The sequence below is a fragment of the Paenibacillus sp. J53TS2 genome, from assembly GCF_018403305.1.
Taxonomy (GTDB): domain Bacteria; phylum Bacillota; class Bacilli; order Paenibacillales; family Paenibacillaceae; genus Fontibacillus; species Fontibacillus rhizolycopersici.
The window spans coordinates 173,014-288,356 of sequence record NZ_BOSK01000002.1; the positions used below are offsets into that span (position 1 = coordinate 173,014).

Here is a 115,343-nt window from a genome sequence, read left to right on the forward strand (position 1 = left end):
CCCCTGGGACTGTCGGTTCCTTTTGTCCGGGCAGCTATTTCGCCAAGGGGGAACCGCTATGCCGGAATCGACATTATCCGTCTCACCCGCCATGCGCCGCAACTTCATCTGGATATCCCTATCTTGCGGGTTGTATTGGTTCGCCTTTTCCTTAACTCGGCCGATCATCGCCCTGTATGCCTCCTCGTTAGGGCTGCAGAGCGCTGCGATCGGCATGGTGCTGGCTGTCTATGCTTTGTTGCCCATGTTGGCCGCGATCCCCGGCGGTTTCATCGCCGACCGATTCGGCCGGACCACCGTTCTGCGCGTCGGTTCCGTCATGATGTTATTGAGCGGTTTATTGTATGGGATCTCTGCCGGTCCTTGGACGCTGGCGATAGCCCAGTTAATCGCAGGCCTGGGTCAAATGGCGGTTTGGCTGGCAGTCCAGGTACTGGTTACCGAAGGACCTGCCCAAGGGAACGAGTCCCGATTCGCTACCTTTTCCTTATATATGGCGATCGGCCAAATGACTGCTCCCATCGTCTCGGGATTCTTAGCCGATCGTTTTAGTTACAAGATGGTGTTTGCCGGATACATCCTGAGCAGCCTGCTGCTGATCTTCACCTCTTGGCGTTGCCGTGAAGATCAAGGCGCTCAACCAAGTCCTGCGGAAGATCCTGCCGAGACGGCAGCATTCGAGGCTGCCTCCGCGTACGTCGCCAACCCGACCACCGGCAACGAGAAAAGATGGTTTGAGCAATGCCTCAAGCTACTAAAAAACCGCAAATTCGCGGTCATTCTGCTGGCAACCTTTATCTCATTGTTTATTGTAGACGTGCGAACAGCCTATCTACCCTTGCATCTGGAGTCGCTAGGGATCTCCAATACCCGCGTCGGACTGCTCGTCTCCATCGGTGCGCTCTCGGCCCTGTTCGTCCGCCCGATCTATCCGCGGCTTATGGCGAAGCTTGGCTTCGGCAAGACCTTATTCCTGACCTTCGCCGTCTCCCTCCTGCTGCTCTTCGCCGCACCGTTCCTGACGAATTTTTATGCGATAGCAGCGTTGGTCTTCGTGACCGGTCTGGCGCTCGGCATTAACCAACCCATGACGCTGTCCATGATTGCCGTCTCCACAGTGCCGGAGGAACGAGGACTCGGAGTCGGGCTGCGCCTGATGTCCAACCGGGCTGCCCAGTTCATGGACCCGCTTTTGTTTGGCTGCTTCACCACTTTCGCCAGCTTGCAAACGTCATTCGTCCTCATAGGACTCCTGCTCCTTGCTTGCTGCGCCTTTGCTCTTCAACTCTATCTATCGGCAGAGAAGGATCGGCCGCTGCGAGGGCCAAATCTAAACAAAAGCCGCGAATTTCAACAACATCGTTGAAATTCGCGGCTTTGTGATGAGACGAAACGGTTGCCCGTCCCAGCATCATTGATGATCTTGGGCTGCAGCGCTTGCAGGCTGGCGTATGGCAGCGATTTGTTCGATTAGCGACTGTTCCAGCTTGGCATTCCAGTCGCGGACCAAGCCCGGCAGCAAGCAAGCATCGACAATAACCCAGATAGTCAGTGCCAATCCAAATAGGATGACCGGTATGAGCAATAGCAGCGAATAGGCCGTTTCGGGTGAATCCACGCTTTCGATCCCGGCTGCAATGGCAAACACAAAATAAAGGACGAACGCCAGGATAAATAAGCATAGCTGCACGACCCCGCTGGCAATCCGCTTCAGATAGAAGCGATGCACACCCAAGTGACCGGCCAGCAGCATCAGGTAGGCCAGGCCCAACGATTTTTCGCGCTTATTCATTTCCGAGTTAAGGAGCAACAGTTCGCTCGTGGTCAGATCGCTTTTGGTCAACATGATTAGATAGGATACTCCGGAGATCTGCCGCGATCATAGAAGATCCGGTCAATGACCCGGTTCTCTACTTCAGCGTTATGCTGTTTCACCCATGTGTGCACCAGAAAAGCGTCCACGATCCACCAGATCCCGGTGACGATCAGCCCAACGACCGTCAATGACAAGATCAGCTGAGTCACAGCCGTTCCAATTTTCCCCATGTAGAAGCGATGGCCCCCAACAACGCCGAGGAAATACCATAGAATGTAAGCTACAATCATGTTTTTCCCCTGGCTCTTCACCTCGGATTCCAGCAACAGCAGTTCCCGGGTATCCAATTGGGACTTGCGGTGCAAGGCGTAATCCATACTCATAAAAAAAACTCCCCCTAGATGTAAGAATGAATCAAACTTGAATTAAGTATACAAACTCGATACTATGAAAACAATGCAAATTTTTCCCAAGTGTATATCTTTCTTTATCAAAGTTATGCCCGACTCGCCTGCATTATTCAACCCATTTCGAATGAGAAAATAGTGCAAATTACCAAAAAACTGCCCCAAGCTTCGCATGCACTTGCGATTCTTGGGGCAGCGGTTCATCGCCGTATGAAGTTGAATTATACGTTAAAGCGGAAATGCATGACATCGCCATCTTGAACGACGTAATCTTTGCCTTCCAGACGCAGTTGGCCGCGTTCGCGCGCTGCGTTCATCGAACCGGCTGCGACAAGGTCATTGTAAGAGACCACTTCGGCGCGGATAAAGCCGCGTTCAAAGTCGGAGTGGATGACGCCAGCCGCTTGGGGCGCCTTCATCCCTTTGCGAATGGTCCAGGCGCGAACTTCCTGCACCCCGGCCGTGAAGTACGTATACAAGCCAAGCAGCCGGTAAGCCGCTTGAATCAAACGGTCTAACCCGGAAGCGCTCAGACCGAGTTCCTCCAGGAACATCGCCTTGTCCTCGCCTTCCAGCTCCGCAATCTCCGCCTCTACCTTGGCGCTGATCGGTACAACTTCAGCCCCTTCGGCTGCCGCAAATTCTTTGACCTGCTGCACAAAAGGATTGCTGTCAGCCTCGGTCACGCCGTCCTCACTGACATTGGCCGCATACAGGACCGGCTTCAGGGTCAGCAGGTGCAGATCGCGGACGATCAGCTTCTCCTCTTCGCTCAGCTCGACGCTGCGTGCCGGCTGATCGTTATAGAGCGCCTCCTTGATCCGTTCCAGGACCTCGACTTCCTGCGCGTATTGCTTATTGCCGCCCTTCATATTTTTCTTGGAGCGTTCGATCCGTTTCTCCACGCTCTCCACGTCAGCCAAGATCAACTCCAGGTTAATCGTTTGGATGTCGCTGATCGGATTGATTTTGCCGTCCACGTGCGTAATATTCTCGTCCTCGAAGCAGCGGACCACATGAACGATGGCATCCACCTCGCGGATGTGCGCCAGGAACTTGTTGCCAAGACCCTCGCCCTTGCTCGCACCGCGCACCAATCCGGCGATATCGACAAATTCAAATGCCGTCGGAACCGTGCGGTTCGGAACGACCAGTTCGGTCAGCTTGTCGAGTCGCTCGTCCGGCACCTCAACCACGCCGACGTTTGGATCGATCGTACAAAACGGATAGTTGGCGGATTCGGCCCCCGCCTGGGTTATCGCGTTAAACAGTGTGGATTTCCCCACGTTCGGCAAACCCACAATGCCTGCTTTTAAAGCCATATCATTGACAACTCCTCATTCATGTAATTGCTCATCTTCCTTCAACCATAGTAACGATACGAAGGAAATATTTCAAGGATAACGATGTCCCGGCGCTCCCGGGTCTCGCTTTAGCCGCGATCCTCCAAGGTTTTGCTCATCTGGATGTCGGTGACGATGTAGCCCATCTTTTGATACAGCTGATAAGCCCGCTGGTTATGTCCAAACACATGAAGACCGATCGTATTCAATCCCAATTCACGCACCTTCTCTTCCAGCGCGGTCATTGTCGCTTGGCCATAGCCCTTGCCCTGGAATTCTTCATAGATCAGGATATCCAGGATAAACGCAACTGGGCCTTTCTCCTGCTCCATCACATTAAACCAAAGATGGCCGACAGAAGTGAGCTGATCGTTCTCCTTAACGTTGAACAGATAAGCGCCTTCCGTCTCCTGATCGTCCGGAAGAAACCGCCGGAACGCCGCTTCGGAAAGCGCCGGAGCATCGTCGGCCTTCCAGGCACCGGCAGCGACCTTCTCTTCCGCAAATTCGCGGACCGAGCGGCTGCGAAATGCCTGGTACTCCGACTTCGACATTGGAACCAATTGCACCATAAATGTACCCCTCTCTTTGCCGATCCATAAAGGACCTTAGTGAGATTTCAATTAACTAAACGGATACCAAAATCCCTGAAACAAGCTGCGTTTCAGCCAGATTCCGGAAACCAGCAGAACAACGCACAACAACGCAATCAGCTTGTCGAACCCCGTCATGACCGTGCCCATATACCAGCTCCTCTGCTGCTTCGTACCGAACCCTCGCAAATCCATGGCATCGGAGACCGATTCGATATGCTGCAACGAGGACTGCAGCAACGGAACGACGGCCTGCGTCAGATTCCGCGCCCGCTGAACCAGCGTACCGTCGCCGCGGGAGATCCCCAGACCGCGCATCTGCAGCGCGTTGAGGATCGTACGGAACTCCTTGGTCAGATCGGGAATGTAGCGAAAGGCGATACTGACAGCATAAGCCAGCTTGTAAGGTACGCCCAGCTTATGTAGGCTGGCGGCAAAACGACTGGGATGCGTCGTGAATATGAACAGCAACGTAATCGGCAGCAGTGTCAGGTATTTAAGTGACAAAGTCAGTACGTAAAACAACGTTTCCGTATTGACGGTATCGTATCCGAGCGGAATCAGCGGCGTATTGCTTCTGGTCAACGTCGTGCCGAAACGAGGCGTGATCAGAAGAATAAAGACGCTGTTGACAAAGGTAAAGACCGTGAGCGCCCAGAACAGCAGCGCCATTTTTCGGAACGGAACCCGGGATAGAAGCAGCATCGAGACTCCGCCTGCCAGCATCACAGCGAATACGCGCAAATCCATGAACAGGAAGGTGACGACCGTCCAGGTCAGCAGCAAAATCAGCTTGACCGCGCCGTCCATCCGATGAAAATAAGAGTCTCCCGCAACGTACAACCCACTCGTTTGACTCATGCTCGTTTCACCTTCTTCTCTGCGGCGATAAAAGCTTCGACGAATCGCGAAGGCGAGACCAGCCCCTGAGCCCGGGCGAATCGCGCCAGACTCGTCTCCCGGAGGTTAGCCCGGGAGGTGATCTCCGTCGGCTAGAATCCGGGCTACCGCATCCTCTGCAATCACCCGTCCTTCCGACATCACCGCCGCCCGATCCGCATACTCCAGCGCCAAATGCATGTCGTGCGTGATAAACAAGAAGGCCATGCCTTCCCCGGAAAGCCGGTTAATGAATTCCATGAATTCGGTATAATGCCGGTAATCCTGTCCTGCCGTCGGCTCATCCAAGATCATCAGCTTCGGCTGCAGCGCCAGGATAGCCGCGATGCTGAGTCGCTTCTTCTGCCCGAAGCTGAGCGCGGAGACCGGCCAGTTCCGATACGGATACAGGCCGCAAATCTGCAGTGCTTCTTCCGTACGCTGCTCTCGTTCGGGTTCAGGTACGCCGCGCGCGACCAAGCCGATGCGAATCTCGTCCCGCACCATATGCTGCGTCAGCATGTGATGGGGATGCTGCATCACATAGCCGATCTCTTCACCGCGGCGGCGGATCGACCAGCCATTGATCACCTCGCCGCGGAGGCAAATCTCGCCCGAACCGGGCTTATGCAAGCCGGTGATCAAACCCGACAGCGTCGATTTGCCGGCCCCGTTACTGCCGAGCAAGGCAACCGTTTCACCTGAACGGACAGTCAGGGTGACGTCCGCTACCGCGTTCATGCCCGGCTCGTAGGCGAAAGAAACGCCCCGGAGCTCAAGTAACGGCTCGCCGAGGCTGCCCCGCGCAGCCGGAAGGACGGAGGTCGACCAAGCCTCCAGCCGATCCCGCAGTTGCGATTCGCTGAGTCTTGGTGGTCCCTGCGGCTCGGAGCCATCCTCGGTCGGCTTGAGGCTCTCCGGATGGGACAAATCGGTAAAACCGGACAGCGGCAGTCCCGCATGACTCAGCGCCTCCAGGTACAGCGGCTGGCGCAAACCATAACGGGGGAGGATGCCCGCGGCCAGCAGTTCGTCCGGCGTACCAATCGCCGCGATTTCCCCCTCGTTCATAACCACGACGCGGTCGATATGCTCCAACAGGACGTCTTCGACCCGATGCTCGATCAAGATCACCGTTTTCCCTTGGTTACGGTGAATTTCGTCAATCAGCCGCATCGCTTTAGCACCGCTGGCCGGGTCCAAATTTGCGAGCGGTTCGTCAAACAGCAAAATATCCGCTTGCGTGGACAATACACCGGCCAGCGCCACCTGCTGCTTTTGCCCGCCGGACAGCTCATGCGGTCCTTGCGCCTCATAGGCTTGCATCCCAACGAGTTCCAGTGCAGAAGAGACGGCCGTCTTCATCACGTCATGCGGGGCTGCTTCATTTTCCAATTGGAAAGCCACGTCCTCACCGACCGTCTGACCGACAAATTGGGCATCCGGATTTTGCAGGATCGTCCCGATCCGGCGGCTGCGTTCGAAGATCGTCATTCCCAAGGCGTCTTGACCGTCCAGCAGCAGCTGCCCGGACATCTCGCCGCCGTACGAAAAGGGAATTAGCCCATTGATACAATGGGCTAATGTCGATTTGCCGGAACCACTTGGGCCGGCGATCCATATTTTCTCCCCGCGTGCGATCTCCAAATGAATATTCTTTAGCGTAGGTTCGCTTTGGTTTTTATAGCGGAAACTGAACTGTCGGAAAGTTATGACTGCTTGCATCTTTTCAGTAAGCTCCTATCTGTCCACGCTTAAGTTCGAGTTGTTACGGTTACGCTTCACGTAAGCCAGCACCGCCGGCAGTCCCAGAATGAGGAACACGGCAAGATTCGCCAGACCCGCAGAGATGACCTGTACCGCAATTTTGTCATTAGGCTCGCCCATCACGAGGATGTCGAAGTACCCGGAAAACGCCAGCGAAACGAAGATCCCCACGATCCCGTACACGACGAACCAGGCAACGTGATTTTTCTTCATCTGTCCTTCCTGAGCGTTGAAATCCTTCGCTAAATAAATCAGTCCCATAAACGCCGCGGTGATCCCCGAGCCCAATGCCCAGCCCCACCAGACAGTGCCGCTTGTAATTAAATCGTTAATGACATGCCCGATAAATCCGGCGATAAAGCCAACGATCGGCCCAAACAGCGCGCCGAAAATTGCCAGCAAGGCAATAGCCGGGCGCAGCTGCGTATCCGGTGCAATCGGGATGCCAATCCAGCTCGTCGCTCCGTACAGTGCAGCCCCAATCCCGATGGTCACCACTGTCCTCGTGTTCCATTTCCACAATGAAGGTTTCATTTCCACATCCCCCTCTGCATCAATACCCAACCTCAGTATGGGCTCTGCCGTCGAATAAGTATGAACCGGCTGCTGTCCTAGCGAACCGGTATTTACCTTCAATATAAGGGCTAATCTATTGAATTGCAACGAAATTCTTACTGGTTTAGTTGGATTTAAACGGAGGCCCTATTCTCTTGTCCAGCCCTTTTGACCATTATCCCTATTAATCAGGTCATGGAAAAGCCCACGGACAAGTCATTGTCCCTATTAATCAGATCAGGAGTCCACCTGGTCCGATCCTATCCGGTTTATCCGGTTATCCGATCTTATCCACTTCCATTAGATTCAATTGGCTCCTATCGACTTTCCCCTGACTCCATCCCATCCGCTTCCTGAATAAAGGGGATAATCGTGCAAAGAGCCGGCCAAGCTCCCCCGAGCGGACCCACACCCTGCTCTATCTGGCCACGGCCGGTCTCCCTGCGCTACTCGCGGCGCACGAGCCGCGGCGTCCCCCGCAGCGCCGGAATGCTGCCGGCGCCAATGCCGAACATGGCGGTGCGGAGCTCCAGCTCAACGCGCTCCAGAAGCGCGTCCAGCCGCTCCTCCGAATGCACCGCCGGTTCGAGCAGCGCCCGGCCGAACCCGGCCAGGTCCGCGCCAAGCGCCAGCGCTTTGGCGGCATCCACACCGGTGTTCAGGCCCCCGCTGCCAATTAGGGCGGCATCCGGCAGCGCCGCCCGCACTTCGCGGATGCATTCGGCGGTGGGGATGCCCCAATCCGCGAATGCTTCCGCTGCCGCGCGGCGCACAGGGTCGCTGCCGCGGAACTTCTCGACCTGGCTCCACGAGGTTCCGCCGGCGCCTGCGACATCGATGAAGGCAACGCCTGCCTCGCGCAGCCGTTTCGCCGTAGCGCCGTCGATGCCCCAGCCGACTTCCTTTACGCCAACCGGGATCGGCAGCTCGCGACAGACCTCCTCGATCCGCTCCAGCAACCCGCCGAAGTTCGTATCCCCTTCCGGCTGGAACACCTCCTGTAAGCTGTTCAGATGCAACACGAGCATGTCCGCTCCGGCGATCTCCACCGCCCGCTTGCAATTCTCCGGCCCATAGCCGTAATTGAGCTGCACTGCGCCTAGGTTGGCGATGATCGGGATGGTCGGCGCAAACCGCCGAATGGCGAACGTAGGCGCAAGCTCGTCCCGTTCCACGGCGGCCCGGACCGAGCCGACGCCCATGGACCAGCCCCGCCGTTCCGCCGCTTCGGCGAGGCGTGTGTTGATCTCGCCGGCCAGTCGGCTCCCGCCGGTCATCGAGCTGATCAGCAGCGGTGTACGCAACGAAGCGCCAAGAAACATTGTTTTCAGGTTGATTTCCGTGAAATCCAGCTCAGGCAGCGCGTTATGGCGAAAGCGAAATTTCTCGAATCCGTTGCGAATCCCCTCTGCGTTCACTTGCTCCTCTAGACAAAGGCGGATATGCTCCGTTTTACGTTCCGATGTTGGTTCCATGCCGAAGACCCTCCTTCTTTACCTCACCCTAAAAATACGCCGGTCGACTATCGCCAACCCTTGCCCGCCCGTGTTACAGCAGCGGAGACAACAGACGGGCCGCGGATTCCGCAAGGCGCACCAGAATTCTCTTATTCATGAAATCATGCTTGTCGATCAGTTTTGCCGACAGCAGGTCACGCTCGAAATTGTTCACGACCTTGGCGACGCTGTCGCTTTGCACCAAGAGCGCATTGACCTCGAAATTCAAATGAAAGCTGCGCATATCCATATTGGCCGTGCCGACCGTAGCCACTTCCCCGTCCACGATCAGCAGTTTGGAATGCAGAAAACCCTTTTCGTATTCGAAAATTTTCACTCCAACCTCCAGCAACGAAGGGAAATAGGAATGAGACGCCAGAAACGGCAGCCATTTATCCGGTTTAGCCGGGAACAGGATGCGCACATCGATCCCCGATAAGCCGGCCACACGCAGCGCGGTCAAGATATCTTCATCCGGGATAAAATACGGCGTCGCCAGCCACACCGACTTTTTCGCCGACGAGATCATCGCGAAGAAGATGTTCTTGAGCGTCCGGCTTTCGTTGTCCGGGCCGCTTGGCACGATTTGTACCGCGCCGCTGCACCCCTGCTCAAGCTCCGGGGACAGGTAGGCTAGATCCATAATTTTCTCCCCGGTGACGTACTGCCAGTCCTGCAGGAAAATGATCTGCAGCGACCGAACCGCCTCCCCTTTGACCAGCATGTGCGTGTCGCGCCAGAAGCCATAGGTTTTGCTGCGGCTCAAATATTCGTCGCCAACGTTAAGTCCGCCGATAAATCCAGTATTACCGTCGATAACGACGATCTTGCGGTGGTTACGGTAATTGACCCGGCTCGACAGGGCCAGAAAACGCATTTGTCCGTAAATGCCCACCTTAACTCCGGCCTCCCGCAGCTCCGCGATAAATGATTTAGGCAAGCCGATACTGCCGACGGCGTCAAACATAAAACGCACCTCGACACCGGCTCGTGCCTTCTCCATCAACGTCTTCTGGATTTCCCGCCCGATGTCGTCGGCACGATATATGTAATATTCCATGTGGATATGATGCTCGGCTTTCTTGAGCTCGCGCAGCAGATTGGTGAACGTCTCTTCCCCGTTTGTCAGCACCTGCGTGCGGGTCGCCATCGAATAAGGCGTGCGAGCCAAACGCTGAGATAGATGCAATAAACGCTGCTGGCCGGGGCTGAACTGCGATAAGTCGCGGGGCAACGGGTGACCGCTGCGGTCGATCCGCTCGTAGCTGAGGCGGTCCTGTTCCGCTTTTTTATCGAATTTGCGCCGTTTGAAATAGTTTTGTCCCAGCAAAAAATAGAGCAAGAGCCCAACAACCGGCAGCAGAGCAAGCACGATAATCCAAGCCACGGTGCTGGACGGATTGCGGTTCTCCATAAATATGGCGAGACCAATCGTGATGACGGTCAAGGTTTGAAAAATACTAACGAGCGTACCGCCGAATTTACCGAAGACGCCAAATCCGAAATAATAGAAAGCAAATAAAATCGCGGCGATGAAAATGATTTGAAGTCCCCGTCTCATCGTTGTACTCCTTCTTTTTCTAATGATGCTTGATTATATTCTACATGAACGTTCGAATTCTTCCTACTGGTGAAAGGGAAAAATCTACTCGTGCGCCGATTTGTATCCGCTTGGGCTTTGTACTATAATCAAAATTGACCAATAAGTCAAAACGAGAACCCACGAGTCAGAGAAAGGGGGTTCGGCACTTTTTGTCTCAACCATCCATCGACAAGAAGAAGCTGATATTACGAGCTGCCATGCAGCTGTTTGCGGCCAAGGGCTCGTCCGCCACATCGATGCAGGAGATCGCCGAAGCCTGCGGGATGTCCAAGGGTAGCCTGTACCTTCACTTCAAATCGAAGGAGGAACTGGAGCAGAGCTTGTTCGACTACTGCTACCAGCTGCTGCTCGACCATCTGACACAGGTAGAGATGCAGCAAGGGTTGACGCCAAGAGAGAAACTCCGGCGCCAACTGGTCGTGATGCTCGAACTGGTGCTTGAGTTGCGTGAATTCCTGATCATGCAATTCCAGGACTGGCATAAGAACGGCACACCGTACAAGGAGCCGGCGGCAGTCCAAGCCCACAACGCCAAGCTGTTACGGCACGGCAAGAACAAGCTGGAAGCGGTCTACGGGCCGAAGATCGAGCCGTACACGGGCGATCTGTTAACGATCGCTTATGGCATGGTCGGCATTTATGTCCGTTTGCTGTTCGAGCCCCATGTTTCCGCTTCACCGGAACGGATGGCCGAGCACCTCATGGAGTTGCTCGACCTCTCGGCGCAGCATCAGTTGAACAATCGCCCGGTCCCGCTAATCTCCGAAGAGACGCTGCGGCTCATGTCCGAAGGCGCTCCGGGCAGTTTGGATTTGCAGCAGCATCCTTTGGTTACGATCAAGGCAATCCGCGATGCGATTGGCGACGCCATCGCCGACCCGGACAGGCAGCAGGAAGCGCTGGAAGCCCTGCAAATTCTCGAGCATGAAGTCTTGGAGCTTCGCCCGCGCCGCGCCATCATCAAAGGAATGCTGGCCAATTTGGCTGCGATCCCGGAGCTAGCCCCTCGTTCGGCAGAACTGGAGCAGCTGCATCAGGTTTATATCCAGTACTCGTAAATCATTGTTCACCCATAGAAAGAGAGGAGCAGAAACCCGCTTATGAAGAGTATCATTCAATTTTCCTTGCGCAATAAGTTCGCGATCTGGCTGCTCACGGTGATCGTTACCGCCGTGGGTTTGTACAGCGGTCTGACCATGAAGCAGGAAACCATTCCGAACATCGACGTGCCTTACCTTAGTGTAACAGCCGTATATCCTGGGGCCGCACCGGAGGGCGTGGTTGAGGAGATCACCAAGCCGCTGGAGACGCGGCTGCATAATGTCGACGGCGTAAAGACAGTCACCTCCACTTCGATGGAGAACGCCGCCTCGCTGATCATTGAATTCGAATATGGCATGAACCTAGACAATGCCACCGCGGCCGTTCGCGAAGCGCTGAACGATGTGCAGCTTCCCGAAGGCGCGCAGAAGCCGCAAATTACCCGGTTCAGTTTGAGTTCCATGCCGGTCGTTTCCCTCAGTTTATCGGATAAAGAATCCGGCAGTCTCGAGGATTTGACCCGGATTACGGAGAACGACATCAAACCTGCACTTGAGGATCTGGACGGCGTCGCTTCAGTACAAATCGCCGGCCAATTCGTTCGTGAAGTCAGCCTGAAGTTCGACCAGGCCAAGCTGAAAGAGCTGGGCCTGACGGAAGATACCGTGAAGGGGATCGTACAGGGCTCCGCGCTCCGCGTTCCGCTTGGATTGTTCAGCCTGGAGCAATCCCAGAAAGCCGTTGTCGTTGACGGCAACATCACGACCGTAGAAGACTTGGAAAACTTGGCCATTCCGGTCATCCCAAGTTCAGCAGGTACAGCTGGGGCCGCTGGAGGAGCTGCAGCTGGGGCAGGTATGCCTGCAGGCAGCACAGGTGCTGCAGCGGGTGCTGCTGGCGCTTCTACTGGCGCTGCTGCCGGTGCTGACGCTAGCGGAACCATGGGCGCTGTTCCGGCCGGCATCCCGACCGTCAAACTTGGCGATATCGCCGACATCGAAACGATCGGCAAAGCCGAATCGATCTCCCGGACCAATGGGGAGGAATCGATTGGCATTCAGATCGTCAAGTCCAACGATGCCAATACCGTTGACGTTGTCAACCAGGTCAAGGATGCAGCTAAAGTTCTAGGCAAACAATACGAGCATATCAACTTTACGGTCCTGCTCGACCAAGGTCAGCCGATCACCGACTCGGTGAACACGATGTTGTCCAAAGCGCTGTTCGGCGCCTTGTTTGCCGTGTTGATCATCCTGATCTTCCTGCGTAACATCCGTTCCACCATTATTTCTATTATCTCGATTCCATTGTCCCTGCTTATTGCCATTCTGGCCCTGAAGCAGATGGATATTACGCTGAACATGATGACGTTAGGCGCTATGACCGTTGCCATCGGCCGCGTCGTCGACGACTCGATCGTCGTGATCGAGAACATTTACCGCCGTTTGTCCTTGACCGGCGAGAAGCTGAAGGGCAGCAAGCTGGTCATTGAAGCAACGCGGGAGATGTTCGTCCCGATTATGTCTTCGACAATCGTCACGATTGCCGTGTTCCTGCCGCTCGCTTTTGTCAGCGGGATGGTCGGGGAATTGTTCAAGCCGTTTGCCTATACGATGGTCTTCTCGCTGCTGGCCTCGTTGCTGGTTGCTATCACCCTCGTGCCTGCGCTGGCGCATACGCTGTTCCGCAAGGGTCTCGGTAAGTCACACCACCATGACGAGAAGCCAAGAGGCATTGCCCGCGGTTATCGGCGTATTCTGGAATGGTCGCTGTCGCATAAGCTGATTACCTTCGGGCTTGCGGTCGTCTTACTGGTTGGCAGCTTGTTCCTGTATCCGCTGGTTGGCGTCAGCTTCCTGCCTGAGCAAGAGGATAAATATGTAATGGCGACCTACTCCCCAGAACCGGGAACCCAACTGGAAGATGTGGAGAAGGATATGCTGATTGTTGAGAAATACATTTTGGATCAACCTGGCGTCGACAAGATGCAGTATTCCGTTGGCGGCGACAATCCACTGGGAATGGGCTCCTCCAATTCAGCCTTGTTCTACATCGCCTATGATCCGGATACCGATCATTTCAGCGATGTGAAGGAACAGTTGATCGAAGGTCTGCGAACCGAGCTTCCGAAAGGTGAGTGGAGCGATATGTCCGAACTCATGACCGGTGGTTTGGGCGGCGGTTCGCTTAGTGTCAACGTATTTGGAGATGAGCTGGAGCAAATCAAGCCGGTATCGGACCAAATCCTTGCTTTGATCAAAGAAGATACGAAGAACTTCGAAAAAGGCGATACCAGCCTCTCGAAAACCTATGAGCAGTACACCTTGGTTGCGGACCAAGAGAAGCTGAGCTCCCTGGGCTTGACGCCGGGCCAATTGGCCATGAAGCTGAGCCCGGTTCGCGAGCGTCCGGTCCTGACAGAGGTTGCGATCGACGGCAAGAAATACAACGTGTATATCGAAACGGACAGCCAAACTTATAACAGCATCACCGATATTGAGAACGAAACCTTGGCTTCGCCGCTGGGCATTCAAGTCCCAATCAAGGACGTTGCAAAGGTTGAAAAGGGCACTTCCCCGGATTCCATCATGCGGATCGACGGGAAGATGGTCGTTGAAGTCAGTGCAAAAATCACGTCCACCGACGTACAAAAAGCCTCGTCCAGCCTGCAGGAGAAAATCGATAAGCTGGATCTGCCGGACGGCGTCACCGTGAAATTCGGCGGCGTAACCGAACAGATTAACGATACGTTTGGCCAACTGGGCATCGCCATGCTGGCAGCCATCGCCATCGTTTACTTTGTCCTCGTCGTCACGTTCGGCGGCGGTCTGGCTCCGTTTACGATTCTGTTCTCCCTGCCGTTCATTGTCATCGGAGCCATGGTAGGTCTCCTGATCGGCGGAGAGACGCTAAACGTCTCGGCCTTAATGGGCGTGCTCATGTTGATCGGTATCGTCGTCACCAACGCGATCGTGCTGATCGACCGCGTTATCCATAAGGAGCGCGAAGGTTTATCGACCCGAGAAGCATTGCTGGAAGCGGGAACGACGCGGCTTCGTCCGATTCTGATGACCGCCTTGGCAACGATCGGCGCACTGCTGCCGCTGGTCTTCGGCTGGGAGCACAGCGCAGGGATCATCTCGCGCGGGCTCGGCATCACCGTCATCGGCGGCCTGATCAGCTCGACGCTGCTTACGCTGGTCATCGTGCCGATCGTGTACGAATTCTTGATGAAGTTCCGCCGTCGCGATTTGTCGGCCAAAGAAGCGGAGTAATAACAGCAAAAAGACGGCGCAGGGTAGTATATCCTGCGCCGTCTTTTCAAACCGCCCCGATTGTAGCGACGCAACTCTATTCTGGTCAAAACAGCCGATTTGGGCCGCTTAATTGGATAATAAGCTCTGTCCCAAGCGTTAGAATCGCAACACGGGGAGATTGGCTCATATAAGCCCCGTGGTCCGCGTTAGAGATCATACCGGCTATCAAAAAAAGGACCTCAACCCCGCATTGCTGCGGAAGTTGAGGTCCTTTTGCGTTGCCTTATTCCTTCTATCCCATCGCCGGCGACTGGCTTTCCCGCCAAGCGCGAAGCTGCTGAAGATCGTTAACCAGGAATTCATCCATCATTTCGGCCAGTCCGGTAAAGAGCAGGCTATTCGTGGCTTTCAGCACTTCTTTGGCAAACGGCTGTGCCCACTTCAGCAAATGCGTTTCCAGGAAGTGGATTTGTGCGTCCGCCAGCGCCAGGCAGCTTTGCTGCAGATTGGCTTTGCCCAGCATTCCTTCGGCCAGCACCGCCATAAATTCCAGCTCCAGCGCGATATGATCGTCGCGTTCCCCGTTCAATTTATTGAACACAACCGCGTTCTCCATGTACACCTTGCGGACTTCGGCGCTGCAAGCCAAAGCACTTGACCCTTCTAGGCGACTTCGAAACAAGCTCTCGCATGATGGGATCACCGCCTCACGGCCCGTAAACAAGCGCTCGAATTCCCTCGCTTCTTGATGGCAAACGCTGCGAAAATCCTCTTCGGGGATGCTCTCCAGATAGGCCTTGAGCCTCTGTCCGCCCTGGCTAACTGCCGCCTTCGGGTTCTGTTCCACCTTGCGACGCCACTGAGCAATCAAAGACATCCGCGGCGGACGACTCAGAAAGTCCATCAACAACTGATAAACCATCCCCCGAGTTTCAAGCCACTGAACCTGCTCCTGTGTGTAGACCAAAGGTTTGAACAGCATAGCCATCTGAATTCATCTCCCTGTATAGGTTGTTCAAAAGTCAGCTTCCGATCACGAGGTTATTACGAAGAAGTAGAATCGACGTCGAATCTTGAATTCAGCCGGTCCTTCCGTTGCTCACGTAGCCTCCAGCTACGCTCCGCTACTCACTCCCTAGCTTCATCCAACCTTCTCGGTGCTCATAACCTGACTTTTCGAACCTTAATTAAAGCGGTTGTTCAAAAGTAAGCTTCCGATCCTATAGACCAAAAAAAAAAGATGACTTCCTTAAAAGTTGTCGGAAATCATCTCGAATGCATATACCGACACATGATTAAGGGGGATCACGTATCGCTTACATGAATTATACCTTACAATGTAAGCGCTTTTATGTGATCTTTTTTACACTTTACTCTACTTTCATTGTATCATCGTCCGCCACAGAATATACTTGAACAGTGTGTGTCAACGCATTGACTACCTGGTTGAATATATATAAAATTTGAAGCACTTAGGAAAGAAAGGAGGCGTACACATGGAGCAACTGCTTGACCCTTTTGGGCGAAAGCACGATTACCTGCGCATTTCGGTCACCGACCGTTGTAATTTGCGCTGCGTCTACTGCATGCCTGCCGAGGGAATGGTTTTTCAACCGCATGAAGAAATCATGAGCTACGAAGAAATTGCCGAGACGGTATCGGCTCTTGCTCCGATGGGCCTCCGTAAGATTCGGCTAACCGGCGGAGAACCGCTGGTGCGTAAGGATTTGGAACAACTTGTCGCTATGCTCTCGGCCATTCCGGGCATTGAAGATATTGCATTGACTACGAACGGGATGTTCCTGGCCAAAAAAGCGGAGCTGCTGAAGCAAGCGGGATTGAAGCGGGTGAACATCAGCTTGGATTCGCTGCGACAGGACCGTTTTGCCATGATTACTCGCGGCGGTGAGGTGGAAAAGGTGCTGGAAGGAATCCAGGCCGCCGTCGAGGTTGGCTTCGAGCCAATCAAGCTGAACGTGGTCCTAATGAAAGGAGTCAATGAGGACGAGATCCGTGATTTTCTCGCGCTAACCATTGACCGACCGCTGCATGTGCGCTTTATTGAATACATGCCGATCGGCAGTGCCAGCGAGACCTGGCGCCAAACCTACTTGCCCCTGACGGCCGTGGAAGACGTGTGCCGGGAATCGGGCTGGGAGGTGGAGGCGGTCGAAGGCCCTCGCGGCAACGGGCCGGCGGAAAGCCGCCGGATCGCTGGCGCGGCCGGTACGTTCGGGTTAATTCATCCGGTCAGCGAGCATTTCTGCGACAACTGTAACCGGCTACGCTTGACTGCCGACGGACATATCAAAGCCTGCTTGTATTGGTCGGATGAGCTCCACGTTCGCCCATTTGCGACGGCTGGCGACCGCGATGGCATCCGCTCCTTGTTCCTGAAGGCGTTGGGCGCTAAGCCGAAAAACCATGAAATGGCGTTGGCGCTGGAGCATAAACAGCAGAGCCACACCCCGACGACCCGCCGGATGTCACAGATCGGCGGTTAGTCCGGCAGCAGGCCCGTTTCCAGCCGGATACGGGCCTGCTCGTAATCTTCCGGCTTGTTCATATTAAACGCGCACCACTCCAGGGGGAGGCCCGTCGCTGACGCGAGGGCCTCCCCTTCGATGTATTCGGTGTGCAGCGTTTCCGTCCAAGCCGTCATTTTGAGGCGGCCTGCGCGAAGCTGTGCTTCCAGACCCGGAAGCACGCTACGCCGGTAGGCCGCCAGCAGCGGATGCGCCCGCCCCTCCGTGCGGGCGAGGATCGCCTCCGTCACAGCAAGGCTTGCCGAGGCGGCCTCCGATGAACCTGCCCGGCCACTAGCCAGGGCCTCCGCCGCCTCCGCGCGTTCCAGCAAGGCGCGGAACAAGCCGCGGTTCGCAAACGGCGTATCACAAGCCACCACGAGGTTCCAGAGTGAGGCTGAGCTCTCCAGCCCCGCATGCAGCCCGGCCAGTGGCCCGGCCCCCGGATAATCGTCGGTCACGACTTCTTTGCCGAACCGACCATAGGCCGCCTCGTTGCCTGCCGCAATCACGATTCGCGAAGCTACCGGCTCCAGCTCTCGGATCAGACGTTCCAGCACCGTCAACCCGCCAAGTTCAATAAGCGCCTTATCGCTGCCCATGCGGCTTGATCGTCCTCCGGCTAAAATGATCGCAGTCGTGTTCATCCATTTTCCCCCGATGCATAAATTATGGTAAATCCAAAAAAACTTGGTTTGTATCCCCTTTCACCTGTGTGTTACATTGGGAGCATAGTCACAAGCTTCCTGTTGTGACCACTTGGACCCGGACAGAAAGGAATGGCGCGTTTGCAGGACAAAAGACGACATTCGTCCTTTTCGTTGTTGCCGCTAGGGCTGCTTAACTTTTTCATTTACGGAACCATGGTCATTTTTGCTGCCTTTTTTCAATTATATTTGCAGGACATCGGCATGGACAAGCTCGAAATCGGAAGCCTCATGGCAATCGGACCGTTAATCTCGCTGCTGGCTCACCCGTTCTGGAGGTATCTGGGCGATCAGAGGCAGAATCCTCGCGCTGTTCTGTTGACCATGATGCTGGGCTTGCTCATCATGGGCCACCTGATGTTTAAGGTCAACACTTTTACGATGCTGTATTTAACGATGATTCTATTATATTTCTTCCTAAGCCCGCTGCTCTCTCAAAGCAATACCCTGATCCTCGGATATACCGCGGGGACCGAAAACCAATTCGGAATCTATCGCATTTGGGGCTCGCTCGGGTGGACCTTTATCGCGCTGGCCGCCGGACCGATCATCGACTCTATTGGCCATCACGGGATCTCCCTGCTGTTTAGTGTCACCTTGATGCTGGCGATCGGCGCTACGCTGCTGCTTCCCTCCATTCGGCAAACGTCTCAGACACCTTGGCTTAGTGGCCAAGAAATTCGGCGGGCGCTGCAGAACAAGTACCTGCTCGCTTTTGTCGTGTTCAGCATGCTGGTGGCGATTCCGAACGCGATGAACAGTATTTTCATGCCGCTATTCATGACGGATCTCGGCGGGTCGAAGCTTGCGGTCGGCGGCGCCGTGTTCTTGTCGACGGTTTTTGAATTGTTGGCGTTTATCCTGCTGGATCGTTTCTTGAAGCGCAAATTGTCTTATTTGCTCGCTTGTATCACCATCGTCAGCTTGCTGTTCGCCGTCCGCTGGGATCTGATGTCCGAGGCGACGCATCCGATCCAAATCCTGTTGATTCAACTGCTGCACTCCGTGACGTTTGGCGGATTCTTCTACGTCGGCACCAAGTTGATCACCCTTTTGCTGCCACGCCCGCTGCGATCGGCAGGACAAGCAGTGTATGCATTTGCCGCCAGCGGCCTTGCCGGCGTGATTGCGGGGTTCTGGGGCGGCTGGCTGTTTCAGAATTTCGGTTCGGTCGTCATGTACCGCTCTGGCGTCGCATTAACGCTGATCGGAGCGCTTGGATTCGCCGCGATCTGGTACCAAGTCCGACATCACGGATATTCGCCGAAGATCGGACGCGATGAGCATTAAGGAGGGACGGCTTCTCCGCTCCGTAAAACGAAAGAAAACAATGCCTGATACCGTAACGCCCTCGTTCGCTTACGAGGTAACGCCGGTTGAGGGCATTGTTTTCTTTGCTGCATCTCCAGTGTAAAATATGAAATGCATTCCATAGCAAGATATTTATTTACCTCTCTCGGGGAAGGAGCGGTTTGCCTTGCCGAACATCAAACAGATCGCTGAAGCCGCCGGTGTATCGGTCACCACCGTATCCCGCGTTCTGAACGGACATCCCTACGTCAGCGCGGACAAACGGGCGGCGGTCGAGGATGCCGTTCGCCGGCTTAACTATTCACGGAATATGAACGCTGTACATTTGATCAAAGGCATTACGCAAACCATCGGCGTGATCCTGCCGAACATCAACCATTACTACTTTGCCCGGATCATGGAGGGGATGGCCCAACAAGCCCTGAAATGCAACTATCAGCTGATGCTTTGCCAGACCGACTACCGTCCGAATGAGGAACGGAAGGTACTGGAGATGCTACGCAACAAGCAGATGGACGGGTTGATCATCTGTTCACGGGCGCTTTCGCTCAGCGAGATCGAGACGTATGCCAACTACGGTCCGATCGCGTTATGCGAGCGTGTGAGCGGCCGCAACCTCTCCTCGGTGTATATCGATCATTACGCTAGCTTTCAAACCGCGATCCGCTATTTGTGGGAGCAGGGGCGGCGCCGCATCGCGTTTACGATCAGCCGCCGCAACAGCCCTAGCAGCCGCAGCCGCCTGCAGGCCTATACCGACACGCTCACGGCCTTGGGCGGTCAGGCCCGGGAGGACTGGGTGCTGGACGGCTGCATCGATTGGGAAGACGGCGCCGCCTTGGTGGACCGGCTGCTCGCGATGGAGGAGCGTCCGGACGCCCTGCTCATTACCGGCGACCAGGTTGCCGCCGGCTTCATCCTCACCGCACGCTTGCGCGGGCTGGAAGTGCCAGACGATTTCGCCGTCATCGGTTTTGATAACCAACCGATCTCCGGCTTGCTCGAGATTACGACGATCGATAATCGGTTGTCGGAGATCGGGGAGCGCGCTTTTTCCATCGTTCATACGCAAATCACCTCCGGCGGGGGCAAGCCCGTCTCCGAAGAGCTTGGCTTCCGGTTTATTGAGCGCAGCTCGGTATAAATCAAAGAAAGGAGCCTGCAGATAGCTGCAAGGCTCCTTTTAGGTTACACAGGCACGCACGCGGGCACTGCCGTTAGGGCTGTCAATGCCGACTTACGCTTTCGGCAGCTGGAACGAGCTTTTCAACGAAACGATCAAGTTAAACACCGGGTGTCCGGGCTTAGCGTATTTCGTATCAACGTTAAAATACCCATGCCGGAAAAATTGGAATTTATCCTGCGGCTTCGCATCCTTCATGTTCGGCTCCACGAAGCCGTGAGCAATCGTCAGCGAGTTCGGATTGATGAGATCGAGGAACGTTTTCTCCTCAGCGGTCTCAACAACTGCATCCCCTGCTTCCGTAGGGGCATCGTCTACCAGACCCTCAACCGTTTCTTCCAGCGCCACGTTTGCCGTTTCCTCTGCTTCCTCTTCCAGAATCAGCGGCTCGTACAACCGGAATTCGGCAGGCACCGCCTGAGTCGCTTCCACCCAATGGATCGTGCCCTTGACCTTACGGCCGGTAAAGCCGGTGCCGCTCTTCGTTTCCGGATCATACGTGCAGTGGATCTCCACAACGTTGCCGTCCGAATCCTTGATCACCTCATTGCATTTCACGAAGTAGGCATTTTTAAGACGGACTTCGTTCCCCGGGAACAAGCGGAAATACTTACTTGGCGGATTTTCCATAAAATCATCACGCTCGATGTAAATTTCACGCGAGAACGGAATTTGGCGGCTGCCCATGTCCGGGTTTTCGCTGTTATTTTCCGCCTCAAGCCATTCGACTCGCCCTTCCGGATAATTGGTGATGACCACCTTCAGCGGGTCCAGCACGGCCATCGTGCGTGGAGCTTTCATCTTCAAGTCCTCGCGAATGAAATGCTCCAGCATTTTCGGATCGATGTTACCGAAGTTCTTGGAAATCCCCGTTTCAAAAATGAACGCCTTGATCGCTTCCGGCGTATACCCGCGGCGGCGCAGCCCGGAAATCGTCGGCATACGAGGGTCGTCCCAACCGTCAACGATGCCTTCGTCAACGAGCTTTTTCAGCTTCCGCTTACTGGTCACCGTCTGCGTTAAATTCAGCCGTCCGAATTCGTATTGATGGGAAACGTTCGGCATTTCGGTTTCCGCAATCGTCCAGTCGTAGAACGGGCGTTGATCCTCGAACTCAGTGGAGCACAAGGAGTGGGTCACGCCCTCGATGGCGTCTTCCAGTGGATGGGCAAATGTGTACATCGGATAAATGCACCATTTATCGCCGGTGTTATGATGAGACGCATGTACGATGCGGTAGATGACCGGGTCTCGCAGATTGATGTTCGGCGATGCCATGTCGATTTTGGCGCGCAGCACCTTTTCCCCGTCCTTGAATTCGCCGGCGCGCATCCGTTCGAACAGGTCGAGGTTCTCCTCGATAGAGCGGTCGCGGTATGGGCTGTTTTTACCCGGCTCGGTCAGCGTCCCGCGCAGCTCGCGGATTTGGTCGGCGCTGAGATCATCCACGTAGGCTTTGCCCTTTTTGATCAGCAGCACCGCGCGTTTGTACATCTCCTCAAAATAATCCGACGCAAAATGCAGTTCTTCCCAATCGAAGCCCAGCCATTTGACGTCTTCCTTGATCGAATTGACATACTCTACGTCTTCTTTCACCGGGTTAGTGTCGTCGAATCGCAGGTTGGTGCGTCCGCCAAACTCGTCCGCCAGCGCGAAGTTGATCCAGATCGCTTTGGCATGCCCGATATGTAGATAGCCGTTCGGTTCCGGAGGAAACCGCGTGATGACGGTATCTACCTTGCCGGATTTTAAATCTTCCGAAATGATGTTTTTAATGAAATTGGGAGGGGTAAAGTTGTTCTCCACGGGTAATCAACCTTTCCATTCGAGTTCTTCCCCGATTTTTCTTCTTCTAAATATACCGATATCTTTCGAATAGTTCAATGCCTTAGAACTTCATCCGCTAAACCTTTCGCCACATGAAAATATCGTCGACATATTGGCCATCCAGCCAAAATTCTTCGACCAACCGTCCCTGCTCCACGAATCCGCAGCTTTCATAGAAGGCGACGGCGCCGGGGTTGCTCGCCAGTACGCGCAACGACAGCTTGCGAACGCCCCGTTCTGCCGCCAGTTGCACCAGGGCGTCCATCAACACGCGTCCGATGCCCTGCCGCTGGTACGCCGGGTGAATGGCGATGTTCAGCTCGAGTACATGGGCGTTGCTCGGCAGCGGAGTCGGCGGTTTGAAGCCGATGTAGCCGCCAATCTCTTCGCCGATAACGGCCACGATCTGGTTACCCGGCGGGCTGCTTTGCAGGTATTTCTCCCGCGACTCCCACTCCATTTTTTCCGCGGGGGTATTTTGACGGTCCCAAACCAAGTTGTCGATTTCCATCAAAGCAGCCGCGTCGCGCATTTCGGAGAGACGCGTCTGGATGTCACGAGGATTCATGGTATCCATCCCTTCATCTAATTTAAGATCGTAAGCTCTAGCTAGTTGTCAGGTCGTCAGTCCGGATGGCTCCGGACGGTCATCCCGGTTCATGGCGGCATGTACCAGGAACGAGACGACCGACAGCACCGCAATGCCTACCGCCAACCAAGCAACTGGAACCAATCCGTTCCAGTCGAACAGCAAGCCCATCGCATAAGGGCCGACAACCCGGCCCGCCGCACCCATCCCGCCGACCAAACCGAGGTAGAAGGGGGCTGCTTTCCCTGTCCGATCGGAGATAAACGACGGAATGGCCGGCGAGATCAGCATCTCCCCGAAGGTGGTCAGCACCATCGCAGCCACCATGCTCGGATACGTATGGAAGCCCAATATCGTTGCGTAGCCGAGCATGTAGAATAACGCGCTGGCCGTCATTTGTGCTTGCGGAGAGCCGGCGAACGTGCGTTTCACCCACAAAATAAACGGTTGCCCCACAAAAATCAACAATCCATTCAAAGTCCAAAGAATGCTATAATTCCATTCCGGCATCCCTTGAGAGATCGTAAACGGCGATACGCCGTTATTCCAGATACAATTCCCGAGCCAGAGAAAGAACGATCCGACGCCCATAAACAGGTAGACGGGGTAGATACGCAGCAGCGACCAGACGCTTTGCCCATCCACCGATTTCTTGCGTTTCTGCACGTGCAGCTCGCCTTGGCTTTTTTGAACCTTGTTCAAATAAAACCAGAAAAACAACGCAAATGCAGCCGAAGTCACTCCATTCAAAATAAAGCTGAGGTCATACGAAATCTGCGCCAAAAACCCGCTGATCGCCGTCCCCAACGCCACGCCAATATTATTTGCCACATAGATGACATTAAACAGCTCTCCACGTCGCTCCGCGAAACGAAAGCCAATAAACGCCTGGATTGCCGGCATCGATGTCGCGTTGAAGAAACCAACGAGCAGCATCAGCAGCATGAACAAATGCCAGTTACCGCTCCCGTAAGGCAGCAGCAGCAGGAACAAGGCGTTCATAGCTAGTCCACCCACGATGAGTCGCTTCACGCCTAGTCGGTGATACAGGGCCCCGCCTAGCAACTGACCGGCGATCCCGCCAACCGACATAACCAGAATGACCAGACCGGCATCCGTCACGGTCCGACCTAGCACCTTGAACACAAACATCGTGACCAAAGGCCACATCAACGAACCGCCGGCCGAGCTAATCAAGCTAGCGACCAGAAACACCTTTACTTCCCGCGGATAGGACTGCAGCCATCTCATTGTTTTCTCCCCCTTTGCTGCAAGACATCAGCGTATGTACAAAAAAGGAGAGCCGACAGGGCTCTCCTGCTACCAGATTACAATAGTATCGCCTAAAAGTGTAGGCCAGGCAAGTACATCTATCGCCGCTTTACATCAACAACGGTGGAAAAAAATACCGCCCCGCCGCCCATATCGGCCAAACGGCCCGGAGTTAAGGCATTAGCGCGTGTGCGCGCACCCCCCTCCCGCTGCCACCATAGCCCTTGGCTGACGACCGTACCCGGCAGCATTTTGTCGGTCACGGACGCCTTGACGTCGTAGCTGCCACGGTCGTTCCACACCGTGACTTCATCGCCGTCCGTAATTCCGCGCGCCGCCGCATCTTCGGGGTGAATCTGCAGCAGCGGGCTTTTCTCCAGCGCCGTCAGCTTCTCTACATTGCCGAACGTCGAGTTAAGGAAGCTGTGGTTTGGCGGCGAAACGAACATCAGTGGATACGGCGTATCCTTGCCGGGACGGCGCTCGCCGTCATAACCTTCCACCAGCGGTACATAGGTCGGCAATGGCGGCAGCCCGGCCCGCTCCAGTGTGGCAGAGTATAGCTCAATCTTCCGCGACGACGTCGGCAGATGATCAAGCCAGGTTTGCTGCGGCTCCATGTTCAACTTCACCGCCCGTTGCTCCTTTAACTTCTCCAACTTGACGCCTTCGAGATATGGATTATGCCGGAACTCCAGCGCCTGCCGGATCATATCTTCTTCTGTGTCGCGGAATGCCTCTTCTTTGAAGCCCATCGCCTCCGCAAGCAGCTTGAACGTTTCAACGTTGCTTTTGCTTTCCCCCCTGGGCGCGATGACCGGCTCCTGGAGTTGAATATAATGATGCCAGTAAGAGCTGTATAAGTCCGTATTTTCAAAAGAGGATGTCGCCGGCAGCACGATATCGGCGTATTTCGTCGTGTCCGTCAGAAACAGATCGTGCACGACGGTGAACAAATCTTCCCGCAGAAGGCCCTGCTCTACCTTGCCTGTATCCGGAGCCACCACCGCCGGGTTAGAGCAATAGACGTACAACGCATGGATTGGCGGATCCAACGTCAGCAGCACATCCCCCAACTGGTTCATGCTCACCGTGCGAGCGCCCGGATTCGGTCGCAAGTCGGGACGTTCCAGCGCAGTCGCATTCATCTTGCCGTAAGCGCCGTTAGACTTGAAGGCGCCGCCGCCCGGCACGAGCCATTGCCCAGTAAGCGCCGGCAGGCAGCTGATCGTGCGAACCGTCATGCCGCCGTTGTCGTGATGCTGCAGGCCATTGCCGATATGGATGTAAGCAGGCGAAGTTTCGCCGTACAGGACGGCCAGCTTCACAATGCTCTCCGCCGGTACGCCGGTGATCGCCGCCACACGCTCCGGCGTGTACTGCTTCACATGCTCGCGCAGCTCGGCATGGCCATGCGTGTAGCGTTCTAGGAACGCGTCATCTACCAGGTCACGCTCGAACAGCACATGCATCATCCCAAGCGCCAATGCCCCGTCCGTGCCGGGATGGAGCGGAATAAACCAGTCCGCCCGCTGTCCCGTCCGGTTCCGATGCACGTCGATCACCACAAGCTGCGCGCCTTGCTTGCGGGCTTTTTCGATCAGGGTGATTTGGTGCATGTTCGTGCTGACGAGGTTGCCGCCCCACACGATAATCAACTTCGCCTTGACCGTCTCTTCCGGGCTCGTCCCGCCGCCAAACCCCATCGTATATCTCCACCCCGCGTTGCCTGCGGAGTTGCATATGCCTTGCTGTAGCTGAGTAGCGCCTAAACGGTTGAAGAACCGCCGGTCCATGCCGTCGACACTCAGGATCCCCATGTTACCGTAAAAACTGTACGGCAGGATCGACTCCGGTCCGTGCTCAAGGATCAGCCCCTTGTAGCGTTTAGCGATCTCCTGGACCGCTTCCTCCCAGGTGATGCGTTCAAATTTCCCTTCACCTTTAGCTCCGACACGTTTCAAGGGGTACAGCACCCGCTCGGGATGGTAGACCCGTTCCGCCATATTGCGAACCTTGTTGCAGATCGCGCCTTGCGTTATCGGGTGATCGGGGTTGCCGGTCACCTTAACGATTTTTCCGTTCTCTTTATGGAGCAGCAAGCTGCACGTATCGGGACAATCCAGCGGGCACACCGCGGGAAACACCCCGTTTGGTTCATGGATCATGTTCCACCCCTCCTGTCTGTAGCCTATTGTAAGGAAAAACGGCCCCCGGCGTAAACCCCCGGTGGGAAATTCCATTCGTATGATGGGCGGGTAGGCTCTATAGAAGATGCTGAAGTCCCTGAACGCCTCTTTTCATGATTATCCCTTTCGTTCAGATAGAGCCTGGGGTTAGCTGGTTGAAAGTCAATAATTCTGTGTTATCGCAAAAATTAAGCTTGCACCGAACATGCGTTTGGCATATAATGGAATTAGGGGAACATATATTCTCATTCACTGGGGTGGTTGCTTGAATATGGAGGTTAATATGGATATGATTCATCACCTATTCAATAAACACTATACGAGTGAGCAAGATTGCATGGATGCGCTGGTTGCTGCGAAGTGGCCAACTGGCTTTGTCTGCCCTCGATGCGCTCATACCGGGTGCAGCCACCTAACCTCCCGTCGTATTCCTTTATTTGAATGTGACATCTGTGGGCATCAAACGTCGCCTTTGGTTGGGACCCTTTTTGAGGGAACGCATCTGCCCTTGTTGAAGTGGTTCCAGGCGATAGAGTTGTTTCTGCTTCCTGATGGTATCTCCGCAATGCGGCTGCACCAGGAGATCCGGGTCACCTACAAAACCGCTTGGTTGATGCTGCACAAAATACGCCATGCCGTTAGCGAATTTGATGCCCGTGAACGGTTGAGCGGAGACGTAAAGGTCAACTCCGATCAATATGGGACCAATCCGTCCCGTTGTCAGCATCCCAATCCGTTTGCTACGGCAGTCGTAACTGGTTGTACGGTGACGGAGTCAGGAGATCTGGACCAGATCAAAATTCACCTTTTACTACATAAACGGGGCACTGGGAATAGGGCAACCCGTCATGAACTCGCCGCTTTCATCAACGAGCATGTAGATGTCGAAACATCCACAATTCATGCGTTCCCTCTAGCCTATAAACTGTATTCTCCCTTGCGAAAAGTAGTGAGAGACGCTTGGAGGTCGCTGACGAGTACATATTTAGCTTTGGGACCAAAGTATCTGCAGGCTTATCTAAATGAGTACACCGTACGCCGCAGGTTGCAATTGCCTGGTTCAACGAAGGCAATGCGTCAGCAATTATTAGCTATGTGTGTGGCGACTCCTGCAATTTCTTATTGCCAACTGATCGCACGTCAACCAAAACACCCTTTTGCGATTGCGGCCTGATTGAGACGCTTGAACCTTGAGAGTTGTTTAGACGCGGAACTTCTTTACCCATAAGTTTCATTATCCGTCCGCTGTTCTATCTACTTGTTTCTTTACTATTGCTGCTCTACCTATTCGTTTCTATACCTATTGCTGCTCTATGGATCTGCTTCCTTACGATCTATTTACTCCACCAAGATTATCAGATCCAATTTCTTTGCCTACTGATCCAACGGGATAATCGTGCAAAGGGCCGAAACAACATGTACTGGCCCGGATACCACCCTCCGTGATCTAATACTCTCCCCTTTAGCAAAAAAACTGCTCCTCCAAATGGAGAAGCAGTTAATAAAGCCTGTTGATTGCTTATTCTCGTTATATGGTTTTGCCTACCGTCGCGGACGGAGTTGTTGTTGCATGCTCGGCAGCCGGAGCAGCCGTTTGCCCTTTTTCCTTCAAATAGGCAGCCCAATATGCCGCTCCCACGAAGATGGCGCCGCCGGTCAAGTTGCCCAGCCATACCGGCACAAAGTTCTTCAAATATTCGCCCCAGGAGAAATAGCCCTCAAAAATAGCCGCCGGAATCAGGAACATGTTGGCGACCACGTGCTGGAAGCCGATGGCCACGAAGGCCATTGTCGGAAACCAGATGCCGAGTATTTTGCCGCTCATGTTGTCTGCGCCGTAAGAGAGCCATACCGCCAACGCAACCAGCCAGTTGCAGCCTATGCCAGACACAAATGCTTGCAGGAAGCTATCATCCAGCTTGTGGCCGGCCATATCAACCAGTTTATCGAGATAAGGTCCGCTGGCCGTCAAGCCAACCACATGTCCAAAAAAGTATGCGACGAATAAAGCACCCACAAAATTGCTTAAGGTAATGAGGACGAGGTTCTTGAACATTTCCCCTGTGGAAATTCGCCCCGCCATCCGTGCTAGCGGCACAGCCATCATGTTGCCGGTCAAAAGCTCCCCACCGGCCAAAAGTACGAGAATTAATCCGATAGGGAATACCGCCGCGCCGATGAAGGTTGCGAAACTACCCCACTCTGCCGGAGCGCTGCTGATGACGCGAATATCGAGCAAAAAACCGAGCGCTATAAACGCCCCGCCCAAAAATCCGAGAATAAGTACGGTCAACAAAGGATTATGCGCTTTTTTGATGCCATTTTCTACGGTTACGTCAGCAATTTGCGCAGGTTTATAGTAAGCCATGTTCTAGTCTCCTTTATTAAGTAGATCCGTGTCTATTGTAGCGTGCCGATTAATCTTGGATAAGTAACAAAGATCACGATAACGTTTTCATATGGTGAAATATTTCACACATCTTAAGGAACAGCTGTGATCATGCAATAATAAGAAAGACCCTTCCGATCAAATCGGAAAGGGTCCCTTAAATCTGCGCTGATTACTAGTGCGATGGTACGCTGGTGATGCCGCCCAAGAGCAGCCGCCATACGGCATCGAAATCCGCATCGATCCGCTCATTCGTCCATTGGCGAAAATGTGCGGGATGGTGAAAATGCAGGAACGCCAAGAAGATCGCCCTAGCTGTTTCCCGCGGCTCCAGCGCTTTGAATTCTCCCGCACGGATGCCTCCTTCGATAATCGTGGTAATTTGCCCGATCAAATGGTCCAGGTGGGCTTCGATGATTTCAGCGGCTGCCTCGGTAACGGCCGCATACATGGCAAACATCTCGGGATCGTCGCTGGCATAGGTCCGCTTGCAGCCGATCAGCGTTTGCAGCCATAAACGTAATCGTACGGAGTAGCTCCCGTCCGTACCGTTCGCAATGTCTGCAAGGGGTTCGGCGATGCTTCGCGTCAGCCAACGATCTGTCACAGCTTCGCGAAGCGAGGCTTTGCTGGAGAAATGCCGATACAACGTACCGTGGCTGACCTGCAGCGCACGCGCGACATCCAGCACGGAGGTTTTATCCGGTCCGAAGCGCCTTAGCACCTGCTCTGCGGTGTCCAAAATCTGTTCTTTGCTTAAAGGCAGCTCGTTGCTCATTTCATTCCTCCTCCCCGTTTTTTCCTACTATATCAAAATGGTTCTAAAGTGACAATGATACGATTCTGTCAATTGTGATTCGCCAAAATCAGATGAAGCCGCCATTGACGCGAATCGTTTGTCCTGTAACCCACCCGGATTCCGAACTTGCCAAGAACATGACCACGTTCGTTATGTCCTCCGGTTCAGCCAATCTCCCGAAAGCGTTCATGCTTCCGACGTTTTTGATTTGCTCCGGTGTTTTCCCGGCCGTAAACAGCTCCGTATTCACGGGTCCCGGACCAACCGCGTTAATCGTAATGCCCTTCGGTCCAAGCTCCTTAGCCAATTGGCGCGTCAATTGCTCCACTGCGCCCTTGGTTGCCGTATAAGAGCTGTAAGCCGGAAACATTTGCCCCGTTACGGATGTGGAGAAGTTAATGATGCGTCCCCCCTCGCTCATATGCTTCATAGCTTGCTGGGTGGCGAAAAAGGTACCCTTCACGTTGATGGCGTACTGACGATCAAAGTCCTCTTCCGTGATGTCTTGGAGCGGTTTCGTAATCATAATTCCAGCGTTATTGACCAAAATATCCAATCGACCAAAGATATCCGACGTCTCCTGAAACAGCTTCTCCAAGTCCGGCAACTTGCTGACATCGGCTTGTATGGCGACGGCCTCCCCTCCCTCAGCTTGAATGCCTTTAACGACTTCCTCCGCTTGATCGAGGCGGGTGGCATAGTTGACGACCACCTTCGCCCCGCTGCGGGCCAATTGCTCCGCAATATTCCGGCCCATGCCTCTTGATGCTCCCGTAACCAATGCGACTTTCCCATTCAATAATTGATCCATCATTTAAAATTCCTCCTATATCGTATTGTTATCAATTAATTCTGAGCGCTCTGCGCAGTTTTGATGTGCAGCAGCTCGCCAAAGCCCAGACGGTTCATGAAATTCTCCTGCGCCCGACGAGCCGCTTCATTGACTTCCTCGACGCCCGCATTGGTGAAATCGACCACGCTTCGGAACGGACGAGTGCCTTCCGGCAAAGCAAGAATGCGGGCGATTTCTTCGCCTACCGCTTTAGGATGCGCATCCACTCCCGGCGTGAACAGCCCTGAAGTCGCTTCCTCGTTGCGCTTTACCAGCGGATCCAACGCGGCATAACCCGAGCTCCGCTCAACATCGCTCGCGCGGCTGGCATTCGGGAAGTGGTCGGTCCCCTGGGTAAACGGACCCGGCATGACGATCGTGGTCTCGATACCGAACTGCCCTACCTCGTAAGCAGTCACCTGGGCAATGGCGTCCGCGGCGAACTTGGAAGCTACATAAGGTCCCATGAAGGGTGGAACGACCACCGAAGTGGTGCTGCCGACATAAACCAAGGTTCCCGACCGACGCTCGCGCATATGCGGAAGTACAGCACGATTTACCCGTTGGATGCCGATCGCGTTCACGTCAAAGAGATGTTCGATATCCTTTGGGGTAAACGCTTCTACGTAACCGACGACTAAATGACCCGCGTTATGCACGACGACATCAAGCTTGCCCGCCTCCCTGAGAATCGTAGCGACCGCAGCTTCAGCGGAAGCTTCGGATTGCACATCGAGTTCCACGCCTCGAAGATCTAGCCCGTTGCTTCGCCCATACTCCAGCAACTCCTCGGCATGACCGGCATTTCTTCCCCCGATATTCCGCATGCTGGCATAAACCGTGTGGCCCGCATCGGCCAAGGAACGGGCAGTCAAATTTCCGATTCCCGTGGAAGCACCCGTGACGAGAACAACTTGCTTCATCGATTCCTTCTTCATTTTTATCATCTCCTCTTTTTGATGACTTGATTATATAACAAACATATTTCAGATATCAAGTATCAATTTTTAATTTTTGTCATTCATCTCAGTCGGCTTGTTATCCACCATATAAAAAAGCCGGTCCTAGAAGGCGTATGCCCTCTTTGGATCGGCTTAGTTGATCATCAAATGGAGAAACTAGGTTACTAGCTTAAACGTGAACGGTTTCCCGCTGCGGCACTTCCGGCAGCGCCCCTAAGCCTGCGCTGTTCAGGAAATTCCAAGGTTTGTTGTAATGCGGCTGGAAGAAGAAGTCGACGAAGGCGAGTTCTTCCATTTTCATGCCGTTTTGGATGCACACCGAGATCGTATTCATCGACTGGGTCAGGTCCACTTTCGACATGATTTGCGCCCCGAGGATCCGGCGGGTGTTCTTCTCGTAAACCACCTTCAGCATAACCGGTTCGTGGGTCGGCATGAATTCCGGCCGGTAGTTATCGGTAATCATTACCGCTTCGGCCTCCAGACCGGCATCCTTCGCCGCTGTTACCGTCAACCCGGTCCCCGCGATATTATCTTCGTAGATTTTAATCCCCGAGGTGCCCTGAGTGCCCATATACTTCACGGTTGGCGTTACCAGGTTTCGAGCCACCAGCGTACCCATGCGAACGGCGTTCGTGGCCAACGGGATATACGCATGCTTGCCGGTCGGATTATAAAATACCGCACAGCTGTCTCCCGCCGCATATACGTCCGGCTTGCTGGTGCGCATGTATTCGTCTACGATGATTGCACCATTGCCCAGCATGTCGACTTGCCCCTTTAACAGCTCCGTGTTTGGACGGAATCCGATGCACATAATCACGAGATCGGCGGCGTACGCGCCTTTGTCGGTGATCACCTTAGCTACTTTGCCGTTCTCCCCTTCAAAGCGCGTAACCTTTTGGCCTAAGGCCAACTCAATCCCATGCTCGCTAAGCGATTGTTCGATCTTATCCGTGTATTCCGGATCCAGGTATTTGCTCAAAATGCGATCCTCCGCATCAATCAGCGTCACTTGCTTGCCGTTCAACTGGAACGCTTCAACAAGTTCAACGCCGATGTATCCGGCCCCGACCACCACAATATGGTTGGCTTGCTGCGCTTTTTCAATGATCGTGTTGGAATGGTTGAAATTTTTCGAAAGCACGATATTCTCTAAGTCGCTTCCTTCGAACTTCGGAACAATCGGCCACGACCCGGTCGTTACGATCAGCTTGTCGAACGTATCTTCGAACACCTCACCGGTCTCCAGGTTGCGAGCTTGAAGTGTTTTAGCGTCCGTATCGACCGACACTACCTCGTGAAGCATTTTCGTATTTACACCAAGTTCGGCCAATTGCTGTGGCGACGAGTAGAACAATCCCTGCGGATCCTGAACCATCCCTCCGACATATAACGCAATGCCGCACGACAGAAAAGAAATGTTGTCGTTCCGTTCATATACGGTAATTTCCGCGTCCGGGTAAAGTTTGGCTGTATTGACGATCGCTGCCGTGCCTGCATGGGTACATCCGATAACTGCTACTTTCATGACTTCTTCCCCCTCCAAATTCACTGCTCGTTTTGTATTTTGTCATAATCAACTCAATATTTGTGAAATTCATCACTTAAAATCCATTTACTTGTGAAATATTTCACCTCATGTCCCTTATTATAGTGTGACATTTTTCACATTGCAAGAGGTAAAAGATACTTTTTAAAAATTTCACAATTTAAATTATAGGTTTCCCTATTTGGGGGTTGATAAGCTGGAAGGTTGAGGAGATCGATTTTTGGATAAAACAAAGCACCTGGTCGGAACCTCCTGAATGGTCTTCAGGTCTGCCAGGTGCTTGCTTGCTAATCATATCCGCGATGATCATATGTAAATGTAATGTCATTACGGGTGAGTTACTGTGCTTGGACTGAGGTAAGTTGTTTTCGTATTTCGGCGTATTTAGCCTCCCGCTCCGACTTGGAGAGTTTAGGACATCCGTAGCAGTAGCCATGGTCCGTCTCCGTCCGGTAAGCCAGACAGCAGGTTGGCTTCATCGGCGATTTCTCACCCGGCCGATAGGGGTCATCAAGCAACACTTCTTTGACGAGATAGGGATTGCGCTTCAGACCAAACTCCTCTGCTGACAGTTGCTTCACAAGCTCGTAATCTTCCAGGAGCCGAGAACGCAATATGTCATCCTCAAGACGATCCGCCAGGGAGCGAACGTAGAATTGAACGCCAAGCGGCAACTGCCCCCATAATTGAGCTACCGGCAACCCTGAGACCGCAGCGATTCTCTCCATTACAGGACGCAGCACCTCCCCGTAAAAACGGCAGAGTTCGCCTCTCTGCCAGGACGTACGATCCCCCGCTGGCCACGGTTGCTCCGCCTGATCGTTCAGCACAAAATAAACCCAAGGGAACCCGTTAACCATCACGAGTTGAATCGTTAGATTTTCCAGCGAAATTTGGATCCTGCTCGCCGTTACGGATACCATGTACTGCAGCGCCGCACACACGACCCGCCAGCTCGTAGCGAAATAAGTAGCCGATACCTGAAGGTCAAGTCCCTTGATCTTCTCCTGATACAGTTCCAAAAAAGAAACTAGCTGTCCACGATCCAACAGCTTTGCTGCAGGCATCGTGAACAGCGCGTCCGTTCGGTTCTGCGTGACGATTCCCAATTGCTGCTCCAGCAGCTGATAATCTAAGCGCATTTTAGCTTCCTCCGCTATAGGAACGAGACCACTTTAGGTGAAGCCTCTTCCGGTCCATCGTTTTTGCCTTTGCGGACTTTGCCTTCAGATGCAGCCTTATACAGCTCATAAGGGAGACAAAGCGGCACACCGCTCCGCGGATCGGTGACGATATCCGCCTCGATACCGAATACATCGCGCAGCACTGGTGAGGTCACAACCTCTTCCGGTGTACCGGTAGCAACTGCCTGGCCTTGTTTAATTGCGATCATGTAATGGGCATATCGGGCGGCATGGTTCAAATCATGCACGACCATCACGATCGTCCGATTCGAAGTATCGTTCAGCTCTTCTAGCAGCTGCAGCACTTCCAATTGGTGAGCCATATCCAGGAATGTTGTCGGCTCGTCAAGGAACAGGATATCCGTCTCCTGCGCCAGCGCCATTGCAATCCAGGCCCGCTGACGTTGACCGCCGGACAACTGCTCCAGGGCGCGGTCGCTGAATTCGCCCATACGGGTTGCTTCGATCGCCCAATCCACGATCTTCCGGTCCTCGGACTTCAGACCGCCGAACCCTTTTTGATGCGGAAAACGCCCGTAAGAAACGAGCTCATAGACCGTCAGCCCTTCCGGGGCGGTTGGATTTTGCGGAAGTATGGCCATTTGTTTGGCCACTTCCCGCGTCGACTGCTTATGGATTGACTTACCGTTCAGCAGCACACTGCCGGACTTCGGCTGAAGGATCCGAGCCATCGTTTTCAAGACCGTCGATTTACCGGAGCCGTTCGCTCCGACCAACGCCGTGATTTTCCCCTCGGGAATCGAAATATTTAAGTCTTCGACAATCAGACGATCCTCATAAGCAATGTCCAGATGCGAAGTTTTTAAGGAGACCATGGCACTCTTCCTTTCCGTGTCCAACTGAATAACGGCTTCATCGTAAGTTCATTTAAATTTCATCATCTTAAAGATACTGATAATCATTATCATCTGTCAACTGTTAATTTGCGTCGGGTGAATTCGGCTGACCGTAAAATCAAAAAAGACGCCTCCAGGCGTCTTTTCCTTCATAGCTCACGGCCCGGGTGGTGTAAGAAGAAGTTACTGACCCGAAACCGGTACGGCATCATAGTACTCTTCCAACGTGATGTCCCGTTCCCCGATGTCAGCTGCGATCTCTTTCCCTACATAGCGTAGGTGCCATGGCTCATATTTATAGCCGGTAATGTCTTCCTTACCTTCCGGATAACGAATGATAAAGCCGTATTCGGTTGCATGGTCCGCCAGCCAAGCCGCTTCCTTCGTATCGCCGAAGCAACTTTCCGCCGCGCATTTGCCGTCGCTACCCGAAACGTCGATTGCCAGTCCTGTCTCATGTTCGCTATGGCCCGGCACCGCGCTGTAAGTCTTAGCCAGTTCCTCGCCGTCCTTCTCCACATAACGGTTAAACAACGCCGTTTGTGTACGATGCGAGCGGTACGCCGACACACCTGCCAAATAGACGCCGTCTTTCTCGGCTCCTTCGAACAACTCCTCAAGCGCTGCCGCAGCCTCTTTGCGCATCATACGTTTCTCAATTTTGTCTTTAAACGTGAATCGAACGTCTGGATAAATCAGATCCTTTGGTTCGTAGTCGTCTGGCAGAGCAAACTGTTTGTTAATTAACACAGCCACGCTCTCAGAGTCGGTCATCGCAGCTTTGTCCCCTCCGCTGCCCTTATCCGAATCGGCAGGATCCGGAGCTTGATTGGCGGAATTCCCGGTTTCGGCATTGCCGCCGTTGGCCGCATTGTTCCCTTCCGGCGCCTGATCATCCTTAGCGCCTCCATCGTTCACGGTGCCATTCTCCGAACCGGTATTTGAGCCGGCTGCGTTTGTACCGTTCTGAACTGGCGTCTGCGGTGCGTTTGCCGCTTGATTCCCGCAGCCTGCAAATACGACTGCCGCTAGCAATAGAGCAATCGTTGCGGTTACCGCGCCTTTCTTGCTGTACATCCTGGTTCCTCCCCTATGGCCAGTGCCCTGTCATGACGTATCAAGAGGCACCTCTGTATTTGTTCCTTGATCCTATCCTTTTAAACGCATTAGGCGAGCAAGAAGTTACATGGAAAATAGCGGGGGCGCCGGCTACCGCCCCCGGCGCCCGCGCCCTCCGTCGCCGCGTGCATTTTGACCGCGGCGTTCCGGCCCTTGCGCGCGCGAGGCGCCTCCGGCGGAGCCGCGCTGAGCGCGCGCGTCATCGCCGCGGCGGCTTCCCGCGCCGCGGCCTCCTTTGGCCGGCGCCCCTGCGCCGCCGGCCGAGCGGCCCCGCCCGCCGCCTGCATCGCTGCGGCGGCCTGCGGGCCGCTGTGCGCCGCCGCGCTCGTCGCGGCTGCGGCGGCCCTGGCCCCCCGCCTTGTCCGCACCCGTACCGGTGCGGCCTACGGCGACGATCTTCTCGGCGCCCGGACCGGCGCCGCTCTTCTCGTAGCGCTGCCGCTCCAGCTTGCGGCCGATGCCCCGCTCGATCTGACGCAGCGCCTCCAGGTCCTTCGGCGCCGCGAACGTGATGGCCACGCCTTTTTCCCCGGCGCGGCCCGTCCGCCCGATGCGATGGATGTAGCTATCCACATCGTGCGGAATATCGTAATTGAAGACGTGGGTAACGCCTTCCACGTCAATTCCGCGCGCCGCTACGTCCGTCGCGACGAGGAGTTCCAGCTTCGCGTCACGGAACGCGCGCATCACCTGCTCGCGCTTCGCCTGCGACAGGTCGCCGTGCAGCTCGTCCGACTGGAAGCCCGCGGCCTGCAACGCCTCGTTCAACGTGCTCGCCCGGCGCTTCGTGCGGCAGAAGATCACCGCTAAATATGGCCGCTGGCTGCGGATCGTCTCGATCAACGCGTTCTGCTTGGTCCGGTCCGTGCATTCCACGAGGATTTGCCGGATACTGTCCAGCGTAACGCGCGAGGTTTCGGCGATTCGGATGTCCCGCGGCTTGTCCATATAAGCCTTGGCCAAACGCTTCACATTATCGGGCATCGTCGCCGAAAACAGCATCGTCTGGCGGCTGCGCGGAACGAGCGAAATAATCTCCTCCACCTCGGTCAAGAAGCCCATATGCAGCATTTGGTCGGCCTCATCCAGCACCAGCATGCGGACCGCGCCTAGCGTCAGAGAACCCCGACGCAAGTGATCGAGCAGCCGGCCCGGCGTGCCGATGACCAACTGAGTGCCATTCTTCAGCTTGCGCAGCTGCCGCTCCACATCCTGGCCGCCGTAGGCGGCCAATACGGATAATCCCTCGCGAGCCTCCGCCAGCTTTCGGGCTTCCGCGGTAATTTGAATCGCCAGTTCCCGCGTTGGGGTAATGATCAACGCCTGCGCCTCTGGGCGATCAGGCCGGATTTTCTCCAGGATCGGAAGCAGGAACGCCAACGTCTTGCCCGTGCCGGTCTGCGCCTGTACGATAGCGTCTTCGCCTGACTGGAGGACGGGAATCGCCGCAGCCTGTACCGGTGTCGGGTTCACGATCCCTTGTCCCTGCAGCTTGCGGAGCAGGATGGGCGATACATTTAAATTTTCAAAAGTTGTCAACAGGTTTCACCTCATATTCTTCAGCTTCCTTATTGTAACACATCGTTAGAACCTTCCCGAACGGAAGATGGAAAAGAGCAGCCACAAGAACATCAGCGTTGCAACGATAAAGCCGATCTCGATCGCCGGAATGTCCCAGAGCAGGGTTGGCATTCGCGCAAGGGAGGAGCCAATGATGAGCCCGACCATAATAATGCTGAAGGCCAGCAGCACAATGCTGAACGACAAACGATTGCTGATCTGGTCCAGCTTGCGGAGAAACTGCTCCATCTCCGGCAAGTTCATGTCCATCTTTAGCTTGCCGCGGGCCAGCGTGCTAGATAGCTTGCGCACCTGATGCGGAAGATCAATCAGGGAGTCCGTCAGCTCGGCGGCCTCGTCAAACAGCTTCTTACCGAGCCGGCGTGCGGCGTATTTCTCGCGAAGCAGCTTGCGCCCAAAGGGCTCCGCCAAATCGAGAATGCGAAGGTGAGGATCGAGCGTCAGCGCTACTCCTTCGACCGTTAAGAGCGCCTTGCCAAGCAGCAGAAGGTCAGCAGGCAGCACGACCTGGTGCTTCTGCGCCGTGGCGAACAGATCCTGTAACGCCTGCCCGATCTGAATCTCCGCAAACGGAATGTCATAATATCGTTCACGAAGCCGTTCCAAATCCTGGCGAAGTCCGTCGGTATCGGCATCTTCTCCGACGAGGCCCATGCGCAGAATCGCCCGTACCATTCCCTCAGTGCTTCGCCGCATCAAGGCGATCACCAACGACGACAAATGATCCTTCATCTCGCTGCTGAGCCGCCCGACCATCCCGAAATCGATGAAGGCCAGCTCGCCTGTGCGGGTCACCAGCAGGTTGCCGGGGTGAGGGTCGGCATGGAAAAAGCCGCCCTCGAAGATTTGCCGAAGCAAAGCGTTCACTAGCCGCTCCGCCAGCTCCTTGCGGTCGTACCCCATCTCATCGATCTCCAGCAGCCGGTTCAGATGCTCTCCCTCCACGAAGTCCATCGTCAACACGCGAGAGGTTGTCAGGGACCAATGCACCCCGGGAATATAAATGCCTTCATCCGCTTTAAATTGGCGGCGAATCTTCTCCATATTCCGGCCCTCGAAGCTATAATCCAGTTCCGCGCGGATCGAACGGGCGAATTCCTGGGCCATCTGCGGAATCTGAAATCGGGATACCCAGGCCCAGCGTTTGTTTGCCAGCGCCGTCAAGTGCTGCAGAATATCGAGGTCCAGCTCGATGACCGGCACGATGTCGGGCCGTTGGACCTTGATCGCGACCGGCTCGCCTGTCGTCAACCGGGCTCGATGCACCTGGCCTATAGAGGCGGCGGCGAGCGGCGTTTCATCAAAGCTCTCTAGCAGCTCACCCAGCGGCTGGTGGAATTCCGCCTCTAAAATTCGGCGGGCTTCCTCGGCCGGAAACGGAGGTACCTGGTCCTGCAGCTTGACGAGCTCTTGAATGATCGCTTCCGGCAGTAAATCCGAGCGCGTACTAGCCAATTGGCCGACCTTGACGAAGGTCGGACCCAACTCCTCCAGCACCAAACGGATCCTTTCGGCCAAGGTTGGGGAGCCCGGCTCGGACTTGCGTAATCGGCGCAGCGGCAGCCGAATCAGCCGGGCTAGACCGATTTCTTCGGCTAAATAGCCAAAGCCATGGCGCCCAAGCGCCATGGCAATTTCACGATAACGGCCGGTATGTCGGACAAAGCTGCTCATCGCTTACGGCTGCTGCATCTCGGCGAGCTTAATCTCCAGCTCTGCTACTCGCCGCGTTAATTCCTCCACCTCTTTAGCCGAGGCCAGACCCATCCCTTGCAGTGCAGACCGAACTTGCTCATTCACCAGTTCTTTGAACTTGCCCTGCTCCTCGGCACCGCGATCAATCAGCTTCTCCACGAGTTGCTTCGACTCGGAAGGGGCCAGTTCACCGCGTTTAACCAAGTCCTCCACGATACTCTCGACTTTCTCCTTACTCGTGATCGTCAAACCCCATCCCAGGGAAATCGCTTTTTTCAGTAAATCGCTCATTGCCCATCATCCTTTCCATCCGAGGTTTGGATATTGCCTACACTTATCATTACCCAATATCAGGCTTGGTGTGCATCCTCTCCGTGCTTGGCCTTGAAGAGCGGCTCGGCTTCGCCCGCATAATATCGGGCCAACTCAACGATCATGCTGCCCATCCGCTCCTCCTTGGGCGCCAGTACCCGGGGCACCCCCGCTTCGTACAAACCAGCAGCCGTCACCTTGCCGACGGCCACCGCCAGCACCGGCCCCTCCAGCGCCGCCATCAAGGCTTCGAGCTGTCCCTGACGTTCCGCATGCTCCATCAGAAAACGCACCTGCGGTCCGCTTGTAAACGTCACGGCATCCACCTCGCCGGCTAGGATATCGCTCAAGAGCTGCTCCAGCTCTGGGGTAGGCGGAGCGATATGCCGGTACGGCAGAAGCTGACGGCACTGCGCCCCCTGTTCCTCCAGCCAGGCGACCAAACGCGGGGCCGGATCCCCATGCAGTTGCAACAACACGCTGGCTCCGCGCAGTTGATATTCCGACAGTCCACGAATGAGTCCCTCTGTACTCCCGTCGTCGTCGCGGACGATCGGGGTTAACTCTCGCTTTTTCAGGGCATTCACGGTCTTGTACCCTCGCGCTGCAATCTTTCCCGCCCGAAGATGATCTCGTAGACGTTCGGCAACGCCCATGTCCCCGGCCATATCAAACAATGCGTCCAAGCCCATCCCTGTCGTAAAAATGGACCATTCCGGCGGATGCTCCACCCAGTCGACAATGCCGTTTCGCAAGGCTACATCGTCCAACAACACGGTTCCCTGTGCCGGACGGTATAGCGGCGTACCGCCCATGTTTTCCACCAGCTTACCTAATTCCTCCGCACGACGGGGCCCTGTCAGCGCGACTCTTTTCCCTTCCAGTCTCCGTGCCATCGTCTACCTCCCAAGTTTATCCTATTTCTACTACCTTCAGCTTATACGAGGGAGAGGGCGAAGTAAATTGCGGATTATCCCGCCTTCGGTTCGGGTTTACTCCGGCGCGGTCGAAGCAACGCAAAGAACAGAATCGGAAAAGCTAAGTCAAAGACGATGGCAATGACCGGCCAAACAAAATTGAAATCAAAGAGCTGCAGGGCGTTTTTGAAGAACCAGATGGAGCAGGCGAAGGCAAACGCCCCGACAGGGGCCGTCATCAAACGGCCGGACAACTTGGGAACGACCATTTGCAGCGTGTAACATAATGCGTAAAGATCAAAAGCGATTTTCCCCAGCGCCATCGGATACCATAGGGCCATCAGCAGTAGGTCGAAGCGGTCGATGAAGTCGGTAATCTGAATGTGGCGAATCATCTCGTAGCCCGGATGAATCAGCTTCCCTGACAACGGCACACCGAGAACAAGCTGCGTCAGGAGCAGCAAGACGATCATCATTCCCGTGCCCACAGCCAGACTGATGTAGCCTGCGGATGCCTTAAAATATTTGCCGGAGATGACGAGCGGGAGCACTAGAATCTCGGCCTGATAAGGGAAGGTGCACCAGGCTCCCTTCAGGATGCCTGTCCAATCCGGCGAGAAATAAGGAATGAGATACTGAGGGTGAAAATCCCTCGCCAACACCAGAATCACGAAACCCAGCACCAAGATGAAAATGGGAACATAGACCTCGCTAAGCCCTAAAAAGGCTCGGATCCCCCCTTGACAGATATAAACCGCCGTCGCGGTAACCAATAAACCGAGGATCGGAATCGGCGTGCGATTGAGCAGCACCGTATTCGTGAAATCGGCGATACTTCGAATATCCCTCGCACTGATAAACAACAGGAACAGCAGGTACAGCGCCAGCAGTACCCGGCCCATAATCGGAAAACGTTCTGTTAAAGCCTGCAATAAATTACGATTGGAGAACCGCTTTAGCGTGAACGAAATGAGCCACAACGCGAAGAGACAAACCAATCCGCTGGCGATATAGGAGATAAACGCATGTTGATGCGCCGTTTGACTGACCATCGAGAAGGTTTGCATATACGTAATCGACCCGATGCACAAGAGTCCAAGCAGAAAAATTTGCCGTTTGGTTATTTTCATTACAAGGCTTCACTCCTCGAGGTTTCATACGCGAGCTCTAGGGTTTGGCGAAGGCAAGAGGCGCTAACGCCCTGCCCAGCCAATCCACGGGATTGAAGGGGCCGGTTACCCATGAGGTATAGATCAAAATCAAGAAGGAAACCGCCATAACGGTATAGAACACAGAACGGCTCAGCGCCCCTCCTTCCCTTAGTGCCTCTTTGTCCCGCCAGAAGCTGAAGGCGATCAACAGCAGCAACGAAATATGGGTACTAGTCATTCTCGAGACGATCCTCCCTCACTCCAAACGAATTGATGATTTCACCGCTGCTTTCCAGTCGGATATCGGAACTGACATTGACCTCAACTTCCGGCAGCAGGTCATGCCAACGATGATGAATCTTCTTCCACTCGTTAGGGTACTTATTATTCAAGGCAACGCCGAAGCCGAAAATATCGGACCGGTTCTTGCGTATCGCCTCACTGATCGCGGCGTGAATATCCTCATTAATCATCTCATTGCAGCGTTTCTCGACGATCCCCATCATCGTCGACTGAATATTCTGGCGGGTCGTATTCTCCAGGATCAATCCTTTAGCCTTCACCTTAACATCAAACGAAATGGCGGAACCCTTTAGGTGAGGTCGGATTTTCGCTCCGGTTTGGGTTAGCACGATCGTAACCGCCTCATTCGGCCGCTTCTCATCGACCGTGACCGTCACTTTGGGGTTTATCGCTTGGCCCATTGCCATCAAAGCCATTTGGGTTTGATCCGAGTTCAAGTAACCCACCAGCTTGCTATCACGAAACATCCCTAGCCCGTCCAACTTGACCAAGCTTTGCCCATCCCCGACCTTCTTCGGAATACTCTCCTTGGTTTCCATGACGGGGATGGCTAAATCGATGCCTTCCGTCAGCAAGGTGTTGGCCATGGTTTGAATGCAAACCGGGTCCTTCATTGCCGATTTGGTCAGTTCCCGGATCATTTCCGAGGGCGATTGCTCAATGGGAGCATCGACTCCCAACAATTTATAACCCGGGCCGCGGGTCAGTACGATGTAAGTCGTTAGTCGGTTTTGCGGAAACCGGGCGTAAGCATCAACCATCTCACCGATCCCCGATTTGGCGAACTCTTCTCCAAAAATCGTTACGCGACGATGAGAAAAGTTAAGGATCCGGGATAAATTGCTCTGCATGGATTTATTGGCCTGATACGGTGTCGGAGCCGTTTGGGACACCATCAGGTAAGTCTTGCTGCCTGAGGTCCCACCTCCTCCGCCTTGGCTGCCCGCGCCGCCAAAGGAGCTGGGCAAGGCGATTTGGGCGGTGGAGCGGATCTGGCCCTGATCTAAATCCGTTGAGGTGGCCAGTACAAAGGCCACATCGTTCACCTCGATGCGATCCCAACAGCCTGTCAGTACGAGCGCAGGAAGTAAGATCGCCAGAAAGAGTTTACCAACCCTCATTGGAATCACTCCCCAATGGTCTGGATTTGCCGATTCGTCGCATATTGTTCCCGCTAGCGTCGGAAGGCCGATTCTTCATCTTCCACATTGGTACCCGGCTGAAGATGTCCTTCGTATCCCCGCGATCATAAGGGGCGATCCCGTTCATATACGGAACGCCAAACGATTTGAGTTGCGTCAGATGAACAACGATCCAGACCGCTCCAATCACAATACCGAACAGACCGAATGCACTAGCCAGCAGCATGAGCGGAAAACGCAGCATACGAACCGTCACCGCGAGGCCAAACCGAGGGACCGTAAAAGAAGCGATTCCGGTCAATGAGACGACGATGACCATCGGGGCGGATACGATCCCGGCCTGTACGGCGGCTTGCCCGATCACCAGCGCGCCCAAGATGCTGACCGCTTGGCCCACGGTCTTCGGCAGCCGGATACCGGCTTCACGCAGCGCTTCAAACGAGATTTCCATGATAAAAGCCTCTACCAAGGCGGGGAAAGGAATCGCTTCCCGGGAGGCCGCGATGCTCAAGATCAAGGTCGATGGAAGCATATCCTGATGAAACGTAGTTACCGCAATGTACAGACTCGGCAGGAACAAGGCCAGGAACAGGAAGAAGAACCGAATCCAACGGATCATGTTGCTGATGAAAAACCGTTCGTAGTAATCTTCGCTGGCCTGCAGAAGCTGCCATAACGTTACTGGCGCGATCAGCACAAACGGCGTACCGTCCACAAAGATGGCCACTCTACCCTCCAACAATTGGGCAGCTACCGAGTCAGGACGTTCGGAATACTGCATCTGCGGAAACGGGGAGGATGGATTATCCTCGATCCATTCCTCGATGTATCCGGATTCCAAGATCCCGTCGATATCGATGTTCTCCAATCGCTCCTTCACATCGGCAACCAGTTTTTCCTCGGCCAAGCCTTCAATGTAGGCTAACGCGACGTCTGTCTTGGTCACCTTACCGATCACCATATCAAGCAGCTTCAGCTTTTCCGTTTTGATTTTGAACCGAACTAAGGCGGTATTGATCCGGAGCGACTCCGTAAATCCTTCGCGCGGGCCGCGGATCACCGCTTCGGTCTGCGGTTCCGTAACGCTCCGCCGCGAACCGCCTTTTACACTGAACAGCAGCACCTCTTCCATTCGCTCGACAAAAATGGCGACATTCGCCGTCAGCACTCCGTTAATCACCGCCGGCCAGTCGGTGGCGGACTGTGCTTGGCTCAAGGAGACTCGCGTGAACGACAACGGATAGATGTCCCCCTCCGCTTGCGGATGTTGGGCCAAACCCTCGATCAACGGACGCAGAATGTGCTGCTGAACATCCTCGACCTTGATAATCCCCTCGATGTAAACCAGTAACCCCCGAATCTGCTCGGTCAATTGAAGCTCGCGGTAGATCACGTCGGAGCAGTCCTGAAATACCTTTTTCACTTGCTTGATGTTTTCCGCCAAATCTCGGCTGATTTTATCTTCTTGTTTACGTTCCTTGGTTTTCATGGGCACACTCCTTGCCACTCTGCCGATTCGTCGTTGTCATGATGTAGAATGTACCATTTGGGGAAAACTATGTAGATAAAAAAAGCCCCCCGGCGATCCGCCGAAGAGCGATGTAAGAAAAAACGATCGATTACTTCATATCGACATGGAACTTGTCCACGATACCCTTTAATTGTTCGGCCATTCGGGATAAATCGGCAGCGGAGGACGCGATCTCCTCGACGGAAGCGAGCTGCTCCTCAGCAGCGGCGGAGATAGATTGAGTATTGCCCACATGCTCCTCGGATACCTGCCGGCTTCCTTTAATGGATTCCCTTGCAATTTCAGTCCCGGCGGCCATTCCCTTGGCATCTGCGACGATTCCTTCCATCTTGTCGGCAGCGCTGCGAACCGCCTTGCGAATCCGAGAGAAGGATCGTCCGGAAGTATCAACGGCGAGAATCCCCTCTTGAACGCCTTGCTTAGCGTCCTCCATGGAACCAACCGCCCGTTCAACCTCAGCTTGAACGCTGCCGATCAGCTCAGCAATCTGCTTCGCGGATTGCTCGGAGCCCTCTGCCAGCTTGCGTACCTCCGAAGCAACCACGGCAAATCCCCGGCCTTCTTCACCGGCCCGGGCGGCTTCAATGGAGGCATTTAACGCCAATAGATTGGTTTGCTGGGCAATGCCTGTAATCACTTCGATGATCCCGCCGATGTTAGCCGTATGCAGACCTAACGCCTGAATGACCTCTCCCAGCTCATCAACCGTTTGCTGGATGCGCTCCATCTTCTCCACCACGCTCAGCACGGAAGAGTTCCCTTCCCCTGCAGCTGCGGTCGTCTTCTCCATCGTTTCGCTAACGGCATGAATTTGCTCCGACATCATGCTGGCCTGGTGGGACATCTCTCCCATGCCAAGGGCCCCGGCTTCAAGCTCCGACAGCTGCCGTTCGCTGCTGGCCGCCATCTCCTGAATCGACACCGTCACGTGCTCGATCGCCTTGGTTGTCTGCTCTGCCCCGGCCGACAGCTGCTCAGATGATAACACAACCTGATTCGTCGTATCTCGGACGTTAACGATCATCCCCCGAAGATGGTCCACCATCCGTTGAAATTGGTTCGCCAGAGCGCCGATTTCATCAGGCCGATTCAAATAATCTACGCGTTTGGTCAAATCCCCTTCGCTGATTTGGCGGGTGGTTTCCGTCAAACGATCAAGCGGAACGGCAATCATACGAATCGTAAACCAAGCCGCGAAAGCCGCTAGTACAACGGATATGCCCGCAATCAGATACCAGGTCGGCTCGATTTCACCGTTCAGCACCACATCTAGAATACATGGGATGATAGCCACAAAAATGGTTGTCAGTAACAGAGATAGCCTTACGCGTTTTTTCATAGCAGATCCTTCTTTCAACATATTAATAGGTTTATAACCAAAATTATACTCGCTCCTCTGACTCTTGAATATCAAAAAAACCGTTTGTCATTTGACAAACGGTTTCGTTTAAAACCTAATAGTGCCTTAATCAGCCAGTCGATAACCGACCCCACGGACCGTGGTGATGTAGGTCGGGTTCGTCGCATTATCCCCTAGCTTCTTGCGCAGACTCTTGATATGAACGTCGACGACATTGCTGCCTCCTAGGAAAGAAGTCCCCCAAACCTCAGATAGCAGCTCTTCACGGGACAACACCGTCCCCTCCTGCTCAAGCAGCTTGATCAACAGCTCGTATTCCGTTTTGGTCAGTTCAATTTTAGTGCCGCTCCGATAAACGGCCATTTTCTTACGGTCGATCCACAAATCCTTGAAGATCGCGGGTGACGTGCCGGCGAGCAGACGGGATGACAACGGCCGCGGTCCGCTGCTGCGAATAATTCGCTGCGTATGGTAAACGATCTCCATCGGCCGAGTTGGCCATACCAGGAGCTCCTGGTTCATCAAGCCTTGGTCCAGTAGCCCCAGCATCGATTCTCTAACAAGTAAGAGCGATGGAGTCCCGCCGGTTTCCTGCCCCACAAGCGCGCGGATTGCCGCCATTTCTTCATCCTCCCGGTAGGAGGTCAGATCGAAGATCAACAAGTCAGCCGCCAAGGCGTTGCGAATCCCTTGCTCCCAGTGATGGAATACGAGGACGTCAAAACAATTTTCGGATAAATCTCGAACCAGTTCATGAACATCGCTCGGGAACGGGCTGATCAGAATGACACGCTGCGTGACCGGACACGCCACGCGTTCGGATGTTGTCTCCTCTTGCTCAGCAACCTCGACTCCCGCTGGCCTGCGAATGGGCACGGTTTTACCGGAAATGCTTTCCTTAATCACTTCTTCTGCTGACAATTCGGACACACCCCCCCGAATACGACATGGGCGTGGTGTACATCATATCCCGTTTCCTTAGCCACAGTATGGTTCCATTCCTCCGGCACATGAGACATCACTTCATCCACGCGGCCGCATACCTCGCACAGGATATGCTGATGATCGTCGAGCTTCGCATCATACCGGCTGGCCGCCTCACCTAGCTTCAACTCGCGAATCAGTTCCTTGTCGGTCAAATACCGCAGCGAGTTGTAGACCGTACCATAAGCGAAATTATATCCTCGTTCAACCAAACGGTTCATGACTTCCGCTGCCGTCGGATGGTCGCTGGCGTTGCGGACGACATCGTATACCGCTTGACGCTGAGTCGTCAAATTTAAAGCCTTCATATCTCATCAATCCCTGTAGTTATTTTTAGAATTAGTATAAGTCTTATTTTAGGATCCGTCAATTCCTCGATATTCCCCATTCCCTGCATGTTCCATAGTGCTTTCCCCCATACTAAAACCACACCATATCACCTATTGACGAGGGAGCGTTCCTCCATGCTGATTCGAAAATATCTGATTACCCTCCTGATTGCCGCGTTTACGATAGGATACACCGTTTACGTTGATGTACTAATCGGGCTTCCATGGAATAATTTCCTCATTAACTGGAACTATTCATTGACGGATCCGGCCGAACGCATCTTTGCCTATATCCTGATCCTCTTCCTGATTGTGCCGGATATTCTACATCTCGTAAGCCGTAAACGGAAAGGAAGCCAAAACCCTAGCAAAGAGTTAGGCTTACACGGAGAATCGTTGTCCGCCTCGGCAGGCAATGACTCCTCTACGGCGCTTAAAGATTCAGGCTCCGGCCTGCCTACGGGAGCGGAATCGATAAATCAAGGCAGCAATAATCAGAGCAGCGGGCAGAATAACGTAAAATAACGGATCCATTTTATATAAGACATCCCCGCCCTTTTTAACGTGCTCACTATAGGTTCGAGCGATGGTTAACGAAGAAAACAACACGATTAAGGCCAGTGGATACAGAACTTTGCGGTAGGGAATCTGCATGAGGTCCGAAATCCCGATCACCGCGGCATAAAAGTACACCGAGATTTTAAAAAAGTCGCCGATGATCAGCACCATCACCACTAAGATGTCCATCCGTTGAACAAAGTCACCTATGGAGGCCTTACCGACCATCGTCAGCAGCGGAAAAATCGAACGTCCCGCGATTTCCACGCCAAGCACCGAAATCGTTATCACCACCGTTGCCGACAAAATAAGGCCGGACAACAGGATGGATAGGAGTCCCGCTCGTAGCCCCGCTTTTTGATTGCTCAAAAAAGGCATGATCATGGTAAAGCATATAATCTCCCCAAACGGAAATTGATAGTTTTGGCGATAGACGGATTTCAGCACAGGCTGAAATCCGTTGCTGAGCACCGGAAGAATCCGTGTGAAATCCAGGATTCCGGAAAACAACACCAGCAGCAAGATGATCATCCCGATGAGAAAAACGACCCATAGAAGGATAAACGCGGTTCGGGCCAGCACTTCGACCCCTTTATGCAGGACGTAGACGACGGTCAGCATCATCATCGTATTGATGATGAAGAGCGGGGTTTCCTTCAGGGTCGAGGCAAATACCAGCAATCCGCCGTCCATCAAATCGCGCGAGGCCTTATTCATGTAAAAAACTGTGTAAGCAAAACCAATCGCCCCGCCCACATATTTACCGTATAGAATTCGGCTATATTGGGTGAGCAACTTATCCGGAAACGAAGTGTACAGGAAGGCGTACCCTAGATAGAGCAGCATTCCGATCATCATACCGGTCAATACGGCGATCCAGGCGTCCTTTTGGGCTTCCAGGCCCAGATTAACAACCAGAGCGGTCCCCAGTTGGAACAAAACGAGCAGGGAGAAAAATTGCAACGGGCTGAACTTCGTAGTTTCCATCGTATCCCGCCTCCTATTCTTGGTTCATATCGTACTTGAAGGAGCGGTCCCTCATTTGGGAATTGCGGACAATCGAATCGACGTGGTATTCAACCGTCAGCTCGGGGAAGAGATCGGACCATTGCCCTTTCAATTGCTTCCATGCCTTTGGATGCTGACGTTCGAGCGTCTGTCCGAAGCAAAAGATGTCGCTATTCAGGGATTGGGCCTTGTCGACGGCCGCTTTCATTTTCTTTTTAATTTCCTGATTAACATAGGTCTCCAAATCATTCAAGGCCGCCGGGTCGCGCAAATCGATGGTGCTGTCCATTTCTCGAACCGACAACTGGGCCGTGACCTTCACCAAGACGACGGGATGTTCCGGATCCTTGAGAGACACATGCATCGAGGTCTTGCTTCTACGTACGTCCAGCGTGATTTCTCCCAGGTCATCCGGTGTGATCACGATCGATGTCTTGTTAAGCTTCCCTTTGATCCAGACTAGCCCCACGCTTTCTTCCTCATTCAACCAACCTTTTAACCGATCCCCTTTAAACACCGCCAAATTGGACATCCGAAGAAGGCCAAGGGCGTCCGTTTTCTCCAAGTTACTTTTTTTTCGAGCATCTTCGACATTTCCCAAAATATCAACGCCGTTAATGATCGGACCCGAGTTGGGGACCAGAATATCCCGAATCACGTCATCGATTTCAATTGGATAATGGGAGCTGTATTCCTGAGAGGAGATGTCGGTTTTTTGAGCAAGGGTATACGCGGAGATCTTTCCCATAGCCGAAAGCCCGGAGAGGATATCACGCGCTCGTGCTTCCTTTTTCGCCACATAAATTTTGGCCGTGAGACGGATGTCCGAATCCCGGTCCAGAAAGTCGACAATATCGGAAATCCCCTGGCGAGCCAGCTCTTCCGATATAACGATAATCCGGGTGTGGGCGGTCGATACTTGGCGCGGCACTAGCATAGACACCTTGCGGGTTGCTTCCATAATTGAACGTCCTTGGGCACTATACACCATGGTCGGGGTTCCGCCTCTCCCGGTTTTTCCGGATATTTCATCGGCAATAATGACTTGAAAGGAGACGAAATAATCCTTCTTCCCGGGAGCCAGATCGACTCCGATTCCGGCCACAACCGCCCGACGGTTCAGTTCTTTCGCATCCCAGCAACCGGATAGGGGCAGCATGGCGCAAAGAATGACAATTAACCATAAACCTTTAATTCTCATTCGGCTCCTCCTGCTTTCCTTGTCTCGATTCAGGGCTGCCGCTGCCGCCTTGCTTCCGATCCTTCTGCTCCTCATTGGAATCTGTCTGATCCTCGCTAGACTTGGATTTGCCCGAACCCTGCGGTTTAATTTCCCGAGTTTTCTCTATATCCTGCTGGCTTGAAGTCATCAGCGGTTTCCATCCATGCATCCAAATCGGCAACCGCAGAATCACATCCTTTTGGGCTTGCGGTACAAACGGGCTAAACGGCGACAGATACGGTACGCCAAATGAACGGATGCTGTTCATATGTGCAACCATCAAGATGAGCCCCAGCGTAATCCCGTAAAACCCAAACAGACCAGCCAAAAGGAGAAAATAGAAGCGGAACAGCCTGCCTGCGATAGACAAGTTGTAGGAGGGTAAAGCAAAGCTCGCGATCCCTGTCAACGCTACGACAATCACCATGATCGGCGTGATGATCCCTGCTTCGACGACCGCCTGACCCAAGATTAACGCACCAACGATGGACACGGTTTGACCGATCGCTCGCGGCATCCTTACTCCCGCCTCCCGTAAGATCTCAAACACGACCTCCATAATGATCGCCTCCACGAAGGCAGGAAACGGCACCCCCTCGCGCTGCGCCATTAAGCTAACCAGCAGCAGCGTAGGGATCATTTCATAATGGAAGGTGGTCAGAGCAACATATACCGCAGGACCGAGCAGCAAGATCACGAAGCAGATGTAACGAATGATGCGCATCAGGATGCTGATGTCGAACCGTTGGGCATAATCCTCCGGCGATTGCATGAACTGGGCAAATACGGTCGGCAGGATCAGCGTGTAGGGTGTACCGTCAACGAGGATAACAACCCGGCCCTCGAGTAGATTCCCGGCGGCGACATCCGGCCGTTCCGTATTGAATATTGTCGGAAAGGGAGTGAAGGTCTTATCCTGAATAAACTCTTCGATATAAGCCGACTCCAGGACGCCATCGATTCGAATTCCTTTTAATCGGCTCCGAACTTCCTCCACCAAATTGGGATCGGCGCAGCCTTTCATGTACATCATCGCCACATGGGTATGGGTGACGGACCCAATCTTCATCGACTCCAGCCATAGGTCCGGCGATTTGATGCGGCGCCGGATCAGGGAGATGTTCGTCGCGATCGATTCGACGAAGCTGTCTTTGGGGCCACGCACGACCAGTTGCGACGTCGGTTCGTTAACCGCTCTCCATTCCCCGCCCGCCGTACCCGTGACGATCCCTTGATCGCTCCCCTCCACCAGCAGCACGGTGTCCCCCGATAAGACAGCCATCATAATGTCGTTCCATTCCTTCACGACCGAGGTTTCTCCCAGGCTGAGGGCATTCTCGAGGATATATTTCATGAGCCGATCGGCCTTGTACGCGTGAACTTTCTCGGGTTCCAGCCCCATTAGCGGTTTGATCACAAAGTTATTGATCATTTGCTGGTTACTGAGGGCATTCAGATAAACGATCGCAGCCTCCACAGGAACCGGAACGGGCCCCCCTAGCTTGAGATGGCGAATGACGATATCGGGGCTATGACCGGACTCCGCTAAGACGCGATCCAGCATTTGCTGCAAGTCACCGGTGATTTGGGATTGTGCGTTGCTTTTGTTCTGCCGGCCGGAACGGCCTCGGGAAAGGTGGCGCAGCATATTAGCAACTCCTGTTCTGCATATCTTATCTCCATTATTTGCTTCTCCTGCCTTTTTCATGCGACAGGAACCGAAGTCAACAACCTTCGTCGATTCGGCGGTTTTTCTGAACTAGAGCGGGAAATAATGTATCCGAAACGGCTCCCTATTATCAGGAGAACAAGTTGACAGGAGGAAGCTTAAAATGGAGGAAATCCCCTTCATGTCCGGTGGACTTCCGCGGTTCCCGGATTCGATGTGGCGAAAAACGACACCCTTGCCGGACTTCGGTAAGCTAAATGAGGACATTGAGACAGAAGTGGCCGTGGTCGGGGCCGGGATCACCGGGATCACCACCGCATATTTACTAGTACAAGCCGGCGTAAAAGTCGCCATCCTGGAGGCCGGCAAAATCCTGGATGGCACGACCGGGTATACGACGGCAAAAATCACGGCTCAGCACGGTCTTATCTACGACAAGCTGATCAACCACTTCGGTGAGGAAGGCGCAAAATTGTATTTCGAAGCCAATGAGGAAGCATTGCGTTGGATGACAGAGACAATCGAGGAACGGAAGATCGAGTGTCAGTTTCGCCAAGAGGACGCTTATCTGTATGCGGATTCGGAAGAGCAGCTCCAAAAGCTAGAAGCCGAATGGCAAGCTTACGAACGTTTGGGTCTGCCCGGTAAATGGCGGGACTCTCTCGATTTGCCGCTGCAAGCCAAAGGTGCTATCGTGATGAAAAATCAAGCACAGTTTCACCCGCTGCACTACTTGAAAGAGTTGCTTGCGTATATCACGTCCCATGGCGGCTCCGTTTATGAGAGTACAACGCTGCAGGATGCCGCCGAACCGGAGGCGGACGGACGTCTTCGATTAACCACGGAAGACGGGCGGCACATCGTTTGCCGCCATGCGGTATCCGCTTCCCATTATCCGTTCTTTGATGGAATGGGGTTCTACTTCACCCGGCTGCACGCGGAACGTTCTTATGTCGTCGCGATCGAACCGGAGAAGGCTTACCCTGGCGGAATGTACATCAACTGCGGCTCCCCCAAGCGCTCGCTCCGTTCCGCCGAGCTGAACGGGAAAGAGGTTGTCCTCGTCGGCGGCGAGTCCCACAAGACCGGCAAAAACGACTGTACGTTCCAGTCCTACGAAGCCCTGGAGAGATTCGGACGCGAGACATTGGGAATCCGGTCCATTCCATTTCGCTGGTCAGCGCAGGATTTAGTCACGCTGGATGGAGTACCTTATATCGGACGGATTACATCTAGACATCCGAATATTTACGTTGCCACGGGCTTCTATAAATGGGGAATGAGCACCAGCGCGTTGTCCGCGATGATGATCCGAGACCTCATTCTGGAGAAGGAGAACCGTTATGCCGAGTTGTTTACCCCATCCCGGTTTAAAGCGGACCCCTCGATCAAGCATTTCGTGACGCAGAACGCAGATGTAGCCAAAGAACTCGTAACCGGCAAAATCGAAATCGTTCACTTGAAACCTGAGGACCTCGTTCCAGGTCAAGGCGGCGTCGTGAAGCACCAAGGCAAACGAGCCGGGGCGTACCGTGACGAGAACGGGCTGCTCTATCTGCTTGATACGACCTGCACCCATATGGGCTGCGAGGTCAAATGGAACGAGGCGGAACGTTCGTGGGACTGCCCTTGCCACGGATCCAGATTTGATTACAAAGGCGAAGTGATCGAAGGGCCGGCTACCGAAGCGCTCCCTCGTCTCCATCGACAGCCTGAGCAAGCACCAAGTTAACGAACGGCAAGCCCTTTAGGTACATCCACCAACCAGCGAGAACACCGATCCTAGGCTTTTCTGAACATGCTATGAAGCGCATCTGTCCAACCGGTTTCCTGGAACGTAAAGGGAACAAGCGGAACAGATGCCTTTTTTTATTCACTACCTTGCTTTAATCAGTACCGTATGGTACTATGCTTTCAGAGATACTAATCAATGATCAGTACTAGTGAATCACAAAAACGAACATTCAATTTCAGAGGAAACGAGGCGAAGCATGGTTGGATATCAGCATCCAGTTTAAGAAAGGCGCCTTGGAGCTATGCGTGCTGGTGTTGATCCAAGGCCGCGACCGGTATGGTTACGAGCTGGCCCAATCGGTATCGAAGCATATCGAAGTAGCCGAAGGAGCCCTGTATCCTCTGCTCCGCAGACTGGTCAGTGAAGGCTATTGCACAACGTACTTGCAAGAATCCACAGGCGGACCTCCGCGTAAATATTACAAGCTGACTCCCGAAGGCGAAGCGTACACCCAGAAACTTGTCGTAGAGTGGAAACAGTTCGTGCACAATGTTTCGACATTAATCGAGAAAGGAAGCCGTTTATGAATAAAAGCGAGTTTTTGGCGAATCTCCGGGCCCATTTGTCGGTTCTCCCACCGGAGGAGCAAAACGAATTGCTAGAGGATTATGAGGCCCACTTCGCATTTGGCTTGGAAAGCGGCCGGACCGAGGAAGAAATCGTTCTGGAGTTAGGCGACCCGGCGGAGCTGGCGAAGGAGGCCATTGGCAACCGTTACGTGCCTCGGGAGCATGTGTACTGGTTTGGAGGTGCGGAGCCCGCTGCGGTGCCGGATGCTCCAGTTGCCTCTACAAATGCAGGAGTTTATGGGAACGGGGGCGGCGTCCGGCAACGCAGCGGATTTGCCAGCGTGATGGTTTACATCGGCCTGTTCTTTATGAATATCATCGTTGTTCCGCTGTTGATCTCCTTCTGGGCCGTAGCCGTCAGCCTAGCGGCCAGTGCAGCGGCTGGAATAATCAGTCCCCTGCTTCTCGGACTTGAGTATATATGGCATGGGGATATTTTCACAGCAAAAATCTTTGCCTCGGTCGCAGCCGTCGGATTAGGCATTTTGCTTGCTGTCGTCACGCGATACGTTTATAAAGGATTGCTCCGGCTGAGCGCCGCTTACCTGCGCTGGAATGTCCGGGTGGCGAAAGGGGATCACTAGGCATGAATACGAAGAGATGGTCGTTCATTGGAATTTTGCTGATTTTGGCCGGATTTGCCGGCATGGCTTACCAGCACTTTGATTTTGGGGGACAACTGCCAACTCACCAGCAGAAATGGGCTTTTGAATCAGGTGCGTTAAAGACGCTGCTTGTCGGTAGCGACTATGACGTTAAGTTGGAGTTTATCGACAGCCCCGACGGGACGAATTACGTGGAAATCAGCGGGAATATGGAACAGAAGACGATCGACACGTTGAAAGCAACTCAAATCTCCGGAGACACGCTGAAGTTAGATCTGCAGGATGATTTCGACTGGAGCTTCTTCTCGGTCAATTTCCAGTCCACCAAGCAGCGGATCACTGTAGCGCTAAGCGACAGGAGCGAATTGAATCGGATCGACTACAAGTCCAATTCCAGCAACGGTACGTTCCGCGGTCTTCGCGCCGGCAACGTCGACTTGTCCATCAGCTCTGGAAATCTCCGCGCAGAGAATGTCACGGCGGGTCAGCTGAAATTAGCCAGTACGTCGGGCAATATTACAGCGGAGAACATTCAAGGAAATACAGAGATAAAGTTGACTTCTGGAAACATCCGTATCGATAAACTAGAAGGAGTATTGACCGCAAAATCGACCTCTGGCAATATCACCGCCAACCAGGTGCAAGGGAACGTCCAAGCTACAGTCAGTTCGGGAAATATCCGATTCGAGCGGTTTACGGGGGACGGTAGCTTCAAAGCAACTTCTGGAAATATTACTCTGTCGGAACAACGTTCGGATAACCTGGACATTTACGTAGGTTCCGGTAATGCGACGTTATCAACCGATGCGCAGTTCAAGGGGTTCTATGACCTGCATACCGCATCCGGGGATACCACGGCTCCGGATTCCTTGCGCCAGACGCAGGACCTGATCAAGGTTCGGGCGACTTCCGGTAACATTCGCATTCGCTAAGAACATCAAGAGGGGGCGGAGTTCATGTGAACTCCGCCCCCTCTTTGTTATTCGATTTCCCTCTGCGCAATTCGGTTCAGGAAGGATCGTGCCCGATCGCTGGATGGGTGATTCAGTACCTGGTCCGGCGTCCCCGATTCGATGATGATGCCCTCATCCATGAGCACAACCCGGTCGGCAACCTCGGCGGCGAACTTCATCTCATGGGTGACCACAACCATGGTCCGGCCCTCTCGCGCCAGCTCCTTCATCACCTTCAACACCTCGCCGACTAGCTCCGGATCCAGCGCCGATGTGGGCTCGTCAAATAACAACACGTCCGGGCTTACGGCCATGGCTCGCGCAATCCCAACCCGCTGTTGTTGTCCGCCTGATAGCTGATGCGGATAGAAATCGGCCCGATCGCCCAGCCCCACCTTATTCAGTAGCTCCAAGGCGACCCGGCGCGCTTCTTCCTTACTCTTCTTCAGCACCTGAACCTGGGCTTCCATCACGTTCTGGAGCGCCGTCATATGCGGAAATAAGTAATAGGCCTGGAACACCATCCCGGTCTTCTTGCGCAGGGCCAGCACTTCGCTTGGCTTCGGCTTACGGCCTTCGCCAAATTCCAGTTGGACGTCGCTGATCCGGAGAACCCCCTTTGTCGGAGTTTCCAGCAGGTTCAGACAGCGCAGTAGGGTTGTTTTCCCTGAGCCGGAAGGCCCGATGATCACCAGCACTTTACCTTGCTGTACCTCAAGATCTACCCCTTTTAGTACCTCTTGCGTACCAAACGATTTGTGCAAATTTTGGATTTGTATCATGATTGTCAGGCCTCCTTATCGGGCAGTGAAGCGATCCAGCCGCTTCTCTAACCGATTTTGCAGCGCCGAAAGGATGGTGCTGAAGAATAAATAGACCAAGCCCGCTTCGGTGTAAACAATCAGCGGTTCATAGGTCGTCGCCGTGATTTGCTGAGCCGTACGGAACATCTCCGTATACGTGACAGTGGCGGCCAGCGAGGTATCCTTGACCAGGCTGATGAAGGAGTTGGCCAGCGGCGGCACGGAAACTCGCGAAGCCTGGGGCAATATAATCCGCCGCAGCGCCTGCAACCGGGTCATCCCCAGGGAATAAGCCGCTTCCCATTGACCTTCATGAATGGACAGGATCGCCGCACGCACGATTTCTGAGCCATAAGCGCCGACGCTGAGCGTAAAACCGATCACTGCCGCCGGAAACGGGTCCAGTATAATGCCGATCGACGGAAGACCGTAGAAAATGATAAATAGCTGCACAAGCAGCGGCGTCCCCCGAATAATCCAAACGTAGAATCTGGCGAGCTGCCGCAGCGGCCCGATGCTCGACAACCGCGCAAGCGCGGTCAGGACAGCCACCACCAGCCCTAGCGCAAACGTGATCAACGTTAGCGGTACCGTAAAAGCTACCCCTGCTTTGAGCAGAGGCAGAAAAGAGTCCACGATAATATTCCAAATGCGTTCATCCATCGCTCAAGCATCCTTTTCCGAAAGAAGCGGCCCTTGCGGGCCGCATCCGTAGTTTAAGCACTTATTTCGAAACGTCTGCTCCGAAGTATTTCTCCGAGATTTTCAAGTAAGCCCCGTCGGATTTCATGGCCGTCAGCGCCTCGTTTACCGCTTGCACCAGTTCTTCGTTGCCTTTGTTAAATAAGGCCGCGCTCTCCGCCGCATCCGGCATTTCGTCTACCACTTTCAGCTTCACGTCCGGTCTTTGCTTCTTCAGGTCCAAGAAGGACAAGCCGTCATTCACCGTCGCGTCGATCCGTTTGGACAACAGCAGGTCAATGGCCTGGTTAAAGCCTTCCGTCGCAACGATTTCCGCCCCGTTCTCCTTCGCGATATCCGTCAAGTTACTGGTTAGGGACTGTCCGGCTTTCTTCCCTTTCAAATCGGCGAAAACCTTAATATCCTCGTTGTCCTCCGGGACGATCAATACAGCACGGGATACGATATAAGGATCCGAGAAATCATATTTCTCCTTACGATCATCCCGAATCGTCACTTCGTTGAACACGGCGTCAAACCGTTTGGCATCTAGTCCGGCAAAAATACCATCCCACGGCGTCTCGATAAATTCAGGTTCCACTCCCAACCGTTTAGCGACCTCTTCGGCGATTTCTACGTCAAAGCCTGTCAGCTTGCCATCCTTGTCATGGAACGTAAATGGCGCATAGGTTCCTTCTGTACCGATCCGCAGCTTGCCGCTGGCTTTCACGGATTCCAGCGAGTTGGTTTCCGCCGGCTGTTCATTGGCCGCATTCCCTGCGCTGCCTTGGCTCGCCCCTTCATTCCCTGCCGCCTGATTATTTGTATTATTGTTGCCGCAGGCTGCAACCACCACGGTCAACACCAGCGTCAATAATAGTAAACTCCATTTTTTCATCGAGCTCATCCCCCATCTATCTATTTCGTATTTTAATTCCCTACAAAACAACTAGGTTTAATTGAATATTACACATTTCGCTACAAATCGTCAAATGTTTTTTCTGCCTTAGTATGCTCAATAGATGAAGACTTGATTTCCCAAAAGTTTACGAATATAATTGTCGTAATTATTTCGTGAAGGAGGTGGGTAGAGTGGATCGCAAATTTGCGTGGAGTCGAGTGAGCCAACTGCCGATGGCAATGTTTGGCAATGTTCATGCAGCAGCCGACAATGGGAGAAGTCTGTCCTTTTTCGGAAACTCGATATCCAAACCAAATTGCGAAATGCCGCTCCTACCTTAACCTCACTTACGCGTGAGCTTTGAAGGCAGCAGGATTTCCTGCTGCCTTCTTTTTTTGTATGGACGGCATGGGACTGAAGGAGATTACGGTTCATGATGATCCAGGGTCAAAATATACAGAAGTATTACGGTGCCGAGCTGGTGCTGAGCGATGTCACGTTCGAAATTAAGATTGGCGACACGGTCGGGCTGATTGGCCGCAACGGTGCGGGGAAGACCACCCTGATGAAGCTGCTGTCCGGCAGCGAGCGGCCGGATCAAGGGCTATTATCGGTTCGAAAGAATGCCCGAATCGGAAGTTTGGCGCAAATCCCTGATTATTCTCGGGAAGAAACGGTGTACGACGTCCTGCTTGGAGCCTTTTCGGATCTTCGTAGCCTGGGAGCAGAGATGCGGCGGCTGGAAGCCGACATGGCGGGAGCCGGTGAATCCGGAGCGTTAGATTCGCTTCTCAAGCAATACGGCCAGATGCAGGAGGCGTTCGAACGCGGCGGCGGTTACGACATCGAAACATCGATCTTCCGGGTCGCCGGTGGTCTCGGCATCCCGGAGGAGCAATTCACCCGTCCGTTCGCCTCGCTGTCCGGCGGCGAGAAGACGAAGGTTGGTTTAGCGGTGATTTTGCTGCGGGAGCCGGATCTATTGCTGCTCGACGAGCCAACGAATCATTTAGACATGGCGGCGACAGAGTGGTTGGAGGGATACCTCCGTGCGTTTCCGGGAACCTGCGTTGTCATTTCCCACGACCGCTATTTCCTCGATGCCGTTGTCGGCAAAATCATTGAGCTGGAGGACGGAGAAGCTTTCACGTTCCACGGCAACTACAGCTACTACAAAGAGGAGAAGGAACGCCGGCTGCTTCAGCAGTTTGCCGATTACGAGGAGCAACAGAAGAAGATCAAGAAGATGCAGGAAACGATCAAACAGTTAATTGAGTGGGGCAACCGCTCAAACCCGCCGAATCCGGGCTTTCATCGGCGGGCGGCTTCGATGCAGAAAGCCTTAGACCGTATGGTCAAACTCAAAAGGCCGATACTGGAACGTAAACGTATCGGCTTGGAGCTGGATCATGCGGATCGCTCCGGCAAGGACGCGATCGTCCTCAAGGAGGTAGGCGACGCCCGCGGCGGGCGCGTATTGTACCGCGCCCTGACCCACACGCTGCGCTATGGCGAGGCGGCCGTGCTGATCGGCGACAACGGGGCAGGCAAAAGCACCTTGCTCAAGAACATCTTGGGCCAGGAACCGCCGCAGGAGGGCGAAGTCCGACTCGGCTCGCGCATCGAACCGGGTTACCTGGCCCAGCAGGCCGCCCCCGCCGATCATGACGAGACGGTGCTGCAATATTTCCGCGACGAGATCGGTCTCGAAGCGGGCGAAGCCCGCGGGCAGCTGGCCCGCTTCCTGTTCTACGGCGCCGATGTGTTCAAGAAGGTGAGCAGCCTCTCGGGCGGCGAGTGGACACGGCTTCGGCTGGCGGTACTGATGTACCGGAAGCCTAACCTGCTGGTGCTCGACGAGCCGACCAACCACCTTGACATCGATTCGCGCGAAGCGCTGGAAGAGGCGCTGGAGGAGTACCCGGGCACGCTGCTGGCGGTGTCCCATGACCGCTACTTCATCAATAAAGTAGCGGGGCAGGTGTGGGCGCTGGCGGGCGGCCGCCTGACCGTCTCCCTCGGCGGATACGAGGATTACCGGGCGGAGCTCGCCCGGAAGACCGCTGCCGCCGGGGACGCGGGGCCTGCGGGCCGCGCGGCCGATCGGCCCGGCGCAGCGGGCCCGGCCGCCACGGGCGGCAGCGCCGGCGGCACGGACGCGCCGCGCGCGAGTGCGGGCGCCGCGGCAAGCGCCGCCGGCGCGGGGGGCGATGCGGCCGCGGGAGCGGCGCGCAAGCCCGGGGCGGGCCCGGCCTCCGTGCGCAAGCTGGAGGCCGACTACGCCGCCGCCGAAGCGGAGCTGGCGGCGGTGGACGCGGCAATGCAGGCGCCGGAGGCTGCCTGCGACGCCGCGCGGCTCGCGGAGCTGCAGGAGCGGCGAGACGCCCTGCAGCTCCGCGCCGACGAACTCCTCCAGCAGTACGTGACGCTGCTGGAGGAGAATCCAAACTGAAGGAGGTTATCCCATGAACCACGGGAAACCCGTATTCGAGCTGCACCCGAACGAACGCCGGGTCCAGGCGCTAGCCAGCGCCGATCCCCGGATGGGCCGGCTGATCGCCCTGATCGGAAGCCTTGCAACCAAACCGCAAGGCCCCTTGTTCACGGAGCTGGCTCGATCCATCATCAGCCAGCAGATCTCGGTCAAGGCCGCTTCCACCATTCGCGGCCGCGTCATCGAGCTGGCCGGGGAGCTATCCCCGGCCGCCCTGTTGGCCCAAAGCGACACCGACCTGCGGGCGGCCGGGTTGTCCGCTTCAAAGGTCGCCTACCTGAAGGATTTAAGCGATAAAGTACGATCCGGGCAAATTGACCTCGACAGGTTGCAGGAGCATAACGATGAGGAGGTCATTGAGAAGCTTGTCTCCATCAAAGGCATCGGTCGCTGGTCGGCAGAAATGTTCCTCATCTTCGCCCTGGGCCGGGAGCATGTTGTGTCCTACGGGGATGCCGGTCTACAGAGGGCTGCCAAATGGGTGTACGACATGGAAGAGCGCGCTGACCGTAAATACTTGCAGCAAGCCGCCACGCGGTGGCCGTCTTACGGTTCCATTGCCTCGCTCTATTTGTGGGAATCCATTAATCGGGGCCACGTCGATTCGGGGGAGACCTTCAACGAGCGGCTAAATGGCGTCCAAATAGATTGAGCTTGTCACAGGAAGATATTGGATATATTATAAATTAGAAGGGGATCATGCCTGTTTTTAGAGATAAAATAAAAATTAAAGTGGGGTTGAATCGCTGTGTTCTCGTTATCCGAAGTCCATCGCCCGGTCAAGTGGTATCTGTTCGGTCTGATGGCATTTGTGGGAATTGTATCGTGTCTTGTCGTCCTGGTGTACAACGATTACTTCCTATTAGGCGACCCGGTTCGCCCGAACAACGATGACGTGAAGTACATTCAGACCTCCCGCCTTCTGCTGAACGAAGGTGTACTTGCTTACAATACCAAAGAGGCGCCTTCCGCCTTCATCATGCCCGGGCTGCCGCTCATGCTGTCCGGGTTCATGGCCGTTTTCGGCCAGGATCAGGGCGGCATTATTGCCTTTCGCCTGTTCCAATGTCTTCAGCAAACACTGTGTATTTACCTCATCTTCTGGATAGGCCGGCGGATCTTCAACATCCGTGCGGCTTTGATCGCCTGCACGGTGTCTGCTTTGTATCCACCGGATTACTTCTCTTCCGGGGTCATTCTCTCGGAAACAACTTTCCGCACCTTACTGCTGCTCCTCGTCTGTTGCACGATCCTGGCCAAGGACCGAGGCGGATCTGCCCTATACATCCTCATCGGCGGCCTTACTGCCACGGCGGCCTATTTGAAGCCTCACGCTTCTCTGTACCCTGCCGTTCTTCTGGTCTTATGGCTACGAGTGAAGCTTCCTTGGCGGACGATGTTGAAATACACTCTGCTAATGGGAAGTACCTATGCATTACTGCTGACGCCTTGGTGGATTCGCAACTGGGTGACGTTTCATGAATTCATCCTGTTTACAAATTCCGGCGGAAGCCCGTTCCTGTTGGGCACGCGAATCCGTTGGCAGTTGCCTCCGGCTGGCTTCTTCGAGGCCTACCCCCAGTATGATCCCAAAACGATATTCGAAGGCGCCGATTCCGCGGCGATCCGCAAAGGTTTGGGCATCCTCCGTTACGGTTTTGCGCATGAGCCGATGAAATACTTGTATTGGTATACCCTGGGGCGATGGGTGGAGCTCTATGTCCATCCGTTTTATTCCCGGCCGTTTTGGCCGGTGAGCCGTCCCGTGATGAACGATGTCCAAGAAGTGCTGATGTACGTGAACACGGCTGGCATCCTGTGGGCCGTAACAACGCATCGCTTGAAGCTGGACCGCTTGCTGCCGCTCTTGTTGGCTTTAGCTTACTTCACGTTAATTTACATACCGTTCGTTGCGTTTAACCGCTACGGTTATCCTAATATGACCATGCTGATTCTATTCGGATCTTTTCTTCTCGGCGACCTAGCCTCCCGATTCAAGCGCCGCTCTCATCATCGGCCGGAACGAAAGGAGGCCGTCGCCTCATGAACTTGGACTCACAGCACATTCTCGTTATCATCCCCGCATACAACGAGGAAGCCAGTATCGGCTCAGTAATCCGGGATGTCCGGGAGCACGTACCGGAAGCCGATATCCTCGTGGTTAACGATGGTTCCTCCGACCGCACGGAAAGCTGCGCCCGAGAAGCCGGAGCCAAGGTGCTGACGCTTCCTTACAACGTGGGAATCGGCGGGGGGATGCAAACCGGTTATCTTTACGCCAAACAAAGGGGCTATGACATCGCCGTGCAAATGGACGCCGATGGCCAGCATCCAGCCGGAGAATTGCGAAGATTGATTGCCGGAGTTAAGGAGCAGGACCTCGTCATTGGCTCCCGATTCCTGGGGGCCGCGTCCTTCCGGTCATCTGCGGCAAGACGGGTGGGCATCGTCTTCTTCTCCCGGCTTGTCTCCTGGGTTACCGGCGAACGCTTCACCGATACGACCAGCGGATTCCGCGCCGCCGGACGCAAGGTCATCGAGTTGTATGCCGGGTATTATCCAACCGATTATCCCGAAGTGGAGTCGATCGTGTATTTGAAACGCCAAGGCTGCAGGATAGCGGAAATCCCAGTCGAAATGCGTCCCCGAACAACCGGGAGATCGTCCATTACACCATTGCGTTCCGCATATTACATGGTGAAGGTGACCTTATCCGTACTCATGAGCGCACTGCGTCGCCCGCTCCAGCGAACGGCGGTGACCGAATAAATGGCGATTTATATCCTCTCGGTTTTTGTTGCCGCGTTGTTTCTCCTATTCGTCCTGGAACTGGTCCGTCGGCAAAAGCTGCGGGAGCAATATTCCCTGCTCTGGATCCTGTTCAGCGTGATCCTGCTGATCTGCTCGATGAACGTCCCTCTCATCGAATGGATCGCTAAACAGTTGGGTGTTAAGTATGCTCCAGCCGTGCTGTTTCTGTTCGGCTTGCTCTTCTGCTTTGCGTTTATCTTGCACCTAACGATCGTCATAACCCGGCTGACGACCCAAGTACTGCGCTTAACTCAAGAAATCGTCATCCTTAAAGAACGTGAGGCGGTCCACGAACATGGACAAAACCATTAGTTACATCCTGCTATTAGGCAATATTCTGCTCCTCGTGACCGGGCAAATCCTGTTCAAAATCGGTTTAGGGCGTTCTGGCGGCCTTCACTGGGGGAAGCTTGCGACCTCCCCGGCGGTCATCGGAGGCATTGCGTTGTACGGCATAGCTACGTTGTTATGGTTCGCGGTGTTGTCCCGCCTTCCGCTAAGCGTCGCCTACCCGCTTCAAGCACTCGCTTACGTCCTAGCGTTGATTCCGGCCTATTTCCTGTTCCACGAATCGATCACCCTAACCAAACTGGCCGGTGTGGCTGTCATATTACTTGGCGTGTATTTGCTGGCAAAGTAACAAACACAAACGGCCTGATCCCTAGGATCAAGCCGTTTATTTCTAAGCATATCCTTTTATGATTACGCCTGCGATTTCATTGCGACCAACTGTTTGACAGCCTGGTCGGTTTCCTCGATCCGGCGAACCATCGGCAGGTTTTGCGAAGTCAACGTATCGACGGTGGCTAATAGTTCTTGCAGGGTAGCTGAGGACTGTTCCACCACGGCCACAAAGTCGTTGACCGCCTGCTCGATCTCGTCAGTTTTCTCATGCACCGAACTGGCAACGCTGCTGATGTCGGCCGCTCCCTTCGCGAGATCCTCCACATTAGCGTTGATCGACATAAACGCGCCTTCCGTTTTTCTGACCAATGCCAAGCTTTGTTCCATGTCGTTGACGTTTTCCTCCAGCCGCACCTGGGACAAATCGGCCTGACGAGTAGCTTGCCCCACGTTGTCCGTAATCTGTTTCGCGGATTCGTTCGTTAAATCGGCCAGCTTGCGAATTTCATTCGCCACCACTTCAAACCCGCGACCCTGCTCACCCGCTCGAGCCGCCTCGATGCTCGCATTTAAAGACAGCAGCCCCGTCTGTTCTGCAATTTCACGGATGGAGGCAGTGAGCTCGGCAATCAGGTGGATATTTCCGATCAGCGCTCCGATATCTTCCTTCATGCCATTCATGTTTGTGTGGAAACGATCGATGGTGCCTGTCAATTGCCCGATCACTGCCGCCCCTTCGTCGGAAGCCGTTTTCGTTTCCGACACCGTTTCGACCAGTTCGCCCAGGGCAGTCGTCATCCGGTTGATATACCCGTTAGAGGTGACGATATTCTCTGAAATCCCCCCGATAGTCTCCGTTTGTACCGCCGCACCCGAAGCCATCTCTTGAAATGCCGTAGCCATCTCTTGAAACGCCTGGTAGTTATCCTGACTGTTCCCCCGAATCTCTCCGATGCTGGCCGCGATCGTCTGGGTAGCCTCGGAAGTCACTTTCTCCCGTTCCAATTCACGTGCTAAGAGTTCCGAAGTTTCCTTGAACATACTTGCCGAATGTGCGTGCATTTTGCGTCCCAGCGAGGATTGGGCCAACAATACCCAAGCGGTCACGATGAAGAAATACATCAGTACCGCAATATTGGAACCTTCCCCTGCCGGTTCATGGAACACTGTATATTTGACCAGGATGACCAACAATGCCGCGACTAAACCCGTCATGGTTACCTTAAAATCATGGTACATGATGCCAACGCTTAGGACGAAGAATGCGGATACTGCTCCAAGCGGGCCTCCGCCTCCTTGAAAAACGGTGATCATCGCAGTAATGAATATGCCCACGATAGAGATATACGGGATCCAATGTTCCTTCTTCCGGGTCACGTGCCCCCCCCAAACCAGCAACAATATCAACAAGTTCGGGATAACGATCAATGTGATAATCTTTGCGCTCGTATGTAGTCCCAAAAGGATGGCGAGGCTGAGAATTACCGTCGTCGTTAAAGTCGAACAGATCAACAGGTTCCTCTTTCGTAAATCTTTGTACAGAAAATCGTTGACATCTTGACCTGTCATTTCCATAACCTCCTGCGCTTCTCTTTAGAAGTATTGACGTATGAAATCAATATCGGCAGGAGATGTCGGATTATGTAGAATAATTTACTTTATTTAGCGCTTTATTCGACATAATTCGATTTTATTCATAGATCCGGATTTCGTACTCGCAGTGTTCGTCCCCGCAAACATTACATTTCGTTTCCCGTACGCTAACCTTCCGGTTTAACATTTTGCCGAGCGCCCCTTCCAGAATCGCACCCTCCAGATCGCATACCTTCTTCTCCTCAATCAAAGGCAATCCCTTGCAAAAGCAATCGTCTATGGCGATCCGAATCAATCGTTCACCCTGTTCCAAAACCCGCGGCAATCCGATACGCAGTTCTGCGAATAAGCCAAGCAGCTCATCCAACGATTCCACGGGCAGGCTTTCGCCGATTTTGCGTCCGATCGAAGCGGTTGTCCCTTTCCCTTCCAAAGGTAGCCCTTGTTGCATACCGATCAGGCGGATCGCCCGAAACAACTCCAGCGGCACCTCACCTCCCAGCCGAGAACGGTCGATTTGTTTCAATTCATTAAACGTAAATCCTCTCATTGTACTTCCCCCTATCCTTGGATAACCGGCGCATGCCGTTGATAGGTTTAATTTGCCATATCTGCCCTCAATACACCTTGATTTGGATCAAGAATTCGACAGAAATATTGTGATAATGATCACTATACCTTGACCGATAGACTGTTAAGTTATAGGTAAAATACGCTGTCATTCTAAGAAAGGAAGGGGTCACGAATGAGTTCCTGCGCTTGCCACGCCCAAAATGCAGCCAACGCTCCATCCTGTCTAACACACGTTCCCGTCTTTGCGCAGCTGCGCGAAGCGGAGGTCGAGTTGCTCCATTCCGTGATGCGTACCTCGCAGTACCACAAGGGCGAGACCATCTTTCGAGAAGGCGACCTCTCGGATGCGCTGTTCGTGGTCAATCGCGGAATCATTAAGCTGACCAAGCTGGAGGATAACGGCAAAGAGCATATCATTCGACTGCTGTTCCCCGGAGATTTCTTCGGCCAGTTTGCCTTACTGCAGGAGAAGCCCCATTACGCCAGCGCCATCGCAGCCGATTCAACTGGCGTCTGCCGGATTCACCGCAGCGATTTCCTCGATATCTTACGACGCGATCCAGATACGGCGGCCCGATTCATGACCGCACTCAGCACGCAGCTGGAGGAAGCCGATGCTTGGGCGGCCGTATTGACCTTGCTTGAGGCCGATCGGCGTTTAGCCAAAATGCTGTTATATTTCCGTCGCAAAGCCGCTCCGGATTCTCAGGAATTCGCGCTCCCTGTGTCCAAAAAAGAACTCGCCGGCCTGATTGGCGCCACGCCGGAAACGCTAAGCCGCAAGCTGCGTCAATTGAGCGATGACGGTGTGCTTACCGTCTCGGGACGGCAGTTGCTCCTCCGTGATGAGGCGGCGCTACGCCACCTGGCCGGGGAAGCCTGAACACAGTTGTAACTAGGACGGTTCGCGAGCAGATGATATCCTCTGTCCGGGCCTTTGCACGATTATCCCGATGGATCAGCTCGCTGCGAACTGAACCGGATAGGGTAAAGACGACACCCCACACTCCATGTTCCCTTAACAAAAGGGATAATGATGCAAAGGGGCCATAAAGGCACACCCGGCCCCGGCCCACGGCCCCTGCGCGAAGAGTGCACGTCCAATAGCAAACGCCCCCGCATATGCGGGGGCGTTTTTTTGTGAATCGACAGCTTTATACCGCTTCTGGCTCGAAGTCGCCTTTGGTGAATTGGCTGTTGTACAAATCGGCATAGAAGCCGCCAAGTGCCAGCAGTTCTTCGTGCGAGCCCTTCTCGATCACGGTGCCATGGTTCATCACGAGAATGAGATCGGCGTCCCGAATCGTCGACAACCGGTGGGCGATGACAAAGCTTGTTCTACCTTTCATCAGCTCGTTCATCGCTTTCTGGATATGCACCTCGGTCCGGGTATCGACACTGCTTGTTGCTTCGTCGAGAATTAAGATCGCCGGATCGGCAAGGATGGCGCGAGCAATCGTCAGTAATTGCTTCTGCCCTTGCGAGATGTTCGACGCTTCCTCATTCAGGACCGTGTTATACCCGCCCGGCAACGTACGGATAAAGTGGTCGGCGTACGCCGTTTTGGCGGCACGCACGACTTCCTCCTCCGTTGCACCTTCGCGGCCGTAGGCGATGTTATCGCGGATCGTGCCGTTAAACAGCCACGTATCCTGCAGGACCATCCCGAACAGGCTGCGCAAGTCGCCGCGTTTCATCTCGGCAATGTTGACCCCATCCACCGTGATCGATCCGCCGTTCACCTCATAGAAGCGCATCAGCAGGTTGATCAGCGTCGTTTTGCCGGCGCCGGTTGGCCCGACGATGGCGATCGTTTGGCCCTGTTTCACGTCGATGTTCATATCTTCGATCAACAGATGTTCCGGATCGTAACCGAACTGGACATGATTGAACGCCACATCGCCGCGAGGCTGTTCCAATACAGCGGGATTCGCTGTTTCCGGTACCTGTTCTTCCTCATCCAGGATTTCAAACACCCGCTCCGCCGAAGCAACGGTCGACTGGATGATGTTGGCGATGTTCGCCGTTTGCGTGATCGGCATCGTAAATTGGCGGGAGTACTGGATAAACGCCTGTACATCACCGATTTCGATCGTTCTCTTGGTCACAAGAATCCCGCCGACCACAGAAACGAGTACATATCCGATGTTCCCGATAAAACTCATAATCGGCATGATGACGCCGGAGATGAACTGAGCCTTCCAGCCCGCCTCATACAGGCGTTCATTAATGTTGTCGAACTGCTCCAATGACTTGGTCTCGCGGCCAAACGCTTTGATGATCTTGTGGCCGGTATACATTTCCTCCACATGACCGTTCAGCTGTCCGAGTTCTTTTTGCTGGCGGACGAACTGTTTCTGCGACCGCTTGGCAATCGAGGTGATCGCCACGATGCTCAGCGGCAACGTTAGAACCGCAATCAAGGTCATCAGCGGACTGATGGACAGCATCATCGCGATAACGCCAATGATCGTCAGGATCGACGTGATCAACTGCGTCAAGCTTTGCTGCAAAGTACCGGCGATGTTGTCGACGTCATTGGTGACCCGGCTCAAAATTTCCCCGTGCGTCCGGGCGTCGAAGTATTTCAGCGGTAGCTTGTTCAGCTTAGCATTGACGTCCTTCCGTAGGTCGTAAACCGTCTTCTGGGCGACGCCGGCCATCAAATACTGTTGGACATAGCCAAATAGCGCGCTCAGTACATATAAACCAATTAGGATCATAATAATTTGCCAGACATACTGGAAGTCGATCTCCGCACCGGGAACGCGTTGATACTTGGCCACGATCCCTTCGAACAGTTTGGTGGTCGCTTTCCCCATCACCTTCGGGCTGAAGATGCTGAAAACGGTACTCAAAATGGCCATGACCAGTACCGCGGCTAATTGAACCTTATGCGGTCTTAAGTATCGGATCAACCGTTTTAAGGTTCCTTTGAAATCCTTCGCTTTCTCCACTGGCATTCCCATACCAGGACCCCCGTGTCCGCCGGGTCCGCCGGGTCCACCGTGCCCGCGGCGAGGGCCGCCGAATCCGCGTTTTTTCTCAGTTTGCTCTTGACTCATGCGATCTCCTCCTCCGAAAGCTGTGAATAGACGATTTCTTTATAGACGTCGCAAGTTTCCATCAATTCTTGATGCGTACCGACTCCGGCGATTTGGCTATCGTTCATCACGATAATTTGATCGGCATCAAGCACGGTACTGACGCGTTGTGCGACGATGATGACGGTAGATTCCTTCGTTTCCTGTTTCAAGGCGGCCCGCAGCTTCGCATCGGTCTTGAAGTCGAGCGCCGAGAAGCTGTCGTCAAAGATATAAATTTCCGCAGGCCGCACCAAAGCGCGGGCAATCGATAGCCGTTGCTTCTGTCCGCCCGACACGTTGGTGCCGCCTTGGGCGATGGGCGACTCGAAGCCTTGTTCCATTTTGCCGATGAAATCTCTCGCCTGAGCAATTTCCGCAGCGCGCCACACTTCCTCGTCGGTCGCATCTTCCTTGCCATAGCGGATGTTCTCGCTGATCGTTCCCGAGAAGAGCACCGCCATTTGCGGGACAAAGCCGATTTTGCTGCGCAGTTCCTCCTGCGTCATATCGCGGACGTCTACACCGTCAACCCTTACGCTGCCAGCCTGCACGTCGTAGAACCGCGGAATCAAGCTGATCATCGTGGATTTCCCGGAACCCGTCCCGCCGATGATGGCCGTCACTTGGCCCGGCTTAGCGGTAAACGTAATGTCCTGAACCGCCGGTTGTTCCGCCCCGGGATAGCTGAAGGAGACGTTTTGGAACTCGACAAGTCCCTTCGCTTCCGTCGGCCGGCTGCTAGCTGCCGAATCCTTGATCACCGGCACCATGTCCAGCACCTCGTTGATCCGGATGGCCGAAGCCGAAGCCCGCGGAATCATCACGAACATCATCGACACCATGACAAGGGAGAACATGATTTGCATGGCGTATTGCAGGAACGCCATCAGATCGCCGACCTGCATATCTCCAGCATCAATCCGCAGCCCTCCATACCAAATGATCGCCACGGAAGACAAGTTCATGACCAACATCATAATCGGCATCATAAAGGCCATGATTTTGTTGACCTTGATCGATGTATCCGTCAAATCGAGGTTCGCCGCGTCGAAACGCTTGCTTTCGTAGTCGGTCCGGTTAAAAGAACGAATCACGCGAATCCCGGTCAGGCTTTCGCGCATAACGAGATTCAATTTGTCGATTTTCTTCTGGATCGCCTTAAATAAAGGCAACCCTTTGCGGGCGATCAGGAAAATCGCCCCGGCCAGCACCGGCAAGATAACCACCAGCACCAGCGACAGCGTCGCGTCTTTGGAAACGGCCATAATGATCCCGCCCAAACACATCATCGGCGCCATAACCATCATGCGCAGGATCATGATCAATACCTGCTGCACTTGAGTAATGTCGTTGGTCGTGCGTGTAATCAGCGAGGCGGTGCCAATCGTGTCAAACTCCTCCAGCGAGAAGTTCGAGACATGCTTGAATACCTTGCCCCGAAGCAGCTTCCCGAAGCCGGTTGCGGCTTTAGACGAGAAATAGCTGGCTGCGATCGAACAGGCCATCCCTCCGAGCGCAACCACCAGCATGAGCCCGCCGATTCGCCAGATATACGGCGTATCTCCGTTCACTACCCCTTTATCTACGATGTCCGCCATCAGCGTTGGTAAGTACAGCTCTGATAACGTCTGGAAGAAGACGAAGATAAGCACCGCGGCCACAAGCCAGCGGTATGGTTTCAAATTGCGGAATAGTTTAATCAATTCCCATCAACTCCACTTGTTCTATTCATTTCATTCCTCTTGACTTTTGTCTGTATGCAGCTTCATATCTACGTAATCGTACACCTGCTCCAACAGCTCAATAAGCTGCCGGCTCTTCTCTTCGCCTAGAAACTCTACCAACCCTTGGATTTGGGCCGAACGTTTCTTGGCCGTCTCCTTGACATGGTCCAGCCCTTGCTCCGTCAGCTTAACTCGAACCGCCCGGCGATCCTCCTTGTCGTTGTAACGCAGGACCAGTCCTCGCTCCTCTAAACTGCGAACGAGCGGCGTGACGGTCGGAGAAGCAACCTCCATCATCGCGCTGAGCTCTGACACGGTTACCCCACGTTCATCCTTCTCCATGCCATGTAAGATGTAAAACATCAATCTGACTTCGCTAGGTTTAAACTCCGACGGCGTCAGTTTGCTGAGATCGAGCCTCCGAAAGCGGTGAAAAGCCTTCAGTAGCCTATGCGCCTGCGGGTTATCACCGGTGAACAAACCAATCCCCCCTTATTTATTTTCATTGTTTAATAATTAGTGCGACTATTAATTTGCATGCCTAATTATAAAAGCCTGTAAATGTGAAGTCAAGCGTCGTCAAAATTCAGACATATTAAGCAAAAAAAGACCGTACCACGTGGCTGATCGCCCGCCTGTAACGGTCTGGAATTTAGGATTATGGACGTGCTTGTTCCGGCTTCATCTCGTCCAGGCTTTTGAACTCATACCCTTGCCGGCGAGCTTCATCGATGATCGCACCCAAGGCTGCCGCATTGTCCTTGGAGACGGAGTGCAGAAGGATCACCGCGCCGGGATGCAACTGCGATACGACCTTCTGGTAGGCATAATCCGCCCCGTGCTGGTCGTTCACATCCCAATCCTTATAAGCGACGGACCAAAAAACGTTCGTATACCCGAGCGTCCTCGTCACGCGCAGCGTCCGATCGCTGAAAATGCCGCGTGGCGGGCGCAGGTACTCCATCTTGGACTGCCCCGTCACCTGGGCGGTTGCACTTTTTACCTTCTCTAGCTCCTCCCGGATTTGCGCGTCGGAAATCGTCGTCATGTCCGGGTGGCTCCAAGAGTGATTGCCGATCAAATGGCCCTCTGCAGCCATGCGCTTCAGCAGCTCTGGCTGGTCCTTAATGTAGTGGCCGGTCACAAAGAAGATCGCCGGGACCTTCTTCGCCTTCAGCGTGTCGAGGATTGGGGCGGTATAACCGTTCTCATAACCGTTGTCGAACGTTAAGAACAATTCTTTGCGCGAAGGATCTGCGAGGAAAATCGCGCCGTTCTTATCGATAATATCTTTGAACCCTTCCTCGTTAATCGAGGGAAGCTGGCCGCCAACGCTTTTTTTGAATCCGAAATGGTGGGTAACGTCCGCTTGGGCTGATGCAACGGGTAATCCCGTTCCGAACAGCAGGCTGACCAGCAATGAACAGATTAAGGCATACTTCACGGCTGTCTCTCCTTCGTAGCTTTAGGGCTATGCAAATTTCGACATGCCCCTTTACTATCTGCTAAATTCCCGGGAAATATGCAGCCGCGATGCCGCTGTGTTTACTTCGAGAGCTCGCTATGTTTGTAGCCGTAGGCAAAGTAGACAATGAGTCCGATAACCATCCAAATCAGGAAAGCGATCCAAGTCACCGCCGGCAGGCTGATCAGCAGATAACCGCAGGTCAGCACGGCCAGCACCGGAATCCATGGTACCAATGGAACTTTAAACGACCGTTCTAGATCCGGACGAGACTTGCGCAAAATAATGATGCCCAGCGACACCGAAATAAACGCGAACAAGGTCCCGATGCTGACGAGATCAGCCAGCTTGCGCAACGGAATCAAACCCGCAAAAATCGCAACGATAACTCCCGTCGCCCAGGTGCTGTTCGCCGGGACGCCGGTCTTCGGATTCAATCGAGCCAGCGGCTTCGGCAGCAGGCCGTCGCGTCCGATGGCGTAGAGCAGTCGCGTCTGTCCAAACAGGAGCACGAACAAAACGGTTGTGATCCCGACGATCGCCCCCAGGGAAATAAAGCCGGCAACCCAATTCTGGTTGATATATTGCAACGCAAAGGCCACCGGGTTTTTCACATTTAATTCGGCATAAGGAACAATCCCTGTCAGCACACCCGTCACGAGAACGTACAGGAGGGAGCACACGACCAAGGACCACATAATGCCGCGTGGCAGATCTTTTTGCGGATTCTTCACTTCTTCCGCGGCGGTGGCCACCGCATCGAACCCGATGTAGGATAGGAACGCCGTCGCCGCCCCAGTCACAACTCCGCTGAAGCCAAAAGGCATGAAGGGCGTCCAATTGCCCGGTTTGACGTAGAACGCACCCACCACGATAAAGAGGAGGATCACAGCGATTTTCACGATAACCATGATCGAATTCAACCGCGAAGACTCCTTGGAGCCACGGGAGACGATAAATGTCAACACCAGCACGATCAAGATCGCCGGGACGTCAACATAGGTGCCGTTCGCCGGATCAAAGGCGCTGCTGAGCGCCGTCGGCAACGTGATTCCCATGCCGGAGATCAAGCCTTGGAAATATCCCGACCATCCGCTCGCCACCATCGAAGCGGCAAAGCCGTATTCCAGGATCAGGTCCCACCCGAGGATCCAGGCGATCAGCTCGCCAAAGGTGGCGTAACTGTAAGTGTAGGCACTCCCTGACACGGGGACCATGGAGGCAAATTCGGCATAACACAACGCGCAGAACGCGCAGACGATACCGGCCAGAATAAAGGATAAGATTAGGCCTGGACCGGCGTGTTGGGCGGCAGCCACTCCGGTAAGCACGAAGATTCCCGTACCGACGATACAGCCGATCCCCAGCATAGCCAGGTCAAAAACGCCCAACTCCTTTTTCATCCCCCCCGGACTGGAGCCGGCCATCTGTTTCTCTTGCAACATGAAAGAAATCGATTTTTTTCGCAGCAAACTCATTTATGCTTTATCCCCTAATCAACAATTTGTGAATCATTTCGCTATTATAGGCAGGCTCTACAGGTTGCACAAGTAGTCTAGTGTCCCATTGTTTGTCAGAACTCAGACAATTCGGGTATTTTTACCCAATATGAGGCGCCAACACTTCCTGAGCAAACCGAATCCATTCCCGAGTGGCAAAAGACTGATATCGATCGTCACGCCATACGATGCCGAGCTTCCAAGGTATCACCGGCTTCACGAGTGGGATGATCCGTACACCCTCGTCGTCGATCTCGCGGCAGATCGTTTCCGGCAGCAGCGTGATGCCGAGGCCAACGGCCACCATCTCGCTGATCAGGTCCCACTGCGAGCTCTCGTAGATGACATGCGGCTGAAACCCGGCTTTCGCGCATTCCCCGATGATGCGGTCATGCAGCGTAAAGTCCTCGCGGAACAACACGAAGCCGTCCTGGGACAGCTCGGACAATTCCGCCGATTCCTGCTCCGCCAGCGGATGCGAGGGATGTACGACCAGATTCAGCTTCTCCTCGACAAAAGGAAAACAGCTAAGCTCCGCTTCCACCGTCGGCAACACGACAACCCCCACATCCAGCAATCCGCCGGCGACGTCCTGTTCTACTTTTTTGGCCCCGTCCTCAAAAAGCTGGATCGTTATATCGGGATAGCGTTGATGAAACTCCCCAATCACCTTTGGAAAAAAGCTCGCCCCCACCATCGGCGGAAGCCCGATGCGGAGATGTCCTTTCTTCAAATTACGCAAATCGTCGAGCTCGGCCATCAGGTTCTGGAAGGAGGTCACGATTTGTTGGGCCTGCGTAGCGATAATCCGTCCGGCGTCGGTCAGCTCGATTTTTTTGCCGACCCGATCGAACAGCACGACCCCGAGTTCCTCTTCCATGGCTTTGATGGTTTTACTGATGGTCGGTTGGGTAATGTACATCGCTTCGGCTGCCTTGGTAAAGCTTCGTTGCCGTGCGACTTCAATTAAAACCTGCATTTGTCGGATATCCAACAGCCTGCGCTCCTTTAATTCATTTTATCTATAACCAAATGGAATGCTTCTCATTCAGTATATTCATTTTACTCATGAAAACAATCGGTGTAAGATTTCATTACCAACCAAAAACAGAAGGGAGCTGCTCATATGAACAAGATGAAAGAGATCGGCATGGGGATCCTTCAGATCGCCATCCTGTTCTTCGTCTCATTGGCCCTGAACAAGGTCGCGGAGCTGCTCCATTTACCGATTCCAGGATCAATTCTGGGTATTGCCGTCTTGTTTACCCTATTGAAAACAGGCGTCGTTAAACTGCAATGGATAGAACGAGGCGCGAACTGGCTGCTAGCCGAGCTGCTCCTGTTCTTTGTTCCTTCCGCTGTCGGCGTCATGCAATATATTCCCTTGCTCGAAAGCGAAGGCGTTCGGATCTTGATCGTCGTGATCCTCAGTACCGTTATCGTTATGGCTTGTTCCGGGCTGATCGCCTCGCGTATCGAAAAACGAAAGGAGGGCCGAATCTCATGATTGTAGGCATATTTTGTTTAGCTTCTACCCTGATCATCTACGGTTTATCGAAACGGTTGTATCGGATTCGGCCGAAGGTCTATTTGTCCCCTCTGCTGATCACTCCGTTGGTTCTCGTCATTGGCTTGCTGTGGGCACAAATTCCCTATGAAACCTATCATTCCGGCGGTAAGTGGCTGAGCAGCATGCTGCAGCCGGCCACGATCGCGTTTGCGATTCCCTTGTACAAATACTACAATGTGCTGAAAAAACATGCTGTGGAAATTCTCATTAGCGTGCTAAGCGGCTCCGTGGTTGCCATGTTCTCCTCGGCGTTCTTGGCCGAATGGCTGCATCTGGACGACCAGCTGATTACCAGCTTGATTCCCCGTTCCGTCACGACGCCGATTGCCATGAACGTATCGCAGGTGATCGGCGGCGTACCGAATATAACCGCCGTATTCGTTATTCTGACCGGCTTGCTAGGCGCCATGCTGGGGCCATTGGTCATGAAGTTGTTCCGCATCGAAGGCGAAGTTGCCCGTGGCGTACTGTTCGGCACCAGTGCTCACGGCACGGGGACATCCAAAGCGTTCGAGCTAAGCTCCTTGACTGGAACCATTTCCAGCATCTCCATGATCTTAGCCGCCCTGTTTACGTTAGGGGTTGCTCCAATGCTTATCGCCGTTCTGCACTTTTAAGCTTTATTCCTATGTGGTTCCTCCTAATTTTTCATATCTTGTTTCTTTGGGCTCCGCCTTGGCGGGGCCGTTTTTTTTGTCGACTTCTGGGCGGAAATGTCATTGCCGCCCCTCATGATCTATTATATGATTAATTAGTTATGATTCTCGCATTGAGAGAGGTGCCAGTAGTCTTGCTTTTTAATTCCTACGAATTTATTTTTGCGTTTTGGCCGATCTCGTTTATCGTTTACTTTCTGTTGAACCGGCTATGCCCGCCCGTATTCGGCAAGCTATGGCTCGCCGCGGCTTCCCTGTTCTTCTACAGCTATTGGAGCATCAAGTCGCTGCCGCTCATTCTGGCGTCGATCGCCTTCAACTACGTGATGGGGCGCTCGATTAACCATTCCGCCGACAAGCCGATCCGGCTGCGGAAACTGCTGCTTACGCTGGGTATCACCGGCAACGTACTGTTGCTGGGCTATTACAAGTATGCCGATTTTTTCATTACAAATATCAATTCGCTGTTTGCCTCGCATATCAAGCTGCTGGAGCTGGCATTGCCGCTTGGGATCAGCTTCTTCACCTTTACGCAAATCGCTTACCTTGTCGATGCCTACCGAGGGAAGGCGAAAGAATACAGTATTGTCAGCTACGTGTTGTTCGTTACGTTTTATCCGCACCTGATCGCCGGCCCTATCTTGCACCACAAGGAAATGATGCCCCAATTCGATCGGCCTCGGAGCAAACGGATCATTCCGGGCAATGTGGCTCGCGGGTTCTTTATTTTCTGTGTCGGGCTATTCAAGAAGGTCGTCATCGCCGATACGTTGGCACCTATTGCCACCCAGGGCTTTGATGTTTCGAACCATTTGGGATTTGTTGAAGCCTGGATCACTTCGTTGTCCTATACCTTCCAGCTCTATTTTGATTTCAGCGGCTATTCGGATATGGCCATCGGGATCGCGTTGCTGTTCAACATTAAGCTACCAATCAACTTCAATTCGCCTTATAAAGCCTTGAGCATTAAGGATTTCTGGAGCCGTTGGCATATGACCTTAAGTCGTTTCCTGAAGGATTACATCTATATCCCGCTTGGCGGAAACCGCAAAGGGACGTTCCGCACTTATTTTAACCTGGTGGCGACCTTCCTGATCGGCGGTTTCTGGCACGGCGCAGGTTGGACATTTATCGTCTGGGGCTTGATGCACGGCATCGCTCAGGTCATTCAGCGGTTATGGCAAAAGACAGGCGTCGTCCTGCCGCGCTGGTGCGCCTGGCTGATCACCTTCTTATTCATCAACTTCACCTGGGTATTCTTCCGAGCTACCTCTTGGGATGATGCGCTTAAGGTATTGCGCGGCATGTTTCGTGTCGGAGACATTAACGTGTCCCTCACTTTGGCCAGCCAAGCGCTGTTGGTCCTCGCGGCTTTTGCCCTGGCGTTGTTCGCGCGGAATTCGATGGAGCTCAAGCTGAAGTTCAAGCCGAACTTGCGTTATGCCGCCTTTATCGCCGGACTGTTTGTGTTTTCAATTCTGTATTTCAACCAGGTCAGCGAATTCTTGTATTTTACGTTCTAATTTTTGACGTTGGTTAAAGGAGAATTTCCCTTGAAAAATATTCGTTTCGTCGTCTGGTTCATGGCTTTTGTCCTGTTGTTCGCAGTGCTGGTCGGCTCATTCGTCTATGCCGTCGATCCGTTGCAGCTCTACCGAAAGGCTTCCTATTCACCACTGTTCACCAAGCAGCAACGATATCAAAACCCGGGTCTGGCCAAAAATTACGCCTATGACACCATCATCCTCGGCAGCTCCATGACCGAGAACTTTGTCCCTTCGGAAGTCGGCGCACGGCTTGGCGGCCAGGTCATGAAGTTGTCGATGGAGGGCTCTACCGCCAAGGAACAGCGGATGATCGCCGATGTCGCGGTTGGAACCGGTCAGGTGAAGAAGGTGTTATGGGGGATCGACTATTTCTCGTTCCGGGACAATGCGGTGCGGGACGAGGCCAATTTCCCGTTTTATTTATACGACGATAAGATCTGGAACGATTATAAATATCTGCTCAACGTGTCCGACGTTAAGCACGCCCTCGGTGCACTGTTTCTGCCAAAAAGTCAAATGCCCCAATTACGCAATCTCGACCTGCTGAACAATTGGGACATGTCTGCCAGCTACGGTCCAACCCAGGTGTTTGCCAAATGGCAGGAAGCTAAGCTGTCAGAGCAGTTGACGGCAGATTACGAGCCCGCTTTGGAGGTCGTAAAGCAAAATTTCGAGGACAATACGATGAGCTTCATTGAGGCGCATCCGGATATCGAGTTCATCATCTACTATCCGCCTTATTCCGTATTACGCCAGCAAATGTGGTACAGTCTGAACCCGGATCGTTTCGAAAACCAGCTCGAAATGAAGAAATACATGTATGAGCGATTTAGCGCCTTTGCCAATGTCCGTGTGTATGATTTCCAAAGTGACAGTACCCTAACTTATGATCTGGACGAATACAAAGACTTGTCGCATCACTCCGCCGCTATCAATCGCCGGATCATCGAGGAAATCGCTGCCGGCACCCATCAGGTCACCGCAGCAAACGTGGAGTTGAACAACAAGTTGCTGCAGGAGCAGGTGCAAAGCCTCGTAATCAACGAGGATGGCCCGGTGTATTCTGTCGTCGTCAATGTGAACGGCCAGGAGATCACCTTCGATGAGCTGCCGCCAGCCGATGACGATCAGGTTCGCGTTCCGCTCAAGGACTTCGCTTTGGCCGCCGGCATCGAATTCAACTACAACGCCGCCGACAAGACGGCCAGTTTGACCCGAGGCGAACGTGAGGTCAAGGTTGCTGTCGGTGCCGATACGGCCACCGTGAACGGCACGGAGACGCCTATAGAGGCGCCTACGAAGATTTACAACGGCCGCCTGACCGGTCCGCTGCTCCAAATCATTCACCTGCTGCAAGGGGATGTAGAGGTGGACCAATCAGAACAGGAGTCCTACATCGTAACGTATAACATCACGTTGGAATAAATAAATGAAACCCCTCGCCAGTTAGCGAGGGGTTTTATTTTGTGCGTAAAGTTGGACACAGGGGCCTGCTTCCTACGCCGGCTGTAACGCTTATGAGCATCGTTATTTGCCGCAAAACCCCATCTAAAAAGATGTAACGCTTGTCACAACGCTTATTCAACCATTTTTATGCTAAAACGGCTGGTTTCGCACCCATTAAGACTCCCGATCAGCGTTAGAAATAGATCCACCCTGATTTCGCCCAAATAAGGCTTCTGGCAGGCGTTAGCGCTCACCCAACTTGCGAAGCAAGTGCATAACGACTCGATACCTCACCCTTGCTCGAGACGCTTCAGTTCCCGGCAATGGGGGCAATTCTCCTTGACGCACACCTTTTCCTTCAAAGCCTGCAAATCTCGAACGACGAACCCTTTGCGGCTGACCTGAACGATGCCTTCCCTGCGCAGGCTAGTCAACAGACGGCTCACCGTCTCCCGGGCAAATCCAATCGTACTGGCCAACTCCTGGTGCGTTACAGGGATCGGTACGACGACTTCTCCTCCCCGCTCTATGCCAAAATGCTCCGCGAGGTAAATCAGAAACGAGATCCCACGATCTTCTACGCTCCGCTGATTAAAATTCAGCAGTTTGCCTTGCAGCTCGCGGATTTTACCGCTCATCAGCCCCATCATTTTAAATGCCAGCTCGGGCGAGCCCGCCAGAAGCTGCTCGAAGGAGCGGAGCGGGATCGCGAGCAGGCTGGTCTCAACGACGGTCGAGGCCGTCACCGGCGAGGCTTCCGCATCGAATCGGCCGGTGAGAGGGAACATATCGCCGTGCTTCAGAAACGAGAAGATTTGCTCATTGCCCTTCTCGTCCGTCCGGCTCGTCTTAATGAGCCCGTTCACCACAAAATAAACCGCCTCTACCTCGTCTCCTTCCCGGAATACGGCCACACGCCGTCCTAGCAGCCTAGGAACAGTAAGCGCTCCGATCCGAGCCACCTCGTCCAGGGACAGCCCCTGAAATAAGGGGAAGGAGCGCAACATATGGGTTGAATGCTCCATACTCCCCGCCCCCTACTCAAATACTTCTTCTTCAGCGACGTTCGGTTTGCGCAGGTGGAACATGGAACGTACAACCACATAAACCAGCGGCAGAATTCCCACTACAATAAAGATCGTATCCGGAATCATCCGCAGCCACAGCAGCAGGCTTACCGTATCCTGCTGATAGAACGAGAAGTCTCGCGCCGACCAGAAGCCAAAATCAAACGAATGCTTCAGCTGTATGAAACCCACTGGCAACAGGGTAATCACGATCATCCCCGTTAGACCGATATTCAGCCCCCAGCAGGAGATACGCAGCAACTTGTCGTTCCACTGCTCAGGTTTCACGATATTCCGCATTGTATACAGCAGTACAGCGATCGCAAACATCCCGTATACGCCCATCATCGAACCGTGGGCATGAGCCGTCGTCAACGTAGAGCCGTGCATGAAGTAGTTCACCGCCGGCAGGTTGATTAAGTAACCGAGTACCCCTGCGCCAACCAAGTTCCAAATGGCCGTCGATACCAGGAACCGGAAAGCAGAAGTGTACGGGAACGTCTGACCACCGTCTTTCATCATTTTGTATTGGTCGTAAGCCTCCAGAATTAACAGCGTCAGCGGAATCACTTCCAGCGCCGAGAATACGGCACCCAAGGCAATCCAGATTTCGGCCGAGCCATTGTAGTAATAGTGATGGCCGATCCCAATCACGCCGCTGCCCAGCAGCAAAATTAACTGGAACAACAAGGAGCGCACCGTAGATTCCTTAGTAACCAGCTTCATTCGCACCATGAGGAAGCCGATGACAACGACGGCGAACACTTCGAAAATCCCTTCCACCCACAAATGGATGATCCACCAGCGCCAATAGTCCGCATAGGTGAAGGATGTCGACGGATTAAAGAAGAACGCAAAGATATAGAAGAATGGAACGGCGATCGCCGAATAGAACAGCAAGTGCGTTAAGCCACCCTTATCGGTTTCCATCCGCAAAGCGCTTCGAATGGCGCGATACACAATGAACAGCCAGATCCCCATCCCGATAACAAGCAGGACCTGCCAGAAACGGCCCAACTCCAGGTACTCCCAGCCTTGATGACCCAGCCAGAACCACAGGTTGCCGAGATAGCCTTTCGCTCCGAGCCATTCGCCGATTGTACTCCCCGCTGTGAGCACTACCAGCGCCCAGAACAGGATATCCACCAGTAACCCCTGATGTTTCGGTTCCTTGCCGCCAACGAGCGGGGCTACATAAATCCCCATCCCCAGCCAAGCCGTCGCTACCCAAAGGATGACCAACTGCAAATGATAGGATTTAGCGATATTGAACGGGAATAGTTTGACGATCCAGTCCAACCCGAAGAAGCTGTTGGGTTCAACGTAATAATGCGCCAGCAGCGCGCCGAAACCAACTTGAATCAGAAATAGCAGCACGACAACGAGAAAATATTTTGCCGTCTTCACCTGGCTAGCCGTCACCGGCATGCGGTTCAGGTCCAACACCGGGAATTTGCCCGGTTCATAGGCTTCATGCATGTGCAGCTTATAACGGTTGTAGAAATACAACACCAATCCGAGCACCAAAACGAAAAGCGTCATACTGATGCCGCTCCAAAGAACGGCGGAATAACTCATCGTGTTGCCCGCATCTTCGAAATACGGCCAGTTATTCGTATACGTAATCGTGTCGCCCGGCCGCTCTGTACCGGATAACCAAGCGGTCCAGAAGAAGAAGTCGGCGATTTGCTTGCGCATATCCCCCGGCGCTACATAAGCGCGCCCTTCCTCCGGCATCGTTTCGTTTTCGAACAAATTCGGCTGGATGCCGCGTCCGTCACCTTCCGTGAAGACCTGGTCATAATAGGCGCGGACTCGCTCCAACCCTTCGGCCTGGCCATCGGTCAACACCAAGGTCTTGGCGTTCTTGTCGTAGCGGTTCTGCTTCATCTCCGCCTTAACCTTCTCAAAAATCAACGATTGCTGCTCCGGATCCAGTTCGGCGTAAGTCGTACCGTACTCCGCTTGCGCATGTTGATCGTGCATGGCGTCCGTGACCATTTTCAGCGATTGGGCCGTGTAATCCGGTCCCAAATACGAACCGTGTCCTAGCACGGTGGCGTAATCCATCAGGCCATACTTCTGAAATACCGCTTGCCCGCCGGTTATCTGCTCCTGGGTCGTCAATACCTCGCCTGCGGTATTCACGACTTTAAGCGGCGTAGGCGCTTGCGATTTAAAAATCCAATATCCTCCGGCAATGAGCACCGTGAAGCTTAGTAAAAGGACACAGATCAGAATCCCTTTCAAAAATGAGTTTTGGGCTTGATTTCTCTTCATCCCCTCGTCTCTCCTTTCCTTCTAGACAGACTCAGGATAAGATTTTGGCACGAGGGGAATTGTGATTCGGATTACAATTGCGTAATTCTTTATCTTTCCACAACGAAAAAAATCACATTTAGTTCAAATTTTCTTTTTACTCGCGAATAGATACGGGATTCCCCGTCCGAGCCGACTCCAAGGCGGCGCAGGTGATCCGCTGAGTTTTCACGGCATCGGCATAATCAGACAAGATCCGCGAGGTGTCGCCGGTACGCAGGCCATGGATAAACGCCTCGGTCTCAGCAACATAGGGATTATCCTGTCCGGTGTAGGCCGTCTTGGTTCCCGGGAGATGGATCTCCAACCGCTCCGGGCTCCAGGCCAGAATGCCAGAATCCGTATATAGATGCAGCCCTACTTCGGATACGCCCCCCGGTAGGATGCAGGTATTGGAGATCGTGGCCACCGCCCCGCTTTGAAGTTTCATCGTGACGGTACCGACGTCCGGCACGGTCACGTTATCAAAGTGTTCCTGTACAACGCGATTCCCATAGGCGGCATAAACCTCCGTAACCTCTCCAGCTGTATAGCGAAGCAGGTCAACGATATGGGTCGTCTGCTCCACGAACTGCCCGCCTGAGCCCTCTTGGCTTCGCCACCAGGCCACCTGCGGCATATCGCCCATCCATGCTCCCAGCGCCATACCAATCGTCCGGCCCTCCAGCGATTCCTTTAACCTGCGTATCGATTCTTTATAACGAAAATGATAGCCTACCGCGTGGACGAGCGGCTTTTGCTCTATACGCGCAAGAATTCCCTGAGGTGTGCCCAGGTCCGCAGCAAGCGGCTTTTCCACGAAGAAGGGAATGCCTCGTTCGATCAACTCGGCTTCGATGTCTCCGTGCGCCATAGGCGGGATACAAAGATAGACGGCATCCAGCTTCTGCGAGTCCAGCATATCCGTTAAACTGCCAAATCCGATCGCCCCCGGATAACGGTCGGCGAGGGCCTGCGCTTTGGCTGCCGTCGTTCCGGTAACGGCCGTCACCCGGACGCCGTCCATTCCTGCCAATATGTCACCATGCACCTTGCTAAACCAACCCGTACCTACGATTCCGATCTGCAATGTCATGTGAAACCTCCCTGGAAATAAATTTCGAAGTCGATGAACTACCTCTTTAAGATAATGGTTATCCTAACTAACCACAAGTTTCGAATCCTTCATTCACTTCTAACTGTACTTGTGTTTATAACAGTTGAGAATTATACTGATCACATGAAGAATGAAATATAGAAAGGGTGGAGCCTGAAAATGAGCACGCTCAATCAAGTTGATTTAAATGATTTTTATACCGTACTGCAGGAAAGACATTCCGTTCGCGTTTACGACCCATCCGTGAAAATTTCCAAGGAAGAGCTGAAGGAAATCGTAGAGCTATCCTTGTCCGCTCCGTCCTCATCCAATCTGCAACCTTGGCGTTTTCTGATTATCGATGAGCCTGAGCTGAAGCAAAAGCTGCTCCCGATCGCCAACAATCAGCAGCAGGTCGTTGATTCCGCGGCCGTGATTGCCGTACTGGGCGATCTCCAATCCTACGAGCGCGCCGAGGAAATCTACGCCGAGGCCGTTAAGCTTGGCGCCATGACGGAAGAGATCAAAACCAATTTTGTCGAGCGTCTGCACAAAGGTTATGGCGGCATGGGCCCGGAACGATTGCACCAAATCAACTTACTGGACGCCGGATTGGTGTCGATGCAGTTGATGCTGATCGCCAAAGCCAAAGGCTACGATACGGTTCCAATGGGCGGATATAACGCCGAAAAATTCGTTGAAGCTTTCGAGGTCCCGGAAACCTTGAAACCGATCCTGCTGATCGCGATCGGCAAAGCGGCAAAAGCGGCTCATCCAACGCCACGCCTTTCGGTAGATCAAGTCGTGAATTGGAACTCTTTCCAGAAATAATCAGGATGACCCAAAACGGCCAGTACCGCATCCATCGACCTTGCGGAACCGGCCGTTTTTTCGTCTGAACCCCCGCTTCCCCGGGCATAATACTCCTGGATCATCTGGCCGCAAGGCCGTCCATCCGCTCCAGTTCATCTCATGCGATCATCAACTTGATCTCAAATTAGCTTTGTTAATAGCTTACATCAATATTACAATAGAGGTCATAAATATCGTGAAATGGTGAACGTACTCATTCGATAATACACACAAGAAAGGTGGAGTGGACAATGGCTTTAACACAGCAGCGCGAAGCAGGCCTGGAGGCAGCTCGCAATTATGTAAATCAGGTATATGAAACCGTCCAACAACGGAATCCGGGGGAGCTTGAGTTTCACCAAGCCGTCAAAGAAATCCTCGACTCCTTGGTACCCGTATTCGCTAAACATCCAAAATATCAGGAGCAAGGGATTCTCGAGCGGATCGTCGAACCGGAGAGAATGGTCAGCTTCCGCGTACCTTGGGTTGATGATCAAGGCAAAGTACAGGTAAACCGCGGTTTCCGGGTACAGTTCAACAGTGCAATTGGTCCGTACAAAGGAGGCCTCCGCTTCCATCCGTCCGTGAATGCCAGCATTATCAAATTCCTCGGGTTCGAGCAAATTTTCAAGAACTCCTTGACGGGTCAGCCGATTGGCGGCGGTAAAGGCGGATCCGACTTCGATCCGAAAGGCAAATCCGACCTTGAAGTGATGCGTTTTACCCAAAGCTTCATGACGGAGTTGTCCAAATACATCGGCCCAGACACCGACGTACCGGCTGGTGATATCGGCGTTGGTGCCCGCGAGATCGGCTACATGTTCGGCCAATACAAACGGTTGTACGGCAATGAAACCGGCGTATTGACCGGTAAGGGCCTCACCTACGGAGGCAGCTTGACGCGGACCGAAGCTACGGGCTACGGGCTGGTCTATTTCACGAGTGAGATGCTGGCGAGTCGGGGCGATAGCTTCGCAGGGAAAACGGTCGTCGTTTCCGGTTCCGGTAACGTATCGATTTATGCCATCGAGAAAGCGCAGCAGCTTGGCGCCAAAGTTGTCGCCTGCAGCGATTCGAACGGCTATGTGTACGACAAGAACGGCATTGATCTCGAAACGGTGAAACGCTTGAAAGAAGTGGAACGGAAACGGATCATCGAATACGTAAACGAGCATCCATCTGCGGAGTATGTAGAAGGCTGCCAGAAGATCTGGAGCCTCCCTTGCGACATTGCCCTGCCTTGCGCGACCCAAAACGAAATAAATGAAGCTGCAGCGAAACAGCTTGTCGCAAATGGCGTCAAATATGTGGCTGAAGGGGCGAACATGCCGTCCACGCTGGAGGCCATCGAGGTTTATCTGAACAACGGCGTATACTTTGGACCAGCCAAAGCTGCCAATGCCGGCGGGGTTGCCGTCTCTGCGTTGGAAATGGCGCAGAACAGCGCTAGACTCGCCTGGACCTTCGAAGAAGTGGATGCCAAGCTCAAGGACATTATGCGCAATATCTACCAAAGCAGCGTGAACGCGGCTGAGGAATTCGGCCATGCCGACAACCTGGTTGTAGGTTCCAATATCGCCGGCTTCCTGAAGGTCGCTAATGCGATGCTGGCTCACGGTATCGTATAAACAATCCAATGAAAGCAAAAGAGTCGCCTGAAGGATTCGTCCTTCAGGCGACTCTTTTGTTTATCGACTTGAGTTTAGTAAGCCAAAGCGTCCAGTGCTTTGATATGAGACAAATACCGGATGTTGCTCGCTTCCTTCATCATCGTTGCTGGCAACCCGCGCAGCTGGGTATTGCTCGCGCCGATCGTCGCCACGGCGTCTTTGCGTCCCAGAGAGGCCAGCGTACCGGAGTTAACCGGGCTAAAACCGTTCATTTGCTTGCCGTACAGGTACGCGAACAAGTTGTAGCCGATCAGCTCGCCCATTTGCCAAGCGATTTGCGCCGTTGGCGGGTAAGGGCGGCCATCCGCGCCCATGTAAACGGCGCTGTCGCCGGCAACGAACACGTCCGAATGCGAGACGGACTGCAAGAAATCATTGACCGAAGCACGGCCACGGTTCACTTCAAGCCCCGATTCGCCAACGAGCGGATTCCCTTGCACGCCGCCCGTCCAAACGAAGGTGTTTGCCACGATTTTTTGCCCGTCTTTCAAATCGATCGTGTTGCCCTCCACATTGGTTACCGGCAGACCCGTCAAGAACTTCACGCCGCGTTTCTCAAGGCTGGCTGTGGCGCGTTCAATCAATACGTCCGGCAGTACCGGCAAAATCTTCGGTCCCGCCTCCACGAGCATTAGCTTAATGTCGCTTTGATTCACGCCATATTTCTTCGTCAATTCTGGCAGCTTGTCAGCGATTTCCCCAACAAGCTCAACGCCGGTCAATCCGCCGCCGCCGATTACGATGGACGCGTCCGCTTCATTACCGGAAGCAGCATATTCACGAATGCGCGATTCAATATGCTCGTGAATCCGTCTGGCGTCGTCCGCCGATTTCAGAACCATGCTGTACTTCTCCAAGCCCGGAATGCCGAAATAAGCGGTAATGCTGCCCAGACCCACGACAAGAGCGTCATAGGACAAGACGGTGCCGTCGGAGAGTTTCACTTCTTTCATATCGACCGAAAAATTCTCTACCTTGGCGATCCGCAAATCAATGTCTTTCCCCTTGAACAGCTTCTCCAGCGGCAAAGATACTGCGCGTTCAGAAATACTGCCCGCCGCAAGGCGATGCAGTTCGGTGATGATCTGATGCGTCGGAAATTGGTTGACCACCGTGATCCGAGCTTGTGATTTATCCATGAACTTACGGGCCGACAATGCGCTGAGTACGCCGCCGTAGCCGGCGCCCAAAATTACAATATGTTTTGACATAATCGTATTCCTCCGTTAGTTTTGATGACGGTCCCGTTCACCGGAGACTTGAAGATAAGCGTTCATGAAACGAAGCAGCTTTTGGGTTTGCGGATCCTTCAGCATTTTCATCAACCCAAACACGCCGATCACTTCTTGACTGTCCTCGGCGCGATCCTTCGCTTCGATCACGTTCGCCGCCAGGTGCTTCACTTTACCAACGACCGGCCCGGCAATTTCCGAAATCGCACCGACGGTGTCGCTCTTCAGGACATCATCCGCAGCCACCCCTTTGGCAAAATCATACGATTTCGTCAAAACCCCTACGAGTTCATTCAATTTCGGAAGCTGCTCTACCAGAGCCGTCAACGATTGCTGTACCTCCGGCTTCAAGAGCTGCTCCAGGAGCTCCTGCTGTCCGCTTGCGTTCGGGGCTGCAGATTGCTCCGCTTTCGTTTCAGTAACTGTTTCTGACATACTCGATTCTCCTTTGCGATAATCTGAGGACTCCCTGCCGAACTTCAGTTCATGCATAGTGTTCCTCCTTTGGATGCCTCTAACCCGTTTCGAGTTAGTGAAAATTTGCACATCTCAACCTTGAACAATCCGAATAAATTGTAACATATTTTCAATAAAAAAGGACCGTGTAAGTGATAAAATTCACGGCCCTTATTGATATCAATTTTCGATGAATTCTAAACTCCATAAGTAGAAGGTAATGTCTCTTTCAAAAAATCGCAAAATAGCTTTTCGGTCGGCGCAAGCTCCCGATTCGCCGGAATGATTACCCCGACGTCCCGGGTCACTTGCGGCTCCATCATTGGCAGCGACACCATCGTGGAGGGAATATGCTCCCCTAATGCGATTTCCGGAAGCAATGTCAAACCTAGCCCGGCGGCCACCAGTCCCTTGATCGCGTCCAGATCGTCCCCTTCAAACGAAACCTTCGGTTGAAAACCCATTTTGTCGCAAGCGTCGACCACGATTTCCCGCAGGATAAATCCTTTAGGAAATAAGACGAACACATCCTCCCGCAGGTCATCCAGCCCTACCGAGTCGCGGCCGGCCAATCGATGCCCGGCGGGTAACAGCACCTTGAAATTTTCGCGGAATAACGCCTCGCCTGTCACTTGCTGTTCCCCTTGGGGGACCGGGCCGATCATGGCCAGATTCATCACGCCGCCGCCGACCCAGTCCAGGAGTTCTCGATACGATCCATGCTGCAGTTGAAAATGGACCTCCGGATACCGGCGTCGGAAAGCCGATACAACCGTTGGTACCAGGTTTGCAGCGAGGCTGCTCGGAAAGCCGATTCGCACCGTCCCGCGCTCCGGATCGAGATATTCGTGAATCTCCTGCTGCGCCTGCTCGATTACTTTCATCATCTGTTCCATATGCTGCAGGAACTGCCGGCCAATCGGCGTCAACTTCACCTTGCGGCCTTCATGGACAAACAGATCGACGCCCAGCTCTGCTTCCAGCTTAAAGATCTGCCGGCTGACCGCCGACTGCGACACATGCAGCGCATACGACGCTTCCGTCACATGCTCCAGCTTAGCCGCCTCCATAAAGTATTGGATTTGCCTGAGCTCCATCCCCTCACCCCGTCCGCTGCATTTTGGTTTCTATCCGATAGAGTGCGTGTAAAGCTTACACCTTGTGAAATATATTAAACACCATTATATCGACTCCCCTTCGAAAACGGAAGCACAAAAGGCATATTGGTAAGGAGAATAGGAGGTTTATAGCCTGATGAGTGTGCCTGAAATGGCCAGTATATTCCATCCAAGTGTAAAAGTGCCGTTTATTTCACCCGTTAGCGCCAAAAGAGGCAGGGCAGGATGCAAAAATACAGTTCTTTTCAGCGATTCAGGCCGTACTAGGTCGATTAGGTTGAAATCAACTGCACATTTGCATCTCAATAGGCTCATATGGAGAATTTCACGGAAATGAAATGCACTTTTGCAGTTCAGCCAACCTTGCTGCATAAAAAACGGCGACGCCGGTTTCCCTAGCATCGCCGCCTACTCTCAGTATGTGTCTTACTCCTCCGGACAATCCAACCGGTACAGATTGCGGTACCGCGGCTCACGAGCCAGCAGCTCCGCATGGCTGCCGCGCATGACGACCCGTCCATGCTCCATGAACACGATCTCGTCCATCCGTTCAGCGCCGACGAGGTGATGCGTTACCCAGATCAGCGACTTGCCTTGCGTCGTGCGGAAGATCGTCGCCAGCAGCTCGCGTTCGGTGCGCGGATCGAGACCGACCGTCGGCTCATCGAGGATGAGCACCGGCGTATCCTGCAGGAGGATCCGCGCCAGGGCCACGCGCTGCCGTTCGCCGCCGGAGAACCGCCGACCCGTTTCACGCATCGGCGTGTTCATCCCCCGCGGCAGCGATGCAACCAGCGGGCCGAGCTGCGCCGCCTGCGCGGCCCGGCCGATCTCCTCGTCCGTCGCCTCCGGACGGCCGAGCCGAATGTTGTTCGCCACCGTCGTGTCGAACAGGTGGGGGCTTTGATTCAGGACGGAGATCACCTCCGGCATCCGGTCGCCGAAGGCGGCGGCTGGGATACCGTTGATCTGCACCGTCCCGTGGCTAGGGGCAAGCGCGCCTTGGATCAGCTTCAGCAGCGTCGACTTGCCGGCGCCGCTGCGGCCGATCACCATCACCCGCTTGCCCTGCGGAAGATCCAGCGAGACGCCGTCTACCGAATCGGCGTCTTCCGCCGCGTAGGCGAAGCGGACGTCTCGCAGCCGCACGTCAGCGGTGCGCGAGACGGCATCGCCCGCCGCAGCGGGCACCGCATCGCCAGGCGCGCTGACGCTGGCACCCTCGCCCGAGATCCGGGCGAGCCGGTCCAGCGACACGCGGTACTGCGGCGTGCGCTCCACCGCTTCGGACACGGGCAGAAACGCGTCCGACAGCGGGAACACGATCAACACGAACGCCGCGATCAGCGTGGCGTCGATCCGTCCGGCTGCCGTTTCGCCGCCGGCCCAGTATACCATCGAGATCACGACGAGGCCGACGACGAGATGACCGATGAAGCTGCGCCAGCGGGCCCAAGCCCGCAGTTTACGGTCCTTGCGAGCCACCGCAGCCTCATCTTGCTCATACGACGCGAGGAATTCCGCCGTCCGACCGCTGATCACCCAATCGCCGATCCCCATCACGGCATCGGTCAACTTCTGGTACAGCCCGTTCCGCTCGCGCTTAACCTCCTCGTTTGTCCGCCGCGTTAACCGCAATGAGAGGTAAGGAAGCACCGCGACAAGCACGAAAATGTACGCTGCCAACAACAGCGCAAACGCGACGTCGAACACGCCCATGGCAATCACTGCTGCGGCATACAAGATCAGCGCCACAACGCTAGGGAACACAGTGCGGATATACACGTTTTGCAGCTGCTCGATATCATCGGCAAGGGCGCCAAGAATATCCCCCGTCCGAAAACGGGAGCGGATGAACAACGCTTGCGGTTCCAGCACGCGATAGAGGCGCACGCGCATTTTCGCCAAGATTCGCAGCACGGTATCATGACCAACCAGCCGTTCGACATAATGGATCACTGCCCGACTGATTCCGAACGTGCGCACGCCGACGATCGGTACATATACAAGCAATATATTATAAGGCTGCATCGCCGACTTGGAGATCAAGAAGCCGGAAGTAAACATCAGCATCCCGGCAGAAAGCAGCGTGAGCACGCCCAGAATCAGATATAAGCTAAACCTACCGCTATACCATCGAAAATAGGGCCGAATCCAGGATTCCTGCTTCATACGATCTCCCCCCGCTGCGCCGATGCCAACCGATAATACGCTCCCCGCTTGGCCATCAGCTCGGTATGCGTCCCCGCTTCCGCCACTCGGCCCTGCTCCATCACCACGATGCGGTCCATTTCACGCATCCAGTGCAGCCGATGGGTCGCGAGGAGGACCAACTTCCCCTCAAACAGAGGCAGCATCGTATTCTTAAGTTCATATTCCGTCTCGATATCCAAATGCGCCGTAGGTTCGTCGAGCAGAATGATAGGCCGCCGGCTGAGCAAAGCCCGGGCGAGCGCCACGCGCTGTTCCTGGCCGCCGCTCAACGGCCGGCCGCCGCCGCCAATAAGCTCGTTGAGCCCGCCCGGCAAGCCGCGAATGAGCCCGTCCAATCCGGCCGCCGTTGCCGCGCGCTCCACCTCTTCCCGCGTCGCTTCCGGCGCGTTAAAGCGGATATTGTCCGCCAACGATCCGCTGAAAATATACGGGTTCTGCGGAATATAAGTGATCTGCTCCCGCCAGCCCGACGCCGTCAAATCGCCCAGCTCCGTTCCGTTCAGCGCGAACCGGCCCGAGGTCGGCCGCAAGAAGCCGCCGATCACGTCGATCAACGTTGATTTACCGGCACCACTCTCGCCGATAATCCCAATGGTGCCCATGCCGCCCAGCGTCAGGTTCACCTCCGTCAACGACGGATGGGCTTCCTCCTCGTGGATCACCCCAACCCCACGCAAACTCAGCGTGCTCTCCCGTGTCCAGGTCCAGACCGTTTCCGCCGGAACCGGCGCGGCCTTAGCCGCCTCTTCGTCCGCCGCGGCGATGATCTCATTCATCGCTTCCCCGGCGGCTTTGCCATCCTGCGTCGCGTGGAAATCGGCGCCGACCATCCGCACAGGCAAGAAATATTCCGGCGCCAGAATCAGCACGGTTAATGCCGGTAGCAGCACCATATCGCCATCAACCAACCGCAGCCCCAAGCTGACTGCCACCGAAGCGACCGATAACATCGTAATGAAATCCAGAGCAAACGAGGACAAGAATGCTACCCGGAGCGTTCGCATCGTTGCCGACCGATAGGAGTCGCTAACCCGCTCGATCGAAGTCACATGCGCTTTGCTGCGCCCCAAGAATTTCAACGTTTCCAGCCCGCGCAGCGAATCAACGAAATGATTCGATAAGGTGCGGTAGGATTTCAGCTGACGTTCGGTTTGCTTGCGCGCCGCAAGCCCGATCAGGATCATAAAGGCGATTAGGATCGGCATTGTCAGCGTCAGAATAATCCCGGAAGCCAGATCCAACTTGTAAACATAGGCCAAAATCAGAACCGGCGTTAAACCCGTTGCCAGCATGCGCGGAATAAACAACTCCAGATAATTACGATATTTCGTCACGCCTTCCAAGACGAGAGTTACCAAATTTCCGGTTCCTTCCGTTCCGGCAAACCGCGGCCCCAACTGGAACAACTTCTCCAGCACCCGCTCCCGCAGGGTACGACCCGTTTCCTCGGCAAAAGCGTACGCCGTTCTCTGCTGCAGCATGCCACAGACCTGCCGCACGATAAAAGCAAGCAGGAACAAACCGGCCCCGCCGGCTTGTTCCTGCAGCTTGGCCCCGGCAAACAGAGCGGAGACGATCTCCGCCAACCATTTGGCCTGCCAGATGATTGCAAAGCTTTGAACCAGGGTCAGCAAGGCCATGAACCCCATGACCTGCTTGATCCCCGTGATTTTCATTAATCCGCGTCCCATTAATATTCCAAATGCTCCTTCTCGTGTACGCGTTTATGGAAGACGAAATAACTCCAAATTTGATACCCCAGCACGAACGGTAGCAGGCTTAACGCCACGATGGTCATGACCTTCAGGGAGTAGTGCCCGGAGGCCGCGTTATCGATCGTTAAGGAGAAGGCATCGCTGATCGAGCTGACCATGACCCGTGGGAACAAGCCGACAAATACCGCAGCGATCGACAACACGATCATCGCGCCCGTCATCCCAAACGCCCAGCCGTCTCTTTGTTTACGGATGAACCAGCCAGCCAGCACGAAGGCGGCGACGCCCAGGACCGCTACTAAGCTGATCAACACACCGCGCACTTCAAACACGTCGGTTTCGAAGTACGTCATCACGCCGAAGATCACAAACAGGGCAGCGAGCGGAATGAGCAGCTTATGAGCTAGCTTGCGAGCCCGTTCCTGCAAGCTCCCGGTTGTCCGCAAGGAAGCGAATAGCAGCCCATGCACGAGGCAAAGCATCACGACCGTAATGCCGCCAACCAAGGTATACAGGTTAACCATATCGAACAATCCGGCTTTCATTTCCATGTCTTCGCCGATCGGCAACCCTTTCAGCAAGCCGGAGAATACGACGCCCAGCAGGAACGGAGGCAGCAGGCTGCCGATGAAAACCGCCCAGTCCCAAGTCCCCTTCCATTTCCCGCTATCCACTTTACCGCGGAACTCAAAGGCAACGCCCCGCGCAATCAAAGCAAGCAGCAATACGACCAGCGGAGTATAATATCCGCTAAACAACGTGGCGTACCAGTTCGGGAAAGCGGCAAACATTGCGCCGCCGGCCGTCAACAGCCAAACCTCGTTCGCATCCCAGAACGGTCCGATCGAATTGATCAGGACGCGTCGTTCCATATCATTCTTAGCCAAAAACTTGGTACTCATTCCCACCCCGAAGTCAAAACCTTCCAGGAAAAAGAAGCCGATAAACAACACCGCGACAAGGACAAACCAGAGCTCATTAAGAGACAGCATGATATCCCTCCTTACCGAATGGATCCGCCGAATGATCCGCGCCGTCTCCCGTTTCGTCATTCGGTCCCTTCTTGATGACTTTCACGAACAGGTAAACCAACACGGCACCGAGCACCGAATAGATCGCTGTAAAGGCAATCAGCGAGAACAGGATCTGTCCGCCCGTTACGCTTGGCGAAACGCTGTCTTTCGTCTGCATTAGCCCAAATACCGTCCACGGCTGACGTCCGAATTCCGTCATGATCCAGCCGGAAGTGTTCGCGATAAACGGCAATGAAATCGACCACAACATAAAGCGGTAAAACCAGGTGTTCGGATTATCGAGCTTTTTGCGCCAAGCCAGATACGCGCCGTACAACCCAAGCACGATCATCAAGCAGCCGGCGGCGATCATGATCCGGAAGCTCCAGAAGGTCGTCCGAACAGGGGGAATGTAGTCCCCAGGACCGTAAGCTTGCTCGTATTCGGCTTGCAGCTCGTGCATGCCTTTGACCTCGCCGGAGAACTTGCTGTAGGACAGGAAGCTCAGCAGGTAAGGAATTTTGATTTCAAAATTGTTCTTGCCATCGTTCGAATCGATATGGGCATACAACGTCCAAGGCGCAGGGTCGCCCGACTTGCCCCAAAGGCCTTCAGAGGCGGCCATTTTCATCGGCTGCGTCTTGACCAAATATTGCGCTTGTTGGTGACCGAACAACGCCGTCCCAAACGAAGCGATCAATGCGACGATGATGCCGATCGTAAACGATTTTTTGAAGAAGGCGGTATCCTGACGTCTTAACATTTTATACGCACTGACCCCGGCGATCAGGAAAGCCCCGGTGGCAAAAGCGCCCAGAACCGTGTGCGGGAACTCCACCAGCAATTGTCCATTGGTGACCAAAGCGAAGAAATCGTTCATCTCCGCACGTCCATTATTCACCTCAAAACCGACCGGATGCTGCATAAACGAGTTGGCGGCCAGAATCCAAAGCGCCGAAACCGTCGTTCCCAAAGCGACCAGCCAGATGCACAGCAGATGGACTTTCTTGGATAGACGGTCCCAACCGAAAATCCAAAGTCCGATAAACGTCGATTCCATAAAGAAAGCAAACAGCGCTTCGATCGCCAGCGGCGCACCGAAAACGTCCCCGACGAACCGGGAATAATCCGACCAGTTCATGCCGAACTGGAATTCCTGAAGAATCCCCGTCACGACCCCTACCGCAAAATTGATAAGGAACAGTTTCCCCCAGAACTTCGCCATCCGTTTGTATTCTTCTTTCCCCTTGGTAACGTACATGGTTTCCATGATCGCGATGAGCAGCACCAGACCGATGGATACCGGGACGAAGAAGAAATGGAAAATCGTTGTCACTGCAAACTGAAGGCGAGCAAGCACAATCGGATCCAGCATTTCTTTTCCCTACTTTCTAATGATTATTATCTAATGTGAATTCTATCACCGGATGATGAAAACGAACGGACAAAAAATAATAATTTTGTGACAGAAATCACATGAGAAATGTCACAAATTCTAATTTTGCTCATAAAACCGCATCAGATCAACGTTTTTTCGTAGTCGCTGAATTTTGACATTCCTGTGAAATGGCTTTCTTTTGCCCATCGAGCAGGTGTCTCACCGCCAAAATCGGGTGATGCCATAACATCCGCGGTCCGGCAAAAGCCATCACCCTGCGGATTTGCTCCCGCTGGATGGCCGCATAGCAGTGCACGGGGCATGCCAAGCAGGTTGTCTTGCCTTCCCCGAACCGGCAGCGGTCCAGCCGCTGCTCGGCATATCGGTGAAGCTCGGCGCATTCAGCGCATAAAGGGGTTGCTTCAACACGGGCCGCCTGCGGTTGCCGCAGATCGGCCTGCCCGTTGGCGCCGTGCATTTTACGGCAATACAACGCGATCATCAGGGCCACAGTTTTCTTTTCGCGACGAATCCGCGGCCCACTGGCGCTAGTTGCCATTTGGCGCTTCCTCCTTTTCCGTAACACGCATCCGGAAGGCCATCCTCCAACCCAACCATGCCCCTGCGATCATCAGGACGCCATAGGCAACAACCCCAAATGGAATGATCGTCGCCAGCCAGTGCAGCAAGCCGAACCCGCCCAGCAGCAGCATGAGCCCCATGATGACGAAAGTTTGATTTTGTTGCCCCGCCGCTTCGAACGGCTCCGAGAATGGGAGTCCCTTGCGTAGGGATAGAAAACAAAGGATGGCGAAACATTGCATCGCCAGTCCTGCTACGATCAGGTCCGGCAGAATGGAAACTCCGAACAACACTGCGAATATCGCAGCCTCCACCAAGTACAAGGGCAACATCAACCGGACCAGGCAGGCCTTCAAAGCCCCCTTGTAGATCGGCGCTTCACCGGAAATCGGGGCCGTCTGGTAGATCCAGGCCGCCTTATATCGGCTTGAGTAACGCAGCATCATGATGATCGTGGGCAGCATAATCCCGCTAAAATAAATGAACAAATACATCCGGGTGCCCGATATCCCCTCCAACCCTTGATCCAGCCCATTCGAGAACAAGAAGATAAAGGGAAACACGATCGCAAAGCCCAAGGAAGGGTATACCTTCAACTTAAATTCCCGCTCTGTGCCCATCAATGACCAGGCAAATCGAAAAAATGCGCTTTCCTGCGGCGTAGAGCAAAGAAGATCCGCTATTCGGCGCAGCGCCTTCCCCGAACCCTTCGTGCCCTTGGCACTAGGCTCCGCCAGCTTCTGCAGGTTTCGCTCCAGCGCCGGCATCAGCTTCAGGTACAGCAGAAAGGCCGCCAACGGAACAAGGATGGACAATCCCGCCAGCCCGGCATAGCTTAAACCTCCCCCCGGATGCAGCACCGTTTGAAAGGAGGCACCGACCCATACCGGAGGCAGCAGGTACTGCCACCACGCCGGCTTAAAGACAACATCCATAGCCGTAAAATCAAATAGTCGGACCAACACCTGATACCCCACCGCAATGGTGATCGTCATGCCGATCTGCACGTAATTGATCATATCTTTCAGCTTCTCGCCGTCAAAAAAGCGCAAGACAACCAAATATAGCAGCGCGGTCAGCACCACGATCAGCAAGTCCATCAGGATCAGTTCCAGCAGCATCAAGGTAAAGAAACCGATCCCCTGCCGAAACAGTCCGACCGCCAGCGGAATAATTGCGATCGCTCCGGTCAGAAAAAACAAATAAATAAAAATATGTACTGTCTTCGCCATCGTAATCGTGCGGCGGTTTACCGGCTTGGTCGCCAGGATACTCCGATCCCGGATGTCCAGCAGCACCGAGGAGAAATCGGAAATCATCGCGGTCATGACCATAAACATCATAATGCCGAACAGGATGCTCATCTGAAACAGCAAATTGTCCCCCATCAATACAAACATCGAGCTGAGTCCGCCAAAAATAACGTATAACCAAAGCGAACGCAAGAACTGATTCCCGTCCTCGGCTTCGGCTTGCTGCTTCTTCCTCGATTTATTCACCATCGTTGGCACTCTTCTAGCGTCCATCGTCAGCTTGACCTGAAGAATTCGTCGCATCACGGGGTAGTCCACGCCCATTTTCACGAATAATCCGCGGAATCGGTCCAACACTCGCAAGCTCTTCATCTCTTCCATAAGCTACACCTCTTGCACGATAGACACGAGACGTCCGGCGATATCCTGATGCTCGTTGAACCCGGTCAATTGGTTGAAAATCTGTTCCAACGACCCTTCGTGGTTTTGTTCCTTCAACTCGTCAAAGCTGCCGTCGGCCACAATGCGGCCTCCATCTAACAGGACGATTCGGCTGCTAATCTTCTCGACCACGTCCATAATATGAGACGAATAAAAAATGGCTTTGCCTTGAGCAGCCAGTAGAGCAAGCATTTCCTTAACAACCATGACACTGTTGGCGTCAAGGCCGCTCAGCGGCTCGTCCAGAAACAGCACGTCCGGATTGTGCAGCAGACTGGAAATGAGCAGCACCTTTTGCTTCATCCCTTTGGAGAACGTCGTAACCCGGGAGTTAAACACGTCCCCCAAACTAAACTCCGTCATCATTCGCCTAGCTTTCATCTCTGCGTCATCGGCGGATAACCCGTACAGCTCGCCAATGAAGGTCAAATATTCTCTTGCCGTCAGCGTATCGTAAAGCTCGGCGATTTCCGGCACGTATCCGATTCGCTTCTTGTAATCGATGCCGCCGTCTCCGGGATGCTGCCCAAAGACTTGCACCTCCCCCTGATAACCTTCAACCAGGCCAAGCATAATCTTGACCGTCGTGCTCTTACCCGCTCCGTTTGGCCCGATGTAACCGATAATCTGCCCCGGATACACCTCCAAATCAACGCCGTTCAGAACTTGGCGTCCTCCGTAGCTCATACGTAAATCCGTCAGTCTAATCACCGGATCCTTTGTTGTAGTCATCGATTCATCCCCTTTCCACTGCCCCCAGTTTACCATAGATTTCCTAATGAAAGCGGAAGATTCCTCACACAAAAAGGCATTCCCCGAACCCTATGGGTGCGGAAAATGCCTTCTTTATTTAAAAGGGATTCGTTATCCCTGGGAATTGGAGGGAATAAAGCTACTGATATCCACGCCGAGCCCTTGCGCAAGACGCATGCCGTATTCCCTGTCCCCGCAGAAGAAGTTGCACACGGCACGCAATTGGACTTGCTCCGGCGTCTGCTTCAGATCGTTCACCAGGTTGGCGATAAGGTGATCCTTCTCTTCGGCCGTGAAACTCCGGTACAGCTCGCCTGCTTGGGTGAAATCGTCGGTTTTCGCAATTTTCTCGCGACCGATATGTCCGCTGACCGGTACCACGCTATCTCGGTAGGCCGGATCTTCCTTGGGACTGCTGTCGAAGCTGTTGGGTTCATAGTTGATCGGCGACGGATCTTGCTTGATATTCATGAGGCCGTCCCGCTGATGGTTACGTACGGAAGCATACGGGCAGTTAACCGGAATTTGCAGGTAGTTCGCACCGAGCCGATAACGCTGGGTGTCCGGATAAGAGAATAACCGGCCCTGCAGCAACTTATCCTCGGATGGTTCGATCCCGGGAACGAGCACGCTTGGCGAGAAAGCCGACTGCTCCACCTCCGCGAAGAAGTTATCGGGGTTACGGTTCAGCGTCATCGTACCGATCTTCACCAGCGGATAATGATCCTCCGGCCATACCTTCGTTGGATCAAGCGGGTCGAAGCTCCAGAGGTCCAAATCCTCCACCGGCATCAATTGCACGTTCAACTCCCATTGCGGGAATTCTCCGTTCGCGATATGCTCGTGCAGGTCACGTGTCGCATGATTAAAATCACGGCCTTGCACTTCTTGAACTTCGGCTGCCGAGAGAGTTTTCACACCCTGCTTCGATTTCCAGGTGTATTTTACATACGTAATCTTGCCTTCGGCATTGATCCATTTAAATGCGTGGACGCCAAAGCCATCCATTTGGCGGTAATTCGCCGGTGTCCCATGGTCCGAAAATACCCAAGTCATCATATGAGTGGATTCGGTCGACAGGGTCATAAAATCCCAATACCGCGCCGGGTCCTGGATGTTCGTATCCGGTGCAGGCTTCAGCGAGTGAACCATATCCGGGAATTTGATCGCATCACGGATAAAGAAGACCGGAATATGGTTGCCCACCAAATCGTAATTGCCCTCCTCCGTATAAAATTTCACCGCAAACCCTCGCGGATCTCGGGCCGTCTCTGGGGAACCTTGACCGTGAATGACCGTAGAGAAGCGGACAAACACCGGAGTTTCACGACCGGCCTCCTGCAGAAAATGGGCTTTCGTGTACGCTGCCATGCTGCGTTCCGCCACGAATACGCCATGGGCACCCGCCCCACGTGCATGTACGACGCGTTCTGGAATCCGTTCGCGGTCAAAGTGACCCAGCTTCTCGAGCAGATGGTAATCCTCCAGCAACGTGGGGCCGCGTCCACCTGCCGTACGTGAATTTTGATTATCGCCTACCGGGGCTCCTTGATTCGTTGTCAACCGGTTATCCATTCAATCTATCATCCCTTCAATTTGTTATTGCACTTAGACTTATTCTAAAATCTATAATAAATAGTAACATGTCCCCTTCCGGGCTGCATGAAGGTTCCATGAGGGCTCGATGAAGAATCTACCGCCGTCTCCGATTCACCTCCGCCATTTGAAAACCCTATCCGAGAATGCTATACTCACCCTGAAATTAAGTAGCAGACAGAGAAGGAGCGACACCGATGGATTTCGTAACTTTAAATAACGGATTGCAAATGCCCCAGCTGGGGTTTGGGGTTTGGCAGGTGCCGGACGAAGGAGCTACAGCCGCAGTGGCCAAGGCGCTGGAGGTAGGCTATACCTCGATCGATACGGCGATGATTTACCGCAACGAGGTTGGCGTCGGCAAAGCGATCAAGCAAGCCGGCATTGCTCGCGAGAAGCTATTCATTACTACGAAGGTATGGAACAGCGATCAAGGCTACGACAATACGCTGCGCGCCTATGACGAAAGCCTGGCGAGACTTGGGCTTGATTATGTCGATTTGTACCTGATTCACTGGCCGATGCCGCAAGTGGATCAATATATAGAGACATACAAAGCGCTTGAGAAGCTGTACCGCGACGGACGCGTCAAAGCGATTGGGGTATGTAACTTCGAGATCGAGCATCTGGAGCGCCTGCTGAAGGAAACGGAAATCAAACCGGTATTGAATCAGGTGGAATGTCATCCGCATCTGGCTCAGAACGAGCTGAAAGCTTTCTGCGCCACACACGACATCTTCGTTGAAGCCTGGAGTCCGCTGGAGCAAGGCGGCGAGGTGCTCTCTGACACGGTGGTCAAATCCATCGCAGAAGCTCACGGGAAGATGCCGGCTCAGGTCGTGCTCCGCTGGCATCTGCAGAATAACACGATCGTCATTCCGAAATCGGTCACCCCAACGCGGATCGAAGAGAACTTCAACGTGTTTGACTTCAACCTTACGGATGCCGAAATGGAGCGGATTAGCGACTTGAACCTCAACCGCCGCAAAGGCTCGCATCCGAACGAGATGCACGTGCGCTAACATCTCACTCGTCGATTTCTCTGCTAACGGACCCCAAAGCCCTTATTGGGTCCTTTTAAGAGCTAATTGACCGTTGCTGGCCGGAATAAGGGCTCCTGAGTCCGTTAGCAAACAAAAAAGCGGGTTGCAATGGGAATTCCCATGCAGCCCGCGTTTTGATTTACTGAATCCCTTCCTGCACTTCCTTAATCATTTCCGGCACAGAGATCAACCCGCCGCCGGAGAGGTACCAATAACTCGGGTCAAGATACACGATCTTGCCGTCTTTATAAGCATTCGTTTTCTTGACGAGATCGTTCTCAACGATTTCCTTGGCAGGTGTCGCCTGTTTGCCTTCCTCCGTGACGACTGCATCGCGGTCTACGACAAACAGGTAATCCGGGTTCTTCTCGGCCACGAATTCGAACGAGATCGAGTTCCCGTGGGTATCGACCTTAATGCTCTCATCCACCGGCGTGACACCCAATACATCATGAATAATGCCAAAGCGCGAACCTGGACCAAACGCGCTGACCTTACCGCCGGTCGTCAGGATGATCAGCCCCTTCTTGCCGCCAGCCGAAGCTAGCTCATTCACCGCTGTAACCGAATCATTGATGGCTGCCAACTCCTTCTCGGCTTCCGCTTCTTTGCCGAAGAGTTCACCGATCGTCTTCACGTTCTCCGTGAAGGACTCCATATAGCGCTGCGTATCCACGCCCAAGAAGATCGTCGGTGCGATCTTGTTCAACTCCTCGTAAGCTTCGGAAGACCGTCCGGAGATGAAAATCACGTCCGGCTTCAACGCATTCAGCTTCTCGAAATCCGGCTCGAACAACGTACCCGCGTTGGTGTATTTGCTGTCGTTATATTTCTCCAGATGGCTTGGCAAATTCCCCTGAGGTACGGCCGCAATCTCTACGCCAAGCTTATCGAGCGTTTCGAGCGTACCGTAGTCGAATACGACGACCTTCGCCGGATTCTTCTTCAAGGTCGCTTCCCCGAGTTGATGCTTGATCGTCATTTCCTCATTCTCCGCAGGCGCTGCCGTTACCGGCTCCGCCGTATTGGTGCCGGACGCCGTTTCATTACCGCCGCCCTTATTCCCACCATTACTGCTATTGTTGTTCGCGCCGCATGCCGCAAGCGCAAATACCAACGTTAATGTAGCAAGCATAAACGTAATTTTCTTCGCCTTCACTTTTCAAACTCCCCCTAATCTGGTCATATGGAATGAAAATACACGCATATTTTGTTGCCGTCGATCTCCTGAACCGGAATGTCCATATCGTAAACCTCCCGAAGCACGGACGGTTCGATAATTTCATCTGTCGGGCCTTCCTTGACCACCTTGCCCTCTTTCAGCGCCACGATGTAATCGGAGTAGCAGGAGGCAAAGTTGATGTCGTGGATGACCAATATCACCGTTTTCCCTAATTCGTCCACCAATCGGCGCAACACCTTCATGATTTGCACCGAATGGTTCATATCCAGATTGTTCAAAGGTTCGTCGAGCAGCACATATTCGGTGTTCTGCGCGATGACCATGGCAATGAACGCCCGTTGCTTCTGCCCGCCGCTTAATTCGTCCAGAAACTTGTGCTGCATCGATTCCAAATGCATGTAACGGAGCGCTTCGTCGACATAGGCTTCGTCTTCCTTCGTCAGGCGCCCCTGCGAATACGGGAATCTCCCGAAATTGACGAGATCCCGCACCGTAAGCCGAATATTGATATGGTTGGATTGCTTGAGAATCGAAATTTTCTTGGCAAGCTCCCCGCTTTTCCACTTGCCGATTTCCCGGCCCTCGATCTGGATCTCTCCCGCGTCCTTGGCAATGAGCCGGCTGATCATGGACAGCAGGGTGCTTTTCCCCGCTCCGTTGGGTCCGATAAAGGAAGTGATCTTGCCCTTGGCAATCTCCAGCGAAACGTTGTCGACGACTTTTTTGCCGCCATAATGTTTGGTTAATCCACTGACCTTTACCACGATTTATTCTCCTTTAGCAGCAGATAGATGAAGTACACCCCGCCGGCAAAGTTGATGATGACACTAAGCGAAGTGGAGAAGGTAAACACCCTCTCAACGATCAGCTGCCCGCCAACCAGAGCGATAAAGCCAATCAGGGAAGCGCCGAGAATCAACGTCTTATGGCGGTAGGTGTTCAGGAACTGGTACGCCACATTGGCAACCAATAGGCCAAGGAACGTAATCGGTCCGACCAACGCCGTCGAAATCGAAATCAGAACCGCCACGACGATCAGCATCCGCTTGACGACATACTCATAGCTGACGCCGAGGTTCACCGCATGATCCCGTCCCAAGGACAGCACATCCAAATATTTCGCGAATCTCGTAAAATAGAGCGCCACCAACAGCACCCCTGCCAGCGAAATCAACAATAAATCGGAATTGACGTTGTTAAAGCTGGCGAACATTTTGTCCTGGATGACCAGGAATTCATTCGGGTCGATTAGCTTCTGCAGAAAGGAAGTCACGCTGGAGAAGAACGTCCCGAAGATAATCCCGATCAACAGAAGGTGGTAAATGTTGCGCCCTTCCCTACGAAACAGCATGCGGTAGAGCAGCATTGCAAACACAACCATCAATCCAACCGCCATGACAAAACGCAAATTTTTGCTCATCATCGTCAAAGCCGTGCCGCCGATCAGGAAGACGATCACCGTCTGCAACAGCATGTAAAGCGAATCCAGCCCAATGATACTCGGCGTCAAGATCCGGTTGTTCGTAATCGTCTGGAACACGACCGTGGAAAAGGCGATGGCGGTACCCGTGAGAAGGATGGCAAATAGTTTCTTGCCCCGCCGCGGTAATATGTAGTCCCACTGTCCTCCCGCATCGATTGTCATAAAAACGATCGCAAGCAGAACGGCGATGCCGACAAGGGTCCATAGTTTGGCGTTATGACTCATAGGTCCTTCTCCTCATCAGCAGATACAGGAAGATCCCGCTTCCGATCACCCCGACGGTCAGGCCGATCGAGATTTCGTACGGATAGATGATGACTCGACCCAAGATGTCGCAGGCCAGCACGAAGACTGCGCCCAGCAAAGCTGTATGGGTCAAATTATCTTTCAGGTTGTCTCCGCGGAACATCGTTACCAGGTTTGGAATGATGAGTCCAAGAAAAGGAATCGACCCCACCGTCAGCACGACAACAGCCGTCACGAGCGCCACCAGGCCCAATCCGATATTGACGACCTGTTTGTAGTTCAATCCGAGATTGACGGAAAACTCCTCACCCATGCCTGCCACCGTAAATTTATTGGCGTAAACGTAGGAGAGCACCACAAGCGGGACACTGATATACAGCAGCTCGTATCGGCCCTGCATGATCATGGAGAAATCTCCGTACAGCCAAGCGGACATGCTCTGAATCAAATTGTATTTGTAAGCGAAAAAGGTCGTTGCCGATTCCACGATGCCGCCGAACATCAGCCCGACCAGCGGGATGAAGATGGCATCCTTGTATTTCACCCGATTGAGAATCGCCATAAAAAGATACGTACCCAGCAAAGCAAACCCAAAGGCGATGGACATCTTGACGAGCGTCCCTGCGGTCGTAAAGACAAGCAGCGATACCATAATGCCAAAGCTCGCAGAGTCCATCGTTCCCGCCGTCGTCGGGGATACGAATTTGTTGCGGGTCAGCTGCTGCATAATCAAACCGACGATGCTCATGCTGACTCCGGCGATGAGAATACTGATTAACCGGGGAATCCGGCTGATGCGCAAGAGTTCCCATTGTTCCGGATCGAAACGCAGCAGGGCGGCTAGGGACAGCTCCCCGACTCCGATAAACAAGGAGACAAGGGATAGAGCAACCAGCAGCACTGCCATATAAATTTTCTTCATAATCTTCGTCCTTACTGTCCTTCCTCTGGCCATGAGGAAGTTCAAGTTTCTCGCTGCCGGCAGGACAGACGATTTATGATAATGATATTCATTATCAATTAGTTTGAATTATACCGTCTCGTTTTTGGCACTGTCAACCATTTTAAAATTGAAATGCTACATGACAAAAAGGCATTCCCTCGAGCCCAGCCCCCTGCGGGAGTGTCCTGAGCCGAGCGAATGCCCGGTGTTCCTTCACTCAAATCATCTACAACTCGACCCGCCGTCTCTCTCTCGCCGAAGTCAGGCAGGCTTCCAGCACGGCCATGCCCTTGACGGCGTCGGCCGGGGCGAAGCGCTGCGGACGTTCGCCAAACACAGCGGCGGCGAAATCGTCCAGCTCGGCCACGTAGGGATTGACCGCCTCCGGCTTCTCCGTACGTTTCTCCCCGCGCACGGTGACGGTAAACGCGGCGTCCTCTCCGCCGGCGGTGAAAGCCAACGGCAGCTCAATCGTCCCTTCCGAGCCGACGATTTCCAGCAACTGACGGTGTTCCGTCCACATGCCGCAGTCGAACGTCAGCCCAACGCCGCCGGGGAATTCCGCGAGCCCGGAAGCCATCATGTCGACGCCGCCGTGCCGGTCGGAGAACTGGGCCAACACCGTGACCGCTTCCGGCTCTTGGCCGAGTAGGAACCGCGCCGCGCTGAGCGGGTAGCAGCCGACATCGTACAACGAGCCGCCGCCCCATTCCGGCTTCAACCGGATGTTGGCTAGATCCTCGGCGTTGTTGAACGTAAACGCCCCGCGGATCGCGCGGAGTTCGCCGATCTCGCCGCTGTCCAGGATGGCGCGAATTCGACTCCAACGCGGATGATGGCGGTACATAAACGCTTCCGCCAGCACAACGCCAGCTTTGGCGGCGGCTGCCGCCATTTCTTCGGCCTCGGCGGCCGTCAGCGCGATCGGTTTCTCGCATAACACGTGCTTGCCGGCCTCGATCGCGCGAATCGCCCATTCTTTATGTAAATGGTTAGGGAGCGGGATATACACGGCGTCGATATCCTTATCCGTAAGCAGCTCTTCATAGCTGCCATATGCTTTAGAGATGCCGAATCGATCGGCAACCTCCCGGCTTTTGTCCAGGTTGCGACTGGCGACCGCAGCAAGGCTACCCGTGGCAGACTGCTGAATCGCCGGCATCACTGCATTGATCGCGATGCCTGCGCCGCCGACGATCCCCCATCGCAGTTGACGATTGTTGCTATGTTCCATGGTTTGCACCCTCTTTTCCCGTAGTTGTCCCCTTCATTGTACCTGTCCGGCGATAGCAAGTATAGAGTCCGTCGCCTGATGAAAAACGCGGGAACGGGGAATAGTAACCAATGAAAATGGGATCACAACTACACTTCAGCCAAGGAGACGATCGACCTCATGGAAAATCTGCACGAATTCGTCGAGAAGGTTCAGGATCAGCAACAGAAGCAAGCCAAGAATAAAAAACGCGGCCACGGTAACCCCGCCGGTCAGCTTTCGACCAAGCAGCATAGCACGCAAAAATAACCTGCGCAAGAAAGCCGCTCACAGGACCCTGTGCAGCGGCTTTCGGCTTTTTTCCACTTATCCCTCGTACTTATCTTCGCCGGAAATAAATTCGTTTAACGCCTCTCCGCCTTCGGTACGGTGGTTCTTGATCGTGGCCAAGCGGCCGTTATCCGCTTCTCCTCCATTACCGGTCGTTTGGTTCTGCCCGTTGCTGCTGCCGTTTCCGGTGCCGGGTTTCCGTTGTTGCTTGTTATTTTCCATGTCGTTCTAACCTCCTGAGCGTTTGATAATGGATGGGAAAGGTCGCTCTGCCTATTCCTTAGGTTAGCGTTTCTTCCCCGGGCCGTTTTTATTCTGGCAGTTAGACTGGACTTAGGTCCAGTTTCTCGGCTCCCCTAGAGACTGAAGTCATCCTTGCGCTTTTGTAGTATGCTGTTATCAGTTAAGTACATAGGCAAAGGAGATTGGATATGAATTTGAATAAAAAATCATGGATCGGTCCCGCGCTCATCTTGCTCGGTATCTACCTCCTCTTCTTCCGCAAGGAAGCGATCAGCGCGGGAACGCTATTCGGCAACTTCTGGCCCACCTTATTTGTCCTTCCGCTCGGCTTGTTCTTCCACTGGATGTATTTCTCGGTGACCGATCGCAAGGCAACGGGACTCCTCATCCCCGGAGGAATCCTGTTCACCGTGGGTCTCGTCTGCCAACTAGCTACGTTGTTCAACAGCTGGGAGTATTTGTGGCCAGGTTTCATTCTGGCCCCGGCCGTCGGTTTGTTCGAGTTCTATTGGTTCGGCAACCGCAACCGGTACCTGCTGATCCCGATCAACATTTTGACGGTGCTGTCGCTGTTGTTTTTCGCCGTGTTCTCGCTAGGTTCGCTGTACAATCGGCTGATCTTCGGTCAGCCCGTTCTGGCCATCGCCTTGATCGCCATCGGCGCAGGCGTCATGATCGCCCCAAGGAAACGACACTAACCGTTTCGTCAAAACGCAGAAAGAGCCGTCCGGCATCAACCGGGCGGCTCTTTGTTTGCGTTTAGGGTTTAGGGTTGCCTTGTTGCCCAAGGCTGACGTTCGGTTCGCACCGTCTGACCGGATCGAACGGCTTCCTCAAGCATCAGCGAGAGGTATTGGTCCTGTGCGGCCTCCGCTAGGCTATAGAAAGAGGGGCCTCCCTGCACGTAACGTCCCATCCGGTCCAGGCTAGTGGCGATGGCGATCTCTTCGTCGCTGAGCCGCCCGGGACGGAACGGATTCTCGTAGACCCAGTCCGGGCCGGCCAACACACCTTCGTGGTAATAACCCAAGAGGCTGCCGTCTTGGCCGGCATCCACCCGGCGCAGCTGCAGCTCCACCGGGGTGCGGTAGTCACGGAGATAGCGTAGCTCCGTGCCCTCCATTTCACCCCGGTCTCCGCGCACCAGCACGCGATGGCGTCGGATCGGCGAGAAATATTGATCGTAGGTGAAATCGAACAAGGCCGTCCGCTCGCCGAAACGCAGCAGCGCGATTGTCTGGGCCGAGGAGACGATCCGCTCCTCGGTCGGCCACCCGCCGCGGCCGGGGCCTTGCACCAGCGGGGAAGTAATCTGCTCCCCGCGAATCTCCGCTTCCTCGAATCCCACTCCGAGCAGCTGCCGGATCAAGCTGATGCCGTGGTAGCCATGCCCCGCGGAGACCTGCACATGCGACACCTCGCCCAGCAGGCCGGATCGTGCAATGGCTAAGCGGGCCGCATGCATCGGCTGGAACAGGAACTGCTCGGCCACCTGGATTTGTGCTGCGGGGCCCACCGCTTCATAGAGCCGGTGCAGCCCGTCCAAATCGGCCGCCGGCGGCGTTTCCGTCAAGACGGGGATGCCCGCCTCGCTGAGCCGGATCAGGAAGTCCGGCGTGACTGCGCGGGGCAGCGACAACACGGCGAAATCGAAGTTGCGCCGCTCCAGGAACGCCTCGAGACGCGAAGTAACCGGGACGCCCCAGATTTGGGCGGCTTCCCGGCCTTTCGCTTCGTCCCGCATATAGATCTCGCTGACTTCAAAACGCTCCGGCAGCGCGCGGGCAATCCGCAAATAAAACTCTGCCCGCCAGCCTCCGCCGATTAGGCCAAACCGAATCTTGTCCATCTCGTCCTTCGCCTCCGCCTCATGTTAAGCTAACGCAAGCGAAGGCAGGGATCGCGAGGTTGCGCCGCCATCGTTCAAAGAGTCAGAAGGTGAGAACGACGGCGATGCCCAGCGCGACAATGCGCGCCGCATTGGTCAGCAGGAAATTTTGCACCGACAAGCCAAACGTAAACTGCTTGGTAGGCTGTGCGGTAAACGTTTTGATATTTTTCGACACCGGCACCACGGTAATAAGCACCAGCAGCAGGATGAACGGGTTAACCCCCAGGATGGCTAGTACAACCACATCCACGTAGGCCGCATAATAGAGCAGTTTAAACAGGATCAGCGCCGGTCCTTTCCCGATGTACACCGGCAAGGTGTAGCGTTTATTTTCGATATCCTCTTCCATATCGCAAATGTTGTTGGCCAGCATGATGTTCGCGATCCCGAGGATCGCTGGAATGGAGATCAGGAATACCAACAGTGTCTCAATTAAATGGACCTGCAGCGTCACCGTGCCGCCTTCCAGCGTCAACGACGCCAAACGGTCGCCCGCATGGACGTAAGCCGATACAAATATAATAACAAATCCCATGAACAAGCCGGAAAATATTTCGCCCAGCGGCATTCGGGAAATCGGAATCGGCCCGAAGGAATACAAGATGCCCACCGCAAACGACAATCCGCCGAGCAACAGCAGCAGCCACCCGGTTTGAAGGAACAGGATCACCCCAGCAGTCACCGCGATGAGAAACATTAAGATAATCAAGGTCAGCACCGCCGCCGGATTCATGTTGTATTTCACGATCGCGTTGTGCGTTTCGTACCCGTAGCCATGCTTGCGAGCAGCTTTTTTGTAATCGTAATAATTATTGATCGCTGTCGTGGTCATGTCAAAGCTTAACAGGGAAATTAGCATGAGCACAAAATGCCAAGTTTCGAATACATGGAACCGGTAGACGGCGTAAATCGTGCCGAACAACAGCGGAATCATGCTTGCCGCCTTGGTCTGGATTTCGACCAGCTTGAGAAATTTGGTGATCGCCATTCTCCATCATCCTCTTTTTTGTCTAGTTAAAAAGAAGATATCTTATTTTTGAAATAATGGCTGTTGGATATGTCCTTGACAAACGCGCATGCCCAAGGCTTGAACTCCCGCCGGTTTGCCAGACCCGATTGGTTAAGCTAAAATGCAAAGTAAGTCGTACTTACAACCGATTGAAGAGGGGTTCGCATATTGTCTATATTTTCTAGAGAAGATTGGATCGGATCATTGATTTTTCTCCTCGTTCTGGGCGTCGTCGCCGTTTGGAATCTACGGAAAATGAGTTCCGGGACGTACGACCTCAAGGCGCTGCGTAAACGTGGCCTGATGTGGACCGAGGTGGCGGTTGCCCTGTTCCTTCTGCAACTGCTGCTGCGCAAAGGGGACAACCGTTTTCTGCTGATCCTCGGTATGGTAGTGCTGTTTGCCGCAAGCCAGTGGCTGGGGGCTGTTTATTTAGAACGAAAAGAAAACAGAGGCACGAAGAAGTAGGTCAGCTGGGCAGCGGCATGTTCCGTTCGGCGGTAAGCCGGATGGAGTCGCCGCCCCGTTTAACGTCATACATCGTGGCATCGGCAAGTCGGAGCATGTCCTCCAAGCTGGCATCCCCGTCCGGCGACATACTAATGCCTATACTTGCCGAAACGCCAACTTGAATTCCGCGGTACATATAACCTTCAGCCAGGCTTGTCCGAATGCGTTCCATGACTTTTAAGACTCCGTCCTCACTCAAGTCCACTAATAAAATGACGAATTCATCCCCGCCCAAGCGGCACACCATATCCTCGGACCGCACCAAAGAAACAAGCCGGCCAGCGATATGCTTTAACAATTCATCCCCGGCTTCATGCCCAAATGTGTCGTTCACTTCCTTAAAATTGTCCAGGTCCAGAAACATCAACGCCACCGGCTCGCCCTGCCCCTTCACTTCTGCAAATCTTGAGGCAAACTTCGTCCGGTTCGCTAGTCCGGTCAGCTCATCGTGAAACGCCAAGAAATGAATCGTTTCCTCCAGATGCTTCCGCTCGGTAATTTCGATGACGACTCCTTCCAGGCGCACGAGGTTCCCAAGCGAGTTGAAATGGGGCCGCCCTCGGCCCTGAATCCATTTAATCTCCCCGTCCGGCCGAACGATCCGGCACTCGATCACCGAGCTGGACCTTTGGATAATCAATTCCTGCTGGACCTCGTAGAACAAGCCTAGATCCTCGGGGTGGATCATCGCCTGCAAACGGGTGACCTGACCCTTCAAGCTTTGGTTCGAATACCCGGTAATTTGCTCAAAACCGTCGGAGACCTCAAGTTCCATTGTACTGAAATCATAGGTCCAGATTCCAACGGATACGCTTTCAAGGATATCGCGCAAACGCCGCTCGCTGTCTTCGGCGCGTTGGGACAATTTCTTGGTTACCAGGATATAGATGGCCGTGAACAAAAGGATAAACAATCCGTAAACCAAGAAATACATAGCGTCGTTCAGATTCAATTGTCCGCTGAATAACAGCTCCCTGTGGGCAAAAACATAATATAGCCCCGATCCCAAGTGAAGCGTGCCTGCCAAGACAACCGCCGCATAATTGAGATAAATCAAGCTGAGGAGCGGCAGCAATCCCAAAAATATATAACTCGTCACGGTCATGTCCTTCATGACCATCACGTTGAGATAAACGGACAGCATGACGATGGTCAGTACCATCGTAAAACGCGGCCATTTGCGGCTGCCGACCATTCCGCCCAGCACCAAGAGCATCGAACCGCCCAGAAGCGGGATTTCCGCATCGAGGTTCCGGTTGACGATCATGAGGAGCAAACTGGAAATGGCAAAAAAGCCAGCGAGCAGCCTCAGCATCCAGACGTTCTTGTTATGAATTTGATGGGTATCCATCCATACTTTACCCCCTTGATGTGAGGCTATACCACAACCCTAATGGCTGGAAAACTTTAGGTACAAAGCACTACGTCTAAGGAAATATTATACTACAATCACAAAATAGTGCTACACGTTTTTGTTGACAAACATTGACATAAAAAAAGCCGGAATCGATCTCCGGCTTTGGGCTTCTTAATTTTGGCGAGGGAAGTTTCGCGTTAAGGAACGTATTGCTGCACGATCCGCACGACTTGGCCGTCCTTAAGAGTCAGATGATAAGGAAATTGGCTAAGGTCGAGCAGATCCGTATTCCGGAACAACTCGCTGAATTTCTGCAAGGATACCGCTTCATCCCCCACGATCTCGATATCCTCCGGCTGACCGGTGCGGTCATAAATCTGCAGCCGAACCTCGGCATTCGGAGAAACGGGGTACGCGATCGCTTCCTCGGTGTCATTCACGATATAATAGCCGTCCGGCGGTCCATCGATCCCGGCATCCGGTTCGCGTTCAGCGAAGATGGCCGATGCTTCTCCCCCCTGATACCACAAGATCGGATCTCCGGTCAGCGTTCCACCGCCGGTTCCAAGATCGACTGCGCTCAAATAGACCGTGATCGTCTCCGGGACCCGGATCTCCGCCGTCCCGACAGCTGTTGTTTGGTTCCCCGCTCCAGCAAGGAATCCTGCCGATGCCGGTGCCTTGGCGTCGAACGCAGGCAACATCACAACCAGCGCTAATGGAAGCAGCGCTGCAAACCAGTTTTTCATCTCAGGTCCGCCTTTCCATGTTCAGCACATCAGGCGATCGAATCGCCTCAGGATATCCATTGTATGGCTTACACGTTCATTATATGACGGCCCGCCGAAAAAAGGGTCTCACCCAGGTTAAAACGGGTAACAAAATCTTCTTCATTTCCTTAGTGCGCCGGGAAAAAGGCCAGTTGGATCACGAAGATCACGCCAAATACGTAAAGCAGCGGATGAACCTCCCGCCCTTTGCCGCTGACCAGCTTCATCACGGGATACGTAATGAACCCGACGGCGATGCCGGTGGCGATGCTCGCGGTGAGCGGCATCATCAAGAGAATGGCAAAGGCCGGAAACGCCTCGTCGAACGATTTCCATTGAATCCGGGCCAGCCCTTCCATCATGAAACATCCGACGATGATCAGCGCGGGGGCGGTGATGGCCGGCAAACCCGAGATCGCTCCGACCAGCGGCGAGATGAACATCGACAACAGAAACAGAACCGCTACGACGAGCGACGTCAGCCCTGTGCGGCCGCCTGCAGCCACGCCGGTCGTCGATTCAATGAAGGCGGTCGTCGGGCTTGTGCCGAACATCGAGCCGACGGTGGTTGCCGTCGCATCCGCAAGCAGCGCGGCCTTGGCCCGCGGAAGCTCTCCGTTCTTCATTGCGCCGGTTTGCTCGGTGACGCCGATCAGCGTGCCGGTCGTATCGAACAACGTCACGAGCAAAAACGCGAATACGGTCGTATACAACCCTTGGCTAAAGACGCCGGACAAATCCAGGTCGAAGAACACTGGGGCCGGAGGTACAGAGACAAAGCCGTCCAATTTCAGCTGGCCGGTGAAATAGCCGAGCACCGCGGTCAGCGCCATGCCGATGAACAACGCGCCGGGAATGCGGCGGGCCATTAGGACAAGCGTGACAAATACACCAAACAAGGTCAGTAAAGTCACCGAACGGTGCAAATCGCCGAAAGTGACCAGATTGTCTGGATTGGCCACAACGATACCGGACATTTTTAGGCCTAGAAAAGCTATGAATAACCCGATTCCCGCGGTAATCCCGAACTTTAACGAATCGGGAATCGCGCGAATTAGCGCTTCCCGCAGCTGGGTCAAGCTCAACAGCAGAAACAGCACGCCGGCAAAAAACACCGTGCCGAGCACGGTCTGATAAGACAAACCAGTGCTGGCCACTACGCTGGTAAAATAGGCGTTTAACCCCATGCCGGGCGCAATGGCGATCGGATGACCGGCGAACATCGCCATAAACAGCGTGCCTGTTACGGCAGCAATGACCGTCGCCATGAAAACTTGATCAAACGGAACACCCGCGGCGCTAAGCACCGCGGGGTTGACCACCAGGATGTAAGCCATCGCCAAAAAGGTGGTTAACCCGGCGAGCAGCTCGGTTCTGATGGTTGTTCCGTGTTCTTTTAGTTTAAAAAAACGTTCCATAAAAACAGATACCCCTTTTCCTTATGTACTCTCTTGTTGACAGTATAGCCATTCCGTTCGCATGTCTTCCCTTTAAATGCCTACTGTTTCCGACTTGCTCAGGTGTCCGTCCAACCCTTCGCGTTATTGCGCACAACCTCCGCTAGGAGATCCAGCCATTCCTGCTGATCGTTCAGGCAAGGGGCGACCGTTAAACCGTCGCCACCCGTAGCGCCTTCGGTTCGGGCAGCGAAGTCCTCCCTCGCTTCGACCCCCAGTTCATGCAGCGTCTCCAGGCAGTCGGTCACAAACCCGGGCGCGTAGACCAGCGGGCGTTTCGCCCCGCTGTCGGCCAAACGCTGCAGTTGTTCTCCCGTGGAGGGGCCCAGCCAGGTTTCCGGACCAAACCGCGATTGGTACGCAAGGTCCCATTGCTCCGACGTCCAGCCCATGGCCTCCGCCAAAAGGCGCGCGGTTTCCCGGCACTGCTCCGGGTACGGGTCGCCGCCATTTGCATAACGCTGCGGAATGCCGTGAAAGCTGAGCAGGAACCGGTCCGGTGGTTGGGGAAGGCGCTGCAGCAGCGACGATAGATGCATTTGCATTGCGCGAATGTAGCCGGGATGGTCGAAGAACGCACCCGCCAGGCGCAGCTCCGGTACGAACCGCTTCGCGGAGGGCCCCGTGCGCCGATCCTTGCCGAGGGCAGCGAAGCAAGCCGCATCATAGATAGCGGCGGTGGTCGTTGACGAGTACTGCGGGTACAGCGGCAGGACGAGGATGCGGTCCGCCCCCGCCGCTTCCAGGCGGCTCATCGCCTGGGCGATGTCCGGTTCGCTGTAGGCGAAGCCCAGCTCGACCTTATAACGGTCGCCGAGCCGCTGCTGCAGGCCGGCTTGCTGGAGGCGCGAGATCGAAAGCAAGGGCGACCCTTCGTCCCCCCAAATGCTAGCGTACAATCTGGCCGAGCGCTTCGGGCGGACGGCTAGGATCACGCCGCGCAGCAGCGGCTGCCACAGCAACGGCGGGTAATCGATGACGCGCCGATCGGATAGAAAACGGCGCAAAAAGGGTCGTACCGCCTTGGCGGTCGGCTCAGACGGCGTGCCGACTTGCGCCAGCAACACGCCGATCATGCGGGAAGATGTGGATATCATCGACTCACTCCCGTTCAGAATGGATCTTGTTCCTATGCCATCATCCCTGTTCACCGCCCGATGTTCAATCGAAATCCGCAAGTTTTCCAGAATGTTCACATTTAGGAGGGGCAAAAAAACCGGCTCGGCGGAAATCTCTCCACCGATCCGGTTTCTGCCAGCCTGAAGCAACCCAGACTGTTATTCCCTAGATGTTAACGCACTTCCGGTTGAACCTCCGGCTTGAATTCCGGATGGCCGGCCGCCGCTTCTTGCGCTTCATCCGGCGCGTAGGTACGCCGCAGGAACAAGCCGATCAACAGCGCCACCACGCCGACGTACATGGAAATCGTAAAGGCATTTTGCATCCCGGACACCAGCGCGTTTCCAAGCTCCGCCGGATCCTGCGGATTGGCCGCTGCTTTCAGGTAACGCTCCTGGCCGTGCGAGAAAATGCTGATGAACAGCGCGGTGCCGATCGCGCCGGACACCTGCTGCAGCGTGTTCATGATCGCGGTGCCATGCGGATACAAGCTGCGCGGCAGCTGATTCAGCCCTGTGGTTTGCCCGGGCATCATGACCAGCGAAATACCGATCAGCAGCGTGATATGCAGAGTAATAACCTCACCTGTCGAGCTGGCCGT

Annotated in this window: 103 protein-coding genes and 1 pseudogene (1 of these 104 running past the window's edge); 29 read left to right on the forward strand and 75 right to left on the reverse strand. The window is 54.0% G+C overall.

Annotated elements, in window-relative coordinates; all coding sequences use genetic code 11:
* The first annotated feature begins 58 nt into the window (after positions 1–58).
* Positions 59–1,366 carry an MFS transporter gene (locus tag KJS42_RS05380; protein ID WP_213622216.1) on the forward strand — a complete coding sequence of 436 codons (1,308 nt, stop codon included), beginning with the start codon at positions 59–61 and terminating at the stop codon, positions 1,364–1,366.
* 45 nt (positions 1,367–1,411) lie between these two features.
* On the opposite strand, the gene KJS42_RS05385 is transcribed toward KJS42_RS05380, so the two are convergent.
* From KJS42_RS05385 to cls, 9 genes are all read right to left on the reverse strand, one after another.
* Positions 1,412–1,846 carry an NINE protein gene (locus tag KJS42_RS05385; protein ID WP_213622217.1) on the reverse strand — a complete coding sequence of 145 codons (435 nt, stop codon included), beginning with the start codon at positions 1,844–1,846 and terminating at the stop codon, positions 1,412–1,414.
* Positions 1,847–1,848: 2 nt separating this feature from the next.
* A complete protein-coding gene (locus KJS42_RS05390) occupies positions 1,849–2,193 on the reverse strand; it encodes a TM2 domain-containing protein (RefSeq protein ID WP_418888796.1) in 345 nt (114 codons plus the stop codon).
* Between the two features lie 251 nt (positions 2,194–2,444).
* A complete protein-coding gene (ychF, locus tag KJS42_RS05395) occupies positions 2,445–3,545 on the reverse strand; it encodes a redox-regulated ATPase YchF (protein ID WP_155607641.1) in 1,101 nt (366 codons plus the stop codon).
* 110 nt (positions 3,546–3,655) lie between these two features.
* A complete protein-coding gene (locus KJS42_RS05400) occupies positions 3,656–4,138 on the reverse strand; it encodes a GNAT family N-acetyltransferase (RefSeq protein ID WP_193417101.1) in 483 nt (160 codons plus the stop codon).
* A gap of 51 nt (positions 4,139–4,189) precedes the next feature.
* Positions 4,190–5,020, reverse strand: coding sequence for an energy-coupling factor transporter transmembrane component T family protein (locus tag KJS42_RS05405; protein WP_213622218.1), 831 nt, complete (start codon positions 5,018–5,020; stop codon positions 4,190–4,192).
* A gap of 105 nt (positions 5,021–5,125) precedes the next feature.
* Positions 5,126–6,763 carry an ABC transporter ATP-binding protein gene (locus KJS42_RS05410; RefSeq protein WP_244868391.1) on the reverse strand — a complete coding sequence of 546 codons (1,638 nt, stop codon included), beginning with the start codon at positions 6,761–6,763 and terminating at the stop codon, positions 5,126–5,128.
* A 15-nt stretch (positions 6,764–6,778) separates the two neighbouring features.
* Entirely contained in the window at positions 6,779–7,339 is a 561-nt protein-coding gene (locus tag KJS42_RS05415; RefSeq protein ID WP_155607637.1) for an ECF-type riboflavin transporter substrate-binding protein, read from the reverse strand.
* A 467-nt stretch (positions 7,340–7,806) separates the two neighbouring features.
* Entirely contained in the window at positions 7,807–8,835 is a 1,029-nt protein-coding gene (gene fni, locus KJS42_RS05420) for a type 2 isopentenyl-diphosphate Delta-isomerase (RefSeq protein WP_213622219.1), read from the reverse strand.
* Positions 8,836–8,908: 73 nt separating this feature from the next.
* On the reverse strand, positions 8,909–10,417 hold the full coding sequence (gene cls, locus KJS42_RS05425; protein ID WP_193417097.1) for a cardiolipin synthase: 1,509 nt from the start codon (positions 10,415–10,417) through the stop codon (positions 8,909–8,911).
* 191 nt (positions 10,418–10,608) lie between these two features.
* On the opposite strand from cls, the gene KJS42_RS05430 reads away from it, so the two are divergent.
* The gene (locus tag KJS42_RS05430; RefSeq protein WP_155607634.1) at positions 10,609–11,517 is read left to right on the forward strand and encodes a TetR/AcrR family transcriptional regulator; all 909 of its coding nucleotides are present in this window, start codon (positions 10,609–10,611) and stop codon (positions 11,515–11,517) included.
* 42 nt (positions 11,518–11,559) lie between these two features.
* The gene (locus KJS42_RS05435; RefSeq protein ID WP_213622220.1) at positions 11,560–14,775 is read left to right on the forward strand and encodes an efflux RND transporter permease subunit; all 3,216 of its coding nucleotides are present in this window, start codon (positions 11,560–11,562) and stop codon (positions 14,773–14,775) included.
* Positions 14,776–15,049: 274 nt separating this feature from the next.
* Here the strand turns inward: KJS42_RS05435 and KJS42_RS05440 are convergent, their stop codons facing one another.
* Positions 15,050–15,745 carry a TorD/DmsD family molecular chaperone gene (locus tag KJS42_RS05440; protein WP_213622221.1) on the reverse strand — a complete coding sequence of 232 codons (696 nt, stop codon included), beginning with the start codon at positions 15,743–15,745 and terminating at the stop codon, positions 15,050–15,052.
* A gap of 508 nt (positions 15,746–16,253) precedes the next feature.
* Between KJS42_RS05440 and moaA the strand changes: the two genes are divergently transcribed.
* Positions 16,254–17,261, forward strand: a complete 1,008-nt coding sequence (moaA, locus tag KJS42_RS05445) for a GTP 3',8-cyclase MoaA (RefSeq protein WP_213622222.1) — start codon at positions 16,254–16,256, stop codon at positions 17,259–17,261.
* Here the strand turns inward: moaA and mobA are convergent.
* Positions 17,258–17,929 carry a molybdenum cofactor guanylyltransferase gene (gene mobA, locus KJS42_RS05450; RefSeq protein ID WP_213622223.1) on the reverse strand — a complete coding sequence of 224 codons (672 nt, stop codon included), beginning with the start codon at positions 17,927–17,929 and terminating at the stop codon, positions 17,258–17,260. The two genes, moaA and mobA, sit on opposite strands and share 4 nt — an antisense overlap.
* A gap of 132 nt (positions 17,930–18,061) precedes the next feature.
* Between mobA and KJS42_RS05455 the strand changes: the two genes are divergently transcribed.
* Both KJS42_RS05455 and KJS42_RS05460 read left to right on the forward strand, forming a co-directional pair.
* Positions 18,062–19,279 (forward strand): MFS transporter, encoded by a 1,218-nt coding sequence (locus KJS42_RS05455; protein ID WP_213622224.1) that lies wholly within the window; start codon positions 18,062–18,064, stop codon positions 19,277–19,279.
* A 187-nt stretch (positions 19,280–19,466) separates the two neighbouring features.
* Positions 19,467–20,444: a LacI family DNA-binding transcriptional regulator gene (locus KJS42_RS05460; RefSeq protein WP_155607628.1), complete on the forward strand. Its 978-nt coding sequence runs from the start codon at positions 19,467–19,469 to the stop codon at positions 20,442–20,444.
* A gap of 93 nt (positions 20,445–20,537) precedes the next feature.
* Here KJS42_RS05460 and KJS42_RS05465 read toward each other — a convergent pair whose 3' ends face one another.
* The 4 genes from KJS42_RS05465 to KJS42_RS05480 all read right to left on the reverse strand — a co-directional run bounded on the left by KJS42_RS05465 (position 20,538) and on the right by KJS42_RS05480 (position 26,339).
* On the reverse strand, positions 20,538–22,289 hold the full coding sequence (locus tag KJS42_RS05465; RefSeq protein ID WP_213622225.1) for a glutamine--tRNA ligase/YqeY domain fusion protein: 1,752 nt from the start codon (positions 22,287–22,289) through the stop codon (positions 20,538–20,540).
* Between the two features lie 97 nt (positions 22,290–22,386).
* Positions 22,387–22,878, reverse strand: coding sequence for a GNAT family N-acetyltransferase (locus KJS42_RS05470; RefSeq protein WP_213622226.1), 492 nt, complete (start codon positions 22,876–22,878; stop codon positions 22,387–22,389).
* A 48-nt stretch (positions 22,879–22,926) separates the two neighbouring features.
* On the reverse strand, positions 22,927–24,150 hold the full coding sequence (locus KJS42_RS05475) for an MFS transporter (RefSeq protein WP_155607626.1): 1,224 nt from the start codon (positions 24,148–24,150) through the stop codon (positions 22,927–22,929).
* A 119-nt stretch (positions 24,151–24,269) separates the two neighbouring features.
* Positions 24,270–26,339, reverse strand: a complete 2,070-nt coding sequence (locus KJS42_RS05480) for a molybdopterin-containing oxidoreductase family protein (RefSeq protein ID WP_213622227.1) — start codon at positions 26,337–26,339, stop codon at positions 24,270–24,272.
* A 304-nt stretch (positions 26,340–26,643) separates the two neighbouring features.
* Between KJS42_RS05480 and KJS42_RS05485 the strand changes: the two genes are divergently transcribed.
* Positions 26,644–27,534 (forward strand): transposase, encoded by an 891-nt coding sequence (locus tag KJS42_RS05485; RefSeq protein WP_244868392.1) that lies wholly within the window; start codon positions 26,644–26,646, stop codon positions 27,532–27,534.
* Positions 27,535–27,888: 354 nt separating this feature from the next.
* On the opposite strand, the gene KJS42_RS05490 is transcribed toward KJS42_RS05485, so the two are convergent.
* The 19 genes from KJS42_RS05490 to KJS42_RS05580 form a co-directional block, all read right to left on the reverse strand.
* Entirely contained in the window at positions 27,889–28,728 is an 840-nt protein-coding gene (locus KJS42_RS05490) for a formate/nitrite transporter family protein (protein ID WP_213622229.1), read from the reverse strand.
* Positions 28,729–28,924: 196 nt separating this feature from the next.
* Positions 28,925–29,527 carry a TetR/AcrR family transcriptional regulator gene (locus KJS42_RS05495; protein WP_213622230.1) on the reverse strand — a complete coding sequence of 201 codons (603 nt, stop codon included), beginning with the start codon at positions 29,525–29,527 and terminating at the stop codon, positions 28,925–28,927.
* An 88-nt stretch (positions 29,528–29,615) separates the two neighbouring features.
* On the reverse strand, positions 29,616–30,359 hold the full coding sequence (locus KJS42_RS05500; RefSeq protein ID WP_193417152.1) for an SDR family oxidoreductase: 744 nt from the start codon (positions 30,357–30,359) through the stop codon (positions 29,616–29,618).
* Between the two features lie 35 nt (positions 30,360–30,394).
* Complete coding sequence (locus KJS42_RS05505) at positions 30,395–31,318, reverse strand: SDR family NAD(P)-dependent oxidoreductase (RefSeq protein WP_204801184.1); 924 nt, start codon at positions 31,316–31,318, stop codon at positions 30,395–30,397.
* A 193-nt stretch (positions 31,319–31,511) separates the two neighbouring features.
* Positions 31,512–32,873: an FAD-dependent oxidoreductase gene (locus KJS42_RS05510; protein WP_213622231.1), complete on the reverse strand. Its 1,362-nt coding sequence runs from the start codon at positions 32,871–32,873 to the stop codon at positions 31,512–31,514.
* A 359-nt stretch (positions 32,874–33,232) separates the two neighbouring features.
* Positions 33,233–34,036 carry a (2Fe-2S)-binding protein gene (locus KJS42_RS05515; RefSeq protein WP_193417084.1) on the reverse strand — a complete coding sequence of 268 codons (804 nt, stop codon included), beginning with the start codon at positions 34,034–34,036 and terminating at the stop codon, positions 33,233–33,235.
* A gap of 14 nt (positions 34,037–34,050) precedes the next feature.
* Positions 34,051–34,914 (reverse strand): ABC transporter ATP-binding protein, encoded by an 864-nt coding sequence (locus KJS42_RS05520; protein ID WP_155607620.1) that lies wholly within the window; start codon positions 34,912–34,914, stop codon positions 34,051–34,053.
* A gap of 204 nt (positions 34,915–35,118) precedes the next feature.
* The gene (locus KJS42_RS05525; RefSeq protein WP_213622232.1) at positions 35,119–36,012 is read right to left on the reverse strand and encodes a M15 family metallopeptidase; all 894 of its coding nucleotides are present in this window, start codon (positions 36,010–36,012) and stop codon (positions 35,119–35,121) included.
* 132 nt (positions 36,013–36,144) lie between these two features.
* Positions 36,145–37,593 (reverse strand): DEAD/DEAH box helicase, encoded by a 1,449-nt coding sequence (locus tag KJS42_RS05530; protein ID WP_213622233.1) that lies wholly within the window; start codon positions 37,591–37,593, stop codon positions 36,145–36,147.
* Between the two features lie 45 nt (positions 37,594–37,638).
* On the reverse strand, positions 37,639–39,309 hold the full coding sequence (locus KJS42_RS05535; RefSeq protein WP_213622234.1) for an ABC1 kinase family protein: 1,671 nt from the start codon (positions 39,307–39,309) through the stop codon (positions 37,639–37,641).
* 3 nt (positions 39,310–39,312) lie between these two features.
* On the reverse strand, positions 39,313–39,621 hold the full coding sequence (locus KJS42_RS05540; protein ID WP_155608855.1) for a phasin family protein: 309 nt from the start codon (positions 39,619–39,621) through the stop codon (positions 39,313–39,315).
* Between the two features lie 59 nt (positions 39,622–39,680).
* Positions 39,681–40,538 (reverse strand): uroporphyrinogen-III synthase, encoded by an 858-nt coding sequence (locus KJS42_RS05545; RefSeq protein ID WP_213622235.1) that lies wholly within the window; start codon positions 40,536–40,538, stop codon positions 39,681–39,683.
* 74 nt (positions 40,539–40,612) lie between these two features.
* On the reverse strand, positions 40,613–41,689 hold the full coding sequence (locus KJS42_RS05550) for a GerAB/ArcD/ProY family transporter (RefSeq protein ID WP_193417079.1): 1,077 nt from the start codon (positions 41,687–41,689) through the stop codon (positions 40,613–40,615).
* A 37-nt stretch (positions 41,690–41,726) separates the two neighbouring features.
* Positions 41,727–41,948, reverse strand: coding sequence for a hypothetical protein (locus KJS42_RS05555; protein WP_155608858.1), 222 nt, complete (start codon positions 41,946–41,948; stop codon positions 41,727–41,729).
* Positions 41,941–43,134, reverse strand: coding sequence for a Ger(x)C family spore germination protein (locus KJS42_RS05560; RefSeq protein WP_213622236.1), 1,194 nt, complete (start codon positions 43,132–43,134; stop codon positions 41,941–41,943). Before KJS42_RS05560 ends, KJS42_RS05555 begins: the two co-directional genes overlap by 8 nt.
* Complete coding sequence (locus tag KJS42_RS05565) at positions 43,121–44,644, reverse strand: spore germination protein (RefSeq protein ID WP_213622237.1); 1,524 nt, start codon at positions 44,642–44,644, stop codon at positions 43,121–43,123. The genes KJS42_RS05560 and KJS42_RS05565 overlap by 14 nt, the downstream gene beginning before the upstream one ends.
* A gap of 130 nt (positions 44,645–44,774) precedes the next feature.
* Positions 44,775–46,025 carry a methyl-accepting chemotaxis protein gene (locus KJS42_RS05570; RefSeq protein ID WP_213622238.1) on the reverse strand — a complete coding sequence of 417 codons (1,251 nt, stop codon included), beginning with the start codon at positions 46,023–46,025 and terminating at the stop codon, positions 44,775–44,777.
* A gap of 126 nt (positions 46,026–46,151) precedes the next feature.
* On the reverse strand, positions 46,152–46,976 hold the full coding sequence (locus tag KJS42_RS05575; protein ID WP_483311270.1) for a winged helix-turn-helix transcriptional regulator: 825 nt from the start codon (positions 46,974–46,976) through the stop codon (positions 46,152–46,154).
* Positions 46,949–47,338: a Fur family transcriptional regulator gene (locus tag KJS42_RS05580; protein WP_155608864.1), complete on the reverse strand. Its 390-nt coding sequence runs from the start codon at positions 47,336–47,338 to the stop codon at positions 46,949–46,951. Before KJS42_RS05580 ends, KJS42_RS05575 begins: the two co-directional genes overlap by 28 nt.
* Before the next feature lie 156 nt (positions 47,339–47,494).
* Between KJS42_RS05580 and KJS42_RS05585 the strand changes: the two genes are divergently transcribed.
* Complete coding sequence (locus KJS42_RS05585; RefSeq protein WP_213622239.1) at positions 47,495–47,884, forward strand: YczF family membrane protein; 390 nt, start codon at positions 47,495–47,497, stop codon at positions 47,882–47,884.
* Here KJS42_RS05585 and KJS42_RS05590 read toward each other — a convergent pair.
* The 3 genes from KJS42_RS05590 to KJS42_RS05600 are packed head-to-tail and all read right to left on the reverse strand — an operon-like array spanning position 47,801 to position 51,795.
* Complete coding sequence (locus KJS42_RS05590) at positions 47,801–48,904, reverse strand: GerAB/ArcD/ProY family transporter (RefSeq protein ID WP_213622240.1); 1,104 nt, start codon at positions 48,902–48,904, stop codon at positions 47,801–47,803. The two genes, KJS42_RS05585 and KJS42_RS05590, sit on opposite strands and share 84 nt — an antisense overlap.
* A 13-nt stretch (positions 48,905–48,917) precedes the next feature.
* Positions 48,918–50,126: a Ger(x)C family spore germination protein gene (locus KJS42_RS05595; RefSeq protein ID WP_213622241.1), complete on the reverse strand. Its 1,209-nt coding sequence runs from the start codon at positions 50,124–50,126 to the stop codon at positions 48,918–48,920.
* Positions 50,116–51,795 carry a spore germination protein gene (locus KJS42_RS05600; RefSeq protein ID WP_193417075.1) on the reverse strand — a complete coding sequence of 560 codons (1,680 nt, stop codon included), beginning with the start codon at positions 51,793–51,795 and terminating at the stop codon, positions 50,116–50,118. Before KJS42_RS05600 ends, KJS42_RS05595 begins: the two co-directional genes overlap by 11 nt.
* A 184-nt stretch (positions 51,796–51,979) precedes the next feature.
* On the opposite strand from KJS42_RS05600, the gene KJS42_RS05605 reads away from it, so the two are divergent.
* The 4 genes from KJS42_RS05605 (at position 51,980) to KJS42_RS05620 (ending at position 55,717) form a co-directional block, all read left to right on the forward strand.
* Positions 51,980–53,548 (forward strand): FAD-dependent oxidoreductase, encoded by a 1,569-nt coding sequence (locus KJS42_RS05605; protein ID WP_213622242.1) that lies wholly within the window; start codon positions 51,980–51,982, stop codon positions 53,546–53,548.
* A gap of 263 nt (positions 53,549–53,811) precedes the next feature.
* A complete protein-coding gene (locus KJS42_RS05610; RefSeq protein ID WP_155608870.1) occupies positions 53,812–54,138 on the forward strand; it encodes a PadR family transcriptional regulator in 327 nt (108 codons plus the stop codon).
* Complete coding sequence (locus KJS42_RS05615) at positions 54,135–54,764, forward strand: HAAS signaling domain-containing protein (protein WP_155608871.1); 630 nt, start codon at positions 54,135–54,137, stop codon at positions 54,762–54,764. Before KJS42_RS05610 ends, KJS42_RS05615 begins: the two co-directional genes overlap by 4 nt.
* 2 nt (positions 54,765–54,766) lie before the next feature.
* Positions 54,767–55,717, forward strand: a complete 951-nt coding sequence (locus KJS42_RS05620; RefSeq protein WP_213622243.1) for a DUF4097 family beta strand repeat-containing protein — start codon at positions 54,767–54,769, stop codon at positions 55,715–55,717.
* Between the two features lie 47 nt (positions 55,718–55,764).
* Here the strand turns inward: KJS42_RS05620 and KJS42_RS05625 are convergent, their stop codons facing one another.
* The 3 genes from KJS42_RS05625 to KJS42_RS05635 all read right to left on the reverse strand — a co-directional run bounded on the left by KJS42_RS05625 (position 55,765) and on the right by KJS42_RS05635 (position 58,120).
* Positions 55,765–56,520 carry an amino acid ABC transporter ATP-binding protein gene (locus KJS42_RS05625; protein WP_213622244.1) on the reverse strand — a complete coding sequence of 252 codons (756 nt, stop codon included), beginning with the start codon at positions 56,518–56,520 and terminating at the stop codon, positions 55,765–55,767.
* A 15-nt stretch (positions 56,521–56,535) separates the two neighbouring features.
* Positions 56,536–57,204 (reverse strand): amino acid ABC transporter permease, encoded by a 669-nt coding sequence (locus KJS42_RS05630; RefSeq protein WP_193417071.1) that lies wholly within the window; start codon positions 57,202–57,204, stop codon positions 56,536–56,538.
* 61 nt (positions 57,205–57,265) lie between these two features.
* Positions 57,266–58,120, reverse strand: a complete 855-nt coding sequence (locus KJS42_RS05635; protein ID WP_213622245.1) for an amino acid ABC transporter substrate-binding protein — start codon at positions 58,118–58,120, stop codon at positions 57,266–57,268.
* Positions 58,121–58,556: 436 nt separating this feature from the next.
* Between KJS42_RS05635 and abc-f the strand changes: the two genes are divergently transcribed.
* The 6 genes from abc-f to KJS42_RS05665 all read left to right on the forward strand — a co-directional run bounded on the left by abc-f (position 58,557) and on the right by KJS42_RS05665 (position 64,068).
* Positions 58,557–60,575 carry a ribosomal protection-like ABC-F family protein gene (gene abc-f, locus KJS42_RS05640; protein WP_213622246.1) on the forward strand — a complete coding sequence of 673 codons (2,019 nt, stop codon included), beginning with the start codon at positions 58,557–58,559 and terminating at the stop codon, positions 60,573–60,575.
* A gap of 13 nt (positions 60,576–60,588) precedes the next feature.
* Positions 60,589–61,269: a DNA-3-methyladenine glycosylase family protein gene (locus tag KJS42_RS05645; RefSeq protein ID WP_213622247.1), complete on the forward strand. Its 681-nt coding sequence runs from the start codon at positions 60,589–60,591 to the stop codon at positions 61,267–61,269.
* A 96-nt stretch (positions 61,270–61,365) separates the two neighbouring features.
* The gene (locus KJS42_RS05650) at positions 61,366–62,664 is read left to right on the forward strand and encodes an ArnT family glycosyltransferase (RefSeq protein ID WP_213622248.1); all 1,299 of its coding nucleotides are present in this window, start codon (positions 61,366–61,368) and stop codon (positions 62,662–62,664) included.
* Positions 62,661–63,386: a glycosyltransferase family 2 protein gene (locus KJS42_RS05655; protein WP_213622249.1), complete on the forward strand. Its 726-nt coding sequence runs from the start codon at positions 62,661–62,663 to the stop codon at positions 63,384–63,386. The genes KJS42_RS05650 and KJS42_RS05655 overlap by 4 nt, the downstream gene beginning before the upstream one ends.
* Positions 63,387–63,740 (forward strand): DUF2304 domain-containing protein, encoded by a 354-nt coding sequence (locus tag KJS42_RS05660; RefSeq protein ID WP_213622250.1) that lies wholly within the window; start codon positions 63,387–63,389, stop codon positions 63,738–63,740.
* Positions 63,724–64,068 (forward strand): EamA family transporter, encoded by a 345-nt coding sequence (locus KJS42_RS05665; RefSeq protein ID WP_213622251.1) that lies wholly within the window; start codon positions 63,724–63,726, stop codon positions 64,066–64,068. The genes KJS42_RS05660 and KJS42_RS05665 overlap by 17 nt, the downstream gene beginning before the upstream one ends.
* 269 nt (positions 64,069–64,337) lie before the next feature.
* On the opposite strand, the pseudogene KJS42_RS05670 reads toward KJS42_RS05665, so the two are convergent.
* Both KJS42_RS05670 and KJS42_RS05675 read right to left on the reverse strand, forming a co-directional pair.
* Positions 64,338–65,627: pseudogene (locus tag KJS42_RS05670) on the reverse strand (methyl-accepting chemotaxis protein); the annotation flags it as partial.
* Between the two features lie 115 nt (positions 65,628–65,742).
* A complete protein-coding gene (locus KJS42_RS05675; RefSeq protein WP_155604894.1) occupies positions 65,743–66,195 on the reverse strand; it encodes a V4R domain-containing protein in 453 nt (150 codons plus the stop codon).
* Between the two features lie 195 nt (positions 66,196–66,390).
* Here KJS42_RS05675 and KJS42_RS05680 point away from each other — a divergent pair, with 195 nt between their 5' ends.
* A complete protein-coding gene (locus KJS42_RS05680) occupies positions 66,391–67,101 on the forward strand; it encodes a Crp/Fnr family transcriptional regulator (protein ID WP_213622253.1) in 711 nt (236 codons plus the stop codon).
* Between the two features lie 271 nt (positions 67,102–67,372).
* On the opposite strand, the gene KJS42_RS05685 is transcribed toward KJS42_RS05680, so the two are convergent.
* From KJS42_RS05685 to cidR, 6 genes are all read right to left on the reverse strand, one after another.
* Positions 67,373–69,283 (reverse strand): ABC transporter ATP-binding protein, encoded by a 1,911-nt coding sequence (locus tag KJS42_RS05685; RefSeq protein ID WP_213622254.1) that lies wholly within the window; start codon positions 69,281–69,283, stop codon positions 67,373–67,375.
* Positions 69,280–71,007: an ABC transporter ATP-binding protein gene (locus KJS42_RS05690; RefSeq protein WP_213622255.1), complete on the reverse strand. Its 1,728-nt coding sequence runs from the start codon at positions 71,005–71,007 to the stop codon at positions 69,280–69,282. The genes KJS42_RS05685 and KJS42_RS05690 overlap by 4 nt, the downstream gene beginning before the upstream one ends.
* Before the next feature lie 30 nt (positions 71,008–71,037).
* Positions 71,038–71,508 carry a MarR family winged helix-turn-helix transcriptional regulator gene (locus KJS42_RS05695; RefSeq protein WP_213622256.1) on the reverse strand — a complete coding sequence of 157 codons (471 nt, stop codon included), beginning with the start codon at positions 71,506–71,508 and terminating at the stop codon, positions 71,038–71,040.
* Positions 71,509–71,686: 178 nt separating this feature from the next.
* Positions 71,687–72,472 carry a delta-lactam-biosynthetic de-N-acetylase gene (gene pdaA, locus KJS42_RS05700; RefSeq protein WP_193417059.1) on the reverse strand — a complete coding sequence of 262 codons (786 nt, stop codon included), beginning with the start codon at positions 72,470–72,472 and terminating at the stop codon, positions 71,687–71,689.
* 101 nt (positions 72,473–72,573) lie between these two features.
* Entirely contained in the window at positions 72,574–73,971 is a 1,398-nt protein-coding gene (gene bcaP / locus KJS42_RS05705) for a branched-chain amino acid transporter BcaP (protein WP_213622257.1), read from the reverse strand.
* Positions 73,972–74,092: 121 nt separating this feature from the next.
* The gene (gene cidR, locus KJS42_RS05710) at positions 74,093–74,986 is read right to left on the reverse strand and encodes a cidABC operon transcriptional activator CidR (protein WP_155604888.1); all 894 of its coding nucleotides are present in this window, start codon (positions 74,984–74,986) and stop codon (positions 74,093–74,095) included.
* A 141-nt stretch (positions 74,987–75,127) separates the two neighbouring features.
* On the opposite strand from cidR, the gene KJS42_RS05715 reads away from it, so the two are divergent.
* The 4 genes from KJS42_RS05715 (at position 75,128) to KJS42_RS05730 (ending at position 79,190) form a co-directional block, all read left to right on the forward strand.
* A complete protein-coding gene (locus KJS42_RS05715) occupies positions 75,128–75,499 on the forward strand; it encodes a CidA/LrgA family protein (RefSeq protein ID WP_418888799.1) in 372 nt (123 codons plus the stop codon).
* The gene (locus KJS42_RS05720) at positions 75,496–76,179 is read left to right on the forward strand and encodes a CidB/LrgB family autolysis modulator (protein WP_155604886.1); all 684 of its coding nucleotides are present in this window, start codon (positions 75,496–75,498) and stop codon (positions 76,177–76,179) included. The genes KJS42_RS05715 and KJS42_RS05720 overlap by 4 nt, the downstream gene beginning before the upstream one ends.
* 173 nt (positions 76,180–76,352) lie before the next feature.
* Positions 76,353–77,741: an MBOAT family O-acyltransferase gene (locus KJS42_RS05725; RefSeq protein ID WP_193417056.1), complete on the forward strand. Its 1,389-nt coding sequence runs from the start codon at positions 76,353–76,355 to the stop codon at positions 77,739–77,741.
* A gap of 30 nt (positions 77,742–77,771) precedes the next feature.
* On the forward strand, positions 77,772–79,190 hold the full coding sequence (locus KJS42_RS05730; RefSeq protein ID WP_213622258.1) for a copper amine oxidase N-terminal domain-containing protein: 1,419 nt from the start codon (positions 77,772–77,774) through the stop codon (positions 79,188–79,190).
* A gap of 311 nt (positions 79,191–79,501) precedes the next feature.
* Here the strand turns inward: KJS42_RS05730 and KJS42_RS05735 are convergent, their stop codons facing one another.
* The 3 genes from KJS42_RS05735 to KJS42_RS05745 all read right to left on the reverse strand — a co-directional run bounded on the left by KJS42_RS05735 (position 79,502) and on the right by KJS42_RS05745 (position 83,672).
* Positions 79,502–80,236 carry a Crp/Fnr family transcriptional regulator gene (locus KJS42_RS05735; protein WP_155604883.1) on the reverse strand — a complete coding sequence of 245 codons (735 nt, stop codon included), beginning with the start codon at positions 80,234–80,236 and terminating at the stop codon, positions 79,502–79,504.
* 12 nt (positions 80,237–80,248) lie between these two features.
* On the reverse strand, positions 80,249–82,558 hold the full coding sequence (locus tag KJS42_RS05740; RefSeq protein ID WP_213622259.1) for a nitric-oxide reductase large subunit: 2,310 nt from the start codon (positions 82,556–82,558) through the stop codon (positions 80,249–80,251).
* Between the two features lie 136 nt (positions 82,559–82,694).
* On the reverse strand, positions 82,695–83,672 hold the full coding sequence (locus tag KJS42_RS05745) for a Gfo/Idh/MocA family protein (RefSeq protein WP_213622260.1): 978 nt from the start codon (positions 83,670–83,672) through the stop codon (positions 82,695–82,697).
* A gap of 180 nt (positions 83,673–83,852) precedes the next feature.
* Here KJS42_RS05745 and KJS42_RS05750 point away from each other — a divergent pair, with 180 nt between their 5' ends.
* On the forward strand, positions 83,853–84,503 hold the full coding sequence (locus KJS42_RS05750; protein WP_213622261.1) for a nitroreductase family protein: 651 nt from the start codon (positions 83,853–83,855) through the stop codon (positions 84,501–84,503).
* Positions 84,504–84,775: 272 nt separating this feature from the next.
* Entirely contained in the window at positions 84,776–86,152 is a 1,377-nt protein-coding gene (gene gdhA, locus KJS42_RS05755) for an NADP-specific glutamate dehydrogenase (protein ID WP_213622262.1), read from the forward strand.
* Between the two features lie 74 nt (positions 86,153–86,226).
* Here gdhA and KJS42_RS05760 read toward each other — a convergent pair whose 3' ends face one another.
* From KJS42_RS05760 to KJS42_RS05810, 11 genes are all read right to left on the reverse strand, one after another.
* Positions 86,227–87,405, reverse strand: coding sequence for an NAD(P)/FAD-dependent oxidoreductase (locus KJS42_RS05760; RefSeq protein ID WP_213622263.1), 1,179 nt, complete (start codon positions 87,403–87,405; stop codon positions 86,227–86,229).
* A 15-nt stretch (positions 87,406–87,420) separates the two neighbouring features.
* Positions 87,421–87,861 carry a DUF1641 domain-containing protein gene (locus KJS42_RS05765; RefSeq protein ID WP_155604877.1) on the reverse strand — a complete coding sequence of 147 codons (441 nt, stop codon included), beginning with the start codon at positions 87,859–87,861 and terminating at the stop codon, positions 87,421–87,423.
* A 218-nt stretch (positions 87,862–88,079) separates the two neighbouring features.
* On the reverse strand, positions 88,080–88,979 hold the full coding sequence (gene gltC / locus KJS42_RS05770) for a glutamate biosynthesis transcriptional regulator GltC (RefSeq protein WP_155604876.1): 900 nt from the start codon (positions 88,977–88,979) through the stop codon (positions 88,080–88,082).
* A gap of 447 nt (positions 88,980–89,426) precedes the next feature.
* Positions 89,427–91,172, reverse strand: coding sequence for a thiol reductant ABC exporter subunit CydC (gene cydC / locus KJS42_RS05775; protein ID WP_213622264.1), 1,746 nt, complete (start codon positions 91,170–91,172; stop codon positions 89,427–89,429).
* Positions 91,169–92,905, reverse strand: a complete 1,737-nt coding sequence (gene cydD / locus KJS42_RS05780; RefSeq protein WP_213622265.1) for a thiol reductant ABC exporter subunit CydD — start codon at positions 92,903–92,905, stop codon at positions 91,169–91,171. Before cydD ends, cydC begins: the two co-directional genes overlap by 4 nt.
* Positions 92,905–93,921 (reverse strand): cytochrome d ubiquinol oxidase subunit II, encoded by a 1,017-nt coding sequence (cydB, locus tag KJS42_RS05785; RefSeq protein ID WP_213622266.1) that lies wholly within the window; start codon positions 93,919–93,921, stop codon positions 92,905–92,907. The genes cydD and cydB overlap by 1 nt, the downstream gene beginning before the upstream one ends.
* Positions 93,908–95,317: a cytochrome ubiquinol oxidase subunit I gene (locus KJS42_RS05790; protein WP_418888798.1), complete on the reverse strand. Its 1,410-nt coding sequence runs from the start codon at positions 95,315–95,317 to the stop codon at positions 93,908–93,910. Before KJS42_RS05790 ends, cydB begins: the two co-directional genes overlap by 14 nt.
* A gap of 148 nt (positions 95,318–95,465) precedes the next feature.
* Positions 95,466–95,879, reverse strand: coding sequence for a nitrous oxide-stimulated promoter family protein (locus KJS42_RS05795; protein ID WP_213622267.1), 414 nt, complete (start codon positions 95,877–95,879; stop codon positions 95,466–95,468).
* On the reverse strand, positions 95,869–97,536 hold the full coding sequence (locus tag KJS42_RS05800) for a hypothetical protein (RefSeq protein ID WP_213622268.1): 1,668 nt from the start codon (positions 97,534–97,536) through the stop codon (positions 95,869–95,871). The genes KJS42_RS05795 and KJS42_RS05800 overlap by 11 nt, the downstream gene beginning before the upstream one ends.
* Before the next feature lie 3 nt (positions 97,537–97,539).
* Positions 97,540–98,328 carry an ABC transporter ATP-binding protein gene (locus KJS42_RS05805; RefSeq protein WP_193417043.1) on the reverse strand — a complete coding sequence of 263 codons (789 nt, stop codon included), beginning with the start codon at positions 98,326–98,328 and terminating at the stop codon, positions 97,540–97,542.
* Positions 98,329–98,460: 132 nt separating this feature from the next.
* Positions 98,461–99,924, reverse strand: coding sequence for a catalase (locus KJS42_RS05810; RefSeq protein WP_213622269.1), 1,464 nt, complete (start codon positions 99,922–99,924; stop codon positions 98,461–98,463).
* A 218-nt stretch (positions 99,925–100,142) separates the two neighbouring features.
* Between KJS42_RS05810 and KJS42_RS05815 the strand changes: the two genes are divergently transcribed.
* Entirely contained in the window at positions 100,143–100,967 is an 825-nt protein-coding gene (locus KJS42_RS05815) for an aldo/keto reductase (RefSeq protein ID WP_213622270.1), read from the forward strand.
* A 160-nt stretch (positions 100,968–101,127) separates the two neighbouring features.
* On the opposite strand, the gene KJS42_RS05820 is transcribed toward KJS42_RS05815, so the two are convergent.
* The 5 genes from KJS42_RS05820 to KJS42_RS05840 form a co-directional block, all read right to left on the reverse strand.
* Positions 101,128–102,123, reverse strand: a complete 996-nt coding sequence (locus tag KJS42_RS05820) for a siderophore ABC transporter substrate-binding protein (protein WP_193417148.1) — start codon at positions 102,121–102,123, stop codon at positions 101,128–101,130.
* Positions 102,124–102,170: 47 nt separating this feature from the next.
* Positions 102,171–102,935 (reverse strand): iron ABC transporter ATP-binding protein, encoded by a 765-nt coding sequence (locus KJS42_RS05825; RefSeq protein ID WP_213622271.1) that lies wholly within the window; start codon positions 102,933–102,935, stop codon positions 102,171–102,173.
* Positions 102,929–103,879 carry an iron chelate uptake ABC transporter family permease subunit gene (locus KJS42_RS05830; protein ID WP_155604867.1) on the reverse strand — a complete coding sequence of 317 codons (951 nt, stop codon included), beginning with the start codon at positions 103,877–103,879 and terminating at the stop codon, positions 102,929–102,931. The genes KJS42_RS05825 and KJS42_RS05830 overlap by 7 nt, the downstream gene beginning before the upstream one ends.
* Complete coding sequence (locus tag KJS42_RS05835) at positions 103,869–104,822, reverse strand: ABC transporter permease (protein WP_213622272.1); 954 nt, start codon at positions 104,820–104,822, stop codon at positions 103,869–103,871. The genes KJS42_RS05830 and KJS42_RS05835 overlap by 11 nt, the downstream gene beginning before the upstream one ends.
* Before the next feature lie 247 nt (positions 104,823–105,069).
* Positions 105,070–106,077 carry a Gfo/Idh/MocA family protein gene (locus KJS42_RS05840; RefSeq protein ID WP_213622273.1) on the reverse strand — a complete coding sequence of 336 codons (1,008 nt, stop codon included), beginning with the start codon at positions 106,075–106,077 and terminating at the stop codon, positions 105,070–105,072.
* 159 nt (positions 106,078–106,236) lie between these two features.
* Here KJS42_RS05840 and KJS42_RS05845 point away from each other — a divergent pair, with 159 nt between their 5' ends.
* Positions 106,237–106,365: a DUF4023 family protein gene (locus tag KJS42_RS05845; protein ID WP_155604938.1), complete on the forward strand. Its 129-nt coding sequence runs from the start codon at positions 106,237–106,239 to the stop codon at positions 106,363–106,365.
* A 57-nt stretch (positions 106,366–106,422) separates the two neighbouring features.
* Here the strand turns inward: KJS42_RS05845 and KJS42_RS05850 are convergent, their stop codons facing one another.
* Positions 106,423–106,608: a hypothetical protein gene (locus tag KJS42_RS05850; RefSeq protein WP_213622274.1), complete on the reverse strand. Its 186-nt coding sequence runs from the start codon at positions 106,606–106,608 to the stop codon at positions 106,423–106,425.
* A 209-nt stretch (positions 106,609–106,817) separates the two neighbouring features.
* Here KJS42_RS05850 and KJS42_RS05855 point away from each other — a divergent pair, with 209 nt between their 5' ends.
* Entirely contained in the window at positions 106,818–107,327 is a 510-nt protein-coding gene (locus tag KJS42_RS05855) for a hypothetical protein (protein ID WP_193417036.1), read from the forward strand.
* Positions 107,328–107,395: 68 nt separating this feature from the next.
* On the opposite strand, the gene KJS42_RS05860 is transcribed toward KJS42_RS05855, so the two are convergent.
* Positions 107,396–108,478, reverse strand: a complete 1,083-nt coding sequence (locus KJS42_RS05860; RefSeq protein WP_213622275.1) for a Gfo/Idh/MocA family protein — start codon at positions 108,476–108,478, stop codon at positions 107,396–107,398.
* An 82-nt stretch (positions 108,479–108,560) separates the two neighbouring features.
* Positions 108,561–109,508, reverse strand: a complete 948-nt coding sequence (gene menA / locus KJS42_RS05865; protein WP_213622276.1) for a 1,4-dihydroxy-2-naphthoate polyprenyltransferase — start codon at positions 109,506–109,508, stop codon at positions 108,561–108,563.
* A 189-nt stretch (positions 109,509–109,697) separates the two neighbouring features.
* Here menA and KJS42_RS05870 point away from each other — a divergent pair, with 189 nt between their 5' ends.
* The gene (locus KJS42_RS05870; protein WP_155604861.1) at positions 109,698–109,997 is read left to right on the forward strand and encodes a hypothetical protein; all 300 of its coding nucleotides are present in this window, start codon (positions 109,698–109,700) and stop codon (positions 109,995–109,997) included.
* Between the two features lies 1 nt (position 109,998).
* Here the strand turns inward: KJS42_RS05870 and KJS42_RS05875 are convergent, their stop codons facing one another.
* From KJS42_RS05875 to KJS42_RS05895, 5 genes are all read right to left on the reverse strand, one after another.
* Positions 109,999–111,390 (reverse strand): sensor domain-containing diguanylate cyclase, encoded by a 1,392-nt coding sequence (locus KJS42_RS05875; RefSeq protein ID WP_193417033.1) that lies wholly within the window; start codon positions 111,388–111,390, stop codon positions 109,999–110,001.
* Positions 111,391–111,593: 203 nt separating this feature from the next.
* Entirely contained in the window at positions 111,594–112,145 is a 552-nt protein-coding gene (locus KJS42_RS05880; RefSeq protein ID WP_213622277.1) for a hypothetical protein, read from the reverse strand.
* A 149-nt stretch (positions 112,146–112,294) separates the two neighbouring features.
* Positions 112,295–113,584, reverse strand: a complete 1,290-nt coding sequence (locus KJS42_RS05885; protein ID WP_213622278.1) for an NCS2 family permease — start codon at positions 113,582–113,584, stop codon at positions 112,295–112,297.
* A gap of 98 nt (positions 113,585–113,682) precedes the next feature.
* Complete coding sequence (gene hemH / locus KJS42_RS05890) at positions 113,683–114,720, reverse strand: ferrochelatase (protein ID WP_213622279.1); 1,038 nt, start codon at positions 114,718–114,720, stop codon at positions 113,683–113,685.
* Positions 114,721–114,914: 194 nt separating this feature from the next.
* Positions 114,915–115,343 carry the end of an MDR family MFS transporter gene (locus tag KJS42_RS05895; RefSeq protein ID WP_213622280.1) on the reverse strand. 1,083 nt of this gene lie beyond the right edge of the window, so only the last 429 of its 1,512 coding nucleotides appear in the window; its start codon lies beyond the right edge, outside the window; its stop codon occupies positions 114,915–114,917.

Bases quoted from the DNA above. Each gene is read 5' to 3' on its own strand.
- KJS42_RS05380 (WP_213622216.1), top strand. From the start codon at position 59: ATGCCGGAATCGACATTATCCGTCTCACCCGCCATGCGCCGCAACTTC.
- KJS42_RS05385 (WP_213622217.1), bottom strand. From the start codon at position 1,846: ATGTTGACCAAAAGCGATCTGACCACGAGCGAACTGTTGCTCCTTAAC.
- KJS42_RS05390 (WP_418888796.1), bottom strand. From the start codon at position 2,193: ATGGATTACGCCTTGCACCGCAAGTCCCAATTGGATACCCGGGAACTG.
- ychF (WP_155607641.1), bottom strand. From the start codon at position 3,545: ATGGCTTTAAAAGCAGGCATTGTGGGTTTGCCGAACGTGGGGAAATCC.
- KJS42_RS05400 (WP_193417101.1), bottom strand. From the start codon at position 4,138: ATGGTGCAATTGGTTCCAATGTCGAAGTCGGAGTACCAGGCATTTCGC.
- KJS42_RS05405 (WP_213622218.1), bottom strand. From the start codon at position 5,020: ATGAGTCAAACGAGTGGGTTGTACGTTGCGGGAGACTCTTATTTTCAT.
- KJS42_RS05410 (WP_244868391.1), bottom strand. From the start codon at position 6,763: ATGCAAGCAGTCATAACTTTCCGACAGTTCAGTTTCCGCTATAAAAAC.
- KJS42_RS05415 (WP_155607637.1), bottom strand. From the start codon at position 7,339: ATGAAACCTTCATTGTGGAAATGGAACACGAGGACAGTGGTGACCATC.
- fni (WP_213622219.1), bottom strand. From the start codon at position 8,835: ATGGAACCAACATCGGAACGTAAAACGGAGCATATCCGCCTTTGTCTA.
- cls (WP_193417097.1), bottom strand. From the start codon at position 10,417: ATGAGACGGGGACTTCAAATCATTTTCATCGCCGCGATTTTATTTGCT.
- KJS42_RS05435 (WP_213622220.1), top strand. From the start codon at position 11,560: ATGAAGAGTATCATTCAATTTTCCTTGCGCAATAAGTTCGCGATCTGG.
- KJS42_RS05440 (WP_213622221.1), bottom strand. From the start codon at position 15,745: ATGGCTATGCTGTTCAAACCTTTGGTCTACACACAGGAGCAGGTTCAG.
- moaA (WP_213622222.1), top strand. From the start codon at position 16,254: ATGGAGCAACTGCTTGACCCTTTTGGGCGAAAGCACGATTACCTGCGC.
- mobA (WP_213622223.1), bottom strand. From the start codon at position 17,929: ATGAACACGACTGCGATCATTTTAGCCGGAGGACGATCAAGCCGCATG.
- KJS42_RS05455 (WP_213622224.1), top strand. From the start codon at position 18,062: ATGGCGCGTTTGCAGGACAAAAGACGACATTCGTCCTTTTCGTTGTTG.
- KJS42_RS05470 (WP_213622226.1), bottom strand. From the start codon at position 22,878: ATGAATCCTCGTGACATCCAGACGCGTCTCTCCGAAATGCGCGACGCG.
- KJS42_RS05475 (WP_155607626.1), bottom strand. From the start codon at position 24,150: ATGAGATGGCTGCAGTCCTATCCGCGGGAAGTAAAGGTGTTTCTGGTC.
- KJS42_RS05480 (WP_213622227.1), bottom strand. From the start codon at position 26,339: ATGATCCATGAACCAAACGGGGTGTTTCCCGCGGTGTGCCCGCTGGAT.
- KJS42_RS05485 (WP_244868392.1), top strand. From the start codon at position 26,644: ATGGATATGATTCATCACCTATTCAATAAACACTATACGAGTGAGCAA.
- KJS42_RS05490 (WP_213622229.1), bottom strand. From the start codon at position 28,728: ATGGCTTACTATAAACCTGCGCAAATTGCTGACGTAACCGTAGAAAAT.
- KJS42_RS05495 (WP_213622230.1), bottom strand. From the start codon at position 29,527: ATGAGCAACGAGCTGCCTTTAAGCAAAGAACAGATTTTGGACACCGCA.
- KJS42_RS05500 (WP_193417152.1), bottom strand. From the start codon at position 30,359: ATGGATCAATTATTGAATGGGAAAGTCGCATTGGTTACGGGAGCATCA.
- KJS42_RS05505 (WP_204801184.1), bottom strand. From the start codon at position 31,318: ATGAAGAAGGAATCGATGAAGCAAGTTGTTCTCGTCACGGGTGCTTCC.
- KJS42_RS05510 (WP_213622231.1), bottom strand. From the start codon at position 32,873: ATGAAAGTAGCAGTTATCGGATGTACCCATGCAGGCACGGCAGCGATC.
- KJS42_RS05515 (WP_193417084.1), bottom strand. From the start codon at position 34,036: ATGCGCTTAGATTATCAGCTGCTGGAGCAGCAATTGGGAATCGTCACG.
- KJS42_RS05520 (WP_155607620.1), bottom strand. From the start codon at position 34,914: ATGGTCTCCTTAAAAACTTCGCATCTGGACATTGCTTATGAGGATCGT.
- KJS42_RS05525 (WP_213622232.1), bottom strand. From the start codon at position 36,012: ATGTACAGCAAGAAAGGCGCGGTAACCGCAACGATTGCTCTATTGCTA.
- KJS42_RS05535 (WP_213622234.1), bottom strand. From the start codon at position 39,309: ATGAGCAGCTTTGTCCGACATACCGGCCGTTATCGTGAAATTGCCATG.
- KJS42_RS05540 (WP_155608855.1), bottom strand. From the start codon at position 39,621: ATGAGCGATTTACTGAAAAAAGCGATTTCCCTGGGATGGGGTTTGACG.
- KJS42_RS05545 (WP_213622235.1), bottom strand. From the start codon at position 40,538: ATGGCACGGAGACTGGAAGGGAAAAGAGTCGCGCTGACAGGGCCCCGT.
- KJS42_RS05550 (WP_193417079.1), bottom strand. From the start codon at position 41,689: ATGAAAATAACCAAACGGCAAATTTTTCTGCTTGGACTCTTGTGCATC.
- KJS42_RS05555 (WP_155608858.1), bottom strand. From the start codon at position 41,948: ATGACTAGTACCCATATTTCGTTGCTGCTGTTGATCGCCTTCAGCTTC.
- KJS42_RS05560 (WP_213622236.1), bottom strand. From the start codon at position 43,134: ATGAGGGTTGGTAAACTCTTTCTGGCGATCTTACTTCCTGCGCTCGTA.
- KJS42_RS05565 (WP_213622237.1), bottom strand. From the start codon at position 44,644: ATGAAAACCAAGGAACGTAAACAAGAAGATAAAATCAGCCGAGATTTG.
- KJS42_RS05570 (WP_213622238.1), bottom strand. From the start codon at position 46,025: ATGAAAAAACGCGTAAGGCTATCTCTGTTACTGACAACCATTTTTGTG.
- KJS42_RS05580 (WP_155608864.1), bottom strand. From the start codon at position 47,338: ATGAAGGCTTTAAATTTGACGACTCAGCGTCAAGCGGTATACGATGTC.
- KJS42_RS05585 (WP_213622239.1), top strand. From the start codon at position 47,495: ATGCTGATTCGAAAATATCTGATTACCCTCCTGATTGCCGCGTTTACG.
- KJS42_RS05590 (WP_213622240.1), bottom strand. From the start codon at position 48,904: ATGGAAACTACGAAGTTCAGCCCGTTGCAATTTTTCTCCCTGCTCGTT.
- KJS42_RS05595 (WP_213622241.1), bottom strand. From the start codon at position 50,126: ATGAGAATTAAAGGTTTATGGTTAATTGTCATTCTTTGCGCCATGCTG.
- KJS42_RS05600 (WP_193417075.1), bottom strand. From the start codon at position 51,795: ATGCTGCGCCACCTTTCCCGAGGCCGTTCCGGCCGGCAGAACAAAAGC.
- KJS42_RS05605 (WP_213622242.1), top strand. From the start codon at position 51,980: ATGGAGGAAATCCCCTTCATGTCCGGTGGACTTCCGCGGTTCCCGGAT.
- KJS42_RS05615 (WP_155608871.1), top strand. From the start codon at position 54,135: ATGAATAAAAGCGAGTTTTTGGCGAATCTCCGGGCCCATTTGTCGGTT.
- KJS42_RS05620 (WP_213622243.1), top strand. From the start codon at position 54,767: ATGAATACGAAGAGATGGTCGTTCATTGGAATTTTGCTGATTTTGGCC.
- KJS42_RS05625 (WP_213622244.1), bottom strand. From the start codon at position 56,520: ATGATACAAATCCAAAATTTGCACAAATCGTTTGGTACGCAAGAGGTA.
- KJS42_RS05630 (WP_193417071.1), bottom strand. From the start codon at position 57,204: ATGGATGAACGCATTTGGAATATTATCGTGGACTCTTTTCTGCCTCTG.
- KJS42_RS05635 (WP_213622245.1), bottom strand. From the start codon at position 58,120: ATGAAAAAATGGAGTTTACTATTATTGACGCTGGTGTTGACCGTGGTG.
- abc-f (WP_213622246.1), top strand. From the start codon at position 58,557: ATGATGATCCAGGGTCAAAATATACAGAAGTATTACGGTGCCGAGCTG.
- KJS42_RS05645 (WP_213622247.1), top strand. From the start codon at position 60,589: ATGAACCACGGGAAACCCGTATTCGAGCTGCACCCGAACGAACGCCGG.
- KJS42_RS05655 (WP_213622249.1), top strand. From the start codon at position 62,661: ATGAACTTGGACTCACAGCACATTCTCGTTATCATCCCCGCATACAAC.
- KJS42_RS05660 (WP_213622250.1), top strand. From the start codon at position 63,387: ATGGCGATTTATATCCTCTCGGTTTTTGTTGCCGCGTTGTTTCTCCTA.
- KJS42_RS05665 (WP_213622251.1), top strand. From the start codon at position 63,724: ATGGACAAAACCATTAGTTACATCCTGCTATTAGGCAATATTCTGCTC.
- KJS42_RS05675 (WP_155604894.1), bottom strand. From the start codon at position 66,195: ATGAGAGGATTTACGTTTAATGAATTGAAACAAATCGACCGTTCTCGG.
- KJS42_RS05680 (WP_213622253.1), top strand. From the start codon at position 66,391: ATGAGTTCCTGCGCTTGCCACGCCCAAAATGCAGCCAACGCTCCATCC.
- KJS42_RS05685 (WP_213622254.1), bottom strand. From the start codon at position 69,283: ATGAGTCAAGAGCAAACTGAGAAAAAACGCGGATTCGGCGGCCCTCGC.
- bcaP (WP_213622257.1), bottom strand. From the start codon at position 73,971: ATGAGTTTGCTGCGAAAAAAATCGATTTCTTTCATGTTGCAAGAGAAA.
- KJS42_RS05715 (WP_418888799.1), top strand. From the start codon at position 75,128: ATGAAAGAGATCGGCATGGGGATCCTTCAGATCGCCATCCTGTTCTTC.
- KJS42_RS05720 (WP_155604886.1), top strand. From the start codon at position 75,496: ATGATTGTAGGCATATTTTGTTTAGCTTCTACCCTGATCATCTACGGT.
- KJS42_RS05735 (WP_155604883.1), bottom strand. From the start codon at position 80,236: ATGGAGCATTCAACCCATATGTTGCGCTCCTTCCCCTTATTTCAGGGG.
- KJS42_RS05740 (WP_213622259.1), bottom strand. From the start codon at position 82,558: ATGAAGAGAAATCAAGCCCAAAACTCATTTTTGAAAGGGATTCTGATC.
- KJS42_RS05745 (WP_213622260.1), bottom strand. From the start codon at position 83,672: ATGACATTGCAGATCGGAATCGTAGGTACGGGTTGGTTTAGCAAGGTG.
- KJS42_RS05750 (WP_213622261.1), top strand. From the start codon at position 83,853: ATGAGCACGCTCAATCAAGTTGATTTAAATGATTTTTATACCGTACTG.
- gdhA (WP_213622262.1), top strand. From the start codon at position 84,776: ATGGCTTTAACACAGCAGCGCGAAGCAGGCCTGGAGGCAGCTCGCAAT.
- KJS42_RS05760 (WP_213622263.1), bottom strand. From the start codon at position 87,405: ATGTCAAAACATATTGTAATTTTGGGCGCCGGCTACGGCGGCGTACTC.
- KJS42_RS05765 (WP_155604877.1), bottom strand. From the start codon at position 87,861: ATGTCAGAAACAGTTACTGAAACGAAAGCGGAGCAATCTGCAGCCCCG.
- gltC (WP_155604876.1), bottom strand. From the start codon at position 88,979: ATGGAGCTCAGGCAAATCCAATACTTTATGGAGGCGGCTAAGCTGGAG.
- cydC (WP_213622264.1), bottom strand. From the start codon at position 91,172: ATGAAGCAGGAATCCTGGATTCGGCCCTATTTTCGATGGTATAGCGGT.
- cydD (WP_213622265.1), bottom strand. From the start codon at position 92,905: ATGGGACGCGGATTAATGAAAATCACGGGGATCAAGCAGGTCATGGGG.
- cydB (WP_213622266.1), bottom strand. From the start codon at position 93,921: ATGCTGTCTCTTAATGAGCTCTGGTTTGTCCTTGTCGCGGTGTTGTTT.
- KJS42_RS05790 (WP_418888798.1), bottom strand. From the start codon at position 95,317: ATGCTGGATCCGATTGTGCTTGCTCGCCTTCAGTTTGCAGTGACAACG.
- KJS42_RS05795 (WP_213622267.1), bottom strand. From the start codon at position 95,879: ATGGCAACTAGCGCCAGTGGGCCGCGGATTCGTCGCGAAAAGAAAACT.
- KJS42_RS05800 (WP_213622268.1), bottom strand. From the start codon at position 97,536: ATGGAAGAGATGAAGAGCTTGCGAGTGTTGGACCGATTCCGCGGATTA.
- KJS42_RS05805 (WP_193417043.1), bottom strand. From the start codon at position 98,328: ATGACTACAACAAAGGATCCGGTGATTAGACTGACGGATTTACGTATG.
- KJS42_RS05810 (WP_213622269.1), bottom strand. From the start codon at position 99,924: ATGGATAACCGGTTGACAACGAATCAAGGAGCCCCGGTAGGCGATAAT.
- KJS42_RS05815 (WP_213622270.1), top strand. From the start codon at position 100,143: ATGGATTTCGTAACTTTAAATAACGGATTGCAAATGCCCCAGCTGGGG.
- KJS42_RS05820 (WP_193417148.1), bottom strand. From the start codon at position 102,123: ATGCTTGCTACATTAACGTTGGTATTTGCGCTTGCGGCATGCGGCGCG.
- KJS42_RS05830 (WP_155604867.1), bottom strand. From the start codon at position 103,879: ATGAGTCATAACGCCAAACTATGGACCCTTGTCGGCATCGCCGTTCTG.
- KJS42_RS05835 (WP_213622272.1), bottom strand. From the start codon at position 104,822: ATGAAGAAAATTTATATGGCAGTGCTGCTGGTTGCTCTATCCCTTGTC.
- KJS42_RS05840 (WP_213622273.1), bottom strand. From the start codon at position 106,077: ATGGAACATAGCAACAATCGTCAACTGCGATGGGGGATCGTCGGCGGC.
- KJS42_RS05845 (WP_155604938.1), top strand. From the start codon at position 106,237: ATGGAAAATCTGCACGAATTCGTCGAGAAGGTTCAGGATCAGCAACAG.
- KJS42_RS05850 (WP_213622274.1), bottom strand. From the start codon at position 106,608: ATGGAAAATAACAAGCAACAACGGAAACCCGGCACCGGAAACGGCAGC.
- KJS42_RS05855 (WP_193417036.1), top strand. From the start codon at position 106,818: ATGAATTTGAATAAAAAATCATGGATCGGTCCCGCGCTCATCTTGCTC.
- KJS42_RS05860 (WP_213622275.1), bottom strand. From the start codon at position 108,478: ATGGACAAGATTCGGTTTGGCCTAATCGGCGGAGGCTGGCGGGCAGAG.
- menA (WP_213622276.1), bottom strand. From the start codon at position 109,508: ATGGCGATCACCAAATTTCTCAAGCTGGTCGAAATCCAGACCAAGGCG.
- KJS42_RS05875 (WP_193417033.1), bottom strand. From the start codon at position 111,390: ATGGATACCCATCAAATTCATAACAAGAACGTCTGGATGCTGAGGCTG.
- KJS42_RS05880 (WP_213622277.1), bottom strand. From the start codon at position 112,145: ATGAAAAACTGGTTTGCAGCGCTGCTTCCATTAGCGCTGGTTGTGATG.
- KJS42_RS05885 (WP_213622278.1), bottom strand. From the start codon at position 113,584: ATGGAACGTTTTTTTAAACTAAAAGAACACGGAACAACCATCAGAACC.
- hemH (WP_213622279.1), bottom strand. From the start codon at position 114,720: ATGATATCCACATCTTCCCGCATGATCGGCGTGTTGCTGGCGCAAGTC.